The organism is Acidovorax sp. BoFeN1, from assembly GCF_003345135.1.
Taxonomy (GTDB): Bacteria; Pseudomonadota; Gammaproteobacteria; order Burkholderiales; family Burkholderiaceae_C; genus Acidovorax; species Acidovorax defluvii.
The window spans coordinates 1-85,541 of record NZ_QOZT01000008.1; the positions used below are offsets into that span (position 1 = coordinate 1).

The 85,541-nt window shown below is 64.0% G+C and carries 82 protein-coding genes and 3 tRNA genes; 39 read left to right on the forward strand and 46 right to left on the reverse strand.

The genetic code is table 11. From position 1 onward, the window contains the following. Positions 1-253: 253 nt before the first annotated feature. From DTW89_RS03130 to DTW89_RS03150, 5 genes are all read right to left on the reverse strand, one after another. Positions 254-1,384, reverse strand: coding sequence for a GGDEF domain-containing protein (locus tag DTW89_RS03130; protein ID WP_114654881.1), 1,131 nt, complete (start codon positions 1,382-1,384; stop codon positions 254-256). A 222-nt stretch (positions 1,385-1,606) separates the two neighbouring features. After that, a complete protein-coding gene (locus DTW89_RS03135; RefSeq protein ID WP_114654882.1) occupies positions 1,607-2,527 on the reverse strand; it encodes a dioxygenase family protein in 921 nt (306 codons plus the stop codon). Between the two features lie 39 nt (positions 2,528-2,566). Then, positions 2,567-3,547 (reverse strand): tripartite tricarboxylate transporter substrate binding protein, encoded by a 981-nt coding sequence (locus tag DTW89_RS03140; RefSeq protein WP_114654883.1) that lies wholly within the window; start codon positions 3,545-3,547, stop codon positions 2,567-2,569. Between the two features lie 36 nt (positions 3,548-3,583). Next, positions 3,584-3,859 (reverse strand): muconolactone Delta-isomerase, encoded by a 276-nt coding sequence (gene catC, locus DTW89_RS03145; protein WP_026435659.1) that lies wholly within the window; start codon positions 3,857-3,859, stop codon positions 3,584-3,586. 11 nt (positions 3,860-3,870) lie between these two features. Beyond that, entirely contained in the window at positions 3,871-5,055 is a 1,185-nt protein-coding gene (locus DTW89_RS03150; RefSeq protein ID WP_114654884.1) for a muconate cycloisomerase family protein, read from the reverse strand. A gap of 151 nt (positions 5,056-5,206) precedes the next feature. On the opposite strand from DTW89_RS03150, the gene cynR reads away from it, so the two are divergent. Continuing rightward, on the forward strand, positions 5,207-6,103 hold the full coding sequence (cynR, locus tag DTW89_RS03155) for a transcriptional regulator CynR (RefSeq protein ID WP_114654885.1): 897 nt from the start codon (positions 5,207-5,209) through the stop codon (positions 6,101-6,103). 194 nt (positions 6,104-6,297) lie between these two features. Here the strand turns inward: cynR and nth are convergent, their stop codons facing one another. Continuing rightward, a complete protein-coding gene (gene nth / locus DTW89_RS03160; RefSeq protein WP_114654940.1) occupies positions 6,298-6,945 on the reverse strand; it encodes an endonuclease III in 648 nt (215 codons plus the stop codon). A 117-nt stretch (positions 6,946-7,062) separates the two neighbouring features. Here nth and DTW89_RS03165 point away from each other — a divergent pair, with 117 nt between their 5' ends. After that, entirely contained in the window at positions 7,063-8,253 is a 1,191-nt protein-coding gene (locus tag DTW89_RS03165) for an aminotransferase-like domain-containing protein (protein ID WP_114654886.1), read from the forward strand. A gap of 9 nt (positions 8,254-8,262) precedes the next feature. On the opposite strand, the gene DTW89_RS03170 is transcribed toward DTW89_RS03165, so the two are convergent. Then, positions 8,263-8,895, reverse strand: coding sequence for a TetR/AcrR family transcriptional regulator (locus tag DTW89_RS03170; RefSeq protein ID WP_114654887.1), 633 nt, complete (start codon positions 8,893-8,895; stop codon positions 8,263-8,265). A 56-nt stretch (positions 8,896-8,951) separates the two neighbouring features. On the opposite strand from DTW89_RS03170, the gene DTW89_RS03175 reads away from it, so the two are divergent. The 4 genes from DTW89_RS03175 (at position 8,952) to DTW89_RS03190 (ending at position 12,955) form a co-directional block, all read left to right on the forward strand. Further along, on the forward strand, positions 8,952-11,066 hold the full coding sequence (locus DTW89_RS03175; RefSeq protein ID WP_114654888.1) for an NADPH-dependent 2,4-dienoyl-CoA reductase: 2,115 nt from the start codon (positions 8,952-8,954) through the stop codon (positions 11,064-11,066). Positions 11,067-11,174: 108 nt separating this feature from the next. Further along, positions 11,175-12,170 carry an aldo/keto reductase gene (locus DTW89_RS03180; protein WP_114654889.1) on the forward strand — a complete coding sequence of 332 codons (996 nt, stop codon included), beginning with the start codon at positions 11,175-11,177 and terminating at the stop codon, positions 12,168-12,170. Positions 12,171-12,267: 97 nt separating this feature from the next. Next, positions 12,268-12,486: a SlyX family protein gene (locus DTW89_RS03185; RefSeq protein WP_024815398.1), complete on the forward strand. Its 219-nt coding sequence runs from the start codon at positions 12,268-12,270 to the stop codon at positions 12,484-12,486. 115 nt (positions 12,487-12,601) lie between these two features. Next, complete coding sequence (locus DTW89_RS03190; RefSeq protein WP_236637016.1) at positions 12,602-12,955, forward strand: DUF6172 family protein; 354 nt, start codon at positions 12,602-12,604, stop codon at positions 12,953-12,955. Here DTW89_RS03190 and DTW89_RS03195 read toward each other — a convergent pair whose 3' ends face one another. After that, positions 12,956-14,218 (reverse strand): DEAD/DEAH box helicase, encoded by a 1,263-nt coding sequence (locus DTW89_RS03195; RefSeq protein WP_114654941.1) that lies wholly within the window; start codon positions 14,216-14,218, stop codon positions 12,956-12,958. 336 nt (positions 14,219-14,554) lie between these two features. On the opposite strand from DTW89_RS03195, the gene DTW89_RS03200 reads away from it, so the two are divergent. The 3 genes from DTW89_RS03200 to DTW89_RS03210 are packed head-to-tail and all read left to right on the forward strand — an operon-like array spanning position 14,555 to position 15,682. Beyond that, on the forward strand, positions 14,555-15,058 hold the full coding sequence (locus tag DTW89_RS03200; protein ID WP_114654890.1) for a DUF2721 domain-containing protein: 504 nt from the start codon (positions 14,555-14,557) through the stop codon (positions 15,056-15,058). A gap of 10 nt (positions 15,059-15,068) precedes the next feature. Then, positions 15,069-15,437, forward strand: coding sequence for a translation initiation factor Sui1 (locus DTW89_RS03205; RefSeq protein ID WP_114654891.1), 369 nt, complete (start codon positions 15,069-15,071; stop codon positions 15,435-15,437). A 2-nt stretch (positions 15,438-15,439) separates the two neighbouring features. After that, the gene (locus tag DTW89_RS03210) at positions 15,440-15,682 is read left to right on the forward strand and encodes a DUF3820 family protein (RefSeq protein WP_024815393.1); all 243 of its coding nucleotides are present in this window, start codon (positions 15,440-15,442) and stop codon (positions 15,680-15,682) included. A gap of 134 nt (positions 15,683-15,816) precedes the next feature. Here the strand turns inward: DTW89_RS03210 and DTW89_RS03215 are convergent, their stop codons facing one another. Then, positions 15,817-16,737 (reverse strand): HTH-type transcriptional regulator ArgP, encoded by a 921-nt coding sequence (locus DTW89_RS03215; protein WP_114654892.1) that lies wholly within the window; start codon positions 16,735-16,737, stop codon positions 15,817-15,819. Between the two features lie 70 nt (positions 16,738-16,807). Between DTW89_RS03215 and DTW89_RS03220 the strand changes: the two genes are divergently transcribed. Both DTW89_RS03220 and DTW89_RS03225 read left to right on the forward strand, forming a co-directional pair. Beyond that, positions 16,808-17,443 carry a LysE/ArgO family amino acid transporter gene (locus DTW89_RS03220; RefSeq protein WP_114654893.1) on the forward strand — a complete coding sequence of 212 codons (636 nt, stop codon included), beginning with the start codon at positions 16,808-16,810 and terminating at the stop codon, positions 17,441-17,443. Between the two features lie 175 nt (positions 17,444-17,618). After that, positions 17,619-18,233: an Lcl C-terminal domain-containing protein gene (locus DTW89_RS03225; protein WP_114654894.1), complete on the forward strand. Its 615-nt coding sequence runs from the start codon at positions 17,619-17,621 to the stop codon at positions 18,231-18,233. Positions 18,234-18,386: 153 nt separating this feature from the next. Here the strand turns inward: DTW89_RS03225 and DTW89_RS03230 are convergent, their stop codons facing one another. Both DTW89_RS03230 and ytfE read right to left on the reverse strand, forming a co-directional pair. Further along, entirely contained in the window at positions 18,387-18,860 is a 474-nt protein-coding gene (locus tag DTW89_RS03230) for a group III truncated hemoglobin (protein ID WP_236637017.1), read from the reverse strand. Beyond that, positions 18,851-19,591: an iron-sulfur cluster repair protein YtfE gene (ytfE, locus tag DTW89_RS03235; RefSeq protein WP_111867590.1), complete on the reverse strand. Its 741-nt coding sequence runs from the start codon at positions 19,589-19,591 to the stop codon at positions 18,851-18,853. The genes DTW89_RS03230 and ytfE overlap by 10 nt, the downstream gene beginning before the upstream one ends. Positions 19,592-19,682: 91 nt before the next feature. Between ytfE and DTW89_RS03240 the strand changes: the two genes are divergently transcribed. Beyond that, on the forward strand, positions 19,683-20,171 hold the full coding sequence (locus DTW89_RS03240; protein WP_114654895.1) for an RrF2 family transcriptional regulator: 489 nt from the start codon (positions 19,683-19,685) through the stop codon (positions 20,169-20,171). A gap of 29 nt (positions 20,172-20,200) precedes the next feature. Here the strand turns inward: DTW89_RS03240 and serB are convergent, their stop codons facing one another. The 4 genes from serB to mfd all read right to left on the reverse strand — a co-directional run bounded on the left by serB (position 20,201) and on the right by mfd (position 25,404). Continuing rightward, positions 20,201-20,917 (reverse strand): phosphoserine phosphatase SerB, encoded by a 717-nt coding sequence (gene serB / locus DTW89_RS03245; protein ID WP_114654896.1) that lies wholly within the window; start codon positions 20,915-20,917, stop codon positions 20,201-20,203. Between the two features lie 83 nt (positions 20,918-21,000). Then, entirely contained in the window at positions 21,001-21,174 is a 174-nt protein-coding gene (locus DTW89_RS03250) for a DUF3149 domain-containing protein (protein ID WP_081739383.1), read from the reverse strand. A gap of 96 nt (positions 21,175-21,270) precedes the next feature. Continuing rightward, entirely contained in the window at positions 21,271-21,927 is a 657-nt protein-coding gene (locus tag DTW89_RS03255; RefSeq protein WP_111867587.1) for a hypothetical protein, read from the reverse strand. 3 nt (positions 21,928-21,930) lie between these two features. Further along, positions 21,931-25,404: a transcription-repair coupling factor gene (mfd, locus tag DTW89_RS03260; RefSeq protein ID WP_114654897.1), complete on the reverse strand. Its 3,474-nt coding sequence runs from the start codon at positions 25,402-25,404 to the stop codon at positions 21,931-21,933. A 96-nt stretch (positions 25,405-25,500) separates the two neighbouring features. On the opposite strand from mfd, the gene DTW89_RS03265 reads away from it, so the two are divergent. Together DTW89_RS03265 and ispF are read left to right on the forward strand one after the other, a co-directional pair. Further along, entirely contained in the window at positions 25,501-26,346 is an 846-nt protein-coding gene (locus DTW89_RS03265) for an IspD/TarI family cytidylyltransferase (protein ID WP_114654898.1), read from the forward strand. A 25-nt stretch (positions 26,347-26,371) separates the two neighbouring features. Further along, on the forward strand, positions 26,372-26,851 hold the full coding sequence (gene ispF, locus DTW89_RS03270; protein WP_024815382.1) for a 2-C-methyl-D-erythritol 2,4-cyclodiphosphate synthase: 480 nt from the start codon (positions 26,372-26,374) through the stop codon (positions 26,849-26,851). A gap of 121 nt (positions 26,852-26,972) precedes the next feature. On the opposite strand, the gene DTW89_RS03275 is transcribed toward ispF, so the two are convergent. Further along, positions 26,973-28,496 carry a sensor histidine kinase gene (locus DTW89_RS03275; protein ID WP_024815381.1) on the reverse strand — a complete coding sequence of 508 codons (1,524 nt, stop codon included), beginning with the start codon at positions 28,494-28,496 and terminating at the stop codon, positions 26,973-26,975. Positions 28,497-28,503: 7 nt separating this feature from the next. Then, positions 28,504-29,235: an osmolarity response regulator transcription factor OmpR gene (gene ompR, locus DTW89_RS03280; RefSeq protein WP_024815380.1), complete on the reverse strand. Its 732-nt coding sequence runs from the start codon at positions 29,233-29,235 to the stop codon at positions 28,504-28,506. Positions 29,236-29,452: 217 nt separating this feature from the next. Between ompR and DTW89_RS03285 the strand changes: the two genes are divergently transcribed. Continuing rightward, positions 29,453-30,166, forward strand: coding sequence for an SIMPL domain-containing protein (locus DTW89_RS03285; RefSeq protein ID WP_114654899.1), 714 nt, complete (start codon positions 29,453-29,455; stop codon positions 30,164-30,166). A 185-nt stretch (positions 30,167-30,351) separates the two neighbouring features. Here the strand turns inward: DTW89_RS03285 and DTW89_RS03290 are convergent, their stop codons facing one another. After that, complete coding sequence (locus tag DTW89_RS03290) at positions 30,352-31,134, reverse strand: 3-hydroxybutyrate dehydrogenase (protein WP_024815378.1); 783 nt, start codon at positions 31,132-31,134, stop codon at positions 30,352-30,354. 69 nt (positions 31,135-31,203) lie between these two features. Between DTW89_RS03290 and DTW89_RS03295 the strand changes: the two genes are divergently transcribed. From DTW89_RS03295 to phaR, 5 genes are all read left to right on the forward strand, one after another. Beyond that, positions 31,204-32,229, forward strand: coding sequence for an alpha/beta fold hydrolase (locus tag DTW89_RS03295; RefSeq protein WP_114654900.1), 1,026 nt, complete (start codon positions 31,204-31,206; stop codon positions 32,227-32,229). Then, on the forward strand, positions 32,226-34,439 hold the full coding sequence (locus DTW89_RS03300) for a RelA/SpoT family protein (RefSeq protein WP_024815376.1): 2,214 nt from the start codon (positions 32,226-32,228) through the stop codon (positions 34,437-34,439). The genes DTW89_RS03295 and DTW89_RS03300 overlap by 4 nt, the downstream gene beginning before the upstream one ends. A 111-nt stretch (positions 34,440-34,550) precedes the next feature. Next, positions 34,551-34,627, forward strand: a tRNA-Val gene (locus tag DTW89_RS03305). A 377-nt stretch (positions 34,628-35,004) separates the two neighbouring features. Continuing rightward, entirely contained in the window at positions 35,005-35,385 is a 381-nt protein-coding gene (locus DTW89_RS03310) for a hypothetical protein (protein ID WP_024815375.1), read from the forward strand. 186 nt (positions 35,386-35,571) lie between these two features. Then, positions 35,572-36,135, forward strand: a complete 564-nt coding sequence (phaR, locus tag DTW89_RS03315) for a polyhydroxyalkanoate synthesis repressor PhaR (RefSeq protein WP_051463489.1) — start codon at positions 35,572-35,574, stop codon at positions 36,133-36,135. A 582-nt stretch (positions 36,136-36,717) separates the two neighbouring features. On the opposite strand, the gene DTW89_RS03325 is transcribed toward phaR, so the two are convergent. Then, positions 36,718-38,925 carry an ankyrin repeat domain-containing protein gene (locus tag DTW89_RS03325; RefSeq protein WP_161555620.1) on the reverse strand — a complete coding sequence of 736 codons (2,208 nt, stop codon included), beginning with the start codon at positions 38,923-38,925 and terminating at the stop codon, positions 36,718-36,720. A gap of 541 nt (positions 38,926-39,466) precedes the next feature. Here DTW89_RS03325 and rimO point away from each other — a divergent pair. After that, positions 39,467-40,879, forward strand: a complete 1,413-nt coding sequence (gene rimO, locus DTW89_RS03330) for a 30S ribosomal protein S12 methylthiotransferase RimO (RefSeq protein ID WP_114654903.1) — start codon at positions 39,467-39,469, stop codon at positions 40,877-40,879. Between the two features lie 196 nt (positions 40,880-41,075). On the opposite strand, the gene efp is transcribed toward rimO, so the two are convergent. The 3 genes from efp to DTW89_RS03345 all read right to left on the reverse strand — a co-directional run bounded on the left by efp (position 41,076) and on the right by DTW89_RS03345 (position 43,853). After that, on the reverse strand, positions 41,076-41,630 hold the full coding sequence (efp, locus tag DTW89_RS03335; RefSeq protein ID WP_024815372.1) for an elongation factor P: 555 nt from the start codon (positions 41,628-41,630) through the stop codon (positions 41,076-41,078). 148 nt (positions 41,631-41,778) lie between these two features. Further along, positions 41,779-42,951 carry an elongation factor P maturation arginine rhamnosyltransferase EarP gene (earP, locus tag DTW89_RS03340; RefSeq protein WP_114654904.1) on the reverse strand — a complete coding sequence of 391 codons (1,173 nt, stop codon included), beginning with the start codon at positions 42,949-42,951 and terminating at the stop codon, positions 41,779-41,781. Continuing rightward, positions 42,948-43,853 carry a LysR family transcriptional regulator gene (locus tag DTW89_RS03345; RefSeq protein ID WP_114654905.1) on the reverse strand — a complete coding sequence of 302 codons (906 nt, stop codon included), beginning with the start codon at positions 43,851-43,853 and terminating at the stop codon, positions 42,948-42,950. The genes earP and DTW89_RS03345 overlap by 4 nt, the downstream gene beginning before the upstream one ends. 144 nt (positions 43,854-43,997) lie before the next feature. On the opposite strand from DTW89_RS03345, the gene DTW89_RS03350 reads away from it, so the two are divergent. The 11 genes from DTW89_RS03350 to DTW89_RS03400 all read left to right on the forward strand — a co-directional run bounded on the left by DTW89_RS03350 (position 43,998) and on the right by DTW89_RS03400 (position 54,939). Continuing rightward, positions 43,998-45,230 carry a CaiB/BaiF CoA transferase family protein gene (locus DTW89_RS03350; protein ID WP_114654906.1) on the forward strand — a complete coding sequence of 411 codons (1,233 nt, stop codon included), beginning with the start codon at positions 43,998-44,000 and terminating at the stop codon, positions 45,228-45,230. Further along, a complete protein-coding gene (locus DTW89_RS03355) occupies positions 45,227-46,207 on the forward strand; it encodes a hydroxymethylglutaryl-CoA lyase (RefSeq protein ID WP_114654907.1) in 981 nt (326 codons plus the stop codon). The genes DTW89_RS03350 and DTW89_RS03355 overlap by 4 nt, the downstream gene beginning before the upstream one ends. A 66-nt stretch (positions 46,208-46,273) precedes the next feature. Beyond that, the gene (locus tag DTW89_RS03360; RefSeq protein WP_114654908.1) at positions 46,274-47,251 is read left to right on the forward strand and encodes a Bug family tripartite tricarboxylate transporter substrate binding protein; all 978 of its coding nucleotides are present in this window, start codon (positions 46,274-46,276) and stop codon (positions 47,249-47,251) included. Between the two features lie 72 nt (positions 47,252-47,323). Further along, positions 47,324-48,304 carry a Bug family tripartite tricarboxylate transporter substrate binding protein gene (locus DTW89_RS03365; protein ID WP_114654909.1) on the forward strand — a complete coding sequence of 327 codons (981 nt, stop codon included), beginning with the start codon at positions 47,324-47,326 and terminating at the stop codon, positions 48,302-48,304. A gap of 112 nt (positions 48,305-48,416) precedes the next feature. Beyond that, positions 48,417-50,408 carry an excinuclease ABC subunit UvrC gene (uvrC, locus tag DTW89_RS03370; RefSeq protein ID WP_114654910.1) on the forward strand — a complete coding sequence of 664 codons (1,992 nt, stop codon included), beginning with the start codon at positions 48,417-48,419 and terminating at the stop codon, positions 50,406-50,408. Between the two features lie 31 nt (positions 50,409-50,439). Beyond that, positions 50,440-51,006, forward strand: coding sequence for a CDP-diacylglycerol--glycerol-3-phosphate 3-phosphatidyltransferase (gene pgsA / locus DTW89_RS03375; RefSeq protein WP_024815364.1), 567 nt, complete (start codon positions 50,440-50,442; stop codon positions 51,004-51,006). A 70-nt stretch (positions 51,007-51,076) separates the two neighbouring features. Beyond that, complete coding sequence (locus DTW89_RS03380; protein WP_114654911.1) at positions 51,077-52,162, forward strand: tartrate dehydrogenase; 1,086 nt, start codon at positions 51,077-51,079, stop codon at positions 52,160-52,162. Positions 52,163-52,465: 303 nt separating this feature from the next. After that, positions 52,466-52,738, forward strand: a complete 273-nt coding sequence (locus DTW89_RS03385) for an HU family DNA-binding protein (protein ID WP_024815362.1) — start codon at positions 52,466-52,468, stop codon at positions 52,736-52,738. A 15-nt stretch (positions 52,739-52,753) separates the two neighbouring features. Next, positions 52,754-52,829 (forward strand) — tRNA-Val (locus DTW89_RS03390). Positions 52,830-52,889: 60 nt separating this feature from the next. Further along, positions 52,890-54,803 carry a SurA N-terminal domain-containing protein gene (locus DTW89_RS03395; RefSeq protein ID WP_114654912.1) on the forward strand — a complete coding sequence of 638 codons (1,914 nt, stop codon included), beginning with the start codon at positions 52,890-52,892 and terminating at the stop codon, positions 54,801-54,803. A gap of 60 nt (positions 54,804-54,863) precedes the next feature. Beyond that, positions 54,864-54,939: transfer RNA gene (locus DTW89_RS03400), tRNA-His, on the forward strand. Between the two features lie 298 nt (positions 54,940-55,237). Here DTW89_RS03400 and DTW89_RS03410 read toward each other — a convergent pair. The 16 genes from DTW89_RS03410 to DTW89_RS03485 all read right to left on the reverse strand — a co-directional run bounded on the left by DTW89_RS03410 (position 55,238) and on the right by DTW89_RS03485 (position 65,990). After that, positions 55,238-56,080, reverse strand: a complete 843-nt coding sequence (locus DTW89_RS03410; RefSeq protein WP_201740938.1) for a hypothetical protein — start codon at positions 56,078-56,080, stop codon at positions 55,238-55,240. Between the two features lie 3 nt (positions 56,081-56,083). Further along, positions 56,084-56,872: a hypothetical protein gene (locus DTW89_RS03415; RefSeq protein ID WP_114654913.1), complete on the reverse strand. Its 789-nt coding sequence runs from the start codon at positions 56,870-56,872 to the stop codon at positions 56,084-56,086. Between the two features lie 3 nt (positions 56,873-56,875). After that, positions 56,876-57,085 carry a hypothetical protein gene (locus DTW89_RS03420; RefSeq protein ID WP_114654914.1) on the reverse strand — a complete coding sequence of 70 codons (210 nt, stop codon included), beginning with the start codon at positions 57,083-57,085 and terminating at the stop codon, positions 56,876-56,878. A 2-nt stretch (positions 57,086-57,087) separates the two neighbouring features. After that, positions 57,088-57,291 carry a hypothetical protein gene (locus DTW89_RS03425; RefSeq protein ID WP_114654915.1) on the reverse strand — a complete coding sequence of 68 codons (204 nt, stop codon included), beginning with the start codon at positions 57,289-57,291 and terminating at the stop codon, positions 57,088-57,090. A 740-nt stretch (positions 57,292-58,031) separates the two neighbouring features. Continuing rightward, entirely contained in the window at positions 58,032-58,463 is a 432-nt protein-coding gene (locus DTW89_RS03430; protein WP_114654916.1) for a hypothetical protein, read from the reverse strand. 150 nt (positions 58,464-58,613) lie between these two features. Next, positions 58,614-58,925 carry an HGGxSTG domain-containing protein gene (locus tag DTW89_RS19945; RefSeq protein ID WP_330862196.1) on the reverse strand — a complete coding sequence of 104 codons (312 nt, stop codon included), beginning with the start codon at positions 58,923-58,925 and terminating at the stop codon, positions 58,614-58,616. A 10-nt stretch (positions 58,926-58,935) separates the two neighbouring features. Beyond that, positions 58,936-59,409: a hypothetical protein gene (locus DTW89_RS03440; protein WP_114654917.1), complete on the reverse strand. Its 474-nt coding sequence runs from the start codon at positions 59,407-59,409 to the stop codon at positions 58,936-58,938. Between the two features lie 16 nt (positions 59,410-59,425). Beyond that, the gene (locus DTW89_RS03445; RefSeq protein ID WP_147277621.1) at positions 59,426-60,616 is read right to left on the reverse strand and encodes a hypothetical protein; all 1,191 of its coding nucleotides are present in this window, start codon (positions 60,614-60,616) and stop codon (positions 59,426-59,428) included. 43 nt (positions 60,617-60,659) lie between these two features. Continuing rightward, positions 60,660-61,115 (reverse strand): hypothetical protein, encoded by a 456-nt coding sequence (locus tag DTW89_RS03450; protein ID WP_147277622.1) that lies wholly within the window; start codon positions 61,113-61,115, stop codon positions 60,660-60,662. Further along, complete coding sequence (locus DTW89_RS03455; RefSeq protein WP_114654920.1) at positions 61,112-61,513, reverse strand: hypothetical protein; 402 nt, start codon at positions 61,511-61,513, stop codon at positions 61,112-61,114. Before DTW89_RS03455 ends, DTW89_RS03450 begins: the two co-directional genes overlap by 4 nt. Then, positions 61,510-61,767, reverse strand: a complete 258-nt coding sequence (locus DTW89_RS03460) for a hypothetical protein (protein WP_114654921.1) — start codon at positions 61,765-61,767, stop codon at positions 61,510-61,512. The genes DTW89_RS03455 and DTW89_RS03460 overlap by 4 nt, the downstream gene beginning before the upstream one ends. A 95-nt stretch (positions 61,768-61,862) precedes the next feature. Further along, entirely contained in the window at positions 61,863-62,657 is a 795-nt protein-coding gene (locus DTW89_RS03465; protein WP_114654922.1) for a hypothetical protein, read from the reverse strand. 103 nt (positions 62,658-62,760) lie between these two features. Next, positions 62,761-63,042, reverse strand: coding sequence for a BrnA antitoxin family protein (locus DTW89_RS03470; RefSeq protein WP_114654923.1), 282 nt, complete (start codon positions 63,040-63,042; stop codon positions 62,761-62,763). Then, entirely contained in the window at positions 63,029-63,307 is a 279-nt protein-coding gene (locus DTW89_RS03475; RefSeq protein ID WP_114654924.1) for a BrnT family toxin, read from the reverse strand. The genes DTW89_RS03470 and DTW89_RS03475 overlap by 14 nt, the downstream gene beginning before the upstream one ends. 56 nt (positions 63,308-63,363) lie before the next feature. Beyond that, positions 63,364-64,710, reverse strand: a complete 1,347-nt coding sequence (locus DTW89_RS03480) for a tyrosine-type recombinase/integrase (protein WP_114654925.1) — start codon at positions 64,708-64,710, stop codon at positions 63,364-63,366. A gap of 731 nt (positions 64,711-65,441) precedes the next feature. Then, complete coding sequence (locus tag DTW89_RS03485; protein WP_024815360.1) at positions 65,442-65,990, reverse strand: phasin family protein; 549 nt, start codon at positions 65,988-65,990, stop codon at positions 65,442-65,444. 202 nt (positions 65,991-66,192) lie between these two features. On the opposite strand from DTW89_RS03485, the gene DTW89_RS03490 reads away from it, so the two are divergent. The 6 genes from DTW89_RS03490 to rmuC all read left to right on the forward strand — a co-directional run bounded on the left by DTW89_RS03490 (position 66,193) and on the right by rmuC (position 73,595). Beyond that, a complete protein-coding gene (locus DTW89_RS03490; RefSeq protein ID WP_114654926.1) occupies positions 66,193-67,134 on the forward strand; it encodes a histone deacetylase family protein in 942 nt (313 codons plus the stop codon). Continuing rightward, entirely contained in the window at positions 67,131-67,613 is a 483-nt protein-coding gene (locus DTW89_RS03495; protein ID WP_114654927.1) for an acyl-CoA thioesterase, read from the forward strand. The genes DTW89_RS03490 and DTW89_RS03495 overlap by 4 nt, the downstream gene beginning before the upstream one ends. Positions 67,614-67,815: 202 nt before the next feature. Beyond that, the gene (pncB, locus tag DTW89_RS03500; RefSeq protein ID WP_114654928.1) at positions 67,816-69,024 is read left to right on the forward strand and encodes a nicotinate phosphoribosyltransferase; all 1,209 of its coding nucleotides are present in this window, start codon (positions 67,816-67,818) and stop codon (positions 69,022-69,024) included. A gap of 76 nt (positions 69,025-69,100) precedes the next feature. Next, complete coding sequence (locus DTW89_RS03505; protein WP_114654929.1) at positions 69,101-70,510, forward strand: sodium:proton antiporter; 1,410 nt, start codon at positions 69,101-69,103, stop codon at positions 70,508-70,510. Between the two features lie 170 nt (positions 70,511-70,680). Then, the gene (locus DTW89_RS03510; protein WP_114654930.1) at positions 70,681-71,670 is read left to right on the forward strand and encodes a 2-hydroxyacid dehydrogenase; all 990 of its coding nucleotides are present in this window, start codon (positions 70,681-70,683) and stop codon (positions 71,668-71,670) included. A 71-nt stretch (positions 71,671-71,741) separates the two neighbouring features. Then, complete coding sequence (rmuC, locus tag DTW89_RS03515) at positions 71,742-73,595, forward strand: DNA recombination protein RmuC (RefSeq protein WP_114654931.1); 1,854 nt, start codon at positions 71,742-71,744, stop codon at positions 73,593-73,595. Positions 73,596-73,628: 33 nt separating this feature from the next. On the opposite strand, the gene DTW89_RS03520 is transcribed toward rmuC, so the two are convergent. Next, positions 73,629-74,492, reverse strand: coding sequence for a TIGR00730 family Rossman fold protein (locus DTW89_RS03520; RefSeq protein WP_114654932.1), 864 nt, complete (start codon positions 74,490-74,492; stop codon positions 73,629-73,631). Between the two features lie 220 nt (positions 74,493-74,712). Continuing rightward, positions 74,713-75,099 carry a fluoride efflux transporter CrcB gene (crcB, locus tag DTW89_RS03525; protein ID WP_024815352.1) on the reverse strand — a complete coding sequence of 129 codons (387 nt, stop codon included), beginning with the start codon at positions 75,097-75,099 and terminating at the stop codon, positions 74,713-74,715. 278 nt (positions 75,100-75,377) lie between these two features. Between crcB and DTW89_RS03530 the strand changes: the two genes are divergently transcribed. Then, positions 75,378-79,031, forward strand: coding sequence for a hydantoinase B/oxoprolinase family protein (locus DTW89_RS03530; RefSeq protein ID WP_114654933.1), 3,654 nt, complete (start codon positions 75,378-75,380; stop codon positions 79,029-79,031). Between the two features lie 86 nt (positions 79,032-79,117). On the opposite strand, the gene DTW89_RS03535 is transcribed toward DTW89_RS03530, so the two are convergent. The 6 genes from DTW89_RS03535 to DTW89_RS03560 are packed head-to-tail and all read right to left on the reverse strand — an operon-like array spanning position 79,118 to position 85,327. After that, on the reverse strand, positions 79,118-79,489 hold the full coding sequence (locus tag DTW89_RS03535) for a monovalent cation/H(+) antiporter subunit G (RefSeq protein WP_114654934.1): 372 nt from the start codon (positions 79,487-79,489) through the stop codon (positions 79,118-79,120). Then, complete coding sequence (locus DTW89_RS03540; RefSeq protein ID WP_114654935.1) at positions 79,486-79,767, reverse strand: K+/H+ antiporter subunit F; 282 nt, start codon at positions 79,765-79,767, stop codon at positions 79,486-79,488. The genes DTW89_RS03535 and DTW89_RS03540 overlap by 4 nt, the downstream gene beginning before the upstream one ends. After that, on the reverse strand, positions 79,764-80,252 hold the full coding sequence (locus DTW89_RS03545; RefSeq protein ID WP_114654936.1) for a Na+/H+ antiporter subunit E: 489 nt from the start codon (positions 80,250-80,252) through the stop codon (positions 79,764-79,766). Before DTW89_RS03545 ends, DTW89_RS03540 begins: the two co-directional genes overlap by 4 nt. Beyond that, the gene (locus tag DTW89_RS03550) at positions 80,249-81,982 is read right to left on the reverse strand and encodes a monovalent cation/H+ antiporter subunit D (RefSeq protein WP_114654937.1); all 1,734 of its coding nucleotides are present in this window, start codon (positions 81,980-81,982) and stop codon (positions 80,249-80,251) included. Before DTW89_RS03550 ends, DTW89_RS03545 begins: the two co-directional genes overlap by 4 nt. Positions 81,983-82,010: 28 nt before the next feature. Then, the gene (locus DTW89_RS03555) at positions 82,011-82,376 is read right to left on the reverse strand and encodes a Na+/H+ antiporter subunit C (RefSeq protein ID WP_114654938.1); all 366 of its coding nucleotides are present in this window, start codon (positions 82,374-82,376) and stop codon (positions 82,011-82,013) included. Beyond that, a complete protein-coding gene (locus DTW89_RS03560; RefSeq protein WP_114654939.1) occupies positions 82,376-85,327 on the reverse strand; it encodes a monovalent cation/H+ antiporter subunit A in 2,952 nt (983 codons plus the stop codon). Before DTW89_RS03560 ends, DTW89_RS03555 begins: the two co-directional genes overlap by 1 nt. Between the last annotated feature and the right edge of the window lie 214 nt (positions 85,328-85,541).

Consider the following 85,541-nt stretch of genomic DNA (forward strand, 5'->3'; position numbering starts at 1 on the left):
GCGGTGTATGCACTGAACCACCGGCCACGCAAGTGCCTGGGCTGGCGTACTCCGCATGAGGTGTTCTATGGGCTGGAGATCACTCCGCTTAGACTTGAGACTCGCGCACTTCGTACTTGAATCCGCGGCTATTTAGGCCTCTGGCGCTTATATGGTAAGCGCTAGTAGCTATCAATAGCATAGCTAGCGGGGTGGCTGCCATGGTGTGCGCGTGTGCGTGGCGCGCCAGGCGGTGCGCCCAAATGGCAGCTGATCAACCAACGCAGGTCTGGTTGCGCCCCTGTTCCTTGGCTTGGTAAAGGGCGGCGTCGGCGCGCGATAGCATGGCGTCCAGGGTGTCCGCCGGGCCGTGCCAGCTGGTCACCCCGATGCTGAGCTGGCAATCGAGCGGGTGGCCGGCCTGCAGCAGGGCATGGATGCGTTGCGCCACACGGCTGGCGGCAAGGGCGTCGGTGTCGGGCAACAAGACCAGAAACTCTTCGCCCCCATAGCGACCCAGCCGGTCCTCGCTGCGCAAGGCCGCTGCCGTACAGGCCGCGAAATGCACCAGCACCGCATCGCCGTGCTGATGGCCGTGCGTGTCGTTCACCATCTTGAAGTTGTCCAGGTCGAGCATCATGATCGACGGCCCGTGGCCATAGCGGCGGGCGCGGTCCAGTTCTTCCTGGCACGCCAGCATGACGGCGCGGCGGTTCAAGGCCTGGGTGAGCGAGTCGTGCGTGGCCAGGTGCTCCAGCTCGGTGCGCAACCGGTCGGTGGCCAGCAGGATGGCGCCGATGGACAGCATCAGCACCGTGAGCACATAGGCGCCGATGTACACCGTCTGGAAAAGCGAAGGTTCCATGATGTCGCTGCCCGCCCGGCCCATCAGCACCGAGACAAACCGCGTGCTCAGCACCAGGATGTGCGTCGCCAGTACCACCTGGACCAGGCGCATGGGAAAGCTCTTGCCCCCATGCCGCCACAGAAAGCGCAGGTGCGAGCCATACAGCACGGTCATCAGCAATGTGAAGGAGGCGATGCGCAGCGTGTAGCTCGGCGCAACATAGGTCATCCACATGAATGCCAGTGTGGACGCGGCCAACACGCCGCCCCACACGGACCATCCCCCTCCATGCCCCAGAAACCGGCGGCTGCCGAGGTAGTAGACCGTTGCGCCCAGCAGCAGTGCCTGGTTGGCCATCACCATGGTCAGGAAATCGGGCAGTTTGCCCCGCGCGCTGAAGAGCACGGTGGAGATCAGCCAGAGCACCGGGGCCGCAGCCCAATAGTCCAGCCCGCGGATATGGGGCGGGTAATTGCGCCGCATGAGCAAAAGCACCACCGCCATCATGGCGGACATCAGGCCGCCCATGGCGATGAGGGAGCGCGGATCGAGTTGCATCTTCCGGCGGAGGCTGAGGCGGGCTGCGGTGTAAGAAAGTGTTTCGCTCAGTATAGACAGCATGCACCTTTAGGGCGAACGAATTTATGCAGTGGCTGCTGGCTGCTGGCAGGTGGCGCGGGTGCACGGGTGCACGGGTGGCTGGGCCCATCCGGCGCAGACCGCCCAAAAAAATGCCGCCCACTTGCGGGGGCGGCATGCAGGGTGCGAACGCAGGGCCGTTCAGGCGGGGGTGGTTACGCGCTCCATGCGCGTGAGCGGCAGGGCTTCGTCCTCATTGGCCGCCTTTTGCATCACGAAGTTGAACCTGGAGCGGGCAAACGGCGCGCTGATGCCCAGCGACTCGTAGCCTGCAGTGGCCACGTTCTTCTCCAGCCCCACGATCAGGCCATCGCGCGTGGCGAAGGCAAAGTCGTCGTCAATGTAGGTGTCGCCCGGAATGTTGACCTGCGTGGTCAGCGTGCGCATGCCCGGCGCCACCACCAGAAAGTGGATGTGCGCGGGGCGGTTGCCATGGCGGCCCAGGGCCTCGAACAGCTCGGACGTGGGGCTGTTGGGTGGAATGGCGTAGCCCGGTGGCAGGAACGAGCGAAAGCGGTACTGGCCCTTGGCATCGGTCTCGATGCGGCGGCGCAGCTCATAGGGCTTCATGCCGGGGAAAAAGTGCGAATAGCCGCCCTGCTCATTGGCATGCCATACATCCACGGTGGCGTGGGGTACGGGTTGGCCGTTCAGGTCCAGCACCTGGCCTTCCATCACAAACACTTCGCCCTTGGGTTCGCCTTCGTCTAGGCGCACTTCGAACTGGGACATGGGCGCGCCCGCCACAAACAGCGGCCCTTCGATGGCGCGCGGCGTGCCGCCGGTGCGGCCCGCCTTCGCGTCGGCCTCGTCGGCGCGGATGTCGAGCAGGCGGTCAAAGCCCAGGCCTGCGGTGATCAGGCCTGTCTGGCCCGCGGCGCCCAGGCGTGTCAGCCAGCCGGTGGCAGCCCAGAACTCGTCCGGCGTCACATCGAGTTCGTCAATGGTCTTGAACAGATCGGTGACGATGCGCTCGGTCAGCTGGCGCACGCGCGCGTTGCCGGGGGCCATTTTCTTGGTGTTGACCAGCTCCAGCAGTTGGGCCTGGGTGAGTTCGGACATGGATGTCTCCTCTGTGGGATGGAATGAATGAGCGTGGGTTCAGTCGAGCTTGATGCCGCGCTCGGTGATCAGCTGGGTCCAGCGCTCGGACTCGCGCGCCAGGTGTTGGGCCAGCTCGTCGGGGGTGGAGCCCACGGGCTCGGCGCCGATGGTTTCAAAGCGTTTGGCCACTTCGGGGTCTTTCATGGCGTCCAGCAAAGCTTTGTTGAGCTTGCTGACGATGGCCTTGGGCGTGGCTGCTGGCATGAACACGGCAAACCAGGGTGACACTTCATAGCCGGGCACACCTGCCTCGGCCAGCGTGGGCACGTTGGGCAAGGTGCTGGAGCGCTTGGCCGTGGTCACGCCCAGGGCGCGCAGCTTGCCCGACTCGATGTGCGGGCGTGCCGAGGTGATGCTGTCAAACATGTAGTTGACCTGTCCGCCCAGCAGGTCGGACACGGCCGGGCCGCTGCCCTTGTAGGGGATGTGCAGCATCTCGACCTGTGCCAGCGAGGTGAATACTTCGCCCGCCAGGTGGATGGAGGTGCCGTTGCCGGCCGACGCATAGGTGAGCTTGCCGGGCGCCTTGCGGGCGGCGGCAATCACGTCCCGGGCGGTCTTCACATCGGGCTGGGTGGCGTTGGTGACCAGCACATTGGGCACCACGGCCAGCAGGCTCACGGGCGCAAAGTCCTTCACCGGGTCGTAGTTGAGCTTGCCGTACAGGGGCTTGTTGGTGGCCATGCCGATCGACGTGATCATCATCGTGTCGCCGTCGCCCGGCTGTTTGGCCACGAAGTCCGCACCAATGTTGCCGCCAGCGCCCGGCTTGTTTTCAATCACGAAGGGCTGGCCCAGCGACTTGGCGGCCTTTTCGCCCAGCGTGCGTGCGATGGCGTCCATGGCGCCGCCGGGCGGGAAGGGCACCACCCAGCGGATGGGCTTGTTGGGCCAGTCGGCAGCCGCAGCTTGTGCGTGGGCAGTGATACCGAGGCCGGCCAGGGCCAGCAAGGCCAGCAGATTGCGTTTGGAGTGCATGGTGTTTGTCTCGTGGGTTTTGTGGTGAGAGGTGGCTCAGATGGCCGAGGGATGCTGCGCCAGCGGGGTGACGGAGATCTTCATGAACGGGAACAGCGGCAGGCCTTGCAGCAGCTGGTGCAGTTCGTCGTTCGACGCCACATCAAAGATGCTGTAGTTGGCGTATTCGCCCACCACGCGCCAGATGCTCTTCCAGCGGCCGTCGCGCTGCAGGTCTTGCGAATAGGCCTTCTCGCGCGCCTTGATCTCGTTGGCTTCTTCCACGGGCAGGTCGCGCGGGATGTTCACGTCCATACGTACCAGAAACAGCATCGGTGTTCTCCTTAAACGGGGGTGGGGGTGTGTGCGGCCATGTCCACGTGCACGGCGGTGAGGCCCTGGCGGGCGCGGTCAAAGCGTTCAAGTTGCGCCAGCGAAACCTCGACACCAAAGCCGGGGCCGTTGGGCAGTTGCAGCTCGAAGTCGACGATGGGCATCTGGGATTCGACGATGTCGTCCACCAGCAGTTGCGGGCCGAACAGCTCGCAGCCATGGTGCGCGCTGCCCAGCGTGGCAAACACATGCGCCGATGCAGCGCTGCCCAGCGAGGTCTCCAGCATGGTGCCGCCGTACCAGCCGATGTCGGCGGCCTCGGCAATGGCGGCCACCTTGCGCGTGCGCACCAGGCCGCCGTGCTTGGCCACCTTGAGCGAGAACACATGGCTGGCTTTTTCGCGCGCCAGCATCATGGCGTCCTGCGGGGTGCAGACGGTTTCGTCGGCCATGATGAGCGCGCCATCGAGCGTGGCCGTGAGGCTCTTGAGCGCCTCCACGTTCCACTGCGCCACGGGCTGCTCGATCAGCGTCACGCCGGCCTCGACCAGTTGCGGCAGGTAGCGGCGTGCGGTGTTGCCGTCCCAGGCTTGGTTCACGTCCACGGTGAGCTTGGCCTTGCCCTGCAGGCCGCGGGCGATCTGCGACACATGGGCCACATCGTCCTGCGGCGCGCGCGCGCCGATTTTCATCTTGAAGATGTGGTGGCGTTTTTGTTCCAGGCGCAGGTGGGCTTCCTGCAGGTCGCGATCAACATCGCCGCTGGCCAGCGTCCAGGCCAGGGGCAGGCTCTGGTGCACCTTGCCGCCCAGCAGTTGCCAGGCGGGCAGGGCGAGAGTGCGGGCCACGGCGTCGATCAGCGCCATCTCCACGGCGCTCTTGGCAAAGGCGTTGCCCTTGCAGGCCTTGTCCATGCGCGCCAGGGCGGCCTCAAAGCCGCCCGCGTTCTGGCCGACGAGGGCCGGGGCCAGGTAGTTTTGAATGGCGTGCAGGATGCTCTCGGGCGATTCTTCGTTCCACGAGGGGCCGCCGATGGTGGCGGCCTCGCCAAAGCCGGTGGCGCCGTCCTTGAGCCACACCTGAACGATGACTGGACTTTGGCGGCTGATGGAGCCAAACGAGAGCTTGTGCGGGCGGATCGTGGGAATGTCCAGAATCCGCGCCTGCATGCGTTCGATGGTGAAGCGGCTATGCATCGATGTGTACCTTGTTGGTTGGGCCGGGGCAACTCGCTGGCCCATCAGGGAGTCAGAAAAAAGGCAAGATTAGATTTAATCCGTGTGACGTTCCAATGATTTATTTGCGACTTATCATTCGATTTTGTCGAACGAATAAGGGGTGTCTTTGATGGAGATACGGCAGCTTCGCTACTTCCTGGACATCGCCCAGACCGAGCACCTCACCCAGTCTGCGCAGAACCTGTTTGTCACGCAATCCACGTTGTCGCATGGTCTGCGCCAGCTGGAGCAGGAACTGGAGATTCAGCTCTTTGACCGGCTCGGACGGGGTCTGCGGCTGTCGCAGGCGGGGGCGGCGTTTCGCGTGCATGCCGCCCGCGCCTTGCAGGAGATCGAGGCCGGACGCATGGCGCTGGCTGACATGACGGGGTTGCAGTCGGGCACGCTCACCGTGGGCGTCATTCCCACCTTTTTGCACACCCTGGTGCCGGCCACGGTGGCGGCCTTCAGCATGGCGTATCCCAGGGTGAACATCGTGGTGCGCGACCTGCGCGCCGGGCCCATCGAGGAGCAGCTGGTAGAGGGCTTGCTGGACGTGGGCATTGCCTTTCACCCCACGCAGCGTGAGGAGATCGAGACCGAACCCCTGTTCGAGGAGCGCATGCAGCTGGTGGTGAACCGCGCCCACCCGCTGGCGCGCCGCCGCAGCCTGGCGCTCAAGGGCCTGGCGCAAGTGCCCCTGGCCATGCTGCCGCGCGCTTTTGCCACGCGCCGCCTGATTGACGACAGCCTGCGCGAGGCCGGCGTGCAGCCCTGGGTGCGGGTGGAGATGGAGTCGGTGGAGGGCCTGATCGACGTGTGCCGCTGGGGGGAGCTGGCCTGCATCGTGCCCGAACGCGCCGCGCGCCAGGCGCCAGACATGCAGGCCATCCAGCTGCATTCGCCGCAGATGGTGCGCCACGCCGGCATCTTGTGGCGCCGTGGCGCCTCACGCAGCCGCGCTGCCGTGGAGTTTGCGGCCTTGCTGCGGCCAGAGCATCGGATGCCCGGCGGGCCTGTGCGCTGAGGTGTGGCACAGGCACGCGCCATGCTCACGCTGGCGCTGGCACGGTGTCATTCAGAAATATGAGCCAAATATGCCTCTAGCGCTTATGTATAAAGCGCTAACAGCTATATTATTTGTAGCACTTTCGCCACTGCGAAAGATGCAGGCAAAAGTGCGCCATTTGCCCGCTGCCCGCGCTGCGGTGCCCTGGCCCATCAGGGACGTGGCGGTGCAGGCGTCTTGGGCTGAAAGTCGCAATACGGCGCCACCAGGCATTCCCAGCAGCGTGGCTTGCGTGCCTGGCACACATAGCGGCCCAGCAGGATGAGCCAGTGGTGCGAATCGACGGCGTAGGCGGGGGGCACGCGTTTCATCAGCTGCACCTCCACTGCCAGCGGGTTTTTGCCGGGCGCCAGGCCCGTGCGGTTGCTCACGCGAAAGATGTGGGTGTCCACCGCCATGGTGGGCTCGCCGAACGCCACGTTGAGCACCACGTTGGCCGTCTTGCGGCCCACACCGGGCAGGGCTTCGAGCGCCTCGCGCGTGCGGGGCACCTGGCCGCCGTGTTGCTCCACCAGGATGCGGCAGGTCTGCAGCAGGTGGCGCGCCTTGCTTTTGTAGAGGCCGATGGTCTTGATGTAGCCCTCCAGGCCGCCCTGCCCCAGATCCATGATGGCCTGCGGCGTGCCTGCCACCGGAAACAGCTTGCGCGTGGCCTTGTTCACGCCCACATCGGTGGCCTGCGCGCTTAGCAGCACGGCGGCCAGCAGCTCGAACACCGTGGTGTATTCAAGTTCGGTGTTGGGCAGCGGGTTGGCCGCCTTCAGTGTGGCAAAAAAGGGTTCGATCTGCGCGGTTTTCATGGCGGGCAGTGTAGGGCGCGGGCGCGGCATGTCTGCGGGGCGCGGTCGGCAAAGCAGCAATTGGTGGCTGCCGATTGGCGACAATGCGCTATTGCCCGTCCACTGAAAGCACCGTCCATGCAATTTGCCGACCGCCTGAACAACGTAGAAACCTCCGCCATCCGCGAACTCTTCAAGCTGCTGGGCAAGCCCGGCATCATCAGCTTTGCGGGGGGCTTTCCCGACAGCGCCATGTTCGACGTGGAAGGCATCCGTGCTGCGAGCAACGCCGCCCTCGCTGAAGAACCCGGCGCTGCGCTGCAATACGGCGCGACCGAAGGCTACAACCCGCTGCGCGAACAGCTGGCGGCCTTCATGACCAGCAAGGGCGCCAAAGAGGTAGCGGCTGACAACCTGATCGTCACCACCGGCAGCCAGCAGGCGCTCGATTTGCTGGGCAAGACGCTCATCAGCCCCGGCGACAAGGTCATTGTGGAAGGCCCCACCTTTCTGGCCACCATCCAGTGCTTTCGCCTGTATGGCGCTGAACTCATCAGCGCGCCCATTGATGGCAATGGCGTAAAGACCGACGAGCTGGAAAAACTCATCGCCGAACACCAACCCAAGTTCGTCTACCTGATCCCCACCTTCGGCAACCCCAGTGGCGCCATGCTGAGCCTGGAACGCCGCAAGGCCGTGCTGGAGATGGCTGTGAAGCACAACACGCTGATCGTCGAAGACGACCCCTACGGCGACCTGTACTTTGGCGACGCCCCGCCGCCCAGCCTGCTCAACTTGTCGGCGACCGTGCCCGGCAGCCGCGAGTTGCTGGTGCACTGCGGATCCTTGAGCAAGGTGCTGTCGCCCGGCCTGCGCGTGGGCTGGATGATTGCCCCGGCCGAGCTGCTGGGCAAGGCCACCATGTGCAAGCAGTTCAGCGACGCGCACACCAGCACCTTTGCGCAGGCCACGGCCGCGCAGTACCTCAAGGCTGGCCGCATGCCCGGCACGCTGGCCCATGTGCGCACGGTGTACGCCGAGCGCGCCCAGGCCATGGGCGATGCGCTGCGCAAGGAACTGGGCGACGCCATCGAGTTCGTGCAGCCCCAGGGTGGCCTGTTTGTGTGGGCGCGCCTCACGGGTGCGGGCGGCAAGGTGGCCGATGGCAACGTGCTGGCCAAGCGCGCGATTGAAAAGGGCGTGGCCTTTGTGCCGGGCACGCCGTTCTTTTGTGCCAACCCCGACCACGCCACCTTCCGCCTGTCGTTCGCCACAGCCGATGCCGACAAGATCCGCGAAGGCGTGGCCCGCCTCGCCCAGGCGTTGTAAACGGTTTCTTTACGCCCGCACCGACCGCCACGCGGCGGCTGCCAGTTCTTGCCGGTAGAGCACGGGCGAGGTCAGGGCGTTCGGGCCCTCCTGGCCCGACAGCCAGGCCCGGCAATAGCTTTGCACCGGGCCCATCACCAACGAAGGCATCAGCTCACAGGGCAGGTTGCGCACCGCGCCCGCCTGGCGGTGCGGCTCGAACCATGCCATCAGGGCCTGGTTGCGGCGGCTGGCAGCCTGGGCCAGATCGGGCGTGCGCGGGCCCGCCGCCACGGCGCTGCGCGCCTGGAACAAAAAACGCGCCCGCTCGGGTTGCGCCACCACCCAGTCCAGGTAGCCCGTGACCAAGGCATGCACGCCCGCCTCCACGCCCCGGGCGGCATCGAGTTGTGCCTGCACGCAGCGCGACTGGTCGTGAAAGATGTCAAAAAACAGTGCGGCCACGATGCCGTCGCGGTTGCCAAAGTGGTGGTAAATGCTGCCCACACTGGCGCCGCAGCGGGCGCGCACGCCGTCGATGGTGACGGCGTCCACGCCGCCTTCGGCCGCGCAGGCGAGGGCGGCGTTCAGGATGTCCTGGCGTCGGTCGGTGGTGGCCTCGGCAGGGGCGGCAGAGCGGGCAGGGGTGATACGACTTGCCATGGAACGGAATTCTAGAATAAAGTTCTAGAAAAATCTTCTACTCCTCACGAGACGCCATGTATTCCTCCGCCACCGCCGCGCCTGCACCCTCTGCTTTCACGTCGCCCGCTCCCGGCGCGGCCCTGTATCCGCACTTGCTCGCCCCGTTGAACCTGGGTTTCACCACCCTCAAGAACCGTGTGCTCATGGGCTCCATGCACACGGGGCTGGAGGATGGGCGCGACCTCTCGCGCATGGCGGCGTACTTCCGCGAGCGGGCCGAGGGCGATGTGGGCCTGATCGTGACCGGCGGCTTTGCGCCCAACATCGCGGGCTGGGCCAAACCGTTTGCGGGCACGCTGGCTACATCGGGTGCTGCCAAACGCCACCGGGTGGTGACCGACGCAGTGCACGGTGCGGGCGGCAAGATCGCGCTGCAGATCCTGCACACGGGCCGCTATGCCTACCACCCGCTGGCGGTGGCGCCCTCGCGCCTGCAGTCACCCATTTCGCCGTTCACGCCGTTTGCGCTGTCGGCACGCGGGGTGGAGCGCCAGATCCGCGCGTTCGTGAACTGCGCCGTGAAGGCGCGCGAGGCAGGCTACGACGGCGTGGAGGTGATGGGCTCCGAGGGCTACTTCATCAACCAGTTTCTCTCGCAAGCAACCAATCTGCGCACCGACGCCTGGGGCGGCGACTACAGCCACCGCATGCGCCTGCCGGTGGAGATTCTGGCCCGCATGCGCGAGGCCGTGGGGCCGGACTTCATCATCATCTACCGCCTGTCGATGATCGACCTGGTGCCGGGCGGCAGCGCCTGGCACGAGATCGTCACCCTGGGCAAGGCGGTGGCCACGGGCGGGGCGAACATCGTCAACACCGGCATCGGCTGGCACGAGGCGCGTGTGCCCACCATTGCCACCAGCGTGCCGCGCGCGGCGTTCGCCTGGGTCACGCAAAAGATGAAGGCCGAGTTTGCGGCGGCGGGCATCGCCACGCCGCTGGTCACGTCCAACCGCATCAACACGCCCGAGGTGGCTGAAGCCGTGCTGGCCGACGGCTGCGCCGACATGGTCTCGATGGCGCGCCCGCTGCTGGCCGATGCGGCCTTTGTGAAGAAGGCCGCCGAGGGCCGGGCCGACCGCATCAACACCTGCATTGCCTGCAACCAGGCCTGCCTGGACCATGTGTTTCAGAACAAGACCAGCAGTTGCCTGGTGAACCCGCGCGCCTGCCACGAGACCGAGCTGGTCTATCGGCCGGTCACCGCGCCTTCGGACCGCAAACGCATTGCCGTGGTGGGCGCCGGGCCAGCGGGTTTGACCGCCGCCACCGTGGCGGCCGAGCGCGGGCATGAGGTGCACCTGTTCGATGCCGCAGCGGCCATCGGTGGTCAGCTCAACATGGCCAAGGTGGTGCCGGGCAAGGAAGAATTCCACGAAATGCTGCGCTATCTGGCCACGCGGGTGCAAGACACCGGTGTGCACCTGCACCTGAACCAGCGCGTGCAGGCCAATGACCTGGCGGGCTATGACGAGGTGGTGATCGCCACCGGCGTGGAGCCACGCGACCCGAAGATTCCCGGCCAGGATCACCCCAAGGTGCTGAGCTACATCGACGTGCTGCGCCACGGCAAGCCCGTGGGCCAGCGCGTGGCCGTTATTGGCGCGGGGGGCATCGGCTTCGACGTGGCCGAGTATCTGGTGCACGGCAACCACCCTTCCACCACGCTCGATCTGCCCGCCTGGAAGGCGGAGTGGGGTATCACCGACCCCGCCGAGGCGCGCGGTGGTCTGGCCACAGCGGGCCCGCATGTCACGCCCCCTGCGCGCCATGTGACGCTGCTGCAGCGCAAGAAGGGCAAGCTGGGTGCCGGGTTGGGCAAGACCACGGGCTGGATCCACCGCACCACGCTCAAGATGAAAGCGGTGCAGATGGTGGGCGGCGTGAACTATGAGCGCATTGCCGATGAGGGGTTGCTTGTCTCCTACGGCGACAAGCGCGAGAACCCCACCTGGATCCCCTGCGACACCGTGGTGCTCTGCGCGGGGCAGGTGCCGCTGTTCAGTCTGGCGCAGGAGTTGGAGGCTGCAGGGCGCAAGCCCTATCGGATTGGCGGCGCGCTGGAGGCAGGCGAGCTCGATGCCAAGCGCGCCATCGACCAGGCGGCGCGGCTGGCGGCGCGGCTGTAACGCAAAGCGGTGGTGCGGCACCTGCCGCAGTACCATGCGCTGCCAGTCTGGGTATCGGGTGCCGGGCTGGTGCTTTCCGCGCATTCACCCGCACTCCAGGCCCGTTCCATGCAATACCGCAACCTTGGCAAAAGCAATCTCCAGGTCTCCCGTCTGTGCCTGGGCACCATGATGTTTGGTGACCAGACCCCGCGTGAAGAGGCCGCCGCCATCGTGGCCGATGCCCATGCCCAAGGGGTGAACTACATCGACACGGCCGATGTGTACACCAAGGGCGCTTCTGAAACCATGGTGGGCGAATTGCTGCGCGGCCAGCGCCACCACTGGGTGCTGGCGACGAAGCTCGGCAACCCGATGTCGGACCGCGTGAACGAGGCGCACTATTCGCGCAGCTGGATGCTGCGCGAGGTCGAGGCGAGCCTGGGGCGGCTGCAGACCGACCATGTGGACATTCTTTATCTGCACCGCGACTACAACGGCATGAACCTGGAGGAGCCCCTGCAGGCGCTCGATGCCATGCTGCGTGCAGGCAAGATCCGCTACTGGGGCGTTTCCAATTTTCGGGGCTGGCGCATCACGGAGCTGGTGCACCTGGCCCGGCAGATGGGCATGCCCGGGCCGGTGGTGTGCCAGCCCTACTACAACCTGCTCAACCGCATGCCCGAGGTCGAGATATTGCCGGCCTGCGCCCACCATGGCGTGGGCGTCACCCCTTACAGCCCGGTGGCGCGCGGCGTGCTCACGGGCAAATACCTGCCCGGTCAGCCACCGGTGGCCGGCTCGCGGGCCGCCCGGGGTGACAAGCGCATCGCGCAGACCGAGTGGCGCGAAGAGTCGCTGCAGATCGCCCAGACACTGCAGCAGCATGTGCATGAGCGGGGAGTGACGCTGGCCCAATTTGCCACGGCCTGGGTGCTGGCCCACCCGGCCGTGAGCTCGGTGATCGCCGGGCCCCGAACGCTGGCACAGTGGCAAGACTATGCCCCCGCGCTTGGCTACGCCCTGACCGAGGAAGACGAAGCGCTGGTGAACTCGCTGGTGGCGCCGGGCCATACGTCCACGCCCGGATACAACGATCCAGCCTATCCGCTGGATGGGCGGTAGGCCGAAGCGCTCCCACGGGCCCGCGGGTTGCGCTGCAGATTGCTTTCCTCCATTCCGTTCCCGGATTGCTTTTCCCGGATTGCGTTCCAATAGCGCCATGCAAGATTCCTCCCCCCTCGAACAGCGCCTGAACGATCTGGAGATCAAGGCCAGCTACACCGAAGATCTGCTCGATCAGCTCAATCTCACCGTTTATCGCCAGCAGCAGCAGATTGACGACCTCGCCCGTGAACTGCTGCGCTTGCGCCAGCAAGTGCCCGAGGGCGGCGGCGCGGCCCCGCGCAACCTGCGCGACGAGCTGCCGCCCCACTACTGATGGACTGGCCGGGCAGGCTGCCGCAGGGGGGCCCGCAGGCACTGAAAGCTGTGTGCAGCGCGGCCTTTAGTTCTTGGATTTGTTGATGCCACTGCCGCAGGCGGTACGATCACCCATGAAAAAAACTTTCCAGCTCCACATTGAAGGCAAGAACCGCGACCGCGTCCTCGAAGCCATCAAGCATGAAATCCGCAAGTACATCAAGCGCGAGCGCGGCCGCCCCGTGCCCGCCGGGGCGGATTTTTGGGATTTCGACTGCAAGTTCGGCAACACTGAACAAACCGCCGAAGTGGCCCACCTTGCTGCCCTGATCGGCCTGATTGACGGCGTGGCCCGCGAAGGCGGTGCGCAGTTTTATGTCGAAATTCTGGCCAAGGGCGGGCATCGCCAGGCCCGTCCTGCCCAAGTGGCCGAAGAAGGCGAGGGCGGCGACACCATCGACGCCAACAACGTCAAAGACGCCGACTGATCACGCTTCTTTCTCACCTGTTGCCGCTTGCGCTGCTGCAGCGGCAGCGCGCAGCTTGTCCTTCTTGCTGGGCCGCTTGCCCTTGATGCCGCCCGTACCCGCTGCCGTGCCCTCGGGGGCCACCTCGGTGGGCTCGAAACCGGGGATCTGTTCGCGCGGCAGGGTGAGGTGCTGGCGGTTCTCGATCAGGCGCCAATGCGCTTCGGTGTCGGCACTGACAAAGCTCACGGCCACGCCGCTTTCGCCCGCGCGGCCCGTGCGGCCGATGCGGTGCACGTAGTCCACCGCAGAGCGGGGCAAATCGTAGTTCACCACCGCGGGCAGCTGGGCAATGTCGATGCCACGCGCTGCCAGGTCGGTGGTCACCACCACTTGCCAGCGGTCGTCCTTGAACTCTTGCAGCACCTGTTTGCGCGCGCCCTGGCTCAGACCGCCGTGGAACGGTGTGGCAAAGATGCCGGCCTTGTAGAGCTTTTCGGCGACATGTTCGGCCGCATATTGCGTGGCCACGAACACCAGCACGCGGCTCCATTCGTTCTCCTTCACCAGGTGGCGCAGCAACTGCGTGCGGCGGCTGGCGTCTACCGCAATGGCGCGCTGCACGATGCACGGTTCGTTCGCAGGGGTGTCGGCCACGGCCACGCGCACGGGGTCTTTCAGCAACGACTCGGCCAGCGTTTGCACGTCTGCCGGAAAGGTGGCCGAAAAGAACAGGTTCTGGCGCCGCGCTGGCAGCAGCGCCAGGGTGCGCTGCAGTTCCTCGGCAAACCCCAGGTCCAGCAGCCGGTCGGCTTCGTCCAGCACCAGCAGGTTCACGCTGGCAAGCTGCAGCGCGTTGTGGTCCACCAGATCGAGCAGGCGGCCCGGCGTGGCGACCACCACGTCGGCGCCACCGCGCAAGCCCATCATCTGGGGGTTGATGGAAACGCCGCCAAACACAACGGCCACTTTCACTGGCTGGGGCAGGTGCTGGGCCAGGCTGCGCACCACCTCGCCGACCTGGGCCGCCAGCTCGCGCGTGGGCACCAGAACCAGCGCGCGCACCTGCCGTGGCGTCGGGGTGGCTCCGGCTTGCAGCCGTTGCAGCAGGGGCAGGGCAAAGGCCGCCGTTTTGCCCGAACCCGTCTGGGCCGAGCCCACGACATCGGCGCCGCGCAAAATGGCCGGAATGGCCGCCTCCTGGATGGGTGTAGGGGCGACAAAACCCATGGCCGTGGCGGCCTGGGTGAGTGCGGGAGAAAGACCGAGGGCAGAAAATGGCATGGTGTAAGACAAAAAATTCAGGCCATGCACCCGGCGCCAACGCGCAAAGAATCATGGCCAGCAAGAAAAACTGCGAGAACTGCGCGACACATTCAGGGGCCGCAGGCACAGCGGCTGTAGCGCTGCATTGTTCACCGCCTGGCAGCTGGCACAAGGGCCTCCACGCGGTGCAACCCCAAAAAAATGCCGACTTGCCGGTGCTTTGAAAGGGTCGGCCGGCCACATGGCGCAGTGCCTGGCGCCGCGCCGCCTGTGGGCGTGCATTGTGCGCCACCCACGGGGGTAGCGATAATCGCTGCCCGTGCGCGCCGCGTGCGGCACTGTTTTTTCGACACCATGAACCTCGCTCTTGATTCGTCCACCATCACCCACAGCATCCAGCTGGCCGTGGCCCCGGTGTTCCTGCTGACCGCCGTGGCCGGCATGATTGGCGCGGTGGCGGGGCGCCTGGCGCGCATCATCGACCGCGCCCGCGTGGTGGAAGACAGGGCCCGCCACACCGAAGAGGCCGATTTTCTGCAGCGCGCTGTGCTGGAGCTGGGTTACCTGCGCACCCGTGGGCGCATGGCCAATGGCTGCATTGGCCTGCTCACGCTGTGCGGGTTTCTGATTGGGGTGACCATCATCCTGCTGTTTCTGGGAGAGACCACCGACTTTCGCGGCCACACCTGGGCGCTGGGAAGCTTTTTGAGCGGCGTGCTCTCGTTCCTGCTGGCGCTGGTGCTCTTTTTTGTGGAAACGGTGATGGCCACGCGCATCCTCAATTTCCACATGCTGCGCGCCCCGGTGCCTGCACCTGCACCGGCGCCAACACCCACACCCGCCACCCCGCAGCCCTGAGGCCGGCACCATGAAATCCTTGCGTGATCTTGCAGGCCTGGGCGGCCTCGTGTATTCCACCGACCATGGGCGCATGTGCCCCGACTGCCGGCAGCCGCAGGCTCAGTGCGTGTGCAAGGCAGCATCGGTGCCAGCGGGCGACGGCATCGTGCGCGTTTCGCGCGAAACCAAGGGACGTGGCGGCAAGGCCGTGACGGTGGTGAAGGGCGTGGCGCTGGATGCCGACGCGCTGGCCGGACTGGGCAAGCAGCTCAAGACCGGGTGCGGAAGCGGCGGCACCGTCAAGGACGGCGTGATCGAGGTGCAGGGCGACCATGTGGAGCGCGTGATGGAGGCGCTGAAAAAGCTCGGCCACCAGGTCAAGCGCGCCGGGGGCTGATGATGGACCCCAGCCAGCTGCAACGCCTCGTCACCGTGTCCATGCCTTTTGGCAAATACAAGGGCCGTGTTCTGGCAGATCTGCCCGGCAACTACCTCAACTGGTTTGCCCGCGAGGGCTTTCCGCGCAGCGACCTGGGGCGTTTGCTGGCGCTCATGCACGAGATCGACCACAACGGCCTTTCGCAGCTGCTCGAACCCCTGCGCTCTGCCGCCGGGCTGCCCCCACGCGCGCAGGACGACTGAGGAACGCCCCGAAGGAGCCTTCGAGGCGGATCGTGCTCAAAACACCGGTCAGCGGGCTCTGGCGGCGCAATTTGGAGTAAAAATGGACTGCAGCCCAATACTGGTAAGCGCAAGCAGCTATTATTTTTGATGGTTCAATGCGCGCAAGTGAGCTTGGTCGGCACCAGCCACTGGCGTGCGGCCACCATCACGCACTGGGTCAGCCGCTCCAGGCCTGCCTGGGCCGAGCGGGCGTGCACCCAATACAGCGGCATGTCCATGCCTGTGCCGGGCAGCAACTCCACCAAGGTGCCAGCGTCGAGCTGGTGCTGGATCAGCGACGTGGGGTGCATGCCCCAGCCCATGCCCACCTCGCAGCCGCGCACAAAGCCGTTGTTGGACGGCAAAAAATGCTTGGGCGGGTTGTGGCGCGAGGCCAGCCCCTGCTGCTGCATCCATTGCTCCTGCAGGCGGTCCTTGCGGTCGAAGGTCATCATCGGTGCACGGCCAATGGCTTCGGCGCTGACCCCGTCCGCAAAATGCCGCGCCACAAACGCGGGGCTGGACGCGGCCACGTAGCGCACCGACCCCAGCGGCCAGGTATTGCAGCCCGCAATGCTGCCGGCGCTGGCCGTGACGGCGGCCAGCACGTCGCCTTCCTTGATGCGCTGGGCCGTGTGGTCCTGGTCGTCGATGCGGATGTCCAGCAGTTCGTTGCCCCCGGCAGTGAAGGCGGCCATGGCGTCCATGAACCAGGTGGACAGCGAATCGGCATTCACCGCCAGCTTCAGCGTGGGGGGCGTGGCATGGCCGTCGGGCATCAGGCCCGGGTTGGTGCGGCGCAGTTCGTTTTCGAGCAGCGCCACCTGCTCCACATGCAGGCACAGCCGCCGCCCGGCGTCGGTGCCGGTGCAGGGGGTGCCGCGCAGCACCAGCACCTGGCCCGTGCGCTCTTCCAGCTGCTTGATGCGCTGCGACACTGCCGAGGGTGTGATGTGCAGTCTGCGGGCCGCCCGCTCGAAGCTGCCTTCCCGCACCACGGCGGCCAGGGCCTGGAGTCCGGTGTAATCCAGCATGAAGAATTGCTAACTTTGGTTCAGGTGAATTAATTTTACTTAATCACGGCCGCTGTCCAGAATCGGTGGCATGTGGACTGCCAATGTTTCTTCTTCGTGGCTTGCCGGGTTTACCGTGTGCCTGTCGCTCATCGTATCGATCGGGGCCCAGAACCTGTATGTGCTGCGCCAGGCCGTGAGTGGCCAGCATGTGCGCGCCTGCGTCGCGTGGTGTGTGGCCAGCGATGCGCTGCTGATTGGCGTTGGCGTGGCCGGCATGGCGCAGTTGCTGGGGCACTCGCCCACGCTGGCCTATTACCTGAGTGTGGGCGGCGCGGTTTTTCTGCTGGCCTATGGCCTTTTTGCCTGGTGGCGCGCCTTCACAGCGCCCGATGCCAGCGTTGGCACCACGCCCGTTGCGGCCCCGCGTGGTTTGCTCAGCGTGATTGGCACCCTGGCGGTGATCACGCTGCTCAATCCCCATGTTTATCTGGACACCGTGGTGCTGGTGGGCTCGATTGGTGCACGCCAGGACGGTGGTCTCAAGTGGGTGTTTGTGATGGGGGCGGCTTCGGCCAGCCTGGTGTGGTTTGCCGCGCTGGCGCTGGCCGGGCGGCGGATGCAGGGGCTGTTTGCCAATCCCCGCGCCTGGCGGGTGCTGGACGCTTTGACCGGCTGCATGATGCTGGCGCTGGCGTGGTGGGTGTGGCAAGGGGTTGCGGGCTGACGCAGGCCACGGCGGCAGACGGGTGCTGTGCCCGCAATGCGGGTCAGCCCCGTTGGCCGGGGGTGAAGGACGCGTTTGTCGGGGATACTTCAGGCGCACCGCCTCCCGGGGGCTTGTTCCTGCAAGGGGGGCATCAGGCGGGCCGCCGCCATTTTTTGCCAGGGAGCCTCGCACCATGAAACAGCCTTTATTTGTTCGCCCCTCCTGGTTGTTGCTGGGCGGCATGTGGCTTGCTGCAGGCGCCCAGGCGGCAGACCCGGCCGGCTCGCCCGCCTCGCCCATGCTGGTGCCGTCAGAGGATGGTGCCTCTATCATTGATCTGCGCGCGCGGCTGGTGTGGCCGCGCTGTGTGGAGGGCATGCAGTGGAACGGCAAGACCTGCACCGGCACCCCGCAGCGGCTGGACCATGCGCAAGCCGTGGCCTTGGCCAATGCCCGCTGGAAGGCCGACGGCATGCGCTGGCGGCTGCCGCGCGTGCCAGAGCTGAAGCGACTGGTGGACAAGACGATCAGCCCGGCGGGGCTTGACCCGGCGCTGTTTCCCGCCGCGTCGCACGACTGGCATTGGTCGGGCACTGCCAATGTCAGCACGGGGTCGGGCAACCAGTACAACTACGGCAATGTCATGAACAGCCGCTCCGGTGGCGGCGACATGGCCTTTCGCCAAGGCTGGGCGGTAAACCTTGAAACCGCAGAGAGCCGCGGCGACGTGGGCAAGGGAACCCGGCTGTTGGTGCGGCTGGTGCGGCCCCATGTTCCGGCGCCAGAACCTGTCGGGGCCGAGCGGTAACCCTATGGCCGAGGCCGCTGGATGCGCGGTCAGGGCGCTGCAGTGCGCGGGGGGAGGGCCGTGCAGCCTGGGCCGACAATCCAGCGTTAAATTTGAATGAAATGCGCTTCTAGCCCATGTAGATAAAGCGCATTGCGCTATTAAATCAGGAGTCTAGTGACCGGCCGCTGACGAGGCGCCTTCGACGTCGGCACCATTGCCAAACACAGGCTGCGTGCCGAAGTATCCGAGAAACAGGTTGCGGGCGATGCCGTGGGCGGTGATCTGCAGGTCGCGCGCCACCTCGGGCGCGAAAAGCCGTTCGGTCTGCTCGCCCCACAGGCGCACCCACACGGCAAAGTGCGCTGGCGTCACACCCTGCAGCGCCATGTGCTTGCCAAATACGTTGCCACGAAAACGCTTGCTGCCCAGTGCCACCGTGCTCCAGAAATCAACCATGCGCGCCAGATGGGGCTCCCACCGGTCACGCAGGGCATTCTCGAACACGGGGCCCAGCAGGGCGTCGGCCCGAACCGCAGCATAAAAGCCGTGCACGAGCTCGGTCAGGCTTTCCACGCTGGGCGTGCGCCACTCGCCGCCATTGCCACTATTGGGCGACGGGCTGGGCGCAGAGGGGCTCAGCTGCATCCGCAGCCCGATGCGCCACCGCAGCCACCGCGTGCCACAGGTGCGGCCTGCTGGGCGGCTTCGAACTGTGGGAACAGCACGTTGTTTTCGAGGTGGATGTGGTTGATCAGGTCGTCGCCAAACTGGGCAATGCCCGCGTACAGGGCACGCCAGGTGTTGCAGGCGCCGGCAGGTGGCGTGGCGTCATGGGTCAGGGCGTTCAGCTGCTCAAGCGCTGCGCCATGCTCCACGTGTTCGGCCCGCATCATGCCGATGGGCTGGTTCACGAACGGGTTGCCGCCCGACTTGAGCATGGGGAACAGAATGGCTTCTTCCTTTTGCATGTGCGACAGCAATTCTTGCTGAATTTCTTCCAGCAGGTTACCCAGACCGGCAGGCACATCAGGGTTGGCGCGGTGCACGGCTTCTACGCGGTGTGCCATGCGAATCAATTCGGGCAACTGCACGCGATGCACGTCGTGGTAGCGCGCGAGGATGTGGTCCACCAGTGCGCCGGGCTCGCTCACACCAGGAAGGGCGCTGGGGCGCTGCAGGGCAGCCAGCTCGGACAGCACGGCATTCACGTCCAGGCCTTTCTCAGCAGCGGCGGTTGCCAGAGGGACCTGGCCGCCGCAGCAAAAATCCAGTTTCAGACGGCGGAAGACGGCGGTAGCGCCGGGCAATTGGACTGCAATCTGGCCGATTTGCTGATCGGCACTCAGGGCGGCGGCGGTTTCCAGGCGGGCGTTCATGGGGTGTTCCTATAAAGATACATTTGATATGAATATTTTATGACATAAAATTCATGCCAACTATTCCTTTTAATTGACCTGCGGCAATCCAATGCGTCTGACCCAATGGACCGACTACACGCTGCGCGTGCTGATGTATTGCGCGGCCACTGAAGGGCGTTTGCAGCCCGTCACCATCAGCGAGGTGGCAGAAAGCTATGACATTTCGCGCAGCCACCTGACCAAGATCGTGCAGGAGCTGTCAGCCCAGGGTCTGCTCGAAACCACGCGCGGGCGGGGGGGCGGCATGCGCCTGATGAAGCCTGCAAACGACATCAACATCGGTGCCGTGGTGCGTGCCACCGAAACCGATTTCAACCTGGTCGAGTGCTTTGACCCCGAGCACAACCAATGCCGACTGAGCAGCCATTGCTATCTCAAGGGGCTGCTTGGTCAGGCCATGCGGGCCTTCTTTGCCGTACTGGACAAGGTGACGCTGGCCGATCTGCTCGCCGATCCCCAGAGCGTGGTGGCGATGCCCACATCGCGCCGCCTGGCCGCTAAGCCCCTTGTGCCGGGGCTACCGGACAAGGTGGCGTAACGGCTCAAAAGAAGCGTCGGGCAAGCGCTTCAGGGCCGCAGCACTTCCAGAAGGCGGTCCAGCCCGCCCTGGTTGATCGCAATGTTGGCCTGCGCCCGCACGGCGGGCTTGGCGTGGTAGGCCACTGACAGGCCGGCTGCACCCATCATGGGCAGGTCGTTGGCGCCATCGCCCACGGCAATCGCCTGCGACGGATCGATGCCCATCAGCGAAGCCATCTCCAGCAAGGTACGGCGCTTTTCCGCGCCGTCGCAGATGTCACCCCAGGGCTGGTCCACCATGCGGCCGGTCAGCAGGCCGTCTTCAACTTCCAACCGGTTCGAGCGCGCAAAATCAATACCCAGGCTGGCCTTCACACGGTCAGCAAAAAATGTGAAGCCACCCGAAACCAGCAAGGTGGTCAGGCCAGCGGCCTTGGCGGCGGTGATGAGTTCCTTGGCACCGGGGTTGAAGCGCAGGCGTTCAGCGAACACCTGTTCCATGTGACCCACGGTGACCCCTTTGAGCAGGGCCACGCGCTGGCGCAGGCTTTCCTTGTAGTCGGTGATGAGGCCCTGCATGGCGGCCTCGGTGATGGCTGCCACTTCGGCCTTGCGGCCGGCGGCATCGGCAATTTCGTCTACACACTCAATGTTGATGAGGGTGGAGTCCATGTCAAAGGCAATGAGTTGGTAGCTCGACAGGGACAGCGGAGGCTCAATGCCCTGGACGACGAGGCCGGGGGTGAATTCGGTGGCGTGGGTCATGGAAAACTGCGGAGCGTTGCGGATACGAAAGCCGCAATGTTAGCCCGCCTGCCTGGGCTCCACGCCTGCGGGTCCACCGTTCGTCAGCGGGAGCCTGGTGGCCGAGGGGCTTGTCCCGATGTGCTGTTGCTTGCGCTTTCATCCATCTTGCCCAGAAACAGGCGAATGAAGAAAACCATCATGCCCAGCATGAAAAAAATGCCGATGATGCTCATCAGGCCGTAGTCGGTGGAAAAAAGATCGGTCAGCAATTTCATGAAACCCTCCTGTTTGAATGGGTTTACTACTATTGCGCCGCAGGCTGTCCAGCGCGTTGATTTACGTCAATTGCTGGTGCAACGATTGCCCGCCGCCTACCTCGAATGCCCAAGATAGAGCGGATCGGACCAGGTGGCCAGCCATTGCGGTTTGAAGGCCACAAAGACGGCCGTGAGCATGCCCGTGACAAACGCATCACCCCAGGCCATCAGCCAGCGCGCCACGAGTGAGAGCTCGTCGCCCACGCCAGGCAACAGATGACCATTCCATTGCGACAGGGCGCCTGAGGCAAAGAGGCACAGCACCGTGCCCAGAAAGGCGCGGCCCAGCACATAGACGAAGAGCTTCGTGCCGATGAAATGCCGCACCAGCGCCCCCACCATCAGCGCCAGGGTCGCGGGGATTACGCCTTGCCAGGCGATGGCTCCCAGCGCTTCGGGCCAGCCCATGGCCGGAGAGATCAGGCAGGCGATCACTCCCACCACCACCAGCACGGGAATGGCCAGGGGCCAGCCCAGCATCAGCACCACCATGCACGCACCCGACCACTGCAGTTGCAGCGGCATGGCATGCAGCGTGGGCAGCGCCCACATCCATGGCAACACCACCAGCGTAGCCAGCAAGGGTGTGAGCAGGGGTGACAGCTCCTGGTCGGGCCCGTTGGCCGCCTTGCGACTGCCAAGCAGGCGCCAGGGGCGCAACCCAAGCGCCACCAGCAGGGCGATGGCCGTGAGCGCAGCTTCCAGCACCATGGCTCAGGCGGCGACAGGCTGTGCCAGCGGCTGGCCCAGGCTGCGCAAGATGTCGCGCACCATCTGCGCGCGGTCTTTGGGGTCTTTCAGCTCGCGCTCAATGCGCAGCTTTTCGTTGCCGGCCAGCTTGATGTGCTTGTTCTTCTGGATCAGCTCAATGATGCGCATGGGGTCGACGGGCGGCTGGGGCTTGAAGGTGATGGTGATGACGCCGGGCGCAGCATCCACCTTCACCACGCCATAGGGCTGGCTCAGTACGCGCAGGCGGTGCACGTCGATGAGGGTCTGGGCCTGCGGCGGCAGTTTGCCAAAGCGGTCCACGATCTCTTCGAGCAGGCCGTCGATCTGGTCCGGCGTCTTGGCCGTGGCGAGCTTCTTGTAGAACGACAGGCGCAGGTGCACGTCGCCGCAGTAGTCGTCGGGCAGCAGGGCGGGGGCGTGCAGGTTGATGTCGGTGGTGACCGACAAGGGCGAGAGCAGGTCCGGCTCCTTGCCCGCCTTGAGCGCCTTGACGGCTTCGTTGAGCATCTCGTTGTACAGCTGGAACCCGACTTCGAGCATGTTGCCGCTCTGGTTTTCGCCCAGCACCTCGCCCGCACCGCGAATCTCCAGGTCGTGCATGGCCAGGTAAAAGCCGCTGCCCAGCTCTTCCATCTGCTGGATGGCTTCGAGCCGCTGTTGCGCCTGCTTGGTCAGGCCTTCCACGTCGGGCACCATCAGGTAGGCGTACGCCTGGTGGTGGCTTCGGCCCACGCGCCCACGCAGCTGGTGCAGCTGCGCCAGGCCGAACTTGTCGGCGCGGCTCATGATGATGGTGTTGGCCGTGGGCACGTCGATGCCGGTCTCGATGATGGTCGAGCACAGCAGGATGTTGTAGCGCTGGGCCACAAAGTCGCGCATCACGCGCTCCAGCTCGCGCTCGGGCATCTGGCCGTGGGCCACGGCGATGCGGGCCTCGGGCAAGATCTCTTCGAGCTTTTGGCGGCGGTTCTCGATGGTCTCGACCTCGTTGTGCAGGAAGTAGCACTGCCCGCCGCGCTTCAATTCGCGCAGCACGGCTTCGCGGATCACGCCCGTGCCTTCGCTGCGCACAAAGGTCTTGATGGCCAGGCGCCGCTGCGGCGCGGTGGCGATGACCGACAGGTCGCGCAGGCCTTCGAGCGCCATGCCCAGCGTGCGCGGGATGGGCGTGGCCGTGAGGGTAAGCACGTCCACTTCGGCGCGAAACTGCTTCATCGCCTCCTTGTGGCGCACCCCGAATCGGTGCTCCTCGTCGATGATCAAGAGGCCCAGGTTGTGGAACTTGGTCGATTCGCTGAGCAGCTTGTGCGTGCCCACCACGATGTCTACCGTGCCATCGCCAATGCCCTTGATGGCGGCGGTGATCTCCTTGCCCGAGCGAAAGCGCGAGACCTCGGCCACCTTCACCGGCCATTTGCTGAAGCGGTCTACCAGCGTCTGGTAGTGCTGCTCGGCCAGCAGCGTGGTGGGCGCCAGAAACGCCACCTGCTTGCCGCCCGTGACGGCCACAAAGGCGGCACGCAGGGCGACCTCGGTCTTGCCAAAGCCCACGTCGCCGCAGACCAGGCGGTCCATGGGGCGGGGGCTGATCATGTCCTGGATCACTGCGTGGATGGCTGCGTTCTGGTCAGCGGTTTCTTCAAAGCCGAAGTCGTTGGCAAAAGTCTCGTAATCCTGCGCGCTGTAGCGGAAGGCGTGGCCCTCGCGCGCAGCGCGCCGGGCATAGATGTTGAGCAGCTCGGCCGCGCTGTCGCGCACCTGTTCGGCGGCCTTGCGTTTGGCCTTTTCCCACTGGCCGCTGCCCAGCTTGTGCAGCGGGGCTTCGTCAGCGCTCACGCCCGTGTAGCGGCTGATCAGCTGCAGCTGGCTCACGGGCACATACAGCACGGCCTTGTCGGCGTATTCCAGGTGCAAAAACTCCTGCATGGCGGGCGTGCCGTCGGGGTTCTTGTTGCCCACGTCCATGTTGACGAGGCCGCGGTAGCGACCGATGCCGTGGGCGCTGTGCACCACCGGGTCGCCCACGTTCAACTCGGCCAGGTCTTTGATCAGCGCCTCGACATCGCTCACCTGCTCCTGCTTCTTGCGGCGGCGCGTGGTGGGGCCTGCGGCAAACAGCTCGGTCTCAGTGACGAAGTCGATGCCGTCCTCGATCCAGCTGAAGCCCACGGTGAGGCCCGCGGTGGCGATGCCCACCTTTTCGTCGGCTGTGCCTTGGAACTCGGCCAGCGAGTCGAAGGCGGGCGGGTTCACCCCGCTGGCGCGCAGGAAGTCCAGCAGGCTCTCGCGTCGGCCATCGCTCTCGGCCAGCAGCAGCACGCGGTGCTGCGTGTTGCGGATGTGGGCGTGCAGGCGGGCCAGCGGGTCTTCGGCACCACGCACCACCGACAGGTCACCCAGGTTCTGAAAGTGCGGGTTGTCATCCACATCCTGCACACCTGGGCGCAGCGACAGTTGCGCGTGCAGGTTGGCGCGCGTGTAGAACTGGTCCACGGACAGGAACAGCGACTCGGGTGGCAGCGCGGGGCGCTCAGGGTCGCCCTGGATCAGGCGAAAGCGGTCTTTCGTGTCCTGCCAGAAGCGCTGGAAGGCCGGTTCAAGGTCGCCATGCAGTAACACCGTGGCTTCGCCTCCCAGGTAGTCGAACACCGTGGCCGTGTCGTCAAAGAACAGTGGCAGGTAGTACTCGATACCGGCCGTGGCCACGCCCGCGCCCATGTCCTTGTAGATGCGGCTCTTGGTCGGGTCGCCCTCCAGCATTTCGCGCCAGCGGCTTCGGAACTTGGCGCGCGCCTCGTCGTCCATGGGGAACTCGCGGCCTGGCAAGAGGCGCACCTCGGGAACGGGGTACAGGCTGCGCTGGCTGTCGGGGTCGAAGGTGCGGATGGAGTCGATTTCGTCGTCGAACAGGTCCACGCGGAAGGGCACCAGCGAGCCCATGGGGAACAAATCAATCAGCCCGCCGCGCACGGCGTACTCGCCCGGGCTCACCACCTGCGATACATGGCTATAGCCCGCCAGCGTGAGCTGGGCCTTGAACTTCGCCTCGTCGAGCTTTTGCTTGACCTTGAAGTGGAAGGTGTAGCCCGCCAGGAAGGACGGTGGAGCCAGCCGGTACAGCGCCGTGGTGGCGGGCACCAGCACCACGTCGGCTTCGCCCTGGCTGATGCGCCACAGCGTGGCCAGCCGCTCGCTGATCAAATCCTGGTGCGGCGAGAAGGTGTCGTAGGGCAGGGTTTCCCAGTCGGGAAACAGCGCGCAGCGCAGGGCGGGTGCAAAAAAAGCCATCTCGTCGATGAGGCGCTGCGCATCGGTGGCGTCGGCCGTGACGATGGCGGTGGTGCGGCCACCGGCCTTGTCGCGCTCGGCCAGGCGGGCCAGCAGCAGCGAATCTGCGCTGCCCAGGGGGCGGGGCAGGGTGAAACGTTTTCCGGGGGAGAGTTTGGGCAGTTCCATGCGGACGGTGTCGTCTGGGCCCGCCGCATCCCCTGGGGCGCAAAACGCGCACGGGCTGGATGGGTGGGCAGCGGGAGATTTTAGAATGAGCGACACATGACTGCTTCGCTCCTGCACCCACCGCTCGCTCCCTTGTCCACCCAGGGGCGTTTTTGGGCGCTGGTGCCATGTGCGGGCATGGGCTTGCGTGCCGTGCCTCCTGCTGCCACGCCAGCCGCGGCATCTGCCGACCCTGCCCTGCCCAAGCAATACCATCTGGTGGCAGGGCACCCCATGGTGATGCACACCCTGGCAGCGTTTGCCGGGGTGAGCCGCTTGCTGGGCACGCTGGTGGCGGTGGCGCCGGGCGATCATTTTCTGGACGCCTACGCCCACCCTGCCTTTTTCACGGTGGAATGCGGTGGCCCCACGCGCGCAGATACCGTGCTGGGTGGCTTGCGGGCGCTTGAGGAGCGCGGGGCACAGCCCGACGACTGGGTGCTGGTGCACGACGCAGCGCGCTGTCTGGTGACGTCCGAACAGATCGATACGCTGATGGATACCTGCCAGCACGATGGTGTGGGCGGTTTGCTGGCCCACAAGCTGGCCGACACGCTCAAAACATCGATTGACGGGCCCGGCGGCGTGCGCGTGGCGTCCACCGTGGACCGCAGCGATAAATGGCTGGCCCAGACCCCCCAGATGTTCCGCTTGGGCCCGCTCAAAGCGGCCATCAAGCATGTGGGTTCGGGTGCCACCGACGAAGCCAGTGCCATGGAGGCGATGGGCCTGCACCCGCGGCTGGTGCCCGGTGGGGCACAAAACTTCAAGGTGACCTATCCGGACGACTTTGCCCTGGCGGCCGCCGTGTTGGCGCAGCGCGCGCATGGCGCCACGCTCGATCGTTTTGGTGGCGCGCGCGGGCAGGTGGCCCCAGCGGTTGGCAAAAAGACCATGTTTTGAACCCCGCGTGGGTGAAGGTGACTCGATGAATTTCAGGATTGGCGAAGGCTGGGATGTGCATGCGCTCGTGCCCGGGCGCCGGCTGGTGATTGGCGGGGTGGAGATTGCCCATTCCATGGGCCTGCTGGGCCATTCGGATGCAGACGTGTTGTTGCATGCGATCACCGACGCCTTGCTGGGGGCTGCTGCGCTGGGCGACATCGGCAGCCATTTTCCGGACACCGACGTGGCATTTCGCGGAGCGGACTCGGGTGTGCTGCTGGCGGAGGCGGCGCGCCGGGTGCGCGCGGCGGGCTACGACATCGGCAACATCGACAGCACCGTGGTTGCGCAGGCGCCGCGCCTTGCCGCCCATATTCCTGCCATGCGCGTGTGCATTGCGGCCGCCGCGGGGGTGGGGCAAGCGCAGGTGAACGTCAAGGCCAAGACCGCCGAGCGCCTGGGCCCGGTAGGTCAGGGGCTGGCCATGGAGGCGCGCGCCGTGGTGTTGCTGTTCAAGGCCTGACCCTGTCGGCATGGGCTGCGGGCCAGGCAATGTGCGCCATTGCATTGCCCTGTCCTTGCAATCATGGCTTGTCGGCACAGGCGATGAAGGCCCCGTGCCGCTGGCTGGCGCTGCAGAGCAGTCAGTCCGCGTGGTCCTCAGCCCGGCGGCGCGGGAGTTGCCGCTTGATGGCAGGGCGCTGCAGGCGTTGCTTGGGGTCTTCCCCCTCGGGTAGGTTGGGGGCCCGCTGCAGCTGGATATGCGCCACCAGCCCGCCGCTGGTGGAATTGGCCAGCGCAAAAATGCCACCCATGCGTTGCACCGTCTTGTCCACGATCGACAGGCCCAGCCCGGCGCCAGCGGCTGCGGTGCGCGCCGAGTCGCCGCGAAAGAAGGGCTTGGTCAGGTTGGATAACTGCTCGGGTGGCACGCCGGTGCCATGGTCGCGCACCTTGATCAATACCCAGTTTTCGCGGCCCTTGGCGGCAATGTCCACGTGGGTGACGGCGGTGTCCACCGTCTTGCCATAGCGGCGTGCGTTCTCCAGCAGGTTGGAAATCACGCGAGCCAGTTCCACCTCGTCCGCCAACACGTTGAGGTCTTCCGGGATCTCCATGGTGATCTGCAGCTCGCGGTGGTCCTGCACCGCGTAAACGCAGGACGACACTACGCCGTGCAGGTTGACGGGGGTGAGCGTGACGTGGTCGGGGCGTGCGTAATCAAGAAACTTGTCGATGGTGGCGTCAAGCTGCACGATGTCGGCCACCATGTGCTCGCGTGCGATTTCATCCACCACGCTCATTTCGGTTTCGAGCCGCAGGCGCGCCAGCGGCGTGCGCAGGTCGTGCGAAATGCCGGCCAGCATGACGGCGCGGTCCTGCTCCAGCTTGGCAAGCTTTTGTGCCATGCGGTTGAAGCCGATGTTCACTTCGCGGATTTCACTGGTCACCGCTTCTTCGTCGAGGCGGCTGGCGGCGAAATCACCATCGCGCACGCGGTTGGCGGCATACGAAAGCTGCTTGAGAGGCCGGTTGATCAGCCGGGCAATGGCAGCAGCGCCGGCCAGCGAAAGGGCGCCTGCCGTGATGAGCCAGATCAGCCAGGTGCGGCCGCCGGCGGGGCTGAAGCGCGAGCGGTCCATCAGCAACCAGTTGGGGTCGCCATTGATGTTGAAACCAACCCACAGGCCATTTTCTCCGTTCACGTTCTGGGCCACGATGGTGTCAGGGCCCAGGCGCTGGGTGAGCTCGTGGGTCAGGCGGTTACCCAGTGCAGTGCTGTCGAGCAACGTGAATTTGTCGCCCGGCTCGCGCGGCAGGATGCGCACCCCTTCCTGGTCGGCCATGGTTTTGATGAGCGACACGCGCGCGATGGCATCCGCGTGCACCAGCGCTGCACGGCTGAGGTTGACCAGCGACGCAATCTGCTGGGCCGTGTGCAACGTGCGCGGCTCAAACTCCAGGGCGCGCAGCGTTTGCAGCCAGGCAAGGATACTGCCCACCAGCAGCAGCGCCAGCAGGAAAAAGGTGCGCCAGAACAGGTTCAGCCCCACGCGCGCACGCTGCTCGCGCGCGCGGCGCAGGGACTCCAGGGGGGCGGGACTGGTGGCGTCGGACGGTGCGGTCACCGGCTGTCGGGGTGCCGGCCGGCCTTCGGATTTGCGCATGAAATGGTCAGTTCGTTCCGTCCGGTACGAAAACATAGCCTACGCCCCACACCGTCTGGATGTAGCGTGGTGCGGCGGCGTCCACTTCTACCAGCTTGCGCAGGCGCGAGACCTGCACGTCCAGGCTTCGGTCGAAGGGCTCGAACTCGCGGCCGCGCGCCAGCAGGGCGAGCTTTTCGCGCGACAGGGGTTGGCGCGGGTGTCGCACCAGGGCCTTGAGCATGGCGAATTCGCCCGTGGTCAGCGGCAGCTCTTCGCCATTGCGCTGCAGCGCGCGCGTGCCCAGGTCAAACGTGAAGGGGCCGAAGGTGACCACTTCGTTGTCGCCCGAGGGGGCGCCGGGCGCCTCTTGCGCAGGGCGGCGGCGCAGCACGGCATGCACGCGCGCCAGCAGTTCGCGGGGGTTGAAGGGCTTGCCCAGATAGTCATCGGCGCCCACTTCCAGGCCCACGATGCGGTCCACGTCTTCGCCCTTGGCGGTGAGCATGATGATGGGCGTGCGGTCGTTGGCGGCACGCAGGCGGCGGCAAATGGACAGGCCGTCTTCGCCGGGCATCATCAGGTCAAGCACGATGAGGTCCACCGTTTCGCGCAGCAGCAGGCGGTTGAGCGCCTTGCCGTCTTCGGCGACCATGACTTCAAAGCCTTCCTGGGTCAGGTAGCGGCGCAGCAGATCGCGGATGCGTGCATCGTCATCCACCACCAGAATCTTGTCGGTACGGTTGGTTGTTGTAGCCATGGTGATTGCAGGTCCAATTTGTAACAGAGCCAATTCTGACCAGCTTCAGCCCGGAAGTTCGGGTTTCTGCCCGGTGTTTGACCAACTGTTACAAGTTTTGCCCCGGTGTGCAGGCGGCTCACGCACGGTTCATGAAGGCCGGCATCTGCAGCGGTTACTGTCGAAGCCTGTGCAGCACCGGTGTGGTGCAGTGCGTTGATCGCAAGGACTTTTTGACATGAAAAATGCTATTCGTTTGATAGCTGCCAGCGCTTTTATGGTGTGCGCTGGGGCTGCTTTTTCTCAAAATTCCCAAACCGCCGAACCACGCAATGTGGTGCAACTCTCAGCCTCTGGAACGGTTGAGGTGCAGCAGGATTTGCTGGTGCTGGCGCTGTCCACGAGCAAAGAGGGCGCAGACGCGGCTTCCACGCAGGCACAGCTCAAGCAGGCGCTGGATGCTGCACTGGCGGAGGCCAAGCGCAATGCGCAGCCCGGGCAAATGGACGTGCGTACGGGCCCCTTCGGGCTGTACCCGCGCTACGGCAAGGACGGCAAGATCAATGGCTGGCAGGGCCGGGCCGAGCTGGTGTTGGAGGGCCGAGACTTTGCCCGCATCACAGCCACGGCAGGAAAAATCCAGACCATGGCCATCAGCCAAGTGGGGTTTGCCTTGTCACGCGAGGCCCGCGCCAAGGTGGAGGGCGAGGCCCAGACCCTGGCCATCGAGCAGTTCAAGGCGCGCGCCGCCGATTTGAGCCGCGGGTTTGGCTTTGCCAACTACAGCCTGCGCGAGGTGTCTGTGAACAGCAACGAGATGTCTCCCGGCCCCCGCCCGCGCGCAATGGCCATGGAGGCCAAATCGGCAGCGTATTCGGACGCGCCGGTGCCGGTGGAAGCGGGCAAGGCGCAGGTGGTTGTCAACGTCTCGGGCTCGGTGCAGATGCGCTGACGCTGGCCGAAAGATGGGCCAGGGGTGTATTTAACGTTAAAATGGCCTCTAGCCCTTATGGGGTAAGCGCTAAAAGCTATTGAAATGATAGCGTCTGTGGCGCGCATGGCGGCAGGCTGTGGCTGCCTGTTAATGCTGCGCCGCCGACTTCTGCCCGCCGCTGCCCCGTTGATCTGGTGGCCCGCTTACTGGGCTGTCCAGCCGCCGTCCATGTTCCACGCCACGCCACGCACGTTGTTGGCGGCCGGAGAGCAAAAGAACACCGCCAGCTCACCCAGCTCTTCGGGCGTGGTGAATTGCATGGAAGGCTCTTTTTCGCCCAGCAGCAGGCGCTTGGCTTCTTCGTTGGTGATGCCGCGCTCTGCCGCCTTGGCATCCACCTGTTTTTGCACCAGCGGCGTCAGCACCCAGCCGGGGCAAATGGCGTTGCAAGTGACGCCAGAGGCCGCATTTTCGAGCGCCGTCACCTTGGTCAGGCCCACGATGCCGTGCTTGGCCGCCACGTAGGCCGATTTTTGCGCCGAGCCCACCAGCCCGTGCACCGAGGCCACGTTGATGATGCGCCCCCAGTTGGCCGCCTGCATGGCGGGCAGGGCCAGCCGCGAGGTGTGGAAGGCGCTTGTAAGGTTGATGGCGATGATCGCGTCCCAGCGCTCCACCGGAAAATCTTCGATGCTCGCCACGTGCTGGATGCCGGCGTTGTTCACGAGGATGTCCACACGACCGAACTGCGATGCAGCGGACTTCATCATGTCCTCGATATCGGCTGCGCGGCTCATGTCGGCGCCGTGGTAGGCCACCTGGACACCTGCCGACTGACCGGCGGCCAGCACCTCGGCGCGTGGGCCGTCCACATCGCCAAAACCATTGAGCACGATGTTGGCGCCCTGGCGGGCGAGGGCCTTGGCGATGCCCAGACCAATGCCACTGGTGGAGCCGGTAACGAGTGCGGTTTTGCCTTTGAGCATGGGAGTCTCTCCGAATGAATTACGATGCAACGCAGCAATTATCGAACGCTGTTGCCGGATCCTGCACCCATGATTGAACCTACGCTGAACTACGTACTGTGCCCGGGCGCTGCCTCTGCGGCGGGCCCCTTTTCCGGCGCGCTGGCCAGCCCTCCCGCGCAGCATCGCATGGCGTACTGGGAGTGGAACGGCACGGGCAACCCGGACCATCCGCACGTGGTGCTGTGTGTGCATGGTCTAACGCGGCAGGGGCGGGATTTCGATACCCTGGCGCGTGCGCTCAGCCGCCATGCCCGGGTCATCTGCCCGGACGTGGTTGGTCGGGGTCAAAGCGACTGGCTGGCCGACCCCGCTGGCTACCAGGTACCCCAATACGCGGCCGACATGCTGGCTTTGCTGGGTCAGTTGCAGCAGCAGGCCCCTGTGCAGAAGCTGGACTGGGTGGGCACCAGCATGGGCGGGCTGATCGGCATGGCCCTGTGTGGCCAGCCCGGGCTGGGCGTGGCCGATGAGCCCGCTGAATCGGCCGGCGGTTCTGCCAAGGCCGTGGGAAGCCTGTGGCCGCTGGCCGTGCCGGTGCGCCGGCTGGTGCTCAACGACGTCGGCCCCGCCATCGAATGGCTCGCCTTGCAACGTATCGGCCAGTATCTGGGAGCGCCGGTTCGGTTTGATTCGCTGCAGCAGGCCGCCGATGCCATGTGGATCATGTCGTCCAGCTTTGGTCCGCACACCGCCCAGCAGTGGCTGGAGCTGTCGCGGCACATGGTGCGTACCTTGCCGGATGGCGGCCTGGCCATGCACTACGACCCGGCCATCGCGCAGGCCTTCAAGGCCATGACGCCCGAGGTTTCTGCCGCAAGTGCAATGCAGCTGTGGCAGCTGTACGACCGCATCCACGCGCGCACACTGCTGCTGCGGGGCGCGCAGTCTGACCTGCTTTCGCCAGAGACCGCCCAGGCCATGGTGCACCGTGGGCCGATGGCAAAGCTGGTCGAGTTTGAAGGTGTGGGGCATGCCCCTACCTTGATGGCGCAAGACCAGGTGCAGGTTGTTTCAGAGTTTTTGCTGGCCCCCGAAGCAACGGTGGCCGCATGAAAACGTACCCGCCGGCCGCCGCTGCGCAGGCACCTGCGGCTGACACCCTGCCGCAACTCCTCGCCGCAACGGCCCACACACTGCCAGAGCAGGTCAATGCCCTGGCGCGCGCTCGCGCCTTTGCCGAGCCCCTTATGGCGGGCGAGATGCTCGATTCCGGTGAAAACACGCTGGCCCATGCCGACGCCGTGGCCGCCATCCTCAAAGCCATTGGCGGATCGGACGCCATGCAGGCGGCTGGCTACCTGGTGTATGCCTGCGGACACCTGAACAAACCCCGTGAGGTGATCGCCAAGGCCTTTGGCGACAACTTTGCGGCCCTGGCGGTGGAAACCACCAATCTGATGCGTGTGCAGCGGCAGGCGCGTGGTGCGCAGCAGGTGGACGACCCGGCGGTGCAGACCGAAAACGTGCGCAAGATGCTGCTGGCGTTCTCGCGCGACCTGCGCGTGGTCATGCTGCGCCTGGCCTCGCGCCTGCAAACGCTGCGCTTTCATGCCGCCAGCAAAACCCCGGTGTCGCCCAGCCTGGCGCGCGAATCGCTGCAGGTGTTTGCACCATTGGCCAACCGGCTGGGCATCTGGCAGGTGAAATGGGAGCTGGAGGATCTGTCGTTTCGCTTCCTGGAGCCCGAGACCTACAAAGAGGTTGCGCACCTGCTCGACGAAAAGCGCGGCGAGCGCGAGGTCTACATGGAGCAGCTGCGCGCCCGGCTGGAGTCCGACCTGCGCGCGCGCAGCATCAGCGCCAGCGTGCAGGGGCGGCCCAAGCATATCTATAGCATCGTCAAAAAAATGCGCGGCAAGTCGCTCAATTTTGACCAGGTGCTCGACATCCGGGCCTTGCGCGTGGTGGTGCCATCGGTCAAGGACTGCTATGCGGCCCTCAGTTGGGTACACGAGCAGTTCACACCCGTCGTGGAAGAGTTCGATGACTACATCGCACGCCCCAAGCCCAATGGTTATCAGTCGCTGCACACCATCGTGCGCGACGCTGCTGGCAAGCCCATCGAAATCCAGATCCGCACCCAGGCCATGCACGACCATGCCGAGCATGGCGTGGCCGCGCACTGGGCCTATAAAGAGGCGGGCAGCAAAGGATATGCGGGCGTGTCGGCCACCGGCGATTACGACGCCAAGATCGCGGTGTTGCGCCAGTTGCTGGCGTGGGAGCGCGACCTGGTCGGCACAGCGCAAAACCGGGGTCTCTTTGACGATCGCATCTACGTGCTGACCCCCGATGCGGCCGTGGTGGAGTTGCCCCAGGGCGCCACACCGGTCGATTTTGCCTACGCGGTGCACACCAGCTTGGGCCATCGCTGCCGGGGTGCCCGGGTGGATGGCGCCATGGTGCCCCTTAATACCCCGCTGCAAAACGGCCAGACCGTGGAAATCTCCACCGTCAAGGAAGGCCGCCCCTCGCGCGACTGGCTCAATGCCGAACTGGGCTACCTCACCAGCAACCGGGCCAAGGCCAAGGTGCGTGCCTGGTTCAATGCCCAGGCCACCAATGAAACGGTGGCGCGCGGGCGCGAGGCGGTTGAAAAACTGCTGCAGCGCGAAGGCAAGACGGCCATGAAACTGGACGATCTGGCGGTGCAGCTGGGGTTCAAGTCGGCCGATGCACTGTTCGAGGTGGTGGGCAAGGACGAGTTTTCACTGCGCAGCATTGAAACCCTTTTTCGACCGCCAGAGCCCGTGCTGCAGCACGACGATTACCTGCTGCTGAAGAAGACCCGCACCAACGACTCAGCGCCCAAAGGCGGCGTACTGGTGGTGGGCATCGACTCGCTCATGACGCAACTGGCCAAGTGTTGCAAGCCTGCGCCACCCGACGATATCCGTGGCTTTGTCACCCGGGGCAAGGGCGTGAGCGTGCACCGCGCAGACTGCAGCAATTTCCGCGAGATGGCAACGCGCAATGCCGAACGGGTGATCGAAGTCGAATGGGGCGCTCACAAACCGTCGGCGGGTGCTGCGGTGTACCCGGTGGACGTCGCGGTGGAGGCGGCCGATCGCCAGGGCTTGTTGCGCGATATCTCGGAAGTTTTTGCCCGCGAGAAGACCAATGTCATTGGTGTGCAGACCCAGTCGGTCAAGGGCACCGCCTGGATGACTTTCACCGTGGAGGTTGCCGATTCAGGCCGCCTTAACAAGGTGCTGGGCATTGTGGGCGGCGTTGCCGGAGTGCGCTCTGCACGGCGGCGCTGAGCTGCGTGCGCCGTATCCGCGAAAGTTGACGGGGGCTCTTCACCATGATTTGTTGAAGCGTCAGCCAAACAGCCTGATTTTTATGGCTATAATTGAAATCTAAACAACGACAGGCGCGTAGCTCAGCTGGTTAGAGCACCACCTTGACATGGTGGGGGTCGTTGGTTCGAGTCCAATCGCGCCTACCAACTAACCATTGGTCAAAGCCTTCCAAATCAACGATTTGGAAGGCTTTTTTATTGGTGCCGCAGATCAATCGGGTTTTATCGGGGCGGCAATGCGCTCGATGGGTGATCTGCCACGGGGGCAGTACGTACATGCCATGTGCTGTCGTTTGCACGAGCGAACGTTGCCCCAATGGTTCTTTCGCGGGCGCCGGTGGAAAGGCTACTGGCAAACCTCGTTGTGGGCACCTAATGGCGTGCGCCACCGGTGGCGGTGCCGCGGGATGCTGTCTGACGGTGCCACAGCCTCTTGGACCACGCAAAGAGCGCGGTGTGGAATTTACAACGGTGGTAAGCGAGCGTTTTCGCTCGCGTCCCCGTCCACTTCCCCAGGAGCACACATGAACTCATTGACTTCTCAGCCGACGAGCGCACAACCGGTTGACCCAGACCTTGCCGAGCAGGCTGTTCCCGGGCATGGTGTGCCGTCCCAGGATCCGACTCCCGCAGCCCAGGTTGGGCTCACTCCCGAAGAGACCGAGCGGGAATCGAAGTCTGCCTTGATCGGTGGCGGTGTTGTGGCGGGTTCGGCTGCGGGTGCGGCTGTTGGTGCCGTGGTTGCAGGTCCGGTTGGTGTCTTGGTCGGTGGCACGCTTGGCGCAGTGGCTGGCGCGATCAGTGGCGGTGCCGCCGGCGAGCTGACGAATCCGGAAGGCACGGTCGATGCAGACGTTGCGCCCACAGTTACCGACGCCACCAAAGACCGCAGCCTGCCTCGCTGAATTGCGTGGTGAGCCAGCCCGGATTTAGTGACGCATGCGGTGGCAGCGCACCAAAGCACACTCCCACTCGCGCGATTGCTGCCGCCATGGTGCAAGGTCGGTGGGAATAGCCCGCTCGGACTCATCAGGGTATTCCTTTGCCGGAGAGGGGGCTATCACTCTCTAGAATCTGCTGCACTGCAATAAATGGGCCTTGCGCCCGAGGAGTCCGTAGTGCCCGACAAGAAAAGCGCCCCCGCCGCCAAGACAGCGCAGCGCGTGATCAAGAAATACCCGAACCGCCGCCTCTACGACACCGATACCTCTACCTACATCACCCTGGCCGAAGTGCGTCAGCTCGTCATGGCCCACCAGAATGTGGTGGTGCGCGATGCCAAGACGGGCGAAGACCTCACGCGCAGCATTCTGCTGCAGATCATCCTCGAAGAAGAGGCTGGTGGCGCACCCATGTTTACCGAGGCGGTGCTGGCCAACATCATCCGTTTCTATGGCCATGCGATGCAGGGCTTCATGGGGGCCTACCTGGAAAAGAACGTGCAGGCTTTCACTGATGTGCAGGCCAAGCTGGCCGAACAGTCGCAAAACGTCACACCCGAAATGTGGGCGCAGTTCATGAGCCTGCAGTCGCCCATGCTCAAGGGCATGATGGGCAACTACGTGGAGCAATCGCAATCGATGCTCAACCAGATGCAGGAGCAGATGCAAAAGCAGACCGAGCAGATGCTGGGCGCCTTTGGTCTCAAGCGCTGATTTGCGCCTCAATCCCACTGTCCGGACTGCCGGGTCGCCGGAACTGGGACAATACGGGAATATGAGCGAAGCACTCTCCCCCACAAAAGCCCCCAAGGTCGGGTTTGTCAGCCTCGGCTGCCCGAAGGCGTCTGTAAATATACTTTTCTAAAGACCCTCAGGTGAGGGCTTTTTTCATTGAGCGATGGCTGCTTCGCACGCGATTGCGGTCACTCTTCGGAAATTCGCTGTATATCCCTGAACTGAAAATGCACGCTCGCACAAGCTACTTTTCATCTTTGCGATGGAGTGGAAACCTGCCTGCGTATGTCCCGACAGAGGTTCTGGATCGTTCGGTGGTCGCTCGGAGTGCTGGGGACCGTCACGAACCCACTGCCAGATGGGGCGCGCAGCTTGCCGTGCTTGCCTCGGCTGAACTGCCAACCCTCGCGTACAAGGTCTGCGACTAACTTATTGATCTGTTTGTCCCGGCAGTAGCGCATGAAAGTCCCCCTGTTGATGCAACAACAGGAGGATCTGTTTTTAGCCCTGCAAAGTCCCGACGCTGCGCCGAACCGAATTCTGGAAAAGTTGGTGGGCTTCTTAGCTGATCCTTGAATCACTGGCGCGCTTCACAAGGAAATCGACGATGGCATGGCGCCCGTGATCTACTGCGATCCACAGGGCGTCATACCGTTCGAGCGCGGAAGACTGCATCAGCACCAAGTCTGTGTCGCCGCCATGCTCGACCAAAGACTTGAATATGTCGATGTCTCCGACCTGGGCAGCGAACAGGGTTGGCGTCCATTCGGCCAGATGATGAGGTTCGACCTTGTAACGTCGGTTGGCATCGGCACCACATTTCAACAGCGTGCGCACCACCTCGCGACGTGGTTCGGCGGGCCGTACGTAGTGTTCCATCACGGCATCGAAAATGGCGCGATTTCTCGGCGAAGCGTCGCGGAGAGCTGCTTGCCTCTGGCGTCGCGTGGCCAGTGCGATGTCCAGTGCAGCGCCGTCCTTGGCATCATGGACGTCGGCCCTGGTCTTTCCTTCCAGGTACGCGGCTTCTTGGGTCGGGTCGGTACGGTGAATACTGCCGTGCAAGAGCAGCATCGCGTAACAGAGCGCCGACGGCACATAGTCGCTGGCCTGTTCGACATCGGCCCCCAACGCAATCAGACGCTCGACGGCTGCCGCGTCGGCCATCTCGATGGCAATCTTCAGCGGCGTTTCGCGGCTGGTTGATGCCTGGCGGTTGACAGTGTCCTCCAACAAGTCGAGCTTCAACAAGTAATCCATGATGACTGGATCACCCCGGTCGCACGCACGGCGCATGGCATAGGTGAGTGGCCCCTCTCCGGATTCCTTGATGAAATCGTTCGGGTCGCCGCCGGCTGCAATGGCGCGTTTGACATCAGAGAGTGAGCCTTCGCGTGCTGCATCCATCAATGGCGTTCGTCGCGTGCGCCCTTCGGCGTGTTTCACCTTCCGGTTCGGATTCTTCAACTGCTCCTGGCTGAGTTCAAAGGGGGCGTCCCTCAAGATGATCTCAACAGGTGGCGGAACTCGATCCTTCGCCTTCTGGGGCGAGAACTGACGCTCGAATGAAAAGGCCAGCCTGCGGCGCTCTTGTTCATCGAGTTGTCGCTTCGGCCATCGGTTGAGGCCCAGCATGAATGTCTTGTCCCAGTAGTGCTTGGCCGCGACGCTGTCGCCCACGCCGACTGCATAAAGCAACGCCTCGTTCAGCATCGGCAGTTGGTTCTGGCCACCGAACCACCAGACGCCCTCAACGGCTTTCGCATAGAAAGCCATCGCGTCGGCCTCGCGGCCCTGAATCGCGGCGAGTCTCCCAGCGAACCGATCATGGATGTGTTGATAGGACCTTCGCCAATGCGGGGCTTCCTGCTCGATTAGGTGTTGAAAGCAGTTCAGGTCACTTTGCGCGGCATCGAGATTTCTCCGGTCAACCGAAAAGTGCTGTTCAATCCGGGTCAGCAGCGGGATCGCCAGCTCGCGAATTGGCAGTGCACCTGCAACCAGGCTCTGATGCGTCAGCTTGGTCATGAACTCACCCATGGACCATGGATGCTGTCGTCTCAGCTCGAAATCCCGTCGAACGAGTTCACGGGTCTCGATGGCCAGCGATTGGAAGGCGACGGCGAAGGTCAGCCAGCCAGTGAGTTGGTCCACATCATGGGGCGAGTGCTGCTTCCTGTCGCTGTTGCCGCCAAGAACCTGCAACACTGACGGACGGAAGGGCCACTGCAACTCACGGGTGGGCTCGCCAGCCATCCAACGCTCCGTCGTTCTGGGAGTCTCGTGAAGGCGGGATACAGCTTCGCTCTCTGTCAACTTTGCGAAGTTTGCCGCTAGTTTGACCCAGGCTGCCACTGGACTTGTCCACCAGGAGTCGATATCCATGCCAGGGTGTTGGTGAGCCACCAGCCTCACAAGGCCCGACAACATCGGAACCTCAAAGCCTAGGCGAACCACCTCGCGCCCTGATTCATCAGCGATGGGGCCGGTATCGAGCGACCGCACGGACTGCTGAATGGCATCGCGCGTTTTGTGCCAAGCCAAGCGGAAGAACTGTGCCCACTGCACCCCGCAGTCCGCTGCCATATCGCGTTGAACGGTGTCTTCGATCTGCTGCATCAAGTCGCACGAAGAGCCCGGGCGTGAGTCGGATGCCAAGTCGTCAAGGTCTTTGTCCAGGCCGAGGTCGGTGATTCGGCGACGGTAGCCTGCACTGGTGATGAGTGCTCGGAGCAGCAGGCCGAGCTGGGGAAAAACGTAGGTCGTCATATCTGTTGTGTCTGGACAGGGCGGCACGGATGCCGCCCGTGCCGATTTAGCGTTTGCCACCCTTCGCTGCGGCACTCTGCGCGCGCGCCGCAAAGCTGCCCTTGGCAACACTACCGCCATTGCCCTTTGCCGTCGAACCCTGAATGCGGGAAGCCGCAGCGAGGGTCATCGGCAATGCGGGGGCGACTGGAGTCGAAGTTTTTGTGGTCATGTCAGTCCTTTCGGGGGAATACGTGCCAAAAGCAGCACGTCGATATCCTCTCTCAGGCCCCGATTTCGATCACGACACGGCACCGAATGATTTTTAGGATTTTCTACTGCAGTTATCCGTCGGCTGCATTTCACGCGACTGCCGAAGCTCCAGGTGCTGTTTTTCGGAGAGGTAGAACCGCCGGTCGCGTGATGAATCCGAACAACTGCGTCCAGCCCGAAGCAGGCGGCCCGAATTCAGATGTTTCGATGTAGTCTGCTTGGGGTTAATTCCTGCCCACATTAAAATACTTTCCCCAGCTTATCCGCTAGATCGCCCCACGAAAATCAAATGAAATCATATAGTTATGACGCAGTTGCGACATCACAGGCAGTCAAAATTCCTAAGATCGGCTTCATAAGCCTCGGCTGCCCCAAGAACCTGACCGACTCCGAACTCATCCTCACGCAACTCAGCGCCGAGGGTTACCAGACCGCCAAGACCTTTGAAGGCGCGGACCTGGTCATCGTCAACACCTGCGGCTTCATCGACGATGCCGTCAAAGAGAGCCTGGACACCATTGGCGACGCCCTGGCCGAGAACGGCAAGGTGATCGTCACCGGCTGCCTCGGCGCGCGCTCGGGCGAGGGCGGTGGCAACCTGGTGCAGCAAATGCACCCCAGCGTGCTGGCCGTGACCGGCCCGCAGGCCACGCAGGAGGTGATGGACGCCGTGCACCGCAACCTGCCCAAACCGCACGACCCCTTTCTCGACTTGGTACCCGGCGCCTTTGGCGAGGCGGGCATCAAGCTCACGCCGCGCCACTACGCCTACCTCAAGATCAGCGAAGGCTGCAACCACCGCTGCACCTTCTGCATCATCCCGTCCATGCGCGGCGACCTGGTGTCGCGCCCCATTGGCGATGTGCTGAAAGAGGCCCGGGCGCTGTTTGAAGGCGGCGTCAAAGAGCTGCTCATCATCAGCCAGGACACCTCGGCCTACGGCGTGGACGTGAAGTACCGCACCGGCTTCTGGGATGGCAAGCCCGTCAAGACGCGCCTGCTGGAGCTGGTGCAGTCCCTGGGTGAAATGGCCGCGCCCTACGGTGCCTGGGTTCGCCTGCACTACGTGTACCCGTACCCGAGCGTGGACGAGATCATTCCGCTGATGGCGCAAGGTTTGGTGCTGCCCTACTTGGACGTGCCTTTCCAGCACAGTCACCCCGACGTGCTCAAGCGCATGAAGCGCCCGGCCAGCGGCGAGAAGAACCTCGATCGCATCCAGCGCTGGCGCGAGGCCTGCCCCGAGCTGGTGATCCGCAGCACCTTTATTGCGGGCTTCCCCGGCGAGACCGAAGAGGAGTTTCAGCACCTGCTCGACTTCATGCGCGAGGCGCAGATCGACCGCGCGGGCTGCTTTGCCTACAGCGACGTGAATGGCGCCGAGGCCAACAACCTGCCAGGCATGCTGCCCCTGGAGGAGCGCGAGGCGCGCCGGGCGCGCTTCATGGCGGTGGCCGAAGAGGTATCGGTCGCCAAGCTGCAGCGCCGCGTGGGCGCAACCATGCAGGTACTGGTGGACCACGCCCCCGCCATGGGGCGCAAGGGCGGCGTGGGCCGCAGCTACGCTGATGCGCCCGAGATTGACGGCACCGTGCAGTTGCTGCCGCCCGAAAAAATCAGCAAGCAGATGAAGGTGGGCGAGTTCACCCGCGCACGCATTGTGGGTGTGCAGGGCCACGACCTGGTGGCGCAGCCCATCTAAAAAGTGAGCAGCTAGCGGTTTTCTCCATTGGATTTCATGCTGTTTTTACATTGAAACCATTGATTGGAAAGCGCTACCAGCTCATTTTTCAATAGCACTGGTGAAGTACTGCCATGGCACCAACCAGCGCCACGCCAGCAGGCACACCAAGAAAAAAGGCTTCCCGAGGGAAGCCTTTTTGCTGCATGAGACATGCTTACACGCGCTTGCGGTATTCGCCGGTGCGGGTGTCGATTTCAATCTTGTCGCCTTGCGATACGAACAGCGGCACGGGCACTTCGAAGCCGGTGGCAATCTTGGCGGGCTTGAGCACCTTGCCGGACGTGTCGCCCTTGACGGCGGGTTCGGTCCAGGTGATTTCGCGTTCGACGCTGGTGGGCAGCTCGACCGAGATGGCCTTGCCGTCGTAGAACACCACTTCCAGCGTCATGCCGTCTTCCAGGTAGTTCAGTGCGTCGCCCATGTTTTCGGCTTCGACTTCGTACTGGTTGAACTCGGTGTCCATGCAGACGTACATCGGGTCGGCAAAGTAGGAGTAGGTGCACTCCTTCTTGTCCAGGATCACGTTGTCGATCTTGTCGTCGGCCTTGAACACGTTTTCAGTGCCGAAGTTGCCGATCAGGCTTTTGAGCTTCATGCGCACGGTGGCAGCGCCGCGACCGCCGCGTGCGTATTCGGTCTTGAGGACGACCATGGGGTCCTTGCCGTGCATGATGACGTTGCCGGCGCGGATTTCTTGAGCGATTTTCATAGCAGGTTGCTTGGGTTGGGGCCGCTCAACGCGCTCGCTGGTGGCCTTCAGGGAAGAAGGCGCGCCGTGCCGATGCATGTTCCGCGGCGAAAATGCGCAAAGGCGGGGCACCGGTGTGCCGCGCCTTGTTTGCGCAAAGCCTTGGATTTTACCGTTTTTCGCGCACAAAGCGCCAAAGTTGCGCCACCAGGTTGTCCTGCATCAGCAGTTGTGCGCGGGCCGCCTGCACGCAGGCCGTCCATTCGGCCAGGGTGACAGCGTCGGGCATCACCAGCGGTGTGTTGTCCAGCCCGTTCCAAGCAGCGTGAAACCGCCGCAGCGAGGGCGGGGCCTTCAGCCAGTCGAGAAAAGCCATGAGTTTGTCGTGGTGGGCGTTGTCGTGCTGCGGGTAAATCTGCCACACCAGCGCCTGCCCGGCCCACAGCGCCCGCACCAGGGAGTCCTCGCCGCGCACCAGGTTCAGGTCGCAGGCCCACAGCATGTCGTCAAACGCAGGTTGGGTGCAGTGGGGAAGATACGAAATGGATAGCAGATCGCGCTTTTCCATCAAGGGCTGGCAGCCGTTTTCGTTAAATAAATGGCCCACGGCGTTGTACACGGCCTTCGTGGCACGGCCGGGCGTGACGAGAAGGTGCGTGGGGGTTTTGGTGCATTGCGCCAGCAAGTCGGGCAGGGCCGGGGGCTCATAGCAAAAAAGCGAGATCCAGCGTTGCGGATCGAGTGTATTGACGTCACTGGCGTCGCAAGGGTCACTGATAGCACTGGCAGCATGCGCGGCCAACGGCGCGTGCGCGGCACGCCAGGCGATCACATCCAACGCGTTGCGGCGCTCCATCAGGTCAGGCTCGCGCAGCAGGCCGCCCGTGCCCGCCGTGAAACCGGGGTAAAAAAACCAGCGTGTCCATCCGAAGGCCGGGCCAGAGAGGATGGGCGAGGGCAGGCGGTGGTTGCGCTCCACATAGCCCTCTGCGGACAGGTATTCGAGATTGATCCAGACGGGTTTTTGGCCTGTAGTGCTTGCCATATAAGCGCTATAAGCTATGAATTCAGGAGCAATTTCGCAGCCGAAGGCCTCCAGCATCACGTCGGGTGGCGCCTCGTGTGCGGCAGGCACGGGCGAGCCCCAGGCGCGCACCTCGACCTCAGGGCAGCCTTGGGGCGCCATCCACTGCAGGGCCGAGGCGTCGTCCACCCACAGGCGCACCTGCTGGCCTTGCCCGGCCAGTTGTGTGGCCAGGCGCCAGCAGACGCCGATGTCGCCAAAGTTGTCGATCACGCGGCAAAAAATGTCCCACTGCAGGGGGGCTACGGGCTGGTTCATGGCAGGGTGGTGGGGCGTTGTGGGTTGCGCAGATGGTCCACCAGCAGGCGCGCAACGCTGGACAGGGATTCTTCGGTGCGCACGCCCAGCGCCAGTCGGCGCTGGGCCCAGGGCTCGTTCAGCGTGACGGCCCGGATTGCCAGCGTGCCCTTGTACAGCGCGGCACTGCCACGCGGCATGACGCCAATGCCCAGGCCGGCGGCCACCATCAGGCACAGCGCGTCGTAGCTTGTGACCTGGATGCGCAGCCGCAGCGGCAAGCCCGCTTCGGCGGCGGCGCGCGTGAGCTGGTTGTTGATGGCGCTGCCGGGATGTACGCCGACAAAATCAAAGGCCAGTGCTTCGGCCATGGTGACCGCCTTGCGGCGCGCCAGTGCGTGGCCGGTGGGTACCACCAGCACGAGTTCGTCGGTGCGGTAGGGCAGCAGCGTGATGCGGTCGCCGTAGTTGCCATCGTTAAGGATGCCCACATCGGCCGCGTTCTCGGCGACGGACTGGGCAATCGCGGTGCTGATCTGCTCCTGCAGGCGCACATCCACCTGCGGGTGCAGCGCCAGAAAGCTTTGCAGCTCGCCCGGCAGAAACTGCGTGATGGCCGAGATGTTGGCCACCACGCGCACATGGCCGCGCACACCGGTGCCGTAGTCGCGCATCTGGCTGGCAATGCCATCGAGGTCATTGAGTACGCCGCGCGCCATGTGCAGCAGGGCAAACGCTGCCGCGGTGGGCTCGGTGCCGCGGTTGCTGCGGGTGAACAGCTCTACCTGCAACGCGGACTCCAGGTCGGCCAGGCGGCGGCTGACGGCCGATGCGGCCAGATGTTCACGCGCTGCGGCAGCGGCAATGGTGCTTTCTTCCATCACGGCTACAAACAGGCGCAGGGAGACGGGGTCGAGCTTCATGGGGGGCTGATGTTAACAACCGGCCGGTCTGCCATGCCGCTTTGCGATGGCAGCTTCGTGCATCAGCGATTTACGGGCGGGGCCGGTGTGCGCATGATGCGGGCCAAACCCACACGGGCAGCGCGCCCACGGAGACCCCACTGCATGGAATCGTCGCAATCTTTTTCGGCCCCACCCCATGGCATTTCACCCGCCGCCCTTGCCGGTGTGCGCGTGGTGGAGATGGGCCAGCTCATCGCCGGCCCGTTTTGCGGCAAGACGCTGGGCGAGTTTGGCGCCGATGTCATCAAGATCGAGGCACCCGAGACCGGAGACCCCCTGCGCAACTGGCGCCTGATCAAGGAAGGCACTTCGGTGTGGTGGCAGGTGCAGTCGCGCAACAAGCGCTCGGTGGCGCTGGACCTGCGCCAAAAGGAAGGGCAGGCCATCGCCCGCCAGCTGATAGCCGAGGCCGATGTGCTGGTCGAGAACTTTCGCCCGGGCACGCTGGAAGGCTGGGGCATGTCGCCGCAAGAGCTGCACCAGCTCAACCCCGGCCTGGTGATGCTGCGCATCTCGGGCTACGGCCAGACCGGCCCCTACCGAGACCTGCCGGGCTTTGGCGCCATTGGCGAGGCCATGGGCGGCCTGCGCCATCTGACGGGCGAGCCCGGCCGCGTGCCGGTGCGCGTGGGCGTGTCGATTGGCGACACGCTGGCGGCGCTGCACGGCACCATCGGTGTGCTCACGGCGCTGTACCACCGCAAGGTCAACGGCGGCCAGGGCCAGGTGATCGACGTGGCGCTGCACGAGGCCGTGTTCAACGTGATGGAAAGCCTGATCCCCGAATACAGCGCCTTTGGCGTGGTGCGCGAGGCCGCAGGCAGCGCACTGCCAGGCATTGCGCCGTCCAACGCCTACCCGTGTCAGGACGGCTGGGTGCTGGTTGCGGGCAATGGCGACAGCATCTTCAAGCGGCTGATGGACACCATTGGCCGCCCTGACCTGGGCGCCGCGCCCGACCTGGCCGACAACGCGGGTCGCGTGGCCCGGGTGCAAGAGCTCGATGCCGCCATTGGCGCCTGGAGCGCGCAGCGCACGGTGCAGCAGGTGCTCGATGCCCTGGGCGGTGCCCGTGTGCCCGCAGGCAAGGTCTACACCGCCAAAGACATTGCCGAAGACCCGCACTACCGCGCCCGTGACATGCTGCTATCGCAAACCACGCGCGACGGCTTCACGGTGCAGGTGCCCGGCATCGTGCCCAAGCTCTCGGCCACGCCCGGCACCATCCGCAGCAGCGCGCCGCACCTGGGTGACGACACCGACGCCGTGTTGGCCGAAGCGGGTTTGTCGGATGAACAGATTGCGCTGCTGCGCAGCAAAGGGGTGATTCAATGAGTGCATCCAGCACGGTGTGGCAAGGTGCGGGGCGCCGCATCCACATGCAGGAAGTGGGCACGCGCGACGGCTTGCAGATGGAGCAGGCCTTTGTGCCCACCGAGGAAAAAATTGCACTGGTCAATGCGCTGTCGAATGCGGGGCTTTCCAAGATCGAGGTGACCTCGTTCACCTCGCCCACCGCCATCCCGGCGCTCAGGGATGCCGAGATCGTCATGCGCGAGATCACGCGCCTGCCAGGCACCGTGTACACCGCCCTGGTGCCCAATTTGCGCGGTGCCGAGCGTGCCATCGAGGCGCGCACCGACGAGTTGAACCTCGTCATGTCGGCCAGCGAAACGCACAACATTTCCAACCTGCGCATGACGCGCGAGCAGTCTTTTGCCAGCCTGGCGCAGGTGGTTGCCACGGCGCAGGCCGCGCAGGTGGCGGTGAATGTGTCGCTGTCGTGCGTGTTTGGGTGCCCCATGGAGGGCAATGTGCACGCGTCCGCCGTGTTCGATTGGGTGCAGCGTTTTGCCGACCTGGGCGTGCGCGGCATCACGCTGTGCGACACGACGGGCATGGCGTATCCGACCCAGGTGCACCAGCTCACCACTGCGGCGCGCGCGCGCTGGCCGGGCATGGATTTCACGCTGCACTTTCACAACACGCGAGGCATGGGGCTGGCCAATGTGCTGGCGGCCATTGATGCGGGAGCGGACCGGTTTGATGCCTCGCTGGGCGGGCTGGGCGGCTGCCCCTACGCGCCGGGCGCGTCGGGCAATGTGTGCAGCGAGGAAATCGTGCACGCGCTGCAGCTCATGGGCTACGACACGGGGGTGGACCTGACCCGGCTGGTTGCCGCAGCGCAGCGCCTGCCGGCCCTGATTGGCCACGATATTCCCAGCCAGATCGTCAAGGCGGGCCAGCGCCTGACGCTGCACCCGGTGCCTGCGGACTTTGAAGCCATTCGCGAACGGGCGCTGGCGCGCTGAGCGTCGATGTGCGAACGGTTCGCCGTGCTTGCCTTGTTTTATCCATAACACCAGGAGACAAAAACCATGACCCACCCCACGATGTCCCGCCGCATTTTTGCTGCTGCCGTGCTGTGCTCGGCCGCTTTCACGGCGAGCGCGCAGGACAAGTTTCCGTCCAAGCCCATCACGGTGGTGGTGCCGCAGGCCGCAGGCGGTGCCAACGATGCGATTGCCCGCGTGGTGGCGCAAAAACTCGGCGAGCAGCTGGGCCAGAGCGTGGTGGTGGAGAACCGCCCCGGAGCTGGAGGCACCCTGGCCACGGGCACCACGGCCCGCGCGCGCAACGACGGCTATACGCTGCTGCTCACATCCGACAGTGCGCATGTGATTGGCCCCGCGCTCTACAAGAACCCGGGCTTTGACCCGGTGAAAGACTTTGCGCCCGTCGCGCCCATTGCCACGGCCGGTTATGTGCTGGTGGCGCACCCCTCGTTCCCAGGCAACACGGTGGCCGAGCTGGTCACGCTGGCCAAGGCCAGCCCCGGCAAGTATTCGATTGCCTCGGCGGGCAACGGCACGCTGAACCACCTGATTGGCGAGATGCTGCAAAAGGCCGCGGGCATCCAGTTACAGCACATTCCCTACAAGGGATCGGCCGCTGCCGCCACCGATGTGGTGGGCGGGCAGGTGCCGCTGTCGGTGCAGAGCCTGCCGTCGGCCATTGCCTTCATCAAGGCAGGCAAGCTCAAGGTGGTGGGCGTGGTCAACGAAAAGCGCGTGGCGGCTCTGCCTGATGCGCCAACGATTGGCGAAACCATCAAGGGCTTTGGCCAGGCCCCCTGGTATGCGTTGTTTGCCCCGGCCGGCACGCCCGCGCCCATCGTGGCGCAGCTGCAGGCCGAGGTGGCCCGCGCGCTGGAGCACAAGGACGTGGTCGAGAAACTGGCCGCCGTGGGTTGCGAGCCTTTCAAGGGCACAGCCGCCCAGCTGGGGGCGCTTGTGCAGGCTGACCTGCCCAAGTGGAGCCGCGTGGTCAAGGACACCGGTGCCACGGTAGGTTAAGCGAGTGGGCGCGGGCTTCAGAGCCATTGCCCAACCGACAGTATTCAACAACAGTGAAAACGGAGACATCGCATGAAAACCAATCGCAAGCAATTCACCACCCTGGCCATCGCCGCGCTGGCCATGGGCCTGGGCAGTGCCGCCTGGGCGCAGGGCGCCTATCCCACCAAGACCGTGACCATGGTGGTGCCCACGGCCGCAGGGGGCACCACCGACCTGTCGGCGCGCATGGTGGCGCAGGCACTGGCGCCCGTGCTGGGCCAGTCGGTGGTGGTGGACAACAAGGGCGGTGGCAACGGCAACATTGCGGCCAGCATCGTCAAGCGGGCCGAGGCCGATGGCTACACCCTGCTCATGCAGTACTCGGGCTACCACGTGATCTCGCCCCACCTGACCAAGGTGGCGCAGTGGGCGCAGAGCGACTTTCAGCCCATTGCCAACGTGATCTCGGCGCCACAGATCATTGTGGTGCGTGCCGACCTGCCGGTGAAGACGCTGCCCGAGCTGATTGCCTACGCCAAGGCCAACCCGGGCAAGCTGAACTACGCATCGTCGGGCAACGGCTCGTTGCAGCACGTGACGGGCGCCATGCTGGAGCAGCAGGGCGGCATCAAGATGGTGCACGTGCCCTACAAGGGCACAGGCCCGGCCCTGCAAGACCTGCTGGGTGGCCAGGTAGACCTGACCTTTGGCACCGCGCCGCCCTACATGCCCCATATCCAGTCGGGCAAGCTGCGTGTGCTGGCCGTCACCGGCAAGGAGCGCCTGCCCAGCCTGCCCGATGCACCCACCACGGCCGAGGCGGGCTACCCCGGCGTGAATGCCACATCGTGGTTTGCGCTGTTCGCGCCTGCTGCCGTGCCAAAGCCCGTCATCGACAAGCTGGCCGCCGACCTGCGCACCGTGGTGCAAAGTGCGGCATTCAAGCAGAAGGCGCAGGAGCAGGGCGCCACGGCCGACTACCTGGGCCCGCAGCAGCTGGGCGAGCGCGTGAAGGCCGATCTGGCCAACTGGGCTGGCGTGGTGAAAAGCTCGAAAATCGAAGCCGAGTAATGGTAAAAATGGCTGCTGGCGCTTAATGGGTAAGCGCTGGTAGCTATTAAAATAATAGCATTCTGTTTTTTGATTCCCGGGTAGTACCTGGTGCGCGGCCACAATAGGCACCATGTCTGATCTGCATTCCGAAGAACTGCTGGCGCAGGTCGCTGCGCTGCCCGCGCTGCCCGGTGTTTACCGCTATTTTGACGCGCAGGATGCGCTGCTGTATGTGGGCAAGGCGCTCAACCTCAAGCGCAGGGTATCGAGCTATTTTCAAAAGAACCATGGCGGCACGCGCATCGGCCACATGGTTGGCAAGATCGTGCGCATGGAGACCACGGTGGTGCGCTCGGAGGCCGAGGCGCTGCTGCTCGAAAACAACCTCATCAAGACGCTGAACCCCAAGTTCAACATCCTTTTTCGGGACGACAAGAGCTACCCCTACCTCAAGATTACGGGCACCGCCAACGCCACGGGCGATGCGCCGGGCCAGGTGTTTCCGCGCATGGCCTATTACCGCGGTGCGGTGGACAAAAAGCACCGCTACTTCGGCCCCTACCCCAGCGCCTGGGCGGTAAAGGAAACCATCCAGCTGCTGCAAAAGGTATTCCGGTTGCGCACCTGCGAGGACACGGTTTTTGCCAACCGCACGCGGCCCTGCCTGCTGTACCAGATCAAGCGCTGCACGGGGCCCTGCGTTCAGCTCATCTCGCCCGAGGCCTATGCGGCCGATGTGCAGAACGCTGAGGCCTTGCTGCGCGGCGAAACCCAGGAGCTGCTGCAGGCGCTGGAGGCGCGCATGATGGCGCATTCGGACAAGCTGGAGTTTGAGCAGGCCGCGGAGCTGCGCAACCAGATGCAGGCGCTGTCACGCGTGCTGCACCAGCAAGCCATCGAAACCGCTGACGACAAGGACGTGGATATTTTGGCCGTCCGCGTGCAGGGCGGCCGTGCCTGCGTGAACCTGGCCATGGTGCGCGGCGGGCGGCACCTGGGTGACCGGCCTTATTTTCCGGTGCATGTGGAAGATGCCGCCGGGGTTTTTGCACAAGAGAGTGACGAGGAGACCCCGCCAGGCGCCCCGCCAGTGCGGCCCGTGGAAGCGCTGGTACTGGAGGCCTTTATCGGACAGCACTACATCGGCGTGCCTGTGCCGCCGCTGCTGGTCACCAGCGTGCCGGTGGACAAGGCCCTGTTGGCAGCGCTGACCGAGCAAAGCGGCCTGCGCGTGAGCGCCATCCACCAGCCACGCGAACAGCGCCGCGCATGGCTCGATATGGCGCAAAAGAACGCCGACCTGCAGCTGGCCCGTCTGCTGGCCGAAGAGGGCTCGCAGCAGGCGCGCACCCGGGCCCTGGCCGAGGCGCTGGACTTGCCGCCCGAAGACCTGGACCAACTCACCATCGAGTGCTTCGACATCTCGCACACGGCGGGCGAATCCACGCAGGCATCGTGCGTGGTGTTTCACCACCACAAGATGCAGAGCAGTGAATACCGCCGCTATCGTGTCGAGGGCATCACCGGAGGCGATGACTACGCCGCCATGCGCCAGGTGCTCACGCGCCGCTACAGCAAGGTGGCCGAGGCTGCGCGCGAGGCCGGTGGCATCGACTTTGCGGCCCGTCCCGCGCCAGGGGGGCAAGAGGCCGCCAGGCCCAAAGGCGTGGCGCGCCTGCCCGATCTGGTGCTGATCGACGGTGGCAAGGGCCAGGTGGGCGTGGCGCGCGAGGTGTTTACCGCACTGGGGCTCGACCTCACCCGCATCGTGGGCGTGGAAAAAGGCGAGGGCCGCAAGGTGGGGCTGGAAGAGCTGGTGTTTGCCGATGGCCGCGAAAAAATTTACCTGGGCAAGGACTCTGCCGCGCTGATGCTGGTGGCGCAGATCCGCGACGAGGCCCACCGTTTTGCCATCACCGGCATGCGCGCCGCGCGCGCCAAGGTACGGGTAGGCGGTGGTCAGCTGGAAGAAATTGCCGGCGTGGGCCCCAAGAAGCGCGCCCGGCTGCTGCAGCGCTTTGGGGGGGTGCGGGGCGTGGCGATGGCCAGCGTGGAAGACCTGGTGACGGTAGACGGCATTTCGCGGGAACTCGCTGAAGAGATCTATCGCGCACTGCGCTGATGTCTCCATGCCAGCGTGACACAATCACACCATGTTTTTCACCATTCCCACCATCATGACCTGGACGCGCATCGTCGCGATACCTTTGATCGTGGGGGTGTTTTACGCGCCGCTCGACCCGGCCACACGCAATCTCATCGCCACCGTGATGTTCGTGGTGTTTGCAGCCACCGACTGGCTCGACGGTTTTCTGGCCCGCAAGCTCAACCAGACCTCTTCGTTTGGCGCCTTTCTCGATCCCGTGGCCGACAAGTTTCTGGTGTGCGCATCGCTTTTGGTGCTGGTGCATCTGCAGCGCGCCGATGTGTTCGTGGCGCTCATCATCATCGGCCGCGAAATCGCCATATCGGCCCTGCGCGAATGGATGGCGCAGATCGGCGCCAGCAAGAGCGTGGCGGTGCACATGATCGGCAAGCTCAAGACCGCAGTGCAGATGACGGCCATCCCGTTCCTGCTGTACGACGGGCACCTGTTTGGCGTGATCGACACGGGGGTGTGGGGCACCTGGCTCATCTGGGCATCGGCCGTGCTCACAGTGTGGTCGATGGTGTATTACCTGCAAAAGGCGCTCCCCGAGATTCGGGCACGCGTCAAATAATATTTAAGTCTTTTGTGCATCTGGCGCTTGATAGATAAGCGCTAGTAGCTATATTTTCAGGAGCGTTTGAATGGCGAAACATCGCATTGCTGTCGTGGCTGGTGACGGCATTGGCAAAGAGGTCATGCCCGAAGGCCTGCACGTGATGGACGCCGCGGCCCGCAAGTTTGGCATTAACCTGCAGTTCGACCACTTCGATTTTTCGAGCTGGGACTACTACGAGAAGCACGGCAAGATGCTGCCCGACAACTGGAAGGACCAGATCGGCGGCCATGAGGCAATTTACTTTGGTGCGGTGGGCTGGCCCGAGAAAATTGCCGACCATGTTTCCCTGTGGGGCTCGCTGCTGCTTTTTCGCCGCGAGTTCGACCAGTACATCAACCTGCGCCCCGCGCGCCTGATGCCCGGCGTGATTGCCCCTGTGGTGCGGCGCGATGGCTCGCCCCGCCTGCCGGGTGAAATCGACATGCTGATCGTGCGCGAAAACACGGAGGGCGAGTATTCCAGCATTGGTGGCCGCATGTACGAAGGCACCCCGCGCGAGATCGTGATGCAAGAGACAGTGATGTCACGTTACGGCGTGGACCGCGTGCTGAAGTTCGCCTTTGAGTTGGCGCAGTCGCGCCCCAAAAAACACCTGACCAGCGCCACCAAGTCCAACGGCATCGCCATCACCATGCCCTACTGGGACGAGCGTGTGGCCGAGATGGCCAAGGCGTATCCCGATGTGAAGGTGGACAGGTTCCATATCGACATCCTCACCGCACACTTTGTGCAGCGTCCCGACTTCTTTGATGTGGTGGTGGCCAGCAACCTGTTTGGCGACATCCTCTCGGACCTGGGCCCGGCCTGTACCGGCACCATTGGTATTGCGCCTAGCGCCAACCTGAACCCTTCACGCACCATGCCTTCGCTGTTTGAGCCCGTTCACGGCTCGGCCCCCGACATCGCGGGGCAGGGCATTGCCAACCCCATCGGGCAAATTTGGTGCGGCGCGATGATGCTCGACTTTCTTGGCTACCGCGCCGCGCACGACGCTGTGGTGGGGGCCATCGAGGCCGTGCTCGATCCGAAAAGTGGCGGCCCCCGTACCCCGGATCTCGGTGGAAAAGCCTGCACCCGGGATCTGGGGCGCGCCATCGCGTCAGCGCTGTAACCGTCAACACTGGCATGGTGTCAATCGGGAATGTTGCCCATGCAGCGGCTTTGATACAAAAGCGCCCTGCAAGCCCCGTCGCACCGTGAAATGCGACTAGAATTGTTTACTACGCTGCTACAAACCAGCGTGTTGTATTGACACCCGGAAACTCGATGGCTTTAATCTGATGCAGCAGCGCCTGCTGCATATGCCAGTCATTCCCCCGTCTGATGCCCGCCAGCCCCGAGGGTTGTGCTTTCGGACGTGTGAAGACCAGATATCCGCGAGACATTCCACCAACTCTTTTCCGAGAGGCTTCTTGTGAACAAAACCGAACTGATTGAGCACATCGCTACCAACGCCGACATCTCCAAGGCCGCTGCAGCGCGTGCCTTGGAATCCACGATTGAGGCCGTCAAGAAGACCCTGAAGAAGGGCGGCACTGTTTCGCTCGTCGGTTTCGGCACCTTCGCAGTTGGCAAGCGTGCAGCTCGCACGGGTCGCAATCCCCGCACCGGCGCTGCGATTAAAATCAAAGCTGCTAAAGTTCCAAAGTTTCGTCCAGGCAAGGCATTGAAAGACGCCTTGAATTGATGTCCAGTTAGGTCGGGGTCCTTAGCTCAGTTGGTAGAGCGGCTCCTTTACACGGAGTAGGTCGGCGGTTCGAGACCGTCAGGACCCACCACCACCGAACAAAGGCGAACGAAAGTTCGCCTTTTGTTTTTTTGTCACTGAAAGATCGACCATGTTTGAATCCATCCGCAAGCACTCCAAGATCGTGATGCTCTTGCTGTTCTTGTTGATCATTCCATCGTTTGTGCTTGTGGGCATCGACAGCAATTACTTCTCCGAAACCGGCGTTGTTGTTGCTCGTGTTGATGGTCAAGACATCAAGCAGACCGATTGGGACAACGCCCACAAGATGGAGACAGACAGAATCCGCGCCCAGTCGCCTGGCGTGGATGCAAAGCTGCTTGACTCGCCTGAGGCGCGCTATGCCACGTTGGAGCGCATGGTGCGAGACCGGGTTTTTCAGGCCGCCGCCCAGAAAATGCACCTCGTCACCAGCGACAGCCGCCTGGCGCGCAGTCTGCAAGAGATTCCTGCCATTGCCGAGCTCCGCCGCCCCGACGGTTCCCTGGATGCCGAGGCGTACCGTGCACTGGTCGGTGCCCAGGGGCTGACGCCTGAAGGCTTCGAAGCCAATGTGCGTCGGGATATTTCGGTAAACCAGGTCGTGGGTGGGGTGATGGGGTCCACCTTCAGCACCGATGCGCAGGTCAAGCTGTCGCTGGATGCCTTGTACCAGCGCCGCGAAGTGCAGATTGCGCGCTTCAACCCGGCGGATTTTTCTGGCAAGGTGACCCCAACCGATGCCGATCTGGAGAGCTACTACCAGACCCATACCGCTGATTTCCAGCAGGCTGAGCAGGCGGCGGTGGAATACGTGGTGCTGGACATCGACAGTGTGCGGGCGGGCATCACGCTGAACGAAGACGACCTGCGCACCTATTACAAGGAAAACGTAGCCCGTCTTGCAGGCAAGGAAGAGCGTCGCGCCAGCCATATTCTGATCAATGCGCTCAAGGATGCCCCTGCGGCAGACCGAGAAAAAGCCAAGGCCCGTGCAACCCAGTTGCTCGAGCAGGTACGCAAGGCCCCCGCCACTTTTGCGGAAGTTGCCAAAAAATCCTCCGAAGACACCGGGTCTGCTGCGGCGGGCGGCGACCTGAATTTCTTTGGGCTTGGCGCCATGGTCAAGCCCTTTGAAGACGCAGCGTTTGCGATGAAAAAAGGGGATATCAGTGAAGTGGTGGAAACCGATTTCGGGTACCACATCATTTTGCTGACAGACATCAAGACCCCCCGCCAACCGAGCTTCGAAGAGCTGCGCCCCTCGATGGAAGCAGAGCTCAAGCAACAGCAAGCCCAGCGCAAATTTGCCGAGGTGGCCGAATCGTTTGCGAATGGCGTCTATGAGCAATCCGACAGTCTCAATCCCGTGGCCGAAAAGCTTCAACTCAAGGTCATGACGGCCTCGGGTGTCACCCGCACGCCGGCACCAGGAACCACGGGCCCCTTGGCAAACGGCAAGTTGCTGGAGGCGCTCTTTTCGTCGGATTCCATCGAGAACAAACGCAACACCGAAGCCGTGGAAATCGGCCCCAGCCAGATGGCAGCCGCCCGCGTCAGTACCTACACCGCTGCTCGCACCCTCCCGCTGGATGAGGTGCGCCCGCGCGTGCGCAGTCTGTACATCGCCGAAAAATCGGCCGAGCTGGCCCGCAAGGAAGGCGAAGCCAAGCTGGCGGCATGGAAATCTGCGCCCGACAATACCGCAGGTTTGCAGCCTGCCATCGTTGTCTCGCGTGACCAGCCCCAAAATCAGCCAAGGCCTTTGGTGGATGCGGTATTGGGCGCCAATACAGCCACCCTGCCAGCCTGGGTGGGTGTGGATCTGGGAGCCCAGGGATACGCCGCTGCCAAGGTCAATCGACTGGTTCCGCGCGAGACACCCAACGAGCAAATCGCTCTACAAGAGCGTCAGCAATACCTGCAGTGGTGGAGCAATGCAGAAGGGCTGGCCTATTACGAACTGTTGAAAGACCGTTTCAAGGTTCAGATCAAGGTGCCGCGCCCACAGGTCACGCCGGGTTGATTGGAAATTTGACTATTTTGGAGTGCAGCCCGTTTTCTCGGGCTATAATACAAAGCTACGGTGGCTGTAGCTCAGTTGGTAGAGTCCAGGATTGTGATTCCTGTTGTCGTGGGTTCGAGCCCCATCAGCCACCCCAAGTAAACAAAGGAAACCCCGCTATCAATTTGGTAGTGGGGTTTTTTCTTTTCTGTTGCTTGTAGGCAATCTGTAGGCAACTTGCCCAAATCCAGCCCCGGTCACGGCACAGAAAAAGCCCCACGGCGGCAGGCATTCGGCCACCAGCGCCAGCAAAAGAAAACCCGCTCGCGGCGGGTCTGTAGGTCGTTCTGCTGGGTGGGCACTCAGTACCCACCCTCCGCGCTGCTCTCTGCAATCGGGCAGTGCCTGCCCGGTTGGAAGCAACGCCAGGGCGTAACCTTTGCCGTAACCATGCCTCAGCCCTGTCGGTTCAGCAGCAACTCAAGCTGCGCAGTTGGGTCGGACGGTTGCGGCACGCGCTGGGAACCATCCAGCCCCGGCCCCTTTGGCCTTCGCCTGGGGCTGGTGGGTCGTGGCGCTGCCTGCGTGTGGCTGGCGGCGTCGTCATCCTGCCCGATGTGGGCCACCCTCTCATGCACCCCTTCAACAGCCTGAACATCCCCGCTGCGCTGTGCTGTAGATGGCTTCTCTAGATGGTCACCGTCTCCCGGTGTAGAGAAAGTACCAAAACCCCCCTCTACAGCACCGGGAGACGGTGCAGTAGGCAACGCTCCTACACCGGGAGACGGTGCACGCGAAGCCCTCTCTACACCGTGAGACGGTGTAAGGCTCGCGTTTTTCTCTGCACCGGGAGACGGTGTAGGCGGGGCAATTTCGGCGGGGCGCTGGGCTGCTACCCAAAGCCGGTACGCACCACGCTGGAAGCTCTCCACGGTGCCCACGTCGTAGCCTGGGTGCCGGTCAAGCGCCCGCCAGGTCACGGCGTACCAGCTCGCCTTGCTCGGGCGGTGCCCTTGTGCGGTCTGGTGAACGAACCCAGCGGCCACCAGCTCGCGCACGGCGCGGGTGATGACGTCGTTGGACTTCCAGCCACGCGGGCCAAGGTAGGTCATGCTGCACAGCAACCTCCCGTTGTTGTCACGCACGAACTGGCGGGCGAACTCCAGCAGCAAAGCCTTGGCCGGATGGCTCAAGCCTGAGTAGGCGGGCGAGTCCAGCACCGACCACGGCAGGGCCACGAACCCGCCAGCGTCCCGGCCCGCATCGCCCCGGCGTAGCTTGTTGCGTCCGTTCGCCATGGCTCAGTGCTGCGCCGTGGTGCTGACTCTACGCTGTGCTTTGCTGAGTCTGGCGGCCTTCATGCGCTCCACGAAAGCGGCCTTCTCTTTTGCGTCCAGCTCCGCCATGGTTGCTTGCAAGCGCTCGGCCTCGGCAATCTTTGCGGCCATGTATTGCCCGTGCAAGGAGTGCCGGGCCATGAAAGTCAGGGCCTCACCGACAATCTCCATGAAAGCGGAACCTGCACCGCGCCGGGATGGCTTGCTGTAGGGTTCACCACTGGCTTGCAGTGCTTCCTTGATGACGTGTTGCTTGATGATGTGCGGCCCGTAGCCACGCGCCAGGGCCTCCAGCAGTTCAGCGGCGCAGCGGTAGCCCGTGACGCACCCAGAGTAGAAGTCCTCTTGGGGAACATCAAAGCAGCGCTCTGCTTTGTATCCGCCTGCTGGGCCGACTTCCTCGGTGACAAAGGACAGAGCCCCTCGGCGCGTGCGGGTGCCGTCTGGGTGGCGGATGATGGGGTGGGCCACATGCTTGCGCAGTCGCTGCACATCTGCCTGTGGCAGCTCAGAGAACAACGGGTGCCAAGCGTCTGCCTCGGTGGGCAGGTCAATCGTGCGCTGCCAGCCGCCAGGGAACTCCAGCAGCGCGGTCTTTCCGTATTCCCCTGTGCCCAGCGCCAGCAAGCGAATGGGCTTGGTCACCCCATCTTTGATGTGGTTAGCGGGCGTCCATGGCCCAGCGGCGGGCGCTGCGGGGGCTCTGGCCTCGGTCGGGTTGAGTGGGGTATCTGCGGGGATGAAGTACGCCATGGCTCAATCCCCTTTTCTGGTCAGGGCGTCATGGGCCAGGGCGCAGATACCGCCAAAAGTCCAGGTGTCGCCGTCAATCGTCATCCGGTCGTGCGCTTCGATGGCGCAGCCGTCATCAAGGGCCTTCTCCAGCGCGGCCAGTGCCAGGCGCAGGGCTTCACGCAATGCGGCGGCCTCGCCCTGGGGGTGGGCGGTGTGGGTAGTGCTGCTCATGGTCAGCCCCCCGCTTGCAGTTGGCCGATGGATGCCAGCGCCTGCACCAGCTTGCGGCGGGCAGCGGCGAAGTTGCCGCGCTCGATGTAGTTGGATGCCAGGTTTGCCGCGTTGAAGGCGGCCAGAACGGCGGTCAGGTTGGCGGTGGGGATGGTGTCCGGTGTGGACGTGCTGGGCGCGGGTTTGCGCTCAGTGATTGCGGTCATGGTCTTGGCTCCTTCGGGAGTGGCAAGGAATCCACCGTTTGCGTTTGAACGCGCAGCAGGTGGGCGGGATGTTTCAAACACGTCCGAAGCCGTGCGGCCATCCTTGCGGGTAAGCCCATCCCGCCCGAAACCATGGGAGACAAGTGCAGGCGCACCGGCCCCAGAATTTGGGCATGACAAAACCCCGCTTATCGGTGGGGGCTGCTACCGCTTCGGATGTGGTGTTTGAACGCACCGAGCCTTTCGGCTTGAGCGAACTGTAGCACGGCAAGTTGTGTCGGCCAATATCGAACCTCGTAAACTGCTGGCCGTGCCGAACCGGCGAGTTGTGTCACCCGGTTCACATACTTGGCGGTGTTCATCGTCGCGCCAGGGGCACACCACATTGCTTTGCCGGTCAGGCGAATTCTGACCACATACCGAGTGGTGCCAGTCGTCGCACTCGGAGCAACCCAAAGTCTGGATTACCGCTTTGCTGGCAGCGCCAAAAAGCGAAACCCAATCTGACATATGTGGTTGCCTGGGGTAGAGTTGGGGCGGTCCGCTCCCTCCTGATTCCGAATACCAGAGGACTCAGGTGCGTAGGTGCCGTCTGCGTTACCCGCAGTGGCACCATCGGACTCCACATCATCGTTCTCGGCGTGTTATGGGCGCAAAGCCAGCCTCGATAGGGGCGCTGGGCATCGGCGGCAACTGTTGCCCCACGCTCGAATCATGCCTGGGCCATGCGCGGAACATGCTCACACCGTGCGGGCACCCAGCGCCAGCAGGTGCGTCACCAGCCGTTCAAAAGCATCCTGCAAGCGCAGTGCGCGGCTCACGGGTAGGTCTTGGGCCTGTTGCGTTTTGGTGCGCTGTGTCACAGCCTCATCTCTGGCCTGCCAGCCACCAGCAGGCACCGGCTCGGGGTCATCGCTCAGGTGGTAGGGGTTGCACCGGCCCTTGCCCTGCATCTCCAGGCTCTTTGCCTGGGTGCAGTCCGCGCAGTAGTTCAGGCGGGTGTTGAATGCCGGTTCGCCATCAGCGGCCACGATGATGACGGGCTGGCTTCCCTTGTGGTTCTGCGCTGCGGCTGCGCTCTTGAGGTAGGCAATCCAGCTCCCCCGGTTGAAAAAGCACGGCGGGGGCGGCGGGGCCAGGTCATCCACAGCATCAGAGAGATTCAGGCGCATCGCTTCGCTTCGGGTTGGTTTGGCTGCCTAAATTTTAAGCAAAGCAGGATTCTCTGCTTAGGCTTTGTGCAGTCTGTAAACCCAGTGGCAACCGGGCGGCAACCAAGTGGTGACCCATCAGTGACGCCAAAGTGATGTTTCCATATCCTCTCATGGGGTCGGGTTGCGCGGCCTGCCACCTTTGGCCCCATTGATGCGCGATTGCTCCCGGCCTGCATCGGTCTTTGGCCCGGTGGACATTCCCCCATGCAGCTTGCAGCGCCCGGATTTGTAGAGTCCGGTCAGCTTGCACGGGGTGCCTGCTCGCGTCGTAGCACCGCATTGGAGCCCCTGCACCGCTTCAGGCTGGGTAGGCATAGGCGGGCGTGGCATCGGCCTTCCTGCGGCCTCCCACGCCCCTTGCGCTCGAAAGTAGGCGTCCACATAGCTGCGCCACAGTTGGCGGCGTTCTGCATCGGTCATGTCCAGCCCCTCAGAGCAATGAAGCCTGGGCGGCGGGTGCGCTGTTGCGCCGTGCTGGCGTGGAGTCCGACTCCACAGCGGGTTCGGTGTTCGGCTGCAAGCCTTCGCCAAAGCCTTCGGGCAAGCCTTCCTCGAAGTCCGCACACCACTCGCCCGACAGGTCTTGCAGCGCACGTAGCTGGGTCGTTTCATAACTCAGGTCGGCGTGCGCGTGGTCGCTGTGATTTGCCATCCAGTCGGCCAAGTTGTCGATACGGTCGCGCAGTCCCACCATGCGGCGCTGCAATGTGGCGATGGTCTTTGCCGCACGGGTGTCACTGGCGATGATGCCGAACTGTTCACAGACTGCCCGAAGCTGGAACGGATGCACCAGCACGGATTGCGGTTCTTCAATCCCGTCTTGCTGGGTCAGCATGATGGCCGTGCCGTGCTCGTCGTTTACCTGCTCGGTGCTCAAGTGGTGGTGGGTCAGTTTGGTGGTCATGGTGGTGTCCTCGGGTTCAATCGTTCCAGGCGTGCAGGTCTTGGGCTTCGCTGCGGTCAACATGCCGGTCGTCGTCTGGGTCGGCCAGCACGGGCGCAGGCTGCTTGCGGGTCTGCCGGGCGATGGCCTCAAGCTGGGCGGCCTGCGCCACGCTCAGGCGGTCGGTGCGTCCGGCGGCGGTCTTGTCGGCCAGCAGAGCCCCGGCGCGGCCAATCTTCGGCAGAGCCATCGCACGGATGCCGACACGCTGCCAAAGGTCGTTCAGCGACTGGATGGGCTCGCTCCTTGGGCAGTCATCAGCGCCAGCCTGGGCGCGGTCAGCCTGGGCCGGTTCTGGCATCGCTGGTGCTCGGCCTGGGCGGGACGCAGGGGCTGTTTTGAGGGTGGTTTTTGAGTCAATCCCTACACAGGATAGGGATTGGATTTTTTCGCCCCGTTTTTCAATCCCTATAGGGTTTGCTTTGCTGCTCATCGTGGTTCCTTCAATCCCTATAGGGTTTGGCTCGGCCTGGGTTTGGCGGTTTTTTGGGGCGCTCAGTTCAATCCCAAGCGCACGCACTGCGGCGGTCGGGTCGCGCTCGATGGCGGCCACCAACACCGGCCACAGCGGGCCATTGGCGGCAGGCAGTCCCATCGCCTCACAGCGGGCCATGACTGCGGCAACTGCCCAGCGTTTGGCCTGTCCGCGCAGCTTGGCCGACTCGCGCTGCAATCCGGCAGGCCCGGCCACCACGTTGAAAAAGCTCTCGCGCAGTCGCAGCAGCCTGGGGCGCTCCACGGGTTTGCCTCCCGCATACACACCATCGGCCAGCGGCAGCAGCAGGACGTGAAGATGCGGTGCCACCTCGTCGGCATGGCTCACGGCAGACAGCACCGGCAGCGGCAGGGCCTCCATCAGCCACGCAAGGCAGCGGGTGAAGTAGGCGGCAGGGTCAACCCCACACGATGGCGGCAGGCTGAAAACAAACTCCAGCGCTTGAACGTGGTCGCGGCGCATGGCAGCAGGGTTGAGCCCAGCAGCGGCCAGCAAGTCCACGGCCAGGGCCTGAACCTGGGCGGCCTCGGCTGGGCCTGCCAGGATGGCATTCGTGGCGCTGCGGCCTGGGTCAATCCGGCCCACGCTGCCCAGCTCGGCCTGAATCTCGCGCAGGTTATGGCGGGCGGCAGTCAGCAGGTCGCAGGGCTTGCGCCCGTTGACCTTGCTCATGCTGACAGTCTTTGCCGCGAAGTAGGCAATGTCCCCGGCCATGTCAGAAGCCCGCCTCAAACAACCCCTGCTGCCCCGGATGCACACGGCTTGCGCGTCGCATGGCGTTCAGCCGTGCGGCCTCGCGCTCGGCCTGGGCGGCCTTGCGACGTAAATCGCGCCGGGCTTTGAACACGGCGGCGCACCATGCGGCAGCGCCTGGGCCAGCCTTCGCAATCACCTCTGTGCGCAGGTAGTACTTGTGCGGCCACGAAACCCGGCCATCTTTGCAACCGGCGGCGAAGGGCTCCGATTCAATCTCCCAGCCGTTCCCGTTGAGGGTGAAAATGAATGCGCTCAGGCGCGTGGTGCTGGAATCAAAAACAGAATCCAGTGACGTGAGCACTTCGCCACGCAGCAGCCGGGCCAAAACTTCGGCGGTAACGGTGTTGGTTCTTTGAGGGAAAATCGGAGTGCCTGCCACGGCGGCCCCTTGCTTCATAGCGGGGGCTTTTTTCATTGCTTCGCCCCTTCAAACTTCGGCAGGTTCGCAATGCCCAGCACCAGCACGGCAACCAGTGCCACGGCAAAGCCACCAGCGGCGCGGTCGAAGTGCTCCAGCTTGTGCAGGGCCAGCAGCTTGCCGTGAACGTGGCGCAGCGCATCGGCCTGGGGGCTGCAACGCAGCGCCAGCAGTTCGGCCAGCAACTCGCCGCCCAATGCAGCACCGGCACGTTCAGCCCCATCGGCCTCGTCTGCATCGGCCAGCGCCAGCAGCTTTGCAGCCACATCGCGCAGGCCGTCAGGGCCAATGGGCAGGGAAACTGCGGTGCCTTCGCTGGTGCAGGCAGTCAGCAGGCCATCGCCCACGGCGATTTCGTGGCCGTCCGGGTGGGTGTAGATGGTGGTGGTGCTCATGCTGCCACCCCCAGCACGCGGCGGATGCCAGCCACAGGCCAGCCCAAGCGGCCATTGATGCGCACCGGGCGCAGGCCATCGGGGAAGGTTTCAGCACAGGCCCAGCCCCTCAAAGTTTGGGGGCGGCGCAGCAGGTAATGGGCGGCTTGCTCGGTCGGCACCGTGGGGCGGTTGACCTGTTCCAGCGGGGGGAACTGCTGGGGCTCGGATACAGCGCGGCGGGTGTCAGCGCTGTGTTGGGTTGCGGGTTGCATTGGTTACCGTCCTCTGCCCATGCGGGCGTTGATTGATGACGGTTCCCAAGTATTCGCATACATCGGCAGGTAAGCGCCTGCCGTTCGCTTGCCATTTACTTGCCGAAAAGTCGCTCGCGGTGCGCGTTCAGGTCTTGCTGCAACGCCTGCCGGGTAATGCCCAGACTCTCGGCAACCTTGCCTATTCCACGCGGTAGGTGTGAGTAGGTGTCCTCTGGCATCGTCAGTCCAGCATCTATGCACAGTTGCCAGCGGTAAGTCTGCCTCTGTTCTTGAGTTGGTTCAGTAGCAACGTGCAACGCAGGAGCTGCGGCCTGTGGCTCCAGCAGGCAACGAACCATCTTGGTCAGCCACGCCTGATAGGCGGCGTCCCATTCAGCCTGGGCATCTTCAAACGCCTTCGAAAACGCCTTGTCGTTGCTGCTTTTCCAGTACGCCGTATGCGCTGCATCCCTGCGCGCCAGTGCATCCATGTCGTATTTGCCCACCTTCTCGATTGCCATGCGGTACGCGGTGAATGCCTCAGTCACGGCGCGGCGTGCTTTTGAATCCGGGTCGATTGCACGCAAGCTGTCCGGGTCTGGCCCGTCGTCCCATTCGCCATAAAAATCCGCCACCAATGCGCCAGCGCCGTCCAGCATGAATGCAGCCAGCTCCCGCGCAGTGAACGGGTTGGGCAGCATGGGCGTGTCTTTGACCTCTGGCGCGCCGGGCAGGTGCTGTAGTTGTCTGGCGGGTCGCCAGCGCAGCCCCTCTGTTTCAGTCAGCAAAAGAAGGTCACGCTCAATTCCAGGCCACACGCCACGTTCATCGAGCAGCAGGTATTTGCCCAGCAACCCGGATTGCTCCAGAATTTCCCTCGCGTGCTCGATGTTGTATTCCGCTTCCATTGCGCACCCCTTCAAGTGCCCTTCAAAGGAGCCCCAGCAGGCGGGTGAAGGTGTCCCGCTTTTCAGCCCGGTTTCGAAGCGGGCCTAGCTGGGGCGAAAACGGTCAGGCGTGCGTCTGCACCCAGCTTTTCAAGGCCTCATTGATGCGGGTTTGCCAGCCATCGCCCGATGCTCTGAATTTCTCCAATACCTCCACGTCCAGGCGCAGGGTAACTTGAGCCTTGGTGCCACTACCCAGCGGGCGGCCACGGCGCACCAGCGGCTTGACCTGCTCCCATTCGGCATCGGTGAAAGGTACGGCATCAGGGTCTGCCAGCGCAGCGGCGGTAATAGCGGCATCCTCGGCAGGGGTGGGCAGGATGGTTCCGGCTTTAAGTTTCGGCATAGCGTTTCACCTCTCGGCTGTTGGCCTTTCTCAAACTGATGATGCGGCGCTCGGTCGGCTGCTCTGGGGGCCTGTCAACAAACACCAGCGCCATGATGCGCAGGCCGATGTACCCCAGCGCCACCATGCGGGCCTCGCCATAGTCCCGGCGCGTGTCCGGCCACACTACGGCGGTTCCCCATTCAAAGCCTGCTGCCTCGGTCAGTGAGACGCCATGCTTTGCCACATTGGCGGCATCTTTTGCCGGGTCGAACGTCACATTCATGGTTTAGTGTAGCTACGTTTATTTGAAGTTCAAGGATTATTTGTAGTTGCGTTATTTCATGCGACGCCAACAACGCGCAGCTTGCCCGGTTCGGCCTGGGAATCAAACACAATCCCGGCCTGTTCCAGAATCCAAGCCTCGATGCGCTCATGGTGCACGCGCAGCAGTTCCAGCGGGCGCACGGTGTAATGCTTTTCGGCCGTAGCGCTGGGCTTGTGGCCTTGAATCTGTGCCACCACGCCCACCGGCACCTCCAGCCATTCGGTCAGGCTCTTGAACGAGCGGCGCAGGCCGTGCAGGGTCAAACCTTCCAGGCCAGCAGCATTGCAGGCGCGTGTGTGCGGATTGTTGGGCTCGGTCAGGCACCCGCTGGCGCTGGTGGGGCTGGAGAACACCCATTCATTGCGGCGGGGCAGGGCGGCCAGCAAGTGCAGCATGTAGGGCGTAGCCGGTATTTCGCGGGCTCCCTCCACCTTGTCACGGATGCTGATTCCCTTCCATTGCGTGTTCACATCCTCCCAGCGAAGCGCCAGCACTTCGCCAGGGCGGGCACCCGTCAGCAGCATCATTTGCAGGCAGGCGGCAATGATGGGGTTCTGTATCTGCTGCACAGCGGCGAACCAGGCGGCCAGTTGCTCGCGCTGTAGCACGTCCGATTTCGTCCCGGCCTTGCCCAATGCCTCGCGGGCCTTCTTTGTCTTGGCCGGGTTCTTGTCGGGCAGCAGGGCGGCATATTCCGGCTGTTCTGCGCACCACGTTAGAAACACGGTCAGCAGTCGCCATGCCAGCCGGGCGGATGATGGACGGGTTTTGCCTTCATCGGCGGCCCATCGTTCTATCGTGGCTTGGTCAAGGTCTTTCAGCGCCAGCGGCATCAGTGCGGCCAGCGGCCCCGGCTTGGTCAGTTGCTTGCCACCACCACGGCGGCCCGATGGCAACCCCCCGGCCTTTGCCTTGTCGATATGGTCACGGTAGTGCAGGTCACCCCAAAACGGGCGGCGCTTTTCTAGGTAGTCCGCCCAGACTTCGCCCACGGTTACGGCGGCCACTTTGTCGGCTTTCACCTTTGCAACGGCTGCGGCCCTTTCGGCGGCCTGGGCGGCCTGTTGCTGGCGCTCGAGCTCTCGGGGGTCTTGTCCACTGTCCACCAGCACCTTTAGACGCTGCGCCTCTCCTCTGGCCTTTTCAATCGGCCAGTCTGTAGCGGTGCCAATGTTCAGGCGCAGGGTTGCCCCGTTCAGGCGCGATTCAAACACGTAGGTTTTGCGGCCCGTGGGCGTCACGCGCAGCGCTAGGGCGGGGGCTTCGGTGTCCCATAGAAAAGCCTGGGATTTACCAGCCGGGCAGGTGAAGGCGTCAACCCTGCCAGCGGTAAGCCTCACGCGGTTTTGTGGCTTGCTCATGGTGCCCCTTCGAATCTGTAGGCAATCTGTAGGCAAATTCAGTAGAAATTGCCGAATTTCAATCAACGATAAGGCTGTTCACTTGTCCAGTGCTTTACGCCTAAGTTGTTGATTTGTATTGATTCTATCAGCATCAATCAACGGGGTGAAATACTAAAAAGTCAGGATTGTGATTCCTGTTGTCGTGGGTTCGAGCCCCATCAGCCACCCCAAAATTCGATAGATACGCTCCAAGGGTTTGATTTCATCAGAAATCAAACCCTTTTTTGCTGGGGGTATCAGTCTGCTTGTTTCACCGCCTGTCACACACGGTCAGACAGACCATGAAAACAAGCGCACTAGCAATTGACCAACGGGATAAGCGCGGAAACACTTACGTCCGACTTCATCACCTTGGTGCCATACGTTTTATCCACTTCCTTGCATCTAACGCACCTCGTCCGAAGTCGCGTGTTGCCTCGCCCAGAGCGACGTGCGCTGCCATCCGTTGGGTTGCAGTGTCTGCGACGGAGGAGTCATGAAGCGCCCATATGCACGCGCTAAACACCAGTCGCGCAGGCAAAAAAAAGCCCGATGCTGGGATCGGGCTTTAAAAGGATCCCTGAAACGGGGGTTTCGAGAGGATCCAAGGAGACAACTGGATGCCCCGTTGCCAGGGCGATGTCCGTATTATCAGGGAAATCCCTGATGGCTGGCCAGAGTTCGCACTCTGCAGCGCAGCGATGTTTTGCTTAACGCTTGCGGGGAGTGGCCGACTTGGCAGCATCGGCAGCGGTGCTGGCGACGGCATTGAAGTTGGCTTCGGCAACGTCAGAAGCTTGCTTGACGGCCTTTTGCACCGACTCGAAAGCGTTGTTGGCAGCGGCCACGGCGCTCTTCATCACAGCGACGGCAGTTTCAGAGCCGGCGGGGGCGTTCTTTGCAGCGCTGTCCACCAGGGTGGTAAATGCCTTTTGGGCATCGGTGGTTTGCGATTCGAGGGCCTTGCCGAACTCGGCGCCGGTGCCAGAAGCGATGTCATACAGGTGACGGCTGTAGGCGGCGGTCTTTTCAGCCAGAGGCTGGAACAGGCCAGCTTGCAGTGCCAGCAGTTCTTGTGCGTCTTTCACGCCCAAGACAGCCTGGGTGTGCTGGGCGGCTTCCGACAGGGCAGCGCGCGAAGCGGTCACGTTCAGTTCAACCAGCTTTTCCACGCCTTCGAACGCCTTGGTGGTCAGGCCGAACAGGGTTTCGATGTTGGCTTTGTGGGATGCCAGGATTTGTTCTGCGGTCAGCGACATGTCATATCTCCTAAAAAATGGAACCCGGATGGGTCAGGGTGGCTTACAGACATCTGCGCTGACCTTGACTCGGTAAAGCCATGTTGCAGTGCAGCATGGGTTGAATTTTAGGGGCTCACCGTTCAATTGCAAGCATTTTTTGTTGCAATGCAGCATATTAGGGGTTACTCCCCAGCGCGGGCGGGATTGCCACAATCGTGTCATGCATGCCTATTACGCAGACCATTTTGTGTTGCCCCTGCCTGATGGGCACCGCTTTCCCATGGCGAAATACCGCCTGCTGCGTGACCGGCTGGAGCAGCAATTGCCTCAGGCGCTGCTCCAGGTGGCTCCCCCCGCATCAGATGCCGAGCTGGCCCTGGCCCACACGCCAGGCTACATCCAGGCGATCGCTGCCGGCACCCTGCCTGCAGCGGCACAGCGAGAGATCGGTTTTCCGTGGTCCGAGGAGATGGCCGAGCGTGCCCGGCGCTCGGTGGGCGCCACCATTGCGGCGTGCCGCGTGGCCCTGCGAGAAGGGTTGGCGGGCAATCTGGCCGGCGGCACGCACCACGCCTATGCCGACAAAGGCAGCGGATTTTGCGTGTTCAACGACGTTGCGGTGGCCGCACGCCTCATGCAGTCCGAATGGCAGCGTGCGTGCGGCGCTGGCACGGCGCAGCCGCTGCGCGTAGCGGTCATCGACCTGGACGTGCACCAGGGCAACGGCACGGCGCATATCTTTCGCGGCGATGCCAGCGTGTTCACGCTGTCGCTGCACGGGGCGCGCAACTTTCCGTTTCGCAAGGAGGCGGGCGACCTGGATGTGGAATTGCCCGATGGCTGTGCGGACGATGAATACCTGCAGGCGCTGGAGCAGGCGCTGGATTTGCTGGACCAGCACTTTGCACCCGGGCTGGTGCTGTATCTGGCGGGTGCTGATCCCCATGTGGGTGACCGGCTTGGCCGCCTTGCCCTGAGCCACGACGGGCTGGAGGCCCGTGACCGCCGGGTGTTCGACTGGGCGTGGCAGCGCCGCGTGCCACTGGCCTTCACGATGGCCGGGGGCTATGGCCGTGACATGGCCGACACCCTGCAGGCGCAGCTGGCCACCTGGAGGGTGGCCCTGCAATACCACGCGCGCTGGCAGAATGTGCGGCCATGACCACTGCCACCACTTCCCTGGCTGCTCAGCCTGCCCAGCCAGCGCGCCCTGCGCCGCAACCGCGCAGCGCCTATCGGGCCTTCCGCCCCATCAGCACCCGCTGGATGGACAACGATGTCTACGGCCATGTGAACAATGTCGTGTATTACAGCTGGTTCGACACGGCCGTCAACGCCCACTTGATAGAGCAGGGCGTGCTGGATATCCACGCCGGTGAAACCATTGGCCTGGTGATCGAAACCCAATGCAATTATTTTGCTCCGCTGGCGTTTCCGCAGACGGTGGAGGCGGGCATCCGTGTGGCGCGGCTGGGGGGCTCCAGTGTGCGTTATGAGGTGGGGTTGTTTGCCCAGGGCGAGCCGTTGTGCGCCGCCGCCGGGCATTTCATCCATGTTTATGTGGACCGCGCCACGCGCCGTCCTGTGCCGGTGCCCGAGCGGCTGCGTGCCGTGCTGCAGGCGCTGGTGGTTGCCGTTTGAAAAAATTGCTATATAAAGCATAGCTGCTTGCGCCTTATGTGCAAGCGCTAGAGGCATCTTTGACACATAACTGGCAACCGGGGGCGTTCAGTGTCTCTGAAGGGTGGCTGTACGCGCCTGATGGCCTACACTTTGGGCTCCCTGGTCTCACCAGCGATGGTTTCTGCACCCCCGGGCCGCCCCGCCGTGGCCCCGTTCCACCATGATCATTACCAGCCTGCTCGACACCGATCTGTACAAGTTCACCATGATGCAGGTGGTGCTGCACCAGTTTCCGGGGGCGCAGGTTGAATACAAATTCAAGTGCCGCAACCCCGGCGTGCAGCTGGCGCCTTTTGTAGCCGAGATTCGGTCAGAAATACGCTCCCTGTGCAGTTTGCACTTCCAGGATGACGAGCTCGCTTACTTGCGCTCGCTGCGTTTCATCAAGAGCGATTTTGTGGATTTTCTCGGCCTGTTCCGGCTGAACGAGAAATACATCACCGTCACGCCGCAGCCCTCGGGCGAGATCGACATCACCATCCGCGGGCCCTGGCTGCACACCATTCTGTTCGAGATTCCGGTGCTGGCCATCGTGAACGAGGTGTACTTTCGCAACACGCAGAAAGTGCCTGATTTCCCCGAGGGCCGCCGGCGCCTGGATGACAAGATGGCGCTGCTGCAGGCCGAGGGGCTGGCCGACCTCAAGATCGCCGACTACGGCACGCGCAGGCGCTTCAGCCGCGCATGGCACGAGGAGCTGCTGCGCGTGCTGGTGGCCCGCCTGGGCACGGGCGACCGCCGACCGGGGGCACCGCCCGGTCCGGGCCAGTTTGCGGGCACCAGCAATGTGCTCTATGCCATGAAGCTGGGCGTGACGCCGCTGGGAACCATGGCGCACGAATACCTGCAGGCCTGCCAGGCGCTCGGCCCGCGCCTGCGCGACAGCCAGGTGTTCGGCTTTGAAATGTGGGCCAAGGAATACCGGGGCGACCTGGGCATTGCGCTGTCCGACGTGTATGGCATGAGCGCCTTTCTGCGCGACTTCGACCTGTATTTCTGCAAGCTCTTTGACGGCGCCCGGCATGACAGCGGCGACCCGTTTGCCTGGGGCGAGCGCCTGCTCGACCACTACCGCAAGAACCGCGTGGACCCGCTGACCAAAACACTGATCTTCAGTGACGCCCTCACGGTGCCGCGCACCATCGAGCTGTACCAGCAGTTCCGGGGGCGCTGCCAGCTGGCGTTTGGCATTGGCACCAACCTCACCAACGACCTCGGTTACGAGCCGCTGCAGGTGGTCATCAAGATGACGCGCTGCAACGACCAGCCGGTGGCCAAGGTGTCTGACGCGCCCGGCAAGGGCATGTGCGATGACGAAAAATACCTGGCCTACCTGCGCCAGGTATTCGAGATTCCCTCGGTGCCCTGATGACGTAAAACACGCTGCCCACTCCGTGCGTGGCCAAAGCCCACGCTCAACAAGAACGAAAGAAGGAGACAAATCCATGAAGATTTCACGCTGGTTGACCTCGATCGCCCTGTTCGCGTTGCCTGGCCTGGCCTGTGCCGCCGACCTTGATGGCGGCCGCCTTTCGATGCTGTGGGGCGTGCCGTTTGCCGGCCTGTTGCTGTCGATTGCGCTGGTGCCCCTGTTCGCCCCCATTTTCTGGCACCACCATTTTGGCAAGGTGGCGGCGGCCTGGGGGCTGGCGTTTCTGGTGCCGTTTGCCGTGGTGTTTGGCCCCGGGGTGGCCGGCGCCAGCTTCGTGCATGCGCTGCTGGCCGAATACATTCCCTTCGTCATTTTGCTCACCGCGCTGTTTGCGGTGTCGGGTGGCATCTACATCCGCGGCAACCTGCATGGCAGCCCGGGGCTCAACACGGCCATCCTGGCCATTGGCGCCGTGCTGGCCAGTTTCATGGGGACTACGGGGGCATCGATGCTGCTGATTCGCCCCCTGATCCGCGCCAACGACAACCGCAAGCATGTGGCCCATGTGGTGGTGTTCTTCATCTTCATCGTGTCGAATGCGGGTGGCTCGCTCACGCCGCTGGGTGATCCGCCGCTGTTTCTGGGCTTTTTGAAAGGCGTGGATTTCTTCTGGACGGTAGGGCACATCTACCAGGAGACGCTGTTTCTGGTGGGCGTTTTGCTGGTGCTGTTTTATGCGCTTGACAGCTGGTACTACCGCCGCCAACAAGAGGTGACACCGCAAGACCCGACGCCCGACACCCGCGATATTGGTTTTGATGGCAAGGTCAACTTTGCCTTGCTGGGCGTGGTGGTCGCGCTGGTGCTGCTCAGCGGATTCTGGAAGTCGTCGGTGGTGTTCAACATCGCGGGCACCGAGGTGGGATTGCCCGGCATCGTGCGCGATGTGGGCCTGGTCATCGTCACGCTGACCTCGCTCTGGCTCACGCCGAAAAAAGTCCATGCCGACAACCAGTTCGGCTGGGGGCCCATGCAGGAGGTGGCCAAGCTGTTTGCGGGCATCTTCCTGACCATCATTCCCGTGATCGCCATGCTCAAGGCGGGCCTCAACGGGCCGTTTGGCGCCATCGTGGCCGCCGTCACGCGGCCTGACGGATCGCCCGATCCGGCGATGTATTTCTGGGCCACCGGTGCGCTGTCTTCGTTTCTGGACAACGCCCCCACTTACCTGGTGTTCTTCAATACCGCCGGGGGCGATCCGGCCGTGCTCATGACCACGCTGGCCCCCACGTTGGCCGCTATTTCGGCAGGCGCCGTGTTCATGGGCGCCAACACCTACATCGGCAACGCGCCCAACCTGATGGTCAAAGCCATTGCCGAAGACCGCGGCGTGAAGATGCCCAGCTTCTTTGGCTACATGCTGTGGTCCTTTGGCATCCTCGTGCCCTTGTTCATTGTCATGACCTTCATCTGGTTCAAGTGAAGTACATCCCCCTGAGCGACTTTGCCGCTTCCCCCTTCTCTCGCATCGCTACGCGCTGCGGGAAGGGGAACGCCGCCCTCGCTGCAGGGCAGCCCTTGCTCGGCGGCCCCGGCCTGGATCGTGCCAGTTTCATCAGCTGTGATTGACGCACAACACATTGGAGAAGAAAAATGAGCAAGCCCCGCATCCTGGTTGCCCGCGCGATTTTTCCTGAGGTGGTGGAGCGCCTGGCGCAGCATTTCGAGGTCGAATCCAACCCCGATGATGTGATCTGGTCTCCCCACGAGCTGGCCGCGCGGCTGGCCGACAAGGACGGCGCCTTCACCACCGGCAGCCAGCGCATCGACGCCGCCCTCATCGCTGCCGCGCCGCGCCTGAAAATCGTGGCCAACATGGCTGTGGGCTACAACAACTTTGATGTAGATGCCATGACCGCCGCCGGCGTGCAGGGCACCAACACCCCCGACGTGCTGACCGAAACCACGGCCGACTTCGGCTTTGCGTTGCTCATGGCCACGGCCCGCCGCCTGACCGAGAGCGAACATTTCCTGCGCGCCGGCAAGTGGACCACCTGGCGCTACGACATGTTTGCGGGCAGCGACATCCACGGCAGCACGCTGGGCATCATCGGCATGGGCCGCATCGGGCAGGGCATTGCCAAGCGCGGGGCGCACGGCTTTGGCATGAACGTGGTCTATCACAACCGCTCGCGCCTGTCGCCGCAGCTGGAGGGCGAATGCAAGGCCCGCTATGTCGAAAAGGACGAGCTGCTGCGCACGGCCGACCATGTGGTGCTGGTGCTGCCGTACACCCCGGCATCGCACCACACGATTGGCGCGGTCGAACTGGCGCTGATGAAGCCCACGGCCACGCTGATCAACATTGCGCGCGGCGGCATCGTGGACGACGCGGCCCTGGCGCAGGCGCTGCGTGAACGGCGCATTGTGGCGGCGGGCCTGGATGTGTTCGAGGGCGAGCCCAGCGTGCACCCCGATCTGCTGACGGTGCCCAATGTGGTGCTCACGCCGCACATCGCCAGCGCCACCGTGCCCACGCGCCTGGCCATGGCCAACCTGGCGGCCGACAACCTGATCGCCTTTTTTGACGGGCGCGGCCCGCTCACGCCGGTGAACCAGCCGGCTGCGATGCGATCTGCCTGAAATTTGAATCAAATTGGCCTCTAGCGCTTATGGGATAAGCGCAAGATGCTATAAATATAATAGTGAATGCCTTGACTACTGACACGCTTGTTTTGTTGGCCGCGCTGGCCCTGGTGCTGCTGCTTTTGGTGCTGCTGCTGGTGCGCCGCCCCCGTGTGGACCTGCCGCCCGAGTGGCTGGCGCGGCTGCAGGCCCTGGAACAGACTGGCCAGGCCACCCAGCTGGCAGTGGCCAAGAACGATGGCGCCATGGATGCGCTGGCCCACCAGCTCAGCGGTTTCACACAAACCACGCAAACCACGCTCGAAACCCTGCGCCACGCCGTTGACGAACGCCTGGCCCAGGCGGTGAGTGAATCGCGCAACAGCCGCTCCGAATTGCTGGCGGCCTTTGGCGTATTTGAGGGGCGGCTGGAGCAGCGCCTGTCGGTGTTCGATGCCGCCCTGACCCAGCGCCAGACCGCGCTGGATGCCTCGCTGGCCCAGCGCTTTGATGGTCTGCAGCAGGCCGTGGCCGGGCGCCTGGAAGAAAGCAGCAAGGCGCTGCTGGCCCACCTGGCGCAGGGCCAGGCCGATGCCGCCACCGCGCGCACCGAGCTGTCGGCCACACTGGTGGGTTTTCGCACCGAGCTCACCACCACCACGGCCGCCTTGGCCTTTGAGAGCGTCAAGTCGCGCGAGGCCATGGGCGAGAGCGCAGCGCTGTTTGAAAAGCGCATTCAAGAGCGTTTCGAGGCGCTGACGGCCGCCACGCGCATCACGCTCGACTCGCTCAAGGCCGACATCCAGAGCCAGCTGGGCACCATGTCGACCGCGCTCAAGGACCAGCTCGAAGGCAACAGCTACCAGATCAAGAACCAGTTCTCGGTGCTGCAAGACGCCGTGTCGCAGCAGCTCACCGGCCTGGTGCAGGGCAGCCAGCACAACGCCGAACAACTGCGCACCGCGCTCAACGAGCGTCTGGGCGCCATTCAGGCCGACAACGCCACCAAGCTCGAAGAAATGCGCCGCACGGTGGACGAAAAGCTGCACGCCACGCTGGAGCAGCGCCTGGGCGAATCCTTCAAGCTGGTGTCTGACCGGCTGGAGCAGGTGCACAAGGGCCTGGGCGAAATGCAGACCCTGGCGGGCAGCGTGGGCGACCTCAAACGCGTGATGACCAACGTGAAGTCGCGCGGCACCTGGGGCGAAATGCAGCTTGGGGCCATCATCGACAACGTGCTCACGCCCGACCAGTTTGCGCGCAACGTCAAGACCGTGCCGGGCAGCGACGAGCTGGTCGAGTTTGCGATTCGCCTGCCGGGCAAGAACGACGAGCACCCGGTGTGGTTGCCCATCGACTCCAAATACCCCGTGGAGCAATACCAGCGGCTCATGGACGCGCAGGACGCCGCCGACAAGGCCGCCATCCTGTCGGCGGGCAACGCGTTCGAGACCTCCATCAAGCTGGAGGCAAAGAAGATCTTTGCCAAATATGTATCGCCCCCGCACACCACCGACTTTGCCGTGCTGTATTTGCCCACCGAAGGCCTGTTTGCCGAGGTGATGCGCCGCCCCGGCCTGGTCGAGGCGGTGCAAAACGATTGCCGCGTGATGATCACCGGCCCGGCCAACCTGGCCGCCATGCTCAACAGCCTGCAGATGGGCTTCAAGACGCTGGCGATTGAAAAGCGCTCGTCCGAGGTGTGGAGCCTGCTGGGCATGGTCAAGACCGAGTTCGCCAAGTTTGGCGATGTGGTCGAGGCCACCAAGAAATCGATCGACGCCGCCGCCAAGAAGTTTGACGAGGTGGGCGTGCGCACCCGCGCCATCCAGCGCAAGTTGCGCGATGTGCAGGACCTGCCCGCGCCCGACACCACCGTACCGCTGGCGGGCGCCAGCACGGCGGCATTGCCCGCGCTGGACTCTGAGGACGATCTGCCCTGAGCCAACCCCGGCACGCGGGGTGGCGACCGAAGATCAGAGCTTGTAGAAAGCCTTGATCAGACCCCAGGCTTCCTGCGGGTCGTCGGTGTAGTGAAACAGTTGCAGGTCTTTGGCCGAGATGGTGCCTTCTTCCACCATGGCGTCAAAGTTGATGAGGCGCTTCCAGTAGTCCACGCCAAACAGCACGATGGGCACCGGCTTGGCCTTGCGGGTTTGCACCAGCGTGAGCACCTCGAACAGTTCATCAAGGGTGCCAAAGCCGCCGGGGAACACCACCAGCGCCTTGGCGCGCATCATGAAGTGCATCTTGCGCAGGGCAAAGTAGTGAAACTTGAAGCTCAGCGAGGGCGAGATGAAGCGGTTGCCGCTTTGCTCGTGCGGCAGGCCGATGTTCAGGCCCACGTTCAGCGCGCCCGCCTCGTGGGCGCCCCGGTTGGCGGCCTCCATGATGCCGGGGCCGCCGCCCGTGCAGATGTAGATGCGGTCGGCCGGTCGCTGGCGTTCGCTGTGGTCGGCCACCAAGCCGGCAAACTGGCGGGCAAGGTCGTAGTAGCGCGCGTTGCGCATGGCACGGCGCGCGCGCTGCAGTTGTTCTTCGTCGCCGCTGGCCTCGGCTTCGCTGAGTAGGGCGGCCGCCTCGTCGGGTGCCACAAAGCGGGCGCTGCCATACACCACCACGGTGTTCTCGATGCCTTGCTCGGCCTGGCCCAGGTCGGGCTTGAGCATTTCCAGCTGGAACCGGATGCCGCGCGTTTCACGGCGGAACAAGAACTCGGGGTCGGCAAACGCAAGGCGGTAGGCATCGGCGTGCAGGGGGTTGTCGTTGTTGGCGTGCGCGTGCAGCTCGGCCCAGGCATCGGCCAGGCGGCGTTCGTTGAGTTGGGTGTTGGCTTCCATGGGGATTCCAGACGTCGCGGCGGGGGCCGGACTGAGAGAGTAGGGTTGTAACAGGGGCCAGCCATTGGAGCGGCGAGCCTTGCGGGATTTTAGGGCCAACAGTGCTGCTGCGCTTTACAGACGTGCGTCATAAGCTATTAAAAAGATAGTAACTTATTGCGCTGCAGGTCAAAATGACCGGGAGGCCGGGTGCGCGCCGCGCTGTGGGCTGGCCCAACGGTCAGGGGCGGCTGGCCAGCGCCAGTGCCACCGTCTGCAGGCCCAAGAGTGTCATGAGCAGCGAGCCCCCCAAGTGCAGCCCGGTGGTGCCGGCTGCCAGCAGGTAGCGCTGCTGCTGCAGCATGGTCACCACCTCGGCCGAAAAGCTGGAAAACGTGGTCAGCGCCCCCAGAAACCCCGTGACCAGCGCCAGGCGCCAGGCGGGGTCGATCTGGGGCAGGGCCTGGAAAGCCGCCACGCACACGCCGATGAGGTAGCCGCCGAGCAGATTGGCCGCCAGGGTGCCCCAGGGCAGCAGCGCGCCGGGCCCGCTGAGCCACACGCCCAGGCGCCAGCGGGCCAGGGCGCCGAGGCTGGCGCCGATACAGATGGACAGAACATGCAGCATGGCGCCATTGTCCACATCCGGGGCGCGCGCCCAGGGTTCTTGCTTTGGTGACACGGGCCCATGGCAGACGAAGGCGCGGGTTTGGTATCGTTCCTTTCGTGTCCATCGTGTGCCACTCAGCGCAGTTTTCTTGCGATGGAGGGCCTCACGCCAATGCATCCTGTGCTCTGATGGACCGATCTTTTTTCTCTGGCTGCGCTGCGCGCTCTAATTGATATAAAAAGTGGCTTTTGCGCTTATATGGCAAGCGCTCATAGCTATTAGTACGGTAGCAACTCATGACGATTGAACCTTCTTTCTCACCCCGCTGGCAGTTCTGGGTTGACCGGGGCGGCACCTTCACTGACATCGTGGGGCGCCGGCCCGATGGCGGGCTGGTCACGCACAAATTGCTGTCTGAAAACCCTGGGCAGTACCGCGATGCCGCGGTGGCCGGCATTCGCCACCTGCTGGGTCTGAAGCCCGGCGAAGCCGTGACGCCCGCGCAGGTGGAGTGCGTGAAGATGGGCACCACCGTGGCCACCAATGCGCTGCTGGAGCGCAAGGGCGAGCCCACGCTGCTCATCACCACCAAAGGCTTTCGCGACGCACTGCGCATTGCCTATCAGAACCGCCCGCGCCTGTTTGACCGGCACATCGTGCTGCCCGAGCTGCTTTACAGCCGCGTGATCGAGGCGCAGGAGCGCGTGGGCGCGCACGGCGAGGTGATCGAGCCGCTGGATGCGGAGCACCTCAAAGAACGCCTGTGGGCCGCCTACGATGCGGGCCTGCGCAGCGTGGCCATCGTGTTCATGCATGGCTGGCGTTACACCGCCCACGAGCAGGCGGCCGCCCGCCTGGCCGAGCAGGCGGGGTTCACGCAGATCAGCACGTCGCACGCCACCAGCCCCATGATGAAGTTCGTGAGCCGGGGCGACACCACGGTGGTGGATGCTTATCTGTCGCCCATCCTGCGCCGCTATGTGGCGCAGGTCGCGGGCGAGATGCCTGGCGTGCCGCTGTTCTTCATGCAGTCCTCGGGCGGGCTGACGGACGCGCACCACTTTCAGGGCAAGGACGCCATCCTCTCGGGCCCGGCGGGCGGCATTGTGGGCATGGCCCGGACTGCGCAGTTGGCGGGGCACGATCGCGTGATCGGCTTCGACATGGGCGGCACCAGCACCGATGTGAGCCACTATGCGGGCGCATTCGAGCGCGAGTTTGAGACACAGGTGGCTGGCGTGCGCATGCGCGCGCCCATGATGGGCATCCACACGGTGGCGGCCGGTGGCGGCTCGGTGCTGGGCTTTGACGGCGCCCGCTTTCGTGTCGGCCCCGAGAGTGCCGGCGCCCACCCTGGCCCCGCCAGCTACCGCCGGGGCGGCCCGCTGGCCGTGACCGATGCGAATGTGATGGTGGGCAAGATCCAGCCGGCGCATTTTCCGCAGGTGTTTGGCCAGGCGGCCAACGAGCCGCTGGATGCTGACGTGGTGCGCGCACAGTTTGGTGCGCTTGCCGTGCAGACCGGGCGAGCGCCTGAGGAAGTGGCCCACGGTTTCATCCAGATCGCCGTGCAGCAGATGGCCAATGCCATCAAGAAGATCAGCGTGGCCCGTGGCTACGACGTGACGCGCTACACCCTGCAGTGCTTTGGCGGCGCGGGCGGCCAGCACGCCTGCCTGGTGGCCGACGCACTGGGCATGGCGCAGGTTTTTGTGCACCCGCTGGCGGGCGTGCTGAGCGCCTATGGCATGGGCCTGGCCGATCAGAACGTGATCCGCGAGCAGACCGTGGAATGCACGCTGGCGCCCGAGGCACTGGCGGGCATCGAAGCCACGCTGGATACGCTGGCCAGCACGGCGCGCGCCGTGCTGCAGCGCCAGCAGGCGGGCGCTGGCGCGGCGGTGGTGCATCGCCGCGTGCATGTGCGCTACGAGGGCACCGATTCGGCCCTGGTCGTGCCGTTTGGCACCCAGGCCGAGATCACCGCCACATTCGAGAACGCCTACCGCCAGCGGTTTTCGTTTCTCATGCAGGGCAAGGGTCTGGTGGTGGAGGCCGTGTCGGTCGAGGCCGTGTTGCCCGGCGATGCCCCCATGGAGCCGCGCCACGTAGTGCACCCGCCGCGCGAGGTGCCGCGCCGCAGCACCGTGCGCATGTACACCGTGGGCACCAGCGGTGCCCCCGCCTGGGACGATGCCGCGCTGGTGGAGCGTGAAGACCTGCGCCCCGGCGACGTGATCCCCGGCCCGGCCATCATTGCCGAGAAGAATGCCACCACGGTGGTCGAACCCGGCTGGCAGGCGCAGCTGACCGACCTTGACCACCTGCTGCTCAACCGCTGTGCGGCGCGCGCCGTGCATTGCGCGGCGGGCACCACGGCCGACCCCGTGCTGCTGGAGCTCTTCAACAACCTCTTCATGAACATTGCCGAGCAGATGGGGCTGCAGCTGCAGAACACGGCGTATTCGGTGAACATCAAGGAGCGCCTCGACTTCAGCTGCGCGCTGTTCGATGCGACGGGCCATTTGATTGCCAACGCGCCGCACATGCCGGTGCACCTGGGGTCGATGGGCGAGAGCATCAAAACCGTGATCCGCGAGAACCGCGCCACGATGCAGCCCGGCGATGTGTATGTGCTCAACGACCCCTACCACGGCGGCACGCACCTGCCCGACATCACGGTGATCACGCCGGTGTACCTTGCCGACGGCGCGCAGCCCAGCTTTTACGTGGGCAGCCGGGGCCACCACGCCGACGTGGGCGGCATCACGCCGGGCTCGATGCCGCCGTTTTCCACGCGCATCGAGGAAGAGGGCGTGCAGATCCGCAACTTCAAGCTGGTCGAGCGCGGGGTGCTGCGCGAGGCCGAAATGCTGGCCCTGCTCCAAAGCGGTGAATACCCCTCACGCAACCCGCAGCAGAACCTGGCCGACCTGAAAGCGCAGATTGCCGCCAACGAAAAGGGCGTGCAAGAGCTTGGCAAGATGGTGCAGCAGTTCAGCCTGCCCGTGGTGCAGGCCTACATGGGCCATGTGCAGGACAACGCCGAAGAATCGGTGCTCCGCGCCATCACGCGCCTCAAGGACGGCGCGTTCACGCTGCCCCTGGACAACGGCGCGCAGATCAGCGTGGCCGTGAAGGTGGATGCGGAGAGCCGCAGCGCCACTATCGATTTCACCGGCACCAGCGCGCAGCAGAGCAACAACTTCAATGCACCCACGGCGGTGTGCATGGCGGCGGTGCTGTATGTGTTTCGCACGCTGGTTCAGGATGACATCCCGCTGAACGCCGGGTGCCTGAAGCCGCTGAATGTGATCATCCCGCCCGGCTCCATGCTCAACCCGCTGCCACCGGCCGCGGTGGTGGCGAGCAATGTGGAAACCTCCACCTGCATCACCAATGCCTTGCTGGGAGCGCTGGGCGTGATGGCGGCCAGCCAGTGCACCATGAACAACTTCACGTTCGGCAACGCCAGCCACCAGTATTACGAAACCATTTCGGGCGGCAGTGGTGCGGGCGGCGTGTTCGACGATGCGGGGGCCCTGGTAGGCGGCTTTGGCGGCACCAGCGTGGTGCAGACCCACATGACCAATTCCCGGCTGACCGACCCGGAGATTCTGGAGTTCCGTTTTCCGGTGCGGCTGGACAGCTTTGCCATTCGTGCCAACTCGGGCGGTGGCGGCCGCTGGGCGGGGGGCAACGGCGGGGTGCGCCGCATCCGCTTTCTTGCGCCAATGACGGCCAGCATCCTCTCCAATGGCCGCCACCGTGGCGCGTTTGGCATGGATGGCGGCAAGCCCGGAGCGCCGGGCGTCAACAAGGTGGTGCGTGCCAATGGCCGCGTGGAGTTGCTCGACCACATCGGCCAGGCCGAAATGCAGCCGGGCGATGTGTTCGAGATCCACACACCCGGTGGCGGAGGTTTTGGCGCTGCCGCAAGAAAAATTTGATGAAATATGCCGCTAGCCCTTGATGGTAAAGCGCTAGCAGCTATAAATTCAGGAGCGTTGTGGTGCCGCCTGGCCGCGGCCGCCTGTCACGAATCGCGCTCGATCGAGTCGGTGGTGCGGCTCAGGCTCGGGGGCACATCGTTGCCCGCCCGCCGTGCGCGGAACAAGGCGGCGCGCATGAGGAAAATGTTGGTCACGGGCACCGTGATGGCTACGAACAGTGCGATCAGCAGGGCGTGTAGCGCCAGGCCTTGCCCCTGCAGCGAGAAGTAAACGATGGTGCCGTGCATGATGCACCAGCAGCCCATGGTGGCAATGATGGACGGCGCGTGCACGCGCTCGAAATAAGTTTTCAGGCGCAGCAACCCCCACGAGCCCAGCAGCGCAATGGTTGCACCTGTCAGCACCATCGCCGCGATGGTGATTTCGGCCCACAGTGGCAGCGCGGCATCGGTCATTCGATCACCTCGCCGCGCAGCAAAAACTTGGCCATGGCCGTCGTGCCGACAAAACTGAACAACGCAATCAGCAGCGCGCCCTCGAAATAGGTGCTGCTCCCATAGTGGATGCCCATCACCAGCGCCAGCAGCATGCCATTGAGGTACATGCAGTCCAGCGCTAGCACACGGTCTTGCGCCGAGGGGCCCTTGAGCAGCCGCACCAGCGCAAGCACCATCGCCAGCACCAGCATGCTCAGGGCAATGGGCAGGGCCCAGGAAAGGATGGGGTAGGTCATTCAAAAATCTCCATCAGCGGGCGCTCGTAACGCTGCTTGACGTGGTCGATCAGGGTTTGCGGATCGTCCACCTCCAGCGCGTGCAGCATGAGCATGGAGCGGTCCAGCGACAGCTCGGCCCAGGCGGTGCCGGGTGTGATGCAGACGATCATGGCCAGCACGGCCAGCGCATTGGGGTCGCGCAGTTCCAGGGGGATGTGCACAAAGGCCGCAGCATGGCGTGGCCGCCCGGGAGCCAGCAGCAGGCGCGCCACGGCCAGGTTGGACGCCACGGTGTCGGCCACCACCGTCAGACCCAGCCGCAGCACCGTGCCGGGGCGGCGAATGCGCACCGGCAGGGGCCGCAGCCCGCGCGTGAGCAGGGGCACCAGCCACGCCACCACCAGTGCCAGCAGCAAATTGCCGGGGCTGAGCGACTGGTTCAGCAACAGCCACAGCACGAACAGCGCGGCCGACAGCAGTGGCGCGGGCAGCAGGCGTTTCATGGGGCTTCCTTGGGCAGATGGGCATTGCCTGGCGTGGTCGGGCCGGGGATGGGTTGTGCCTGCATCACGGCGCGGATGTAGGTGCCTGGCGAATGCAGCGCATCGGCCGTGGCCTGCGTGAACTGCATCAGGGGGCCCGCCATCACGGTCAGCGCGACGCACAGTGCCAGCAGCACGGCGATGGGCAGCCCCTCCAGCACACGCAGCTGGGGTGCCACGCGAACGTGGGTGGACCAGAAATGGCGAATGCCGACCCGCGTGAGGGCAATCAGTGCCAGCAGACCGGTGGCAATCATCAGCACAAACAGCGCCCAGCCCGGCGCGCCCGGCTGGGTGCCGGCCGAAGCGGTCAGGCCCAGCGGGTTGAGCAGTGCGCTGAGCATGGCGAACTTGCCCACAAACCCCGACAGCGGTGGCAGACCGGTAATGACCAGCGTGCAGACGATAAAGGCCAGGCCCAGCAGGGCGGCAGCGGCGGGGATGACGCGGCCGATCAGCACCTCTTCGTCTTCGTCGAGGTTCAGGCCCTCGGTGGGAACGAGCTCGGCGTTGAGAAAAGGCGCGTTGTCGCTTCGCTCGAACGGGGCGTAGCTGGCACCGTCATTGCGCCAGCGGTCGATCAGGTCAGCCGTCAGGAAAAGGGCGCTGACGGCCAGCGTGGAACTGGGCAGGTAATACAGCAGCCCGGCCGTGAGCAGGTTCTGGCCAAATCCCGCCGCGGCCAGCAGGGTGCCTGACGACAGGATGGCGGCAAACCCGGCCAGATGCGTGAGGCGCTGCGAGCCCAGCATCCCCACGGCGCCAAACGCCATGGTGACCATGCCGCCGCCAATCAGCCACAGGCTGCCAAACAGTGCGGAGGCGCCGGCTTCACTGCTGAACAGCAGGGTCCACAGCCTCAAAATCGTGTAGACACCCACCTTGGTCATCAGCGCAAACAGCGCGCCCACGGGCGCCGTGGCGGCACTGTAGGCTGGCACGAGCCAGAAGTTGAGCGGCCACACCGCCGCCTTGATGAGAAAGGCCGTCGCCAGGATGGCGGCGGCGGCGTGCAGCAGGCCACGGTCGGCGGGGGCCACCAGTGGAATGATCTGCGCCAGATCGGCCATGTTCAGCGTGCCGGTGATGCCGTACAGCATCGACACGCCCACCAGAAACAGCGAGGACGCCGCCAGATTGATGGCGATGTAGTGCAACCCCGCCTGCACGCGCTGCCGACCCGATCCATGCAGCAGCAGGCCATAGGAGGCCGCCAGCATGATCTCGAAGAACACGAACAGGTTGAACAGATCGGCCGTGAGAAAAGCGCCCGCCAGGCCCATGAGCTGGAACTGGAACAGCGGATGGAAATGCACGCCCGCACGGTGCCAGCGGGCGCCCGCAAACACGATGGAGGCCAAGGCAACCACGCTGGTCAGCACCAGCATCATGGCCGAGAGGCGGTCCAGTGCCAGCACGATGCCGAAAGGCGCCTGCCAGTTGGCCGCCAGGTACACGCCCATGCTGCTGGTAGCGCCGGGCTGGTTGGACCACAGCAGCAGCGCCAGCGAAACCAGCAGCCCGAGTGTGGTGGACAGCACGTTGAGGGTGAGCTTCAGGCGCTGGCGTTCCTCGCGCATCAGCAGCATGAGTGCGGCCGTGAGCAGGGGCAGGGCGATGGGGGCAAGCATCAGGTGCGGCATCAGTGCCGACGTCCCTTGCACCACCAGTGCGGTCAGGCCTTCGGTCATTGGATGGCCCTGGTGCGCGGCGCGGTGCTCATGGCATCTCCTGCACGTCGCGCGCGGTGTGGCCGTCCACATGGTCGGTGCCCGACATGCCGCGCGAGGCCAGCAGCACCACCAGGAACAGGGCCGTCATGGCAAAGCCGATCACGATGGCCGTGAGCACCAGCGCCTGCGGCATGGGATCGGCATAGTGCGCCAGGTCGTTCGGCAGGCCGGGCCGCAGCACCGGTTCCTTGTCGATCGCCAGGCCCAGGCGGCCCATGCTGAAGATGAACAGGTTGACGGCATACGACAGCAGCGACAGCCCCATGATGACCTGGAAGGTGCGCGGGCGCAGCAGCAGCCACACGCCTGAGCCCGTGAGCACGCCGATGGCGATGACCAGAACGATTTCCATCAGCGGTTGACCTCCGGTGGGGGTGGGTGGGCGCCACCCTCTTGCGCCGCTTCTTCTGCCAGGCGGGCGTGGTAGCGGTGGCCGCGCACCGATTGGTGGGCGATGGCCGTGAGGATGAGCAAGGTGGAGCCCACCACCAGCGTGAATACGCCGATGTCAAAGAACATGGCGCTGGCGACATGGATGTCGCCCAGCAGCGGCAGGCTCAGGTGAAAGGTGTGGCTGGTGAGAAACGGGTAGCCCACCACGATCGCCCCGAGCCCTGTGGACAGGGCGAAGAGCAGCCCGGTGCCGATCCAGCGCCGCGGGAGTAACGGCATGTGGGCCTCTACCCAGTGCGTGCCCGAAATGATGTATTGCAGCAGCAGCGCCACCGAAAGCACCAGGCCCGCCACAAACCCCCCACCGGGCTGGTTGTGCCCGCGCATGAACAGGTAAAACGACACCACGGCTGCAAAGGGCAGCAAAAGCCGCACCAGCACCGCGGGCACCATCAGATAGCCCACGGCGGTGTCGGTGGCGTGGCGTGGGTTGAGCAGGTCGGTCTGCAGATCGGCGGGCATAAAGCGCTGCTGTTCGGGCAGGTCCATGGTTTCGCGCGCGGGGCGAAAGCGCCGCAGCAGCGCATACACCGTGAGGGCCACCACGCCCAGCACCACGATTTCGCCAAAGGTGTCAAAACCACGGAAATCCACCAACATCACGTTAACCACGTTGGTGCCACCGCCCTGGCTGAGTGCGTTTTCCAGGAAGAACGTGGATGTGCTGTCGGGAAAAGGGCGGCTCATCATGGCAAAGGCCAGCCATGCCATGCCACCCCCCGCTGCCAGCGCCAGCGCCATGTCGCGCTGGCGGCGCCACCGGGTGGTGGCCTGCTCGGCGGAGGTGGCAACGCGCAGGGTTTCATCGCGTTTGGGCAGCCAGCGCAGGCCCAGCAAAATGAGCACCGTGGTCACGATTTCGACCACCAGTTGAGTCAGCGCCAGGTCGGGTGCCGAAAACCACAAAAACGTGATGCTGGTGCAAAGCCCCGCTCCGCCCGCCAGTGTGAGCGCTGCCAAGCGGTGGTATTTAGCCTGCCAGGCGGCTGCCACGGCGCACACCATGCCCACGGCCCAGAGCATCACGAACGCAGGCGAAAGCGGCAACATGCTCCGCTGGCCCAGTTGCATGCCCTGGCTCCACAGGGGCAGGGCGCCACCAACCAGCGCTGCGCCAACCAGCCACAGCATCTGCCACTGCAGGCGCTGGGTAGACAGCATGCGCCGCCCATGGCGCCCCATCTGCGTAATGAAAGCCAGCGAACCATCAAACAGGCGCCGCCCCCGGATGTGGCGCATGAGGGGTGGCGCATCCACCCGGCCGGCAGCGCGCAGCGCCCGCAACGCCGTATACATTGCGATCCCACCCCCCAGGGCCAGCAGGCTCATCACGAAGGGGGTGTTGAAGCCGTGCCACACGGCCAAGCTGAAGGCAGGAAGCTCTCCGCCCACCACTGGCCTTGCCGCGGCATCCAGGTATCGGCCCACCGACCAGGCAGGCAGCATGCCCACCACCAGGCACACCAGCACCAGCAACTCCACCGGTACGCGCATCCAGTGCGGCGGTTCGTGCGGTGTGCGCGGCAGGTCGGTGGCTGGCGGGCCAAAGAACACATCGACCGTGAAGCGCAGCGAATACGCCACGCTGAACATGCCCGCCAGGGTGGCGGCAATTGGCAGCATGAAGGCCACCAGCGGCGTGGCATCCAGGAACACCGTCTCGGTGAAGAACATCTCCTTGGACAGGAAGCCATTGAGCAGCGGCACCCCCGCCATCGCGGCACTGGCCACCATGGCCAGTGTGGCGGTGACCGGCATCATGGATCGCAGGCCCGACAGACGGCGGATGTCACGCGTGCCGCTTTCATGGTCCACAATGCCGGCGGCCATGAACAGCGATGCCTTGAAGGTGGCGTGGTTCATGATGTGAAAGACCGCCGCCACGGCGGCCAGCGGGCTGTTCAGGCCCAGCAGCAGGGTGATGAGGCCCAGGTGCGAAATGGTCGAGTAGGCGAGTAGCCCCTTCAGGTCGTTGTGGAACATTGCCGCATAGCCACCCACCAGCAGCGTGGCCAGGCCGGTCCCGCCCACCAGCCAGAACCACGGCTCCGTGCCACCCATCACGGGCCACATGCGGGCCAGCAAAAAAACACCGGCCTTGACCATGGTGGCCGAATGCAGATACGCCGACACAGGCGTGGGCGCGGCCATGGCATGTGGCAACCAGAAATGGAACGGAAACTGCGCACTCTTGGTGAAAGCGCCCAGCAGCAGCAATACAAGGGCCGTAAGGTACAGCGGGTGATCGCGCACCTGCTGGCCGGCAGCAAGCACATGATCGAGGTCGTAGCTGCCCACAATGTGGCCGATGACCAGCATGCCCCCCAGCAGGCACAGGCCGCCCGTGCCGGTGACGGTGAGCGCCATGCGCGCGCCGCGCCGCGCATCGCGCCGGTGGTGCCAGTAGCCGATCAGCAAGAACGAAAACAGGCTGGTCAGTTCCCAGAAGAACGCCAGCTGAATGATGTTGCCCGCCAGCACCACGCCCGCCATCGCACCCATGAAGGCCAGAAAAAACGAGAAGAAGCGCGGCACCGGATCGGCGGGCGACATGTAGTAGCGTGCATACAGCACCACCAGCGTGCCGATGCCCATCACCAGCATGCAGAACATCCACGCAAAGCCATCCATGCGGATGACCAGGTTCAGGCCCAGAGCGGGCAGCCATTCAATTTCCTGGCGCAGCACGCCGCCGTCGGCGATCTGGGGAAAGTAGAGCGCGGTCTGCACAGTGCAGAACAGCGCAATCAGCCCTGCCACGGTCGATTCGGTGTTGCGGGCGTTCGCAGGCAGAACCGCCGCAAGGAAGCTGCCGATGAAGGGGAGAAGAATGAGGGTGATCAGGGGCATGCGCCAGCAATTCTACAGGGCGGTCTGCGCCGGTCGTTGAAAAGACCGTGCCTGCCCGGGCGTTTGTTCGGGGTACCGGTCCCAAAAAGAAAACCCGCCGCAGCGGGCCTGGCGTATGCGTGGGGTGCTTATTTTTTGGGAGCGCTCGCAGCCGCTGCGGCGGGTTTTCTTTTTGGGCCCGGTACCCCGAACAAACGCCCGGGCAGGCACGGTC

Coding starts and splice junctions, on each gene's coding strand:
- DTW89_RS03130 (WP_114654881.1), bottom strand. CDS start 1,384: ATGCAACTCGATCCGCGCTCCCTCATCGCCATGGGCGGCCTGATGTCC.
- DTW89_RS03135 (WP_114654882.1), bottom strand. CDS start 2,527: ATGTCCGAACTCACCCAGGCCCAACTGCTGGAGCTGGTCAACACCAAG.
- DTW89_RS03140 (WP_114654883.1), bottom strand. CDS start 3,547: ATGCACTCCAAACGCAATCTGCTGGCCTTGCTGGCCCTGGCCGGCCTC.
- catC (WP_026435659.1), bottom strand. CDS start 3,859: ATGCTGTTTCTGGTACGTATGGACGTGAACATCCCGCGCGACCTGCCC.
- DTW89_RS03150 (WP_114654884.1), bottom strand. CDS start 5,055: ATGCATAGCCGCTTCACCATCGAACGCATGCAGGCGCGGATTCTGGAC.
- cynR (WP_114654885.1), top strand. CDS start 5,207: ATGGAGATACGGCAGCTTCGCTACTTCCTGGACATCGCCCAGACCGAG.
- nth (WP_114654940.1), bottom strand. CDS start 6,945: ATGAAAACCGCGCAGATCGAACCCTTTTTTGCCACACTGAAGGCGGCC.
- DTW89_RS03165 (WP_114654886.1), top strand. CDS start 7,063: ATGCAATTTGCCGACCGCCTGAACAACGTAGAAACCTCCGCCATCCGC.
- DTW89_RS03170 (WP_114654887.1), bottom strand. CDS start 8,895: ATGGCAAGTCGTATCACCCCTGCCCGCTCTGCCGCCCCTGCCGAGGCC.
- DTW89_RS03175 (WP_114654888.1), top strand. CDS start 8,952: ATGTATTCCTCCGCCACCGCCGCGCCTGCACCCTCTGCTTTCACGTCG.
- DTW89_RS03180 (WP_114654889.1), top strand. CDS start 11,175: ATGCAATACCGCAACCTTGGCAAAAGCAATCTCCAGGTCTCCCGTCTG.
- DTW89_RS03185 (WP_024815398.1), top strand. CDS start 12,268: ATGCAAGATTCCTCCCCCCTCGAACAGCGCCTGAACGATCTGGAGATC.
- DTW89_RS03190 (WP_236637016.1), top strand. CDS start 12,602: ATGAAAAAAACTTTCCAGCTCCACATTGAAGGCAAGAACCGCGACCGC.
- DTW89_RS03195 (WP_114654941.1), bottom strand. CDS start 14,218: ATGCCATTTTCTGCCCTCGGTCTTTCTCCCGCACTCACCCAGGCCGCC.
- DTW89_RS03200 (WP_114654890.1), top strand. CDS start 14,555: ATGAACCTCGCTCTTGATTCGTCCACCATCACCCACAGCATCCAGCTG.
- DTW89_RS03205 (WP_114654891.1), top strand. CDS start 15,069: ATGAAATCCTTGCGTGATCTTGCAGGCCTGGGCGGCCTCGTGTATTCC.
- DTW89_RS03210 (WP_024815393.1), top strand. CDS start 15,440: ATGGACCCCAGCCAGCTGCAACGCCTCGTCACCGTGTCCATGCCTTTT.
- DTW89_RS03215 (WP_114654892.1), bottom strand. CDS start 16,737: ATGCTGGATTACACCGGACTCCAGGCCCTGGCCGCCGTGGTGCGGGAA.
- DTW89_RS03220 (WP_114654893.1), top strand. CDS start 16,808: ATGTGGACTGCCAATGTTTCTTCTTCGTGGCTTGCCGGGTTTACCGTG.
- DTW89_RS03225 (WP_114654894.1), top strand. CDS start 17,619: ATGAAACAGCCTTTATTTGTTCGCCCCTCCTGGTTGTTGCTGGGCGGC.
- DTW89_RS03230 (WP_236637017.1), bottom strand. CDS start 18,860: ATGCAGCTGAGCCCCTCTGCGCCCAGCCCGTCGCCCAATAGTGGCAAT.
- ytfE (WP_111867590.1), bottom strand. CDS start 19,591: ATGAACGCCCGCCTGGAAACCGCCGCCGCCCTGAGTGCCGATCAGCAA.
- DTW89_RS03240 (WP_114654895.1), top strand. CDS start 19,683: ATGCGTCTGACCCAATGGACCGACTACACGCTGCGCGTGCTGATGTAT.
- serB (WP_114654896.1), bottom strand. CDS start 20,917: ATGACCCACGCCACCGAATTCACCCCCGGCCTCGTCGTCCAGGGCATT.
- DTW89_RS03250 (WP_081739383.1), bottom strand. CDS start 21,174: ATGAAATTGCTGACCGATCTTTTTTCCACCGACTACGGCCTGATGAGC.
- DTW89_RS03255 (WP_111867587.1), bottom strand. CDS start 21,927: ATGGTGCTGGAAGCTGCGCTCACGGCCATCGCCCTGCTGGTGGCGCTT.
- mfd (WP_114654897.1), bottom strand. CDS start 25,404: ATGGAACTGCCCAAACTCTCCCCCGGAAAACGTTTCACCCTGCCCCGC.
- DTW89_RS03265 (WP_114654898.1), top strand. CDS start 25,501: ATGACTGCTTCGCTCCTGCACCCACCGCTCGCTCCCTTGTCCACCCAG.
- ispF (WP_024815382.1), top strand. CDS start 26,372: ATGAATTTCAGGATTGGCGAAGGCTGGGATGTGCATGCGCTCGTGCCC.
- DTW89_RS03275 (WP_024815381.1), bottom strand. CDS start 28,496: ATGCGCAAATCCGAAGGCCGGCCGGCACCCCGACAGCCGGTGACCGCA.
- ompR (WP_024815380.1), bottom strand. CDS start 29,235: ATGGCTACAACAACCAACCGTACCGACAAGATTCTGGTGGTGGATGAC.
- DTW89_RS03285 (WP_114654899.1), top strand. CDS start 29,453: ATGAAAAATGCTATTCGTTTGATAGCTGCCAGCGCTTTTATGGTGTGC.
- DTW89_RS03290 (WP_024815378.1), bottom strand. CDS start 31,134: ATGCTCAAAGGCAAAACCGCACTCGTTACCGGCTCCACCAGTGGCATT.
- DTW89_RS03295 (WP_114654900.1), top strand. CDS start 31,204: ATGATTGAACCTACGCTGAACTACGTACTGTGCCCGGGCGCTGCCTCT.
- DTW89_RS03300 (WP_024815376.1), top strand. CDS start 32,226: ATGAAAACGTACCCGCCGGCCGCCGCTGCGCAGGCACCTGCGGCTGAC.
- DTW89_RS03310 (WP_024815375.1), top strand. CDS start 35,005: ATGAACTCATTGACTTCTCAGCCGACGAGCGCACAACCGGTTGACCCA.
- phaR (WP_051463489.1), top strand. CDS start 35,572: ATGGGCCTTGCGCCCGAGGAGTCCGTAGTGCCCGACAAGAAAAGCGCC.
- DTW89_RS03325 (WP_161555620.1), bottom strand. CDS start 38,925: ATGACGACCTACGTTTTTCCCCAGCTCGGCCTGCTGCTCCGAGCACTC.
- rimO (WP_114654903.1), top strand. CDS start 39,467: ATGAAATCATATAGTTATGACGCAGTTGCGACATCACAGGCAGTCAAA.
- efp (WP_024815372.1), bottom strand. CDS start 41,630: ATGAAAATCGCTCAAGAAATCCGCGCCGGCAACGTCATCATGCACGGC.
- earP (WP_114654904.1), bottom strand. CDS start 42,951: ATGAACCAGCCCGTAGCCCCCCTGCAGTGGGACATTTTTTGCCGCGTG.
- DTW89_RS03345 (WP_114654905.1), bottom strand. CDS start 43,853: ATGAAGCTCGACCCCGTCTCCCTGCGCCTGTTTGTAGCCGTGATGGAA.
- DTW89_RS03350 (WP_114654906.1), top strand. CDS start 43,998: ATGGAATCGTCGCAATCTTTTTCGGCCCCACCCCATGGCATTTCACCC.
- DTW89_RS03355 (WP_114654907.1), top strand. CDS start 45,227: ATGAGTGCATCCAGCACGGTGTGGCAAGGTGCGGGGCGCCGCATCCAC.
- DTW89_RS03360 (WP_114654908.1), top strand. CDS start 46,274: ATGACCCACCCCACGATGTCCCGCCGCATTTTTGCTGCTGCCGTGCTG.
- DTW89_RS03365 (WP_114654909.1), top strand. CDS start 47,324: ATGAAAACCAATCGCAAGCAATTCACCACCCTGGCCATCGCCGCGCTG.
- uvrC (WP_114654910.1), top strand. CDS start 48,417: ATGTCTGATCTGCATTCCGAAGAACTGCTGGCGCAGGTCGCTGCGCTG.
- pgsA (WP_024815364.1), top strand. CDS start 50,440: ATGTTTTTCACCATTCCCACCATCATGACCTGGACGCGCATCGTCGCG.
- DTW89_RS03380 (WP_114654911.1), top strand. CDS start 51,077: ATGGCGAAACATCGCATTGCTGTCGTGGCTGGTGACGGCATTGGCAAA.
- DTW89_RS03395 (WP_114654912.1), top strand. CDS start 52,890: ATGTTTGAATCCATCCGCAAGCACTCCAAGATCGTGATGCTCTTGCTG.
- DTW89_RS03410 (WP_201740938.1), bottom strand. CDS start 56,080: ATGGCGAACGGACGCAACAAGCTACGCCGGGGCGATGCGGGCCGGGAC.
- DTW89_RS03415 (WP_114654913.1), bottom strand. CDS start 56,872: ATGGCGTACTTCATCCCCGCAGATACCCCACTCAACCCGACCGAGGCC.
- DTW89_RS03420 (WP_114654914.1), bottom strand. CDS start 57,085: ATGAGCAGCACTACCCACACCGCCCACCCCCAGGGCGAGGCCGCCGCA.
- DTW89_RS03425 (WP_114654915.1), bottom strand. CDS start 57,291: ATGACCGCAATCACTGAGCGCAAACCCGCGCCCAGCACGTCCACACCG.
- DTW89_RS03430 (WP_114654916.1), bottom strand. CDS start 58,463: ATGCGCCTGAATCTCTCTGATGCTGTGGATGACCTGGCCCCGCCGCCC.
- DTW89_RS19945 (WP_330862196.1), bottom strand. CDS start 58,925: ATGACCGATGCAGAACGCCGCCAACTGTGGCGCAGCTATGTGGACGCC.
- DTW89_RS03440 (WP_114654917.1), bottom strand. CDS start 59,409: ATGACCACCAAACTGACCCACCACCACTTGAGCACCGAGCAGGTAAAC.
- DTW89_RS03445 (WP_147277621.1), bottom strand. CDS start 60,616: ATGAGCAAGGTCAACGGGCGCAAGCCCTGCGACCTGCTGACTGCCGCC.
- DTW89_RS03450 (WP_147277622.1), bottom strand. CDS start 61,115: ATGAAAAAAGCCCCCGCTATGAAGCAAGGGGCCGCCGTGGCAGGCACT.
- DTW89_RS03455 (WP_114654920.1), bottom strand. CDS start 61,513: ATGAGCACCACCACCATCTACACCCACCCGGACGGCCACGAAATCGCC.
- DTW89_RS03460 (WP_114654921.1), bottom strand. CDS start 61,767: ATGCAACCCGCAACCCAACACAGCGCTGACACCCGCCGCGCTGTATCC.
- DTW89_RS03465 (WP_114654922.1), bottom strand. CDS start 62,657: ATGGAAGCGGAATACAACATCGAGCACGCGAGGGAAATTCTGGAGCAA.
- DTW89_RS03470 (WP_114654923.1), bottom strand. CDS start 63,042: ATGCCGAAACTTAAAGCCGGAACCATCCTGCCCACCCCTGCCGAGGAT.
- DTW89_RS03475 (WP_114654924.1), bottom strand. CDS start 63,307: ATGAATGTGACGTTCGACCCGGCAAAAGATGCCGCCAATGTGGCAAAG.
- DTW89_RS03480 (WP_114654925.1), bottom strand. CDS start 64,710: ATGAGCAAGCCACAAAACCGCGTGAGGCTTACCGCTGGCAGGGTTGAC.
- DTW89_RS03485 (WP_024815360.1), bottom strand. CDS start 65,990: ATGTCGCTGACCGCAGAACAAATCCTGGCATCCCACAAAGCCAACATC.
- DTW89_RS03490 (WP_114654926.1), top strand. CDS start 66,193: ATGCATGCCTATTACGCAGACCATTTTGTGTTGCCCCTGCCTGATGGG.
- DTW89_RS03495 (WP_114654927.1), top strand. CDS start 67,131: ATGACCACTGCCACCACTTCCCTGGCTGCTCAGCCTGCCCAGCCAGCG.
- pncB (WP_114654928.1), top strand. CDS start 67,816: ATGATCATTACCAGCCTGCTCGACACCGATCTGTACAAGTTCACCATG.
- DTW89_RS03505 (WP_114654929.1), top strand. CDS start 69,101: ATGAAGATTTCACGCTGGTTGACCTCGATCGCCCTGTTCGCGTTGCCT.
- DTW89_RS03510 (WP_114654930.1), top strand. CDS start 70,681: ATGAGCAAGCCCCGCATCCTGGTTGCCCGCGCGATTTTTCCTGAGGTG.
- DTW89_RS03520 (WP_114654932.1), bottom strand. CDS start 74,492: ATGGAAGCCAACACCCAACTCAACGAACGCCGCCTGGCCGATGCCTGG.
- crcB (WP_024815352.1), bottom strand. CDS start 75,099: ATGCTGCATGTTCTGTCCATCTGTATCGGCGCCAGCCTCGGCGCCCTG.
- DTW89_RS03530 (WP_114654933.1), top strand. CDS start 75,378: ATGACGATTGAACCTTCTTTCTCACCCCGCTGGCAGTTCTGGGTTGAC.
- DTW89_RS03535 (WP_114654934.1), bottom strand. CDS start 79,489: ATGACCGATGCCGCGCTGCCACTGTGGGCCGAAATCACCATCGCGGCG.
- DTW89_RS03540 (WP_114654935.1), bottom strand. CDS start 79,767: ATGACCTACCCCATCCTTTCCTGGGCCCTGCCCATTGCCCTGAGCATG.
- DTW89_RS03545 (WP_114654936.1), bottom strand. CDS start 80,252: ATGAAACGCCTGCTGCCCGCGCCACTGCTGTCGGCCGCGCTGTTCGTG.
- DTW89_RS03550 (WP_114654937.1), bottom strand. CDS start 81,982: ATGACCGAAGGCCTGACCGCACTGGTGGTGCAAGGGACGTCGGCACTG.
- DTW89_RS03555 (WP_114654938.1), bottom strand. CDS start 82,376: ATGGAAATCGTTCTGGTCATCGCCATCGGCGTGCTCACGGGCTCAGGC.
- DTW89_RS03560 (WP_114654939.1), bottom strand. CDS start 85,327: ATGCCCCTGATCACCCTCATTCTTCTCCCCTTCATCGGCAGCTTCCTT.